Annotated in this window: 111 protein-coding genes, 1 tRNA gene and 1 pseudogene (2 of these 113 cut by a window edge); 47 read left to right on the top strand and 66 right to left on the bottom strand. The window is 67.4% G+C overall.

Annotated elements, in window-relative coordinates:
• On the bottom strand, positions 1-797 hold the 5' portion of the coding sequence (locus H7V21_RS12110; RefSeq protein ID WP_188053996.1) for an isopenicillin N synthase family dioxygenase. 157 nt of this gene lie to the left of the window's left edge; 797 of the gene's 954 nt are visible here — the first part of the coding sequence; its start codon is at positions 795-797; its stop codon lies off the left edge, out of view.
• 71 nt (positions 798-868) lie between these two features.
• Positions 869-1,372: a hypothetical protein gene (locus tag H7V21_RS12115; protein WP_188053997.1), complete on the bottom strand. Its 504-nt coding sequence runs from the start codon at positions 1,370-1,372 to the stop codon at positions 869-871.
• Positions 1,373-1,478: 106 nt separating this feature from the next.
• Between H7V21_RS12115 and H7V21_RS12120 the strand changes: the two genes are divergently transcribed.
• From H7V21_RS12120 to H7V21_RS12135, 5 genes are all read left to right on the top strand, one after another.
• Complete coding sequence (locus H7V21_RS12120; protein ID WP_188053998.1) at positions 1,479-2,717, top strand: multidrug effflux MFS transporter; 1,239 nt, start codon at positions 1,479-1,481, stop codon at positions 2,715-2,717.
• 93 nt (positions 2,718-2,810) lie between these two features.
• Positions 2,811-3,164 carry a DNA primase gene (locus tag H7V21_RS12125; protein WP_188053999.1) on the top strand — a complete coding sequence of 118 codons (354 nt, stop codon included), beginning with the start codon at positions 2,811-2,813 and terminating at the stop codon, positions 3,162-3,164.
• Positions 3,165-3,312: 148 nt separating this feature from the next.
• The gene (locus tag H7V21_RS15945) at positions 3,313-3,438 is read left to right on the top strand and encodes a hypothetical protein (RefSeq protein ID WP_262503858.1); all 126 of its coding nucleotides are present in this window, start codon (positions 3,313-3,315) and stop codon (positions 3,436-3,438) included.
• A gap of 102 nt (positions 3,439-3,540) precedes the next feature.
• Positions 3,541-4,551 carry an MliC family protein gene (locus H7V21_RS12130; RefSeq protein ID WP_188054000.1) on the top strand — a complete coding sequence of 337 codons (1,011 nt, stop codon included), beginning with the start codon at positions 3,541-3,543 and terminating at the stop codon, positions 4,549-4,551.
• 41 nt (positions 4,552-4,592) lie between these two features.
• Positions 4,593-4,988, top strand: coding sequence for an acyl-CoA thioesterase (locus tag H7V21_RS12135; protein ID WP_188054001.1), 396 nt, complete (start codon positions 4,593-4,595; stop codon positions 4,986-4,988).
• A 22-nt stretch (positions 4,989-5,010) separates the two neighbouring features.
• Here H7V21_RS12135 and ppc read toward each other — a convergent pair whose 3' ends face one another.
• A complete protein-coding gene (ppc, locus tag H7V21_RS12140) occupies positions 5,011-7,686 on the bottom strand; it encodes a phosphoenolpyruvate carboxylase (RefSeq protein ID WP_188054002.1) in 2,676 nt (891 codons plus the stop codon).
• 109 nt (positions 7,687-7,795) lie between these two features.
• On the opposite strand from ppc, the gene H7V21_RS12145 reads away from it, so the two are divergent.
• A complete protein-coding gene (locus H7V21_RS12145; RefSeq protein ID WP_188054003.1) occupies positions 7,796-9,358 on the top strand; it encodes a murein L,D-transpeptidase in 1,563 nt (520 codons plus the stop codon).
• 37 nt (positions 9,359-9,395) lie between these two features.
• Here the strand turns inward: H7V21_RS12145 and H7V21_RS12150 are convergent, their stop codons facing one another.
• The 3 genes from H7V21_RS12150 to gyrB form a co-directional block, all read right to left on the bottom strand.
• Complete coding sequence (locus H7V21_RS12150) at positions 9,396-9,812, bottom strand: septal ring lytic transglycosylase RlpA family protein (RefSeq protein ID WP_188054004.1); 417 nt, start codon at positions 9,810-9,812, stop codon at positions 9,396-9,398.
• A 41-nt stretch (positions 9,813-9,853) separates the two neighbouring features.
• The gene (locus H7V21_RS12155) at positions 9,854-10,288 is read right to left on the bottom strand and encodes a septal ring lytic transglycosylase RlpA family protein (protein WP_188054005.1); all 435 of its coding nucleotides are present in this window, start codon (positions 10,286-10,288) and stop codon (positions 9,854-9,856) included.
• A 264-nt stretch (positions 10,289-10,552) separates the two neighbouring features.
• The gene (gene gyrB / locus H7V21_RS12160) at positions 10,553-13,054 is read right to left on the bottom strand and encodes a DNA topoisomerase (ATP-hydrolyzing) subunit B (RefSeq protein ID WP_188054006.1); all 2,502 of its coding nucleotides are present in this window, start codon (positions 13,052-13,054) and stop codon (positions 10,553-10,555) included.
• 200 nt (positions 13,055-13,254) lie between these two features.
• Here gyrB and H7V21_RS12165 point away from each other — a divergent pair, with 200 nt between their 5' ends.
• Positions 13,255-14,157 carry a hypothetical protein gene (locus H7V21_RS12165; protein ID WP_188054007.1) on the top strand — a complete coding sequence of 301 codons (903 nt, stop codon included), beginning with the start codon at positions 13,255-13,257 and terminating at the stop codon, positions 14,155-14,157.
• A 73-nt stretch (positions 14,158-14,230) separates the two neighbouring features.
• On the opposite strand, the gene H7V21_RS12170 is transcribed toward H7V21_RS12165, so the two are convergent.
• The 5 genes from H7V21_RS12170 to H7V21_RS12190 form a co-directional block, all read right to left on the bottom strand.
• Positions 14,231-15,022 carry a hypothetical protein gene (locus tag H7V21_RS12170; RefSeq protein ID WP_188054008.1) on the bottom strand — a complete coding sequence of 264 codons (792 nt, stop codon included), beginning with the start codon at positions 15,020-15,022 and terminating at the stop codon, positions 14,231-14,233.
• Positions 15,023-15,080: 58 nt separating this feature from the next.
• Entirely contained in the window at positions 15,081-15,842 is a 762-nt protein-coding gene (locus tag H7V21_RS12175) for an EF-hand domain-containing protein (RefSeq protein WP_188054009.1), read from the bottom strand.
• Between the two features lie 137 nt (positions 15,843-15,979).
• Complete coding sequence (locus H7V21_RS12180) at positions 15,980-17,587, bottom strand: bifunctional GNAT family N-acetyltransferase/carbon-nitrogen hydrolase family protein (RefSeq protein WP_188056530.1); 1,608 nt, start codon at positions 17,585-17,587, stop codon at positions 15,980-15,982.
• Positions 17,588-17,872: 285 nt separating this feature from the next.
• The gene (gene recF, locus H7V21_RS12185) at positions 17,873-18,943 is read right to left on the bottom strand and encodes a DNA replication/repair protein RecF (RefSeq protein ID WP_188054010.1); all 1,071 of its coding nucleotides are present in this window, start codon (positions 18,941-18,943) and stop codon (positions 17,873-17,875) included.
• Positions 18,944-19,056: 113 nt separating this feature from the next.
• Entirely contained in the window at positions 19,057-19,809 is a 753-nt protein-coding gene (locus H7V21_RS12190) for a Coq4 family protein (RefSeq protein ID WP_188054011.1), read from the bottom strand.
• A 132-nt stretch (positions 19,810-19,941) separates the two neighbouring features.
• Here H7V21_RS12190 and H7V21_RS12195 point away from each other — a divergent pair, with 132 nt between their 5' ends.
• From H7V21_RS12195 to H7V21_RS12205, 3 genes are all read left to right on the top strand, one after another.
• Positions 19,942-20,301, top strand: a complete 360-nt coding sequence (locus H7V21_RS12195; RefSeq protein ID WP_188054012.1) for a hypothetical protein — start codon at positions 19,942-19,944, stop codon at positions 20,299-20,301.
• An 82-nt stretch (positions 20,302-20,383) separates the two neighbouring features.
• Complete coding sequence (locus tag H7V21_RS12200) at positions 20,384-20,596, top strand: helix-turn-helix transcriptional regulator (protein ID WP_188054013.1); 213 nt, start codon at positions 20,384-20,386, stop codon at positions 20,594-20,596.
• Positions 20,586-21,239 (top strand): hypothetical protein, encoded by a 654-nt coding sequence (locus tag H7V21_RS12205; protein ID WP_188054014.1) that lies wholly within the window; start codon positions 20,586-20,588, stop codon positions 21,237-21,239. Before H7V21_RS12200 ends, H7V21_RS12205 begins: the two co-directional genes overlap by 11 nt.
• Before the next feature lie 45 nt (positions 21,240-21,284).
• Here the strand turns inward: H7V21_RS12205 and dnaN are convergent, their stop codons facing one another.
• Together dnaN and H7V21_RS12215 are read right to left on the bottom strand one after the other, a co-directional pair.
• Positions 21,285-22,397 carry a DNA polymerase III subunit beta gene (dnaN, locus tag H7V21_RS12210; RefSeq protein WP_188054015.1) on the bottom strand — a complete coding sequence of 371 codons (1,113 nt, stop codon included), beginning with the start codon at positions 22,395-22,397 and terminating at the stop codon, positions 21,285-21,287.
• A 150-nt stretch (positions 22,398-22,547) separates the two neighbouring features.
• Positions 22,548-23,207 carry an outer membrane protein gene (locus tag H7V21_RS12215; protein ID WP_188054016.1) on the bottom strand — a complete coding sequence of 220 codons (660 nt, stop codon included), beginning with the start codon at positions 23,205-23,207 and terminating at the stop codon, positions 22,548-22,550.
• A 369-nt stretch (positions 23,208-23,576) separates the two neighbouring features.
• On the opposite strand from H7V21_RS12215, the gene H7V21_RS12220 reads away from it, so the two are divergent.
• The 4 genes from H7V21_RS12220 to H7V21_RS12235 all read left to right on the top strand — a co-directional run bounded on the left by H7V21_RS12220 (position 23,577) and on the right by H7V21_RS12235 (position 26,402).
• On the top strand, positions 23,577-24,230 hold the full coding sequence (locus tag H7V21_RS12220) for a histidine phosphatase family protein (protein WP_188054017.1): 654 nt from the start codon (positions 23,577-23,579) through the stop codon (positions 24,228-24,230).
• Complete coding sequence (locus H7V21_RS12225; protein ID WP_188056531.1) at positions 24,230-24,709, top strand: hypothetical protein; 480 nt, start codon at positions 24,230-24,232, stop codon at positions 24,707-24,709. The genes H7V21_RS12220 and H7V21_RS12225 overlap by 1 nt, the downstream gene beginning before the upstream one ends.
• Before the next feature lie 60 nt (positions 24,710-24,769).
• Complete coding sequence (rlmN, locus tag H7V21_RS12230) at positions 24,770-25,978, top strand: 23S rRNA (adenine(2503)-C(2))-methyltransferase RlmN (protein WP_188054018.1); 1,209 nt, start codon at positions 24,770-24,772, stop codon at positions 25,976-25,978.
• A 124-nt stretch (positions 25,979-26,102) separates the two neighbouring features.
• Complete coding sequence (locus H7V21_RS12235; protein ID WP_188056532.1) at positions 26,103-26,402, top strand: HNH endonuclease; 300 nt, start codon at positions 26,103-26,105, stop codon at positions 26,400-26,402.
• Between the two features lie 119 nt (positions 26,403-26,521).
• On the opposite strand, the gene groL is transcribed toward H7V21_RS12235, so the two are convergent.
• Complete coding sequence (gene groL, locus H7V21_RS12240) at positions 26,522-28,171, bottom strand: chaperonin GroEL (protein WP_188054019.1); 1,650 nt, start codon at positions 28,169-28,171, stop codon at positions 26,522-26,524.
• A gap of 127 nt (positions 28,172-28,298) precedes the next feature.
• Entirely contained in the window at positions 28,299-28,589 is a 291-nt protein-coding gene (gene groES / locus H7V21_RS12245; protein WP_188054020.1) for a co-chaperone GroES, read from the bottom strand.
• A gap of 204 nt (positions 28,590-28,793) precedes the next feature.
• Between groES and sppA the strand changes: the two genes are divergently transcribed.
• Complete coding sequence (sppA, locus tag H7V21_RS12250; protein WP_188054021.1) at positions 28,794-30,689, top strand: signal peptide peptidase SppA; 1,896 nt, start codon at positions 28,794-28,796, stop codon at positions 30,687-30,689.
• Positions 30,686-31,249 (top strand): GNAT family N-acetyltransferase, encoded by a 564-nt coding sequence (locus H7V21_RS12255; RefSeq protein WP_188054022.1) that lies wholly within the window; start codon positions 30,686-30,688, stop codon positions 31,247-31,249. Before sppA ends, H7V21_RS12255 begins: the two co-directional genes overlap by 4 nt.
• A gap of 69 nt (positions 31,250-31,318) precedes the next feature.
• Here the strand turns inward: H7V21_RS12255 and H7V21_RS12260 are convergent, their stop codons facing one another.
• Positions 31,319-31,951: a trimeric intracellular cation channel family protein gene (locus H7V21_RS12260; RefSeq protein WP_188054023.1), complete on the bottom strand. Its 633-nt coding sequence runs from the start codon at positions 31,949-31,951 to the stop codon at positions 31,319-31,321.
• Positions 31,952-32,038: 87 nt separating this feature from the next.
• Between H7V21_RS12260 and H7V21_RS12265 the strand changes: the two genes are divergently transcribed.
• The gene (locus tag H7V21_RS12265; RefSeq protein ID WP_188054024.1) at positions 32,039-32,740 is read left to right on the top strand and encodes a YoaK family protein; all 702 of its coding nucleotides are present in this window, start codon (positions 32,039-32,041) and stop codon (positions 32,738-32,740) included.
• 36 nt (positions 32,741-32,776) lie between these two features.
• Here H7V21_RS12265 and lpdA read toward each other — a convergent pair whose 3' ends face one another.
• The 15 genes from lpdA to sdhC form a co-directional block, all read right to left on the bottom strand.
• Positions 32,777-34,168 (bottom strand): dihydrolipoyl dehydrogenase, encoded by a 1,392-nt coding sequence (lpdA, locus tag H7V21_RS12270; RefSeq protein ID WP_188054025.1) that lies wholly within the window; start codon positions 34,166-34,168, stop codon positions 32,777-32,779.
• A 33-nt stretch (positions 34,169-34,201) separates the two neighbouring features.
• The gene (locus H7V21_RS12275) at positions 34,202-34,447 is read right to left on the bottom strand and encodes a hypothetical protein (protein ID WP_188054026.1); all 246 of its coding nucleotides are present in this window, start codon (positions 34,445-34,447) and stop codon (positions 34,202-34,204) included.
• Between the two features lie 180 nt (positions 34,448-34,627).
• Positions 34,628-35,896, bottom strand: a complete 1,269-nt coding sequence (odhB, locus tag H7V21_RS12280) for a 2-oxoglutarate dehydrogenase complex dihydrolipoyllysine-residue succinyltransferase (RefSeq protein WP_188054027.1) — start codon at positions 35,894-35,896, stop codon at positions 34,628-34,630.
• Positions 35,897-35,925: 29 nt separating this feature from the next.
• Entirely contained in the window at positions 35,926-38,856 is a 2,931-nt protein-coding gene (locus H7V21_RS12285) for a 2-oxoglutarate dehydrogenase E1 component (protein ID WP_188054028.1), read from the bottom strand.
• A gap of 111 nt (positions 38,857-38,967) precedes the next feature.
• Positions 38,968-39,852, bottom strand: a complete 885-nt coding sequence (sucD, locus tag H7V21_RS12290) for a succinate--CoA ligase subunit alpha (protein ID WP_188054029.1) — start codon at positions 39,850-39,852, stop codon at positions 38,968-38,970.
• 101 nt (positions 39,853-39,953) lie between these two features.
• Positions 39,954-40,916 (bottom strand): malate dehydrogenase, encoded by a 963-nt coding sequence (gene mdh, locus H7V21_RS12295; protein ID WP_188054030.1) that lies wholly within the window; start codon positions 40,914-40,916, stop codon positions 39,954-39,956.
• 212 nt (positions 40,917-41,128) lie between these two features.
• Positions 41,129-42,010, bottom strand: a complete 882-nt coding sequence (locus H7V21_RS12300; protein ID WP_188054031.1) for a hypothetical protein — start codon at positions 42,008-42,010, stop codon at positions 41,129-41,131.
• Between the two features lie 46 nt (positions 42,011-42,056).
• Positions 42,057-43,172 carry a cell division protein ZapE gene (gene zapE, locus H7V21_RS12305; RefSeq protein WP_188054032.1) on the bottom strand — a complete coding sequence of 372 codons (1,116 nt, stop codon included), beginning with the start codon at positions 43,170-43,172 and terminating at the stop codon, positions 42,057-42,059.
• A gap of 25 nt (positions 43,173-43,197) precedes the next feature.
• Entirely contained in the window at positions 43,198-43,653 is a 456-nt protein-coding gene (locus H7V21_RS12310) for a PaaI family thioesterase (RefSeq protein WP_188054033.1), read from the bottom strand.
• A 43-nt stretch (positions 43,654-43,696) separates the two neighbouring features.
• Entirely contained in the window at positions 43,697-44,479 is a 783-nt protein-coding gene (locus H7V21_RS12315; RefSeq protein WP_188054034.1) for a succinate dehydrogenase iron-sulfur subunit, read from the bottom strand.
• A 351-nt stretch (positions 44,480-44,830) separates the two neighbouring features.
• A complete protein-coding gene (locus tag H7V21_RS12320; protein WP_188056533.1) occupies positions 44,831-45,478 on the bottom strand; it encodes an ATP-dependent Clp protease proteolytic subunit in 648 nt (215 codons plus the stop codon).
• A 315-nt stretch (positions 45,479-45,793) separates the two neighbouring features.
• Positions 45,794-46,810 (bottom strand): C13 family peptidase, encoded by a 1,017-nt coding sequence (locus tag H7V21_RS12325; RefSeq protein WP_188054035.1) that lies wholly within the window; start codon positions 46,808-46,810, stop codon positions 45,794-45,796.
• A 406-nt stretch (positions 46,811-47,216) separates the two neighbouring features.
• The gene (gene sdhA / locus H7V21_RS12330; RefSeq protein WP_188054036.1) at positions 47,217-49,019 is read right to left on the bottom strand and encodes a succinate dehydrogenase flavoprotein subunit; all 1,803 of its coding nucleotides are present in this window, start codon (positions 49,017-49,019) and stop codon (positions 47,217-47,219) included.
• Positions 49,019-49,408: a succinate dehydrogenase, hydrophobic membrane anchor protein gene (gene sdhD, locus H7V21_RS12335; RefSeq protein WP_188054037.1), complete on the bottom strand. Its 390-nt coding sequence runs from the start codon at positions 49,406-49,408 to the stop codon at positions 49,019-49,021. Before sdhD ends, sdhA begins: the two co-directional genes overlap by 1 nt.
• Positions 49,401-49,826 (bottom strand): succinate dehydrogenase, cytochrome b556 subunit, encoded by a 426-nt coding sequence (sdhC, locus tag H7V21_RS12340; protein WP_188054038.1) that lies wholly within the window; start codon positions 49,824-49,826, stop codon positions 49,401-49,403. The genes sdhD and sdhC overlap by 8 nt, the downstream gene beginning before the upstream one ends.
• Positions 49,827-50,004: 178 nt before the next feature.
• Between sdhC and H7V21_RS12345 the strand changes: the two genes are divergently transcribed.
• The 4 genes from H7V21_RS12345 to H7V21_RS12360 are packed head-to-tail and all read left to right on the top strand — an operon-like array spanning position 50,005 to position 54,483.
• The gene (locus H7V21_RS12345; RefSeq protein WP_262504104.1) at positions 50,005-51,366 is read left to right on the top strand and encodes a methyl-accepting chemotaxis protein; all 1,362 of its coding nucleotides are present in this window, start codon (positions 50,005-50,007) and stop codon (positions 51,364-51,366) included.
• A gap of 16 nt (positions 51,367-51,382) precedes the next feature.
• On the top strand, positions 51,383-52,750 hold the full coding sequence (locus H7V21_RS12350) for a methyl-accepting chemotaxis protein (protein WP_188054039.1): 1,368 nt from the start codon (positions 51,383-51,385) through the stop codon (positions 52,748-52,750).
• 38 nt (positions 52,751-52,788) lie between these two features.
• A complete protein-coding gene (locus H7V21_RS12355) occupies positions 52,789-53,493 on the top strand; it encodes an SDR family NAD(P)-dependent oxidoreductase (protein WP_188054040.1) in 705 nt (234 codons plus the stop codon).
• Positions 53,494-53,505: 12 nt separating this feature from the next.
• The gene (locus H7V21_RS12360; protein WP_188054041.1) at positions 53,506-54,483 is read left to right on the top strand and encodes a 50S ribosomal protein L11 methyltransferase; all 978 of its coding nucleotides are present in this window, start codon (positions 53,506-53,508) and stop codon (positions 54,481-54,483) included.
• A 4-nt stretch (positions 54,484-54,487) separates the two neighbouring features.
• Here H7V21_RS12360 and phhA read toward each other — a convergent pair whose 3' ends face one another.
• Positions 54,488-55,384: a phenylalanine 4-monooxygenase gene (phhA, locus tag H7V21_RS12365; RefSeq protein WP_188054042.1), complete on the bottom strand. Its 897-nt coding sequence runs from the start codon at positions 55,382-55,384 to the stop codon at positions 54,488-54,490.
• On the opposite strand from phhA, the gene H7V21_RS12370 reads away from it, so the two are divergent.
• Entirely contained in the window at positions 55,383-56,102 is a 720-nt protein-coding gene (locus H7V21_RS12370; protein WP_262503859.1) for a TIGR02117 family protein, read from the top strand. The two genes, phhA and H7V21_RS12370, sit on opposite strands and share 2 nt — an antisense overlap.
• Positions 56,099-56,797, top strand: a complete 699-nt coding sequence (locus H7V21_RS12375) for an alpha/beta hydrolase (protein ID WP_188054043.1) — start codon at positions 56,099-56,101, stop codon at positions 56,795-56,797. Before H7V21_RS12370 ends, H7V21_RS12375 begins: the two co-directional genes overlap by 4 nt.
• Before the next feature lies 1 nt (position 56,798).
• On the opposite strand, the gene H7V21_RS12380 is transcribed toward H7V21_RS12375, so the two are convergent.
• Positions 56,799-57,065 carry a hypothetical protein gene (locus H7V21_RS12380; RefSeq protein ID WP_188054044.1) on the bottom strand — a complete coding sequence of 89 codons (267 nt, stop codon included), beginning with the start codon at positions 57,063-57,065 and terminating at the stop codon, positions 56,799-56,801.
• Between the two features lie 9 nt (positions 57,066-57,074).
• Complete coding sequence (locus H7V21_RS12385) at positions 57,075-58,160, bottom strand: glycerophosphodiester phosphodiesterase (RefSeq protein ID WP_188054045.1); 1,086 nt, start codon at positions 58,158-58,160, stop codon at positions 57,075-57,077.
• Between the two features lie 63 nt (positions 58,161-58,223).
• On the opposite strand from H7V21_RS12385, the gene H7V21_RS12390 reads away from it, so the two are divergent.
• The 3 genes from H7V21_RS12390 to H7V21_RS12400 are packed head-to-tail and all read left to right on the top strand — an operon-like array spanning position 58,224 to position 60,550.
• Positions 58,224-59,138 carry an XdhC family protein gene (locus tag H7V21_RS12390; RefSeq protein WP_188054046.1) on the top strand — a complete coding sequence of 305 codons (915 nt, stop codon included), beginning with the start codon at positions 58,224-58,226 and terminating at the stop codon, positions 59,136-59,138.
• The gene (locus tag H7V21_RS12395; protein ID WP_188054047.1) at positions 59,125-59,697 is read left to right on the top strand and encodes a nucleotidyltransferase family protein; all 573 of its coding nucleotides are present in this window, start codon (positions 59,125-59,127) and stop codon (positions 59,695-59,697) included. Before H7V21_RS12390 ends, H7V21_RS12395 begins: the two co-directional genes overlap by 14 nt.
• A complete protein-coding gene (locus H7V21_RS12400; RefSeq protein ID WP_188054048.1) occupies positions 59,690-60,550 on the top strand; it encodes a DMT family transporter in 861 nt (286 codons plus the stop codon). The genes H7V21_RS12395 and H7V21_RS12400 overlap by 8 nt, the downstream gene beginning before the upstream one ends.
• Positions 60,551-60,563: 13 nt before the next feature.
• On the opposite strand, the gene H7V21_RS12405 is transcribed toward H7V21_RS12400, so the two are convergent.
• From H7V21_RS12405 to H7V21_RS12420, 4 genes are read right to left on the bottom strand one after another with little or no spacing between them, the layout of a single operon-like run.
• Positions 60,564-61,772, bottom strand: coding sequence for an ABC transporter permease (locus H7V21_RS12405; RefSeq protein ID WP_188054049.1), 1,209 nt, complete (start codon positions 61,770-61,772; stop codon positions 60,564-60,566).
• On the bottom strand, positions 61,773-62,495 hold the full coding sequence (locus H7V21_RS12410; protein ID WP_188054050.1) for an ABC transporter ATP-binding protein: 723 nt from the start codon (positions 62,493-62,495) through the stop codon (positions 61,773-61,775).
• Positions 62,488-63,822 (bottom strand): efflux RND transporter periplasmic adaptor subunit, encoded by a 1,335-nt coding sequence (locus H7V21_RS12415; RefSeq protein ID WP_188054051.1) that lies wholly within the window; start codon positions 63,820-63,822, stop codon positions 62,488-62,490. Before H7V21_RS12415 ends, H7V21_RS12410 begins: the two co-directional genes overlap by 8 nt.
• A complete protein-coding gene (locus H7V21_RS12420; protein ID WP_188054052.1) occupies positions 63,822-65,309 on the bottom strand; it encodes an efflux transporter outer membrane subunit in 1,488 nt (495 codons plus the stop codon). The genes H7V21_RS12415 and H7V21_RS12420 overlap by 1 nt, the downstream gene beginning before the upstream one ends.
• 166 nt (positions 65,310-65,475) lie before the next feature.
• Here H7V21_RS12420 and acs point away from each other — a divergent pair, with 166 nt between their 5' ends.
• Both acs and H7V21_RS12430 read left to right on the top strand, forming a co-directional pair.
• Positions 65,476-67,413, top strand: a complete 1,938-nt coding sequence (acs, locus tag H7V21_RS12425) for an acetate--CoA ligase (protein ID WP_188054053.1) — start codon at positions 65,476-65,478, stop codon at positions 67,411-67,413.
• A gap of 44 nt (positions 67,414-67,457) precedes the next feature.
• Complete coding sequence (locus tag H7V21_RS12430) at positions 67,458-67,703, top strand: DUF5818 domain-containing protein (RefSeq protein ID WP_188054054.1); 246 nt, start codon at positions 67,458-67,460, stop codon at positions 67,701-67,703.
• Here the strand turns inward: H7V21_RS12430 and H7V21_RS12435 are convergent.
• Positions 67,700-68,392, bottom strand: coding sequence for an NnrU family protein (locus tag H7V21_RS12435; RefSeq protein ID WP_188054055.1), 693 nt, complete (start codon positions 68,390-68,392; stop codon positions 67,700-67,702). The two genes, H7V21_RS12430 and H7V21_RS12435, sit on opposite strands and share 4 nt — an antisense overlap.
• Before the next feature lie 19 nt (positions 68,393-68,411).
• Positions 68,412-70,091: a peptide MFS transporter gene (locus tag H7V21_RS12440; RefSeq protein WP_188054056.1), complete on the bottom strand. Its 1,680-nt coding sequence runs from the start codon at positions 70,089-70,091 to the stop codon at positions 68,412-68,414.
• Positions 70,092-70,218: 127 nt separating this feature from the next.
• Between H7V21_RS12440 and H7V21_RS12445 the strand changes: the two genes are divergently transcribed.
• From H7V21_RS12445 to H7V21_RS12455, 3 genes are all read left to right on the top strand, one after another.
• A complete protein-coding gene (locus H7V21_RS12445) occupies positions 70,219-70,800 on the top strand; it encodes a nitroreductase (protein ID WP_188054057.1) in 582 nt (193 codons plus the stop codon).
• Positions 70,801-70,855: 55 nt separating this feature from the next.
• Positions 70,856-71,218: a GntR family transcriptional regulator gene (locus H7V21_RS12450; protein ID WP_188054058.1), complete on the top strand. Its 363-nt coding sequence runs from the start codon at positions 70,856-70,858 to the stop codon at positions 71,216-71,218.
• Between the two features lie 148 nt (positions 71,219-71,366).
• A complete protein-coding gene (locus H7V21_RS12455; RefSeq protein WP_188054059.1) occupies positions 71,367-72,926 on the top strand; it encodes a hypothetical protein in 1,560 nt (519 codons plus the stop codon).
• A 49-nt stretch (positions 72,927-72,975) separates the two neighbouring features.
• On the opposite strand, the gene H7V21_RS12460 is transcribed toward H7V21_RS12455, so the two are convergent.
• Complete coding sequence (locus H7V21_RS12460; protein WP_188054060.1) at positions 72,976-74,679, bottom strand: acyl-CoA dehydrogenase; 1,704 nt, start codon at positions 74,677-74,679, stop codon at positions 72,976-72,978.
• A 70-nt stretch (positions 74,680-74,749) separates the two neighbouring features.
• Between H7V21_RS12460 and H7V21_RS12465 the strand changes: the two genes are divergently transcribed.
• Positions 74,750-75,682: an L-threonylcarbamoyladenylate synthase gene (locus H7V21_RS12465; protein ID WP_188054061.1), complete on the top strand. Its 933-nt coding sequence runs from the start codon at positions 74,750-74,752 to the stop codon at positions 75,680-75,682.
• Positions 75,683-75,700: 18 nt separating this feature from the next.
• Here H7V21_RS12465 and msrA read toward each other — a convergent pair whose 3' ends face one another.
• On the bottom strand, positions 75,701-76,246 hold the full coding sequence (msrA, locus tag H7V21_RS12470; protein ID WP_188054062.1) for a peptide-methionine (S)-S-oxide reductase MsrA: 546 nt from the start codon (positions 76,244-76,246) through the stop codon (positions 75,701-75,703).
• 86 nt (positions 76,247-76,332) lie between these two features.
• Between msrA and galE the strand changes: the two genes are divergently transcribed.
• A complete protein-coding gene (gene galE, locus H7V21_RS12475) occupies positions 76,333-77,328 on the top strand; it encodes a UDP-glucose 4-epimerase GalE (protein WP_188054063.1) in 996 nt (331 codons plus the stop codon).
• Position 77,329: 1 nt separating this feature from the next.
• Here the strand turns inward: galE and H7V21_RS12480 are convergent.
• Positions 77,330-77,405 (bottom strand) — tRNA-Lys (locus tag H7V21_RS12480).
• Positions 77,406-77,439: 34 nt separating this feature from the next.
• On the bottom strand, positions 77,440-77,913 hold the full coding sequence (gene folK / locus H7V21_RS12485; protein ID WP_188054064.1) for a 2-amino-4-hydroxy-6-hydroxymethyldihydropteridine diphosphokinase: 474 nt from the start codon (positions 77,911-77,913) through the stop codon (positions 77,440-77,442).
• Between the two features lie 23 nt (positions 77,914-77,936).
• Between folK and H7V21_RS12490 the strand changes: the two genes are divergently transcribed.
• Both H7V21_RS12490 and H7V21_RS12495 read left to right on the top strand, forming a co-directional pair.
• On the top strand, positions 77,937-78,599 hold the full coding sequence (locus tag H7V21_RS12490) for a uracil-DNA glycosylase (RefSeq protein WP_188054065.1): 663 nt from the start codon (positions 77,937-77,939) through the stop codon (positions 78,597-78,599).
• Entirely contained in the window at positions 78,599-78,775 is a 177-nt protein-coding gene (locus H7V21_RS12495) for a hypothetical protein (RefSeq protein ID WP_188054066.1), read from the top strand. Before H7V21_RS12490 ends, H7V21_RS12495 begins: the two co-directional genes overlap by 1 nt.
• A gap of 7 nt (positions 78,776-78,782) precedes the next feature.
• On the opposite strand, the gene aguB is transcribed toward H7V21_RS12495, so the two are convergent.
• The 14 genes from aguB to H7V21_RS12565 form a co-directional block, all read right to left on the bottom strand.
• The gene (aguB, locus tag H7V21_RS12500; protein WP_188054067.1) at positions 78,783-79,652 is read right to left on the bottom strand and encodes an N-carbamoylputrescine amidase; all 870 of its coding nucleotides are present in this window, start codon (positions 79,650-79,652) and stop codon (positions 78,783-78,785) included.
• 156 nt (positions 79,653-79,808) lie between these two features.
• Positions 79,809-81,296, bottom strand: a complete 1,488-nt coding sequence (locus H7V21_RS12505) for an amidohydrolase family protein (RefSeq protein ID WP_188054068.1) — start codon at positions 81,294-81,296, stop codon at positions 79,809-79,811.
• Positions 81,297-81,332: 36 nt separating this feature from the next.
• Positions 81,333-82,310 carry an agmatine deiminase family protein gene (locus H7V21_RS12510; RefSeq protein ID WP_188054069.1) on the bottom strand — a complete coding sequence of 326 codons (978 nt, stop codon included), beginning with the start codon at positions 82,308-82,310 and terminating at the stop codon, positions 81,333-81,335.
• Positions 82,311-82,351: 41 nt separating this feature from the next.
• Positions 82,352-84,001, bottom strand: coding sequence for a M28 family metallopeptidase (locus tag H7V21_RS12515; RefSeq protein WP_262503860.1), 1,650 nt, complete (start codon positions 83,999-84,001; stop codon positions 82,352-82,354).
• Between the two features lie 103 nt (positions 84,002-84,104).
• Positions 84,105-84,563: a hypothetical protein gene (locus tag H7V21_RS12520; RefSeq protein WP_188054071.1), complete on the bottom strand. Its 459-nt coding sequence runs from the start codon at positions 84,561-84,563 to the stop codon at positions 84,105-84,107.
• A 122-nt stretch (positions 84,564-84,685) separates the two neighbouring features.
• On the bottom strand, positions 84,686-85,300 hold the full coding sequence (rpsD, locus tag H7V21_RS12525) for a 30S ribosomal protein S4 (protein ID WP_188054072.1): 615 nt from the start codon (positions 85,298-85,300) through the stop codon (positions 84,686-84,688).
• 182 nt (positions 85,301-85,482) lie between these two features.
• Positions 85,483-86,211: an RNA methyltransferase gene (locus tag H7V21_RS12530; RefSeq protein WP_188056536.1), complete on the bottom strand. Its 729-nt coding sequence runs from the start codon at positions 86,209-86,211 to the stop codon at positions 85,483-85,485.
• Between the two features lie 116 nt (positions 86,212-86,327).
• A complete protein-coding gene (nrdR, locus tag H7V21_RS12535; RefSeq protein WP_188054073.1) occupies positions 86,328-86,789 on the bottom strand; it encodes a transcriptional regulator NrdR in 462 nt (153 codons plus the stop codon).
• A 171-nt stretch (positions 86,790-86,960) separates the two neighbouring features.
• Complete coding sequence (glyA, locus tag H7V21_RS12540) at positions 86,961-88,271, bottom strand: serine hydroxymethyltransferase (RefSeq protein WP_188054074.1); 1,311 nt, start codon at positions 88,269-88,271, stop codon at positions 86,961-86,963.
• Complete coding sequence (gene rpiB / locus H7V21_RS12545; protein ID WP_188054075.1) at positions 88,268-88,720, bottom strand: ribose 5-phosphate isomerase B; 453 nt, start codon at positions 88,718-88,720, stop codon at positions 88,268-88,270. Before rpiB ends, glyA begins: the two co-directional genes overlap by 4 nt.
• Positions 88,721-88,815: 95 nt before the next feature.
• Positions 88,816-89,580, bottom strand: coding sequence for an exonuclease domain-containing protein (locus H7V21_RS12550; RefSeq protein ID WP_188054076.1), 765 nt, complete (start codon positions 89,578-89,580; stop codon positions 88,816-88,818).
• A gap of 91 nt (positions 89,581-89,671) precedes the next feature.
• A complete protein-coding gene (gene pgmG / locus H7V21_RS12555) occupies positions 89,672-91,054 on the bottom strand; it encodes a phosphoglucomutase/phosphomannomutase PgmG (RefSeq protein WP_188054077.1) in 1,383 nt (460 codons plus the stop codon).
• Positions 91,055-91,107: 53 nt separating this feature from the next.
• Positions 91,108-91,428 carry a J domain-containing protein gene (locus H7V21_RS12560; protein ID WP_188054078.1) on the bottom strand — a complete coding sequence of 107 codons (321 nt, stop codon included), beginning with the start codon at positions 91,426-91,428 and terminating at the stop codon, positions 91,108-91,110.
• A complete protein-coding gene (locus H7V21_RS12565; RefSeq protein WP_188054079.1) occupies positions 91,425-92,219 on the bottom strand; it encodes a division plane positioning ATPase MipZ in 795 nt (264 codons plus the stop codon). The genes H7V21_RS12560 and H7V21_RS12565 overlap by 4 nt, the downstream gene beginning before the upstream one ends.
• Before the next feature lie 81 nt (positions 92,220-92,300).
• On the opposite strand from H7V21_RS12565, the gene panC reads away from it, so the two are divergent.
• Positions 92,301-93,143, top strand: a complete 843-nt coding sequence (gene panC, locus H7V21_RS12570) for a pantoate--beta-alanine ligase (protein ID WP_188054080.1) — start codon at positions 92,301-92,303, stop codon at positions 93,141-93,143.
• Between the two features lie 74 nt (positions 93,144-93,217).
• Positions 93,218-93,514: an SEL1-like repeat protein gene (locus H7V21_RS12575; protein ID WP_188056537.1), complete on the top strand. Its 297-nt coding sequence runs from the start codon at positions 93,218-93,220 to the stop codon at positions 93,512-93,514.
• A 43-nt stretch (positions 93,515-93,557) separates the two neighbouring features.
• Here H7V21_RS12575 and topA read toward each other — a convergent pair whose 3' ends face one another.
• Positions 93,558-96,104: a type I DNA topoisomerase gene (gene topA / locus H7V21_RS12580; protein ID WP_188054081.1), complete on the bottom strand. Its 2,547-nt coding sequence runs from the start codon at positions 96,102-96,104 to the stop codon at positions 93,558-93,560.
• 250 nt (positions 96,105-96,354) lie between these two features.
• Here topA and H7V21_RS12585 point away from each other — a divergent pair, with 250 nt between their 5' ends.
• From H7V21_RS12585 to H7V21_RS12605, 6 genes and pseudogenes are all read left to right on the top strand, one after another.
• Positions 96,355-96,777 (top strand): DUF2231 domain-containing protein, encoded by a 423-nt coding sequence (locus tag H7V21_RS12585; protein ID WP_188054082.1) that lies wholly within the window; start codon positions 96,355-96,357, stop codon positions 96,775-96,777.
• Positions 96,774-98,102 carry a PQQ-dependent sugar dehydrogenase gene (locus H7V21_RS12590; RefSeq protein WP_188054083.1) on the top strand — a complete coding sequence of 443 codons (1,329 nt, stop codon included), beginning with the start codon at positions 96,774-96,776 and terminating at the stop codon, positions 98,100-98,102. The genes H7V21_RS12585 and H7V21_RS12590 overlap by 4 nt, the downstream gene beginning before the upstream one ends.
• Positions 98,103-98,162: 60 nt before the next feature.
• Positions 98,163-100,034 carry an ABC-F family ATP-binding cassette domain-containing protein gene (locus tag H7V21_RS12595; protein WP_188054084.1) on the top strand — a complete coding sequence of 624 codons (1,872 nt, stop codon included), beginning with the start codon at positions 98,163-98,165 and terminating at the stop codon, positions 100,032-100,034.
• A gap of 124 nt (positions 100,035-100,158) precedes the next feature.
• A pseudogene (locus H7V21_RS16050) lies at positions 100,159-100,236 on the top strand (GXWXG domain-containing protein); the annotation flags it as partial.
• Between the two features lie 236 nt (positions 100,237-100,472).
• Positions 100,473-100,604, top strand: coding sequence for a DUF4334 domain-containing protein (locus H7V21_RS15950; protein ID WP_262503861.1), 132 nt, complete (start codon positions 100,473-100,475; stop codon positions 100,602-100,604).
• A gap of 173 nt (positions 100,605-100,777) precedes the next feature.
• The gene (locus tag H7V21_RS12605; RefSeq protein WP_188054085.1) at positions 100,778-101,698 is read left to right on the top strand and encodes a hypothetical protein; all 921 of its coding nucleotides are present in this window, start codon (positions 100,778-100,780) and stop codon (positions 101,696-101,698) included.
• A gap of 107 nt (positions 101,699-101,805) precedes the next feature.
• On the opposite strand, the gene H7V21_RS12610 is transcribed toward H7V21_RS12605, so the two are convergent.
• The 5 genes from H7V21_RS12610 to plsY all read right to left on the bottom strand — a co-directional run bounded on the left by H7V21_RS12610 (position 101,806) and on the right by plsY (position 106,284).
• On the bottom strand, positions 101,806-102,849 hold the full coding sequence (locus tag H7V21_RS12610; protein WP_188054086.1) for an arabinan endo-1,5-alpha-L-arabinosidase: 1,044 nt from the start codon (positions 102,847-102,849) through the stop codon (positions 101,806-101,808).
• A gap of 161 nt (positions 102,850-103,010) precedes the next feature.
• Positions 103,011-103,916, bottom strand: coding sequence for a glutathione-dependent disulfide-bond oxidoreductase (yghU, locus tag H7V21_RS12615; protein ID WP_188054087.1), 906 nt, complete (start codon positions 103,914-103,916; stop codon positions 103,011-103,013).
• A gap of 62 nt (positions 103,917-103,978) precedes the next feature.
• Positions 103,979-104,602, bottom strand: a complete 624-nt coding sequence (locus H7V21_RS12620) for a glycerophosphoryl diester phosphodiesterase membrane domain-containing protein (protein ID WP_188054088.1) — start codon at positions 104,600-104,602, stop codon at positions 103,979-103,981.
• Positions 104,603-104,611: 9 nt separating this feature from the next.
• Positions 104,612-105,700 carry a DNA-processing protein DprA gene (dprA, locus tag H7V21_RS12625; RefSeq protein ID WP_188054089.1) on the bottom strand — a complete coding sequence of 363 codons (1,089 nt, stop codon included), beginning with the start codon at positions 105,698-105,700 and terminating at the stop codon, positions 104,612-104,614.
• A complete protein-coding gene (plsY, locus tag H7V21_RS12630) occupies positions 105,697-106,284 on the bottom strand; it encodes a glycerol-3-phosphate 1-O-acyltransferase PlsY (protein ID WP_188056538.1) in 588 nt (195 codons plus the stop codon). Before plsY ends, dprA begins: the two co-directional genes overlap by 4 nt.
• Positions 106,285-106,381: 97 nt before the next feature.
• Here plsY and murI point away from each other — a divergent pair, with 97 nt between their 5' ends.
• Positions 106,382-107,179: a glutamate racemase gene (gene murI / locus H7V21_RS12635; protein ID WP_188054090.1), complete on the top strand. Its 798-nt coding sequence runs from the start codon at positions 106,382-106,384 to the stop codon at positions 107,177-107,179.
• Positions 107,180-107,184: 5 nt separating this feature from the next.
• On the opposite strand, the gene H7V21_RS12640 is transcribed toward murI, so the two are convergent.
• On the bottom strand, positions 107,185-107,352 hold the full coding sequence (locus H7V21_RS12640; RefSeq protein WP_188054091.1) for a hypothetical protein: 168 nt from the start codon (positions 107,350-107,352) through the stop codon (positions 107,185-107,187).
• A gap of 192 nt (positions 107,353-107,544) precedes the next feature.
• Between H7V21_RS12640 and H7V21_RS15955 the strand changes: the two genes are divergently transcribed.
• The 3 genes from H7V21_RS15955 (at position 107,545) to H7V21_RS12650 (ending at position 111,153) form a co-directional block, all read left to right on the top strand.
• Positions 107,545-107,673 (top strand): hypothetical protein, encoded by a 129-nt coding sequence (locus H7V21_RS15955; RefSeq protein WP_262503862.1) that lies wholly within the window; start codon positions 107,545-107,547, stop codon positions 107,671-107,673.
• Positions 107,674-108,013: 340 nt separating this feature from the next.
• A complete protein-coding gene (gene hemA, locus H7V21_RS12645; RefSeq protein WP_188054092.1) occupies positions 108,014-109,258 on the top strand; it encodes a 5-aminolevulinate synthase in 1,245 nt (414 codons plus the stop codon).
• Between the two features lie 26 nt (positions 109,259-109,284).
• The gene (locus H7V21_RS12650) at positions 109,285-111,153 is read left to right on the top strand and encodes a hypothetical protein (protein ID WP_188054093.1); all 1,869 of its coding nucleotides are present in this window, start codon (positions 109,285-109,287) and stop codon (positions 111,151-111,153) included.
• Positions 111,154-111,157: 4 nt separating this feature from the next.
• Here H7V21_RS12650 and H7V21_RS12655 read toward each other — a convergent pair whose 3' ends face one another.
• Positions 111,158-111,513, bottom strand: the 3' portion of a protein-coding gene (locus H7V21_RS12655) for a class I SAM-dependent methyltransferase (protein ID WP_188054094.1). 319 nt of this gene lie beyond the right edge of the window; 356 of the gene's 675 nt are visible here — the last part of the coding sequence; the start codon falls outside the window, past its right edge — the gene reads right to left on this strand; it ends in the stop codon at positions 111,158-111,160.

Consider the following 111,513-nt stretch of genomic DNA (forward strand, 5'->3'; position numbering starts at 1 on the left):
TAGCGCGCATTGCCTCGGCGCTCGGGCGGCGGATTGACGACGCGGTGGCTGGTCGAAGGCAGCACATGGTTGGTCAGCCGCTGGAGCATGTCGCCGACATTGACCACCATCGCTCCTTCGGGCGGCTTCACCGGGAGCCAGCGACCGTCGCGGTCGAGCAGCTCCAGCCCCGCTTCCTCCGCTCCGAGCAGCAGCGTGATGAGGTTGATGTCCTCGTGTGCGCCTGCGCGCACGCCGGGCGCATCGGGCGACACCGGCGGATAATGGAGCAGGCGGAGCACCGAATTGCCGTCAGCCACCGGTTTTTCGAACCAGTCGGGGGCTAGCCCCAGATGCCGGGCGATCGCCGACAGCAGCCGCAGCCCGGCGGTGTCGAATGCCGCGAAGAGCGCGCCGAAGGTTTCGCGGAACCCCTCCGGCCGATCAGGCCAGATATTGTCGGGCATGGCGTCGGCATAGCGATGACCCGCAGGGAGATCGCGGCCGATATGGTAGAATTCCTTGAGGTCGTTCTCGCTCGCGTCCTTGGCGATCTCGATGCCGAAGGGCGTGTAGCCGCGCTGGCCGCCGCCGCCGGTAACATGATAGCGGCGTTTCTCGTCCTCCGGCAGCTCGAAGAATGCGCGGGTGGTGGCCCAGGCGCGATCGACCAGCTGCGGATCAATCCCGTGATCGCAGACCATCGCGAAGCCGAACCGCTCGAACGACTGCCCCAACTCGGCGGCGAATGCCTCGGGCTCGCGATCCGCGCGCGCTAGGCTGACGAGCGGAACCTGGTCGAGAAGGGTGTCGGTCACGAATCGGAACTCCGGTTGAACTGAGCTCCGCAGATAGCGGCTCGGGCGGCGCCCGAACAGCGGCGCGTGCGTTACTCGCCGATCGTCAGCGTGCCCCGGGTCTGGTCGCCTTGGCCGCCGAGTTCGAGGCGGAAGCGGTCGCCCTCGCCTGTCATGCCGGCAAAACCGGCTCCATCTGCCTGAAACTCGAAGTCGTTCGCGGCAAGCTGTTCGCGGAACCACTCCTGCACGGTCGCCGCATCGGCGGGGCTGGTGAATCGGAAGGTCGCCTTCGCCTGATCGCGCTGGCCCATCCGGTCATCGGCCTCGGCATTGAAGCCCGTCACCGTCGATCCCGGATAGAGCCGCATCCCGTTCACGTCGAAATCGGCGGCGTCGATCTGGATCGGAGGCAGCTTCAGCGACCCTTCGAACCCCGGCGCCTTGATCGTGAAGCGGCCGTCCGCGTCGGAGGTGATGCTCGCATTCCCGTCGTTCGAAATGGCGTCGATCGACATCGCCGTGCCGTTGCCTTCCCCATCTCCGCAAGCGGCGAGCGGCAGGGCGATCAACAACAGGGCGGCGGCGCGGTTCATGGGCTTGGTCTCCAGCGTGTTATCCTCACAATACACTAGGGATTTGCCCGGGCCGGGTCAAGCAAAGCAGGTGACGCGACCGGCGCGATCCGCCAAAGGCTCCCGCATGGATCAGCAGACCGCACCGCCGCACGCCGAATCGGCGGATCGCGCGCCGCTCGGCTTCGGGGAATTCGTCGCGATCGTCGCGGCACTGATGTCGCTGACGGCGCTCGGTATCGATTCGATGCTGCCGGCACTGCCCGCGATCGGCGACAGCCTCGGCGTGGTCGAGGACAACCGGCGCCAGCTGGTGATCACGGCCTTCCTGCTGGGCTTTTCTTTTGCGCAGCTCGTCTACGGGCCGCTCTCGGATCGGTTCGGGCGCAAGCCGGTGCTGCTCGCCGGACTGTGCGGATATGTCATCGCCAATGCGCTTGCCGCCGTGTCCGGCAGCTTCGAGCTGCTGCTGCTGGCGCGGTTTGCGAGCGGCGCCGGAGTGGCCGCAGCCCGGGTGGTGACGATCGCGATCGTGCGCGACTGTTTTGCCGGACGGGCGATGGCGCGCGTGATGAGCCTCGCCTTCATCGTCTTCATGGCGGCACCGGTGCTTGCGCCTGCTTTCGGCCAAATCGTGCTGCTGTTCGGATCGTGGCGGCTGATCTTCGGCGGCATCGGCGGAGTCGCCGCACTGATCGCGATTTGGTTCTGGGTGCGGATGCCCGAGACTCTGCCGTCCGAGCGCAAGCTGTCGCTCGATCCGCGGCGCATCGGCCGGGGCTATATGACAGTGCTGCGCGATCGCTGCGCCGTCGGCTACACGCTTGCGGCGGCGGCGCTTTCGGGCGCGCTATTCGGCTTTATCGGCTCGGTGCAGCAGATCGTCGCCGATATCTTCGAGGTGCCCCATCTGCTCACGCTGGTGTTCGCTTGCGTGGCGGGAACCATGGCGCTCGCATCGTTCATCAATGCACGGATCGTGATGCGGCTGGGCACCCGGCGCATCTCGCATTTCGCGCTGGCTGGGCTGATCGGTATCTCCGCCGTGCATCTGGCGGTCGTGTGGTTCGGCGGCGAATCGCTGGTGAGCTTCATCATTCTCCAGGCGCTGATGATGGCGTGCTTCGGGCTCGCCACTTCGAATTTCTCGGCGATGGCGATGGAGAATATGGGCGAGGTCGCCGGCACGGCGTCGAGCTTTCAGGGCTTCGTCACGACGCTGGGCGGCGCGGTGCTGGGAGCGGTGATCGGCCAATCCTACGACGGAACGACCGTGCCGCTCTATGCGGGTTTCTTGTTGTGCGGAACGGCGGCATTCATCGTCATCGCAGTCGCCGAGCGCGGGCGGATGTTTCGCCCGAGCTGAAACAAGCGGGGCGGCGAGGCGGAACGCGTGCGCGGTCCTTCCGTTGACGTCCGGCCCGGGCATTCCGCCCGCGGCCGAGACGATGAGGACGATATGGGCGGCCATCAGATTCCCGAGCAGGGCCCCAACGACGACGGGTACGACGAGGACGGCTACGACGAGAGCCAGCGCGCCGAGGTTTTCGAAGCGACGCGCGGCGGCCCGAACGACGGCACGGTGCAGACCGACATGGATCCGGACCTCGGCGAGGAGCTCGACGACGTCGAAGGCGAGGACGATCTCGCGATGCGCGACCGCGAGATCGGCGAAGAGGACCCCGATGCGCGGCTCGACCGCGACGATCGCGACGAAGACGATCTGCAGGCGGACTATGACAACGACGCCGTCGACCAGGCGGCGCTCGACGCGGAGAGCGACGACGGCGACGACGCGGCGCTCGCCCCCTGACCCCTCTGGCGCTTGACCCCGTCCGCGCGGTTGCGCAGCATGGCGCACTCCCCGCTTCGGAGTGCGCCATGCTCACCGATCCGCGAGTCGACCACTATATCGAGCGCCAGGCAGATTTCGCTCGGCCGCAGGTCGCGGAGTCGATCAAATGGAGCGTGCCTTCGTCCGAACGCCGCTGGCGAACATGGCCGTTTTCAAGGCGCATGCGGCGTTCGGCTTCTGGGCGCGCGATGTCGTGGAAACCGGCGACGAGGGGGCGCAACTGGAAATCTGAGAAGTGCTGAGCCGTACGCCTGCGCCTGGAACGGGGGCCGCGCGGCGGCGTTCGCAGCTGCGGCCCGTTTCCGCGGGTTCGGGTCCTGGAGGAGAGCATCGTATGCGGCTTGCCGTCGCCCTGATCGCCCTTTGCGCGCTCGCTGCGTGCAGCGAAGGCGAGGACGCCGACATCGTAACCAACATCGAGACCCGGCTGCCGGCTGATGTTCAGCCCGCGACCTCCGCGCGATCCGCCGAGGCCGCGCCGCCCGAGCCGGCTCCTGCTCCGCAGGCCGAAGCATCGTCTGCGCCGAGCGCTCCGGTTGAGCCCGTGGCCGAAGCGGCGATCGAGGATTCGAACGGCCGGCAGGCCGCCGCAGACCTCGTCACGCACTATTATCGCTTGCTCTCGCGCGGCGCCTATCGCCGTGCCTATGGACTGTGGGAGCGCGATGGCACGGCGTCCGGTCTCTCGAGCGAGGAGTTCGCGCAGACGTTCGAGGAATTCAGCGAACTCCGCGCCGAAGTCGGCCTGCCCGACCGCATCGACGCGGGCGCAGGCAATCGCTGGGCGCGGGTTCCGGTGCGCGTCACTGGCCGGCTGGCGGCAGGAAACCGGCCGTTCGTCATGCGCGGTTTCGTGACGGTGCATCGCAACGGCGCCGTTCCGGGGACGACCGCCGAGGAGCGCAGCTGGCGCATCCGCGAGATCGACGTGACGCCGCGCCCTGCGGAAGCCGAGCCGGAGCCGTCGCCTGTTCCGACGAGGGCCGCGACAGGGGAGCTGACGCCGCTCGCTACGCCGGTCGCCCGGACCAGTCCCACGCCGATCCCGAGCCCGACCACAAGCCCCGCGCCCACTGCACCGGCTTCGCCAACGCCAGAGGCGCAGGCGGAGACGCGCTCCCTTGCCCGCTGCGTCGATGGTACGCAGCTCGTCGTCCGCTTCGCTTCCGATCGCGAAAGGATCGCGGTCTCGCGCGAGGGCGAGACGGTCGCGACGCTTGCGCGGCAGGAGGTGGGCTCGGGCATGCTCTACACCAGCGAGGGCTACACGCTGCAGGTGCGTGGCGACGCGATGACCTTCACCGCGCGCGGCGAGCCGCCGATCCCGTGCACCCTGACCGAGTGACGCCGCTTCCCAGTCTCTCTGCCGCGCACTAGGGACAAGGCATGGCCCGCTTCACCACGCGCATCACCGCCGGTTCCGGCGACATCGACGAGCTGGGCCATGTCAACAATGCGGTCTGGGTGAAGTGGATCCAGGACGTGGCGATCGCCCACTGGGATGCGGTCGCGCCGCCGGAGCATCGCCGGGCCTATGTCTGGGTAGTGACGCGCCACGAGATCGACTATCGCGGCAATGTGCGCGACGGCGAGGCCGTGACGGCGGAAACCTGGGTTTCGGAGCCGCCGCGCGGCGCGCGGTTCGACCGACACATGCGGTTCACCGCGGAGGACGGCAAGGTGAAGGTCGAGGCGAAGACGACCTGGGCGCTTCTCGATCGTGCGACCGGGCGGCTGATGCGCGTCCGCGACGACATCGCCGCGCCGTTTCTGAAGGACTGACGCGCCAGCGGCGGCCGACGCTCTAGCCGCTGTTGCGCAGCGCCGTCGCAATCGCATTGATCGAGAGGAGAATACCCTCGCCGATCCGGCTGTCCTGCTCGCCCGCGCGGTGGCGCTTCAGCAGCTCGATCTGCAGCAGATTGAGCGGTTCGATATAGGGTAGCCGGAGCCGGATAGACGTTTCGAGTCGCGGGTGTTTCTCCAGCAGCCGCGTCTGGCGCGTCACGGTCAGCAGTCCGTCGTGCGTGGCGTCCCAGCCTTCGCGAATGCGCCCGAAGATCCGGTCGCGCAGCGTATCGTCCTCGACCAGCGCCGCATACCGACTGGCGATCCCCATATCGGATTTGGCGAGCACCTGTTCCATATTGTCGAGCGTAGCGGCGAACAGCGGCCAGCCGGCCGCCATCTCGCGCAGCAGCCCCTTGTCCTCGAAGTCTCGGATCGCCTGGCCCACGCCATACCAGCCGGGGAGCATGACTCGCGCCTGCGCCCAGCTGAACACCCAGGGGATGGCGCGCAGATCCTCGATCGCGTCGGACTTCTTGCGGCTCGCCGGCCGCGATCCGATCTTCAGCCCGCTGATCTCGGCGATCGGAGTCATCTGGCGGAAGAAGGTGGTGAAGCCCTCGGTCTCGTACACGAGCCCCCGATAGGCGCGGAACGCCGTCTCCGAGAGCCGGTCCATCGCCGCGGAGAAGCGGTCATAGTCGCGCGCGCTCAGCTTTTCGGGTTCGAGCGTCGCGAGCAGCGTGGCCGATGCCATTGCTTCGAGGTTGGTCGTCGCGCTTTCCGGCGTCCCGTATTTCGCCGCGATCACTTCGCCTTGCTCGGTGATCCGGATGCGCCCCTGCACCGTGCCGGGCGGCTGTGCACGAATCGCCGCGAACGCCGATCCGCCGCCACGGCCCACCGCGCCGCCGCGGCCGTGGAAAAGCTGCATCGACACGCCGGCCTTCTCGAACACCGGCTGCAGCGCCGTCGATCCGCGCGACAGCTGCCAGGTCGAGGTCAGATAGCCGCCGTCCTTGTTCGAGTCGGAATAGCCGATCATCACTTCCTGATGCCCGCGCGCGGCGCTGATCGCGGCAACTTCGGGCAGCGCGAACCAGGCTTCCATGATCGACGGCGCCGCTTCGAGATCGGCGACCGTCTCGAACAGCGGCACGGCCATTACATGCGCCTGCGGCGTCTCTCCCGGAACGTAGAGCCCGGCTTCCTTCAGCAGCACATGGACTTCGAGCAGGTCGGAAACCGACTCCGCCATCGAGACGATGTAGTTGGTGATGCACCTGCGCCCATAGCGCGCATGCGCTTCGGCCGCCGCGCGGACGATGGCGAGTTCGGACGCGGTTTCGTCCGAATAGTTCGCATAGGGGCTGGTCAGGGGCCGGGGACTCGCCAGCTCGCGCCGCAGCAAGGCGATCCGCTCGTCCTCGCTCAGCGCCGCATAATCGTCGCAGACGTTTGCCGACTTCAGCAGCTCGGCAACCACGCGCTCGTGGACGGCGCTGTTCTGGCGCATGTCGAGCGTGGCGAGATGGAAGCCGAAGGTTTCGACGGCGCGAATCAGCCGCCCCAGCTTGCCGCCGGAGGCGAGCGGGCTATCGCCGCCGCCCGCAAGCCCATGGGCGATCGCGGCGAGATCGTCGCGAAGCGCGCGGGGATCGGGATAGGGTTCGCCGGTCAGCGTGCCGGGGCGCGGCGGCGCCTTTCCGACGAGCTTCAGATGGGTGGCTGCGAGCCGCGCATAGATCCCGGAAATGGCGCGGCGATAGGGCTCGTCGGCGCGGCTCGCAGCGGTGTCGCCGCTCGCCTCCGCCAGCGCCACGACGGCGGGATCGGCATCGGCGTGCAGCGTCGAGATCGACAGCTCGGCGCCCAGCGCGTGGAGCGAATCGAGATAATGGACCAGCACCGTCTCGGCGGCGCGCGCCAGCGCGAGCCGAAGCGATTCGGCGGTGACGAAGGGGTTGCCGTCGCGGTCGCCGCCGATCCAGCTCCCCGGCTTGAGAAAGCTCGGGCTGCGCTCGCCGAGCGCCCGATCCCAGCGCGCATAAAGCGCCGGCAGCGTCGGCAGGAAAACGTCGCGAAAATAGCTGAGCGCGGTTTCCACTTCGTCGGCCACGCCCAGCTTTTCCCGACGCAGCACGCGCGTCTGCCACAGCAGCGCGATCTGGCGCAGAATCGCCTCGTCGACTCGATCGCCGTCCGGCGTCTCCTGGAGCCCGCGATCCTTCAGCGCCATCAGTTCGGCGATCCGGTTCTTGTGGTCGATCATGCTCTTGCGCCGCACCTCGGTCGGGTGGGCCGTGAGCACGGGCACGATCAGCGCCTGATCGAGCAGCGCAGCGACGGCGTTGCGATCCACGCCGTGTTCGGCAAGTCTTGCAAGTGCGCTCTCGACATCCGCCTCGTCTTCGGCGGTCACGCCCTGCCGATCCTCCGCGAGATTGGCGAGCATCGAAAACAGCATGAACCCGCGCGTGAAATCCAGCGTCTCGTCGAGTGTCAACCGGTCTAGCCCGGGATCGATCGCATCGGCGCCGGCGATGCCGCGATGCCGGTCGACCGAAGTCGAGCGGATATATTCGATCCGCTTGAACAAGTCCTCGCCGCCGTGCCGGCGAATCACGTCGCCGAGCAGGCGCCCCAGAAAGCGGATGTCCGGATTGTTGGTGATCGGAGGAAGCGTGGCCATGGCGCCTTTGCTGCATTGCGGTACTGGCCCGGTCAACCGGTGATCGGGACGATTGCGGAACCGATGGAGGCGTTCATTCTTTCCCTAAGGAAAAGGAGACCCGTTTTTCATGAGCTTAGCATCGCATCTTTCCCTGTCGTCGCTCCTGCTTGCTGCCGCTTCAATCGCCGCGCCAGCCGCGACCTTGGCGTCCGAGGCCGCTCCACCGGCGCACCAAGCGGCGCAGGAGCGCGGGATCGATGCGTTTTATGCGGAACGAGGCGGCCAGCCCTTCTGGTTCGGCCAGCGCGGTGCAGGGCGGCATGCAGGGGTACTGTTGGAGCGCCTCTCCAATGCCGCGAGCGAGGGACTTGATCCGGCAGACTATGATCCGCAGCAGCTGGCGGAGGCGATCCGCGACGCCGAGGCGCAACGCACCGATTGGCGCGCTGTGGAGCGGCGCCTGTCGCAGACGATGGTGCGGTATCTGAGCGATCTGCGCTACGGCCGGGTCGAGAACAAGATCGACTTCACCGAGCCCGGCATGGCTCCCGAGCCACCGGCCCCCGCGGACGTGCTGGCGTCGGCTGCATCGGCGAGCAGCTTCGAGCAATGGTTCGCGCAGCAGCATCGGCTGAACCCGGTCTATGACGGCCTGCGCGACGCGCTGGCGCAGGTGCGCAACGGCAACGGAGCAGACGCGCAGCCGCTGATCGGCGAGGGCGACTTACTCCGCCAGGGCGACCGGAGCCCGCGCGTCGAGAGGTTGCGCGAGCGGCTCGGCCTTCCCGTGCCGCAGAGCGGCGCCGATCGCTACGATTCGCAAGTCGCCGCTGCCGTCGAGTCGTTTCAGCGGGAGCATGGGCTGAGCGCGGATGGCGTGCTCGGGCCGAACACGCGCGCGATGCTCAACCAGCCGCCGGGAGAGCAGGAGCGCACGCTGATCGCCAACATGGAGCGTGCCCGCTGGCTGCCGGATGCGCTCGGCGACCGCTATGTGATGGTCAATATCCCGGGATACACGGTGCGCATGTATGAAGGCGATCGGGCGGTGCAGGAAATGGCCGTGGTCGTCGGCACCGAATATGATCGCACGCCGCTGATGGCGGATCGCATGGAATATCTCGAGATCAATCCCTACTGGAACATCCCCAATTCGATCACCAGCGAAGAGATCGCGCCAGCGGTTCGCGCGAACGGCGTCGGCTATCTGCGAAGCCGCAACATGGAAGTGGTCCGCAGCTTCACCCCGAGTGCCGATGCGCTCAGCCCGAGCGCAATGAATTGGGCGAGCGCCGCGGCGGGCGATCCCAATCTCCTCGTGCGCCAGCGGCCGGGGCCCGACAATGCGCTGGGCCGCATCAAGTTCATGTTCCCCAACCCGCATGCCATCTATCTGCATGATACGCCGGCGGACCAGCTGTTCGAGAATTCCAGCCGGTCGGAAAGCCATGGCTGTGTCCGGGTCGAGCGGCCGATCGATCTAGCGATGTGGGCGCTTACCCAGGACGGCTGGGATCGCGCGCGACTGCGCCAGGCGATCGATTCGGGCGACAATCAGCAGGTCCAGCTGCAACGGGAAATCCCGGTGTATCTGACCTATTTCACTGCATGGCCGCAGCCTGACGGGAGCATCAGCTATCGCCCGGACATCTATGACCGGGACTCTGCGCTGATCTCCGAGCTCGGCTGAGGCGGGGCGCCGGGGGTTGGCACTCCCGCACCCGTCTTCAGCGGTCGACCAGAGCGAGCGTCACCGGGGCGATGCCGCGCCGGATGAGGCCAAGCTCGGCGGCCGCGGCATAGGAGAGGTCAATCACGCGCCCCGGACGGAAGGGGCCGCGATCGTTGATCCGCACGGTCACGCTACGCCCTGTCGCAGGATCGGTGACGCGTACGATCGTTCCGAAGGGAAGCGTGCGGTGCGCTGCGGTCATTGCCCCGGGATCATAACGTTCTCCGCTCGCCGTCGGGCGTCCGGCATATTCGTCGCCATAATAGCTGGCGACGCCGTCGTTCAGGGCCGCAGGAGGCGCGGCGCCCATGCGCGGGCCGGGCACTGCCGAGCAGGCGGAGAGCGCCGCCGCGCCTGCGATCGCGAACAGCGCGCCTGCTGTCCGTGACGGTGAAGAATCACGTTGCCGCATTCCGCGGCGTTAGCACGACCCGGTTGCGGAAGCGTGAAGCATCAGCTCTGCGCGCTTTCGACGCCCGCTTCCTCGACGAGCCTGAGTTCGACGTGACCGACGCCGCGCCGGATCAGGCCGAGCTCCTCTGCGGCTGCACGGGAGAGATCGACCACACGGCCGGCAAGATGCGGGCCACGGTCGTTGATCCGCACTACGACACTTCGACCATTGGCGGGATCGGTGACGCGGACGCGGGCGCCGAAGGGCAGCGTGCGATGCGCCGCGGTCAGTTCGCGCGGGTCATAACGTTCGCCATTTGCGGTCCGCCCGCCGGCGAAGCGATCGGCGTAGTAGCTCGCCTGGCCGGCATCGACCGGCGGCGCCTCGCTGGTTGTCGCGACGGAGGACCCGGTTTCGTCGCGTGCCGCGGCAGGAGCGGCAAGCGCGATGCACGCGGTGAGCACCAGCAATCGCCCGAAACGAACCGTCGCCATGAAAGCCCCGTCTTCTGCCTCGGCGAGGCGGTGCCTCGTTATGCCGAGCGGCGCAATCCGCGGGCGTTTCGAGCTGCGCCCGGCGGTGGCGAAGCGGCGACGGATCGCTTGCGCCGTGTCGCAGACGTTTCGAGCGGCGCCGTCTGCGGCACGGCGAGCCGAGCGAGATCGCGAGATCGGGCGGAGTGCGGCTGCGCCCGACGCTGCCGAGTCGCGCGCCGATGCCGCGCCCGTTCTAGGCCGACGGGCGGCAGAGGTACTCGCTCAGACGTCCAGGTTGGCGACGCTCAGCGCATTCTCCTGGATGAACTCGCGCCGCGGCTCGACCACGTCGCCCATCAGCCGAGTGAAAATCTCGTCGGCGACATCGGCCTGGTCGACCGCCACTCGAAGCATCGAGCGGTTCTGCGGATCGAGCGTGGTCTCCCACAGCTGCTCGGCATTCATCTCGCCGAGACCCTTGTAGCGCTGGATTGCCAGCCCCTTGCGGCCCGCCGCCAGGATCGCGTCGAGCAACTCGCTGGGCCGCGCCACCAGCGTCTCGCCCTTGGAGGCAGTGACGGGCGCCTCTTCGTCGGGCGACTCGGTGTCGATCGTGCCTGCGGGCGCCTCATCGTTCTGCGCGACGTTCTTCGCCGGCACCAGCTTGGCGGTTCCCAGATAGCTCTCCGCCTGCTCCTGCGCGAGGCCGTGGAGCTTGCGCCCCTCTGCCGAAGCCAGGAACGCTGCCTCGATGATGTGATGATCGGTCACGCCGCGCCACGAGCGCTCGAAGTGCAGGGCGCCGTCTTCGGTGAGGCGCGCCGACCAGCGGGCATCCGCGTCGGTGCGGTCGAGATGGCTCGCGACCGAATCGAGCCGTGCCGCGCGCTGCTCGCGCGTCGCGGCCGGATCGAGCACGCCGCCGAGCGCGAGCACCTCGACGATCGCCGAGTCATAGCGTCGTGGAACATAGCGCATCAGCGTGCGCATCCGTCGGGCATGCTCGACCAGCGCGCGCAGGTCCTCGCCCGAGCGCGTGCCCTGGGGTGTTTCGAGCACCGTGGCGCCGACGCCGCCTTCGACCAGATACTGATCGAGCGCAGTATCGTCCTTCAGATAGACTTCGCTGCGGCCCTTGGTCGCTTTGTAGAGCGGCGGCTGGGCAATGTAGAGGTGCCCCGCCTCGATGATCTCGGGCATCTGGCGATAGAAGAAGGTCAGCAGCAGCGTGCGGATGTGCGCGCCGTCGACATCGGCGTCGGTCATGATGACGATCTTGTGGTAGCGCAGCTTTTCCAGCTTGAAGTCGTCGCGGCCGATGCCGGTGCCCATCGCCTGGATCAGCGTGCCAATCTCCTTCGAGCTCAGCATCCGGTCGAACCGCGCGCGCTCAACGTTCAGGATCTTGCCGCGCAACGGCAGAATCGCCTGGAAATGCCGATCACGCCCCTGCTTGGCCGATCCGCCAGCCGAATCGCCCTCGACGAGGAACAGCTCGGACTTGGCGGGATCACGCTCCTGGCAATCGGCGAGCTTGCCCGGCAGGCTGGCGATGTCCATCACGCCCTTGCGCCGCGTGAGCTCGCGCGCCTTCTTGGCGGCCTCGCGCGCGGCGGCGGCGTCAATCACCTTCTGGATGATCTGCCGCGCCTCGGCGGGATGCTCCTCGAGCCATTCGGACATTTTTTCCGACATCAGGCTTTCGAGCGGCTGGCGCACTTCGGACGAGACGAGCTTGTCCTTGGTCTGCGAACTGAACTTGGGATCGGGCAGCTTGACCGAGACGATCGCGGTCAGTCCTTCGCGCATGTCGTCGCCGGTGAGGCTCACCTTCTCCTTCTTGAGGAGGCCGGACTTGTCGGCATAGCCATTGAGCGTGCGAGTCAGCGCTGCGCGGAACGCCGCCAGATGCGTGCCGCCATCGCGCTGCGGGATGTTGTTGGTGAAGCAGAGGACGTTCTCGTAATAGCTGTCGTTCCACTCCAGCGCGACGTCGATCCCGATGTCGTCCTTCAGCCCGACGACCGCGATCGGCTCCGGAATCAGCGCGGACTTGTTGCGGTCGAGCCATTTCACGAACGCAGCGATGCCGCCTTCGTAGAACAGCTCGACTTCCTTGACGTCCTCGTGGCGCAGGTCGCGCACGACGATCCGGACGCCGGAGTTGAGGAAGGCGAGCTCGCGATAGCGATGCTCGAGCTTGTCGAAATCGAACTCGGTGATCTTGAAGGTGGCGGGCGAGGGCAGGAAGGTCACGCGCGTGCCCTTGCGGCCCTCGGCGGAGCCGGTCACCGCCAGCGGCGCTTCGGCATCGCCGTGGCGGAAGCGCATGAAATGCTCCTGCCCGTCGCGCCAGATCGTCAGATCGAGCCATTCGCTGAGTGCGTTCACCACGCTGACGCCCACGCCGTGCAAGCCGCCCGAGACCTTATAGGCATTGCCTTCGGACGTGTTCTCGAACTTTCCGCCCGCGTGCAGCTGAGTCATGATGACTTCCGCCGCCGAAACGCCCTCGCCCTTGTGGATGCCGGTGGGAATGCCGCGGCCGTTGTCTTCCACCGACACCGAGCCGTCGGCGTTCAGCTCGATCAGCACACGATCGCAATGGCCGGCCAGCGCCTCGTCGATCGCATTGTCGGAAACCTCGAACACCATGTGGTGGAGGCCGGAGCCGTCATCGGTATCGCCGATGTACATGCCGGGGCGCTTGCGCACGGCATCGAGGCCCTTGAGCACCTTGATGGATTCGGCGCCATATTCGTTCGGTTCGGGAGGAGTTGCCATGCCGAGGATATAGGGATTCGCGGCGCCGAGGGGAAGCGAAATGCCCCCGCCGCACCTGCCTCGGCCGAGACAAGGAAAGGGGAGTCGGCGAAGTATTCGCTAACATTAAGTTGCGCAAAACAAGAGGTTCATTCACCTGTAATTTTGCAGCCGCTACGCAACCGGGGCCATTTCGGCTGTGAAATGAAAGGGGACAGACGATGATGATCAGAACAACACTCGCAGCAATGCTGCTCGTCGGCACAGTGACGCCTGCGCTGGCGCAGAATGTCGGCGCCGACCCGAACTATGGCGAGCGTTCGCTGTCTTCCGGCTTCACGCCCGATCCTTTCACGGTGCGGATGACGTCGGGCGGATCGGTCTCCGCCAGCAATGCCGCTGGCGGCTGCTCGGGCTATATCACCGATGCTCCGGACCTGCGGCTCCGCTTCGACGCCGGGAGCCTGCCGCTGATCATCTCGACTCAGTCGCAGGACGACGTCACGCTGGTGGTCAACGCGCCCGACGGCCGATGGTATTGCGACGACGACAGCGGCGACGGTCTCAATGCGCTCGTCCGCTTCAATTCGCCGCGCTCGGGCCGCTACGAGATCTGGGTCGGCTCGTACGACGAGGATGTACGGTCCTCGACCACGCTGCAAATCTCGGAGCTCGAGAGCGACGGCAGGCGGCAGGATGCGCGGAGCGGCGACCGGCCCGATGTCGGCGCCGACCCGAACTATCGCGAAATCTCGCTGGAGAGCGGCTTCCTGCCGGACCCCTACACGCTTTCGCTTCGGGCGGGAGGCAGTCTCTCTGCGGACGTCATTTCCGGGTGCCGGGGGTACGTCACGCAGGCGCCCGACGTGCGGCTGCGGTACACGAACGACGACATGGGCGACATGCCGCTGATCGTTTCCGTCGATTCGTCCTCGGACACCACGCTGATGGTGAACGCACCCGACGGGAATTGGTATTGCGACGACGATGGTGGGGAAGGCAGCAACCCCAGCGTGCGGTTCGACAGTCCCTTGGAGGGGCGTTACGAGATCTGGGTCGGCACCTATAGCTCGGGTTCGACACAGCAGGCGACGCTCCACATCTCGGAACTCGAGAGTCAGTGACGCTTCGGCTCCGGATGGCGCGTGCCGTCCGGAGCCTCTCACCTGCCGCGATGCGGCCTGCGGCTCGCCCCCATCAGGGGCCGCTGGCGTTGCCGATCCTTGCGTCGCCGCTGCCGACATTCTGTTCCATCGCCGAGTCCTCGGGGCCGAACGCCACGCTCTCTTCCTCCGGGGCATCGGGCGTCAGGCTGACGATGCCATCGGCGATCAGCCGCGCCGTATCGCCCGAAGCAGGGCCGAATTCGCCCCAGACGAACACGCGCTCGCCGGCCTCGATCCTCTGATAGCCTTCCTCGTCGAGCGGGTCGTAGCTCATCCGCGAGGTATCGACCGTGAAGCGGGCGTTGTCGGTGCCCATCACGAAAGCCCGGCCGTCGATCTCGCGCACGCGGCCAGTGAAATTCACGTTCGTGGCCCCCGCGGCGGTTCCGAGCCTGCTGAGGCCGAAATCCTCCTCGTCGGCGCCCGCGGCGAAGAAAGTGGTGTTGAGATCTTCGACGAACACGCTGCGCGCTTCGATGCTGCGGCTGGTGAGGAAGCTGCCGTCGACCAGTCCGGTCACGATCACGCGGTCGCCGGGATTGATGAGAGTCGCTTCACCAAAACTGTCCCAGTCGTCGACTTCGACGGTGATTTCCCCGCTGCCGTAATCCAGCAGCAATTGCGAGGGAGTCGTCGAGATGACGGTTCCGTCGAGCGTCACGCGATCGCGCGGAAAGCTCGTCGCGAGCTCGGTCGCGTCGGGCCCGGTGGGCGTGGGCTCGGGCGCGACCACTTCGTCAAGGATCGGCTCGGGCTCGGTTTCGCCGCAGGCGCCCAGGGAAAGGGCGAACATCGCGGCGGCGGCAGGCAGAATTCTCGGCATCGATCTCCTCCTCGCGAACGAAACCGGGGAACGGCAGTGCCGTTCCCCGATCCATGTGTCAGTTCACGGTGTAGAGGCGGTCGACGACCTGGGGATCCTCGATCACGCGCGCCTGCGCGTCCTGGAGAAATTCCTCGCCCCGTGTGCTCAGCAACAGCGAGCTGCCTTCGCGGAACAGAAGAATGTCATCGAGCGGAACGCCGACGTTGTCGCGCTCCATATCCGTGGGCTGGTAGATCGGCCGACCCTCGAGGTCGATCATTGCATAATAGCGATTCGCATCTTCAGTGCGGACGATCCGGGAAATCTTGCCGACCTCTTCCCGATTCATGTTGTAGACCGAGCGGCCTTCAAAAACATCGGTATCGACCGGAGTGACGGTGAGATAATAGGTGACCGTCACATATTCGGGGCTCCAGTCCCAATATTCGTCGGCAGCCGTCCCCTGGGTGGCGGCGTTCCCCGTCGCATTTGACATGGCGACCACATAGGCGCCGGTTCCGACATTCGCGAACTCGGTCAGCGAAATGCTGCCGTTATTGTCTCGATCGAGCGTCTGAAAGCTCAGATCGATCACCGAATCGCGTTCGGCGTCCATGTCGCCGCGATAGTTGCGCACCCAGCGGGAATCGACGGTGTTCATCCGCAGAGCGCGGAATTCGGCGCGCGACAGCCGGTCATTGTTGTTCCGGTCGGCTACGTTGAACCAGACGGCCCGGTCTTCGATGCTGGCGCCCTGCGGGGCGTCTATGTTCTGGGCGGCGGCGGGTGCGGCGGCGAGCATGGTCGCGCTCGCGGCGGCAAGCAGATGCTTCTTCATGCGAGGCTCCTTTCGGTGTTGGTTGCAGTTGCGGGGCCGCGCTTGGGCGCGGCCGCTCCGTTCATCGAATCAATGGATGAGCCGCCGCGTCCGTTCCGATTTTTCCGGAGATTGCCGTCGCCGGCGCGGGAAGACCATCAGCCGCCGCCGGGTCCCTTGTGCTCGACGGTGGGCCCGCGTGGCTGCTGCTGCCCGCCGCGGGGGGATTGCGTCCAGTCGATGCGATACAGATCGAACCGCCGGTCGGTGAGGTTGCGCACCGTGCCCTCGGCCCGTGCCCAGGTGAGGTCGGCAAGGTTCACGTCGGCGATCGTCAGCGTTTCGATATTCTCGCTGGCCTCTGCCGCGATTCCGTCGCGTGCGAAGGGAAAGTCGCACGGTGTGAGGATGCAGCTCTGGGCGTATTGGATGTCCATGTTCTCGACGCCGGGCAGATTGCCGACATTGCCCGACATGACGACGAAACACTGATTCTCGATCGCCCGCGCCTGTGCGCAATAGCGCACGCGCATATAGCCCTGGCGATTGTCGGTGCAGAAGGGGACGAAGATGATCCGCGCGCCCTCGTCGACCAGTCGGCGGGCGAGTTCGGGGAACTCGCTGTCGTAGCAGATGAGCACGCCGATCGGACCGATGTCGGTCTGAATCACTTCGACTGCGTCGCCGCCCTTGATCTTCCACCAATAGGCTTCGTTGGGTGTCGGGTGGATCTTCTCCTGCGCATGGATCGATCCGTCGCGCAGGCAGACATAGGCGACGTTCTGGATGTCGCCGTCGTCGGTGCGGGTGGGATGCGATCCGCCGACGATGTTGATGTTGTAGCTCAGCGCCAGCCGGCTGAGCGCCGCGACCAGCGGCTTGCGATGATCGGTCAGCTTGTCGATCGCCTCCATCGGCGTCAGCCCCTTGCGCTCGAACGAGAGCAGGCTGAGCGAGAACAGCTCGGGAAAGACGATGAAGTCGCACTGATAGCTCGATGCGACATCGACGAAATACTCGACGTTGCGGACGAACTCGTCGAAATCCTCCACCGGCCGGGCCTGAAGCTGGCACGTCGCCAGGCGCACGCTTTCGATGTCGCGCGGCACCCGATGCTGCGGCGGCTCGTCCGGATCGACATAGGGATTGCGCCACACCATGTGCGCGGCATGGGTGCCCGATGCCTTGTCCTCGGGCAGATAATCGTGAAGCACCCCGATCGGCGTGAAGCCGTTGGCGAGCTGGAAGCCGATCACCGGATCGCGCAGCTTCCCGTCGACCACCTGCTGCAGATAATCGTCCGGGCTCTCGACCTTGCGGATCGAGCGCCGATAGTTCGGCATGCGCCCGCCGAAGACGATTCCCTTCAGCTCCAGCCGCTCGACCAGCGCGCGGCGCGCCTCGTACAGCCGCTTGCCGATGCGCAGGCCGCGCTGGCGCGAATCGACTGCCATCTCATAGCCGTAGAGCCAGTCGCCGGTCGGATCGTGCCGGCTGCCGAAGCCGTTGCCGGTGATCGATTCCCAGTCGTGCGGCGCCAGCGCCACTTCCTCGTCGATCCGGCTCGCGGCGCAATAGCCGACGACGCGGCCGTTATAGAGCGCGACGAACTGGCCCTCGGGAAAGTTGTTGATTTGCCCCCGGACCATACCGGGCGTGTAGTTCTCGATTCCCGTATAGACCCGGCCGATCAGCGACAGGATCCCGGGGATGTCTTCAGTCGTGGCGCTGCGGACTTCCAGTTTGGCGGGCGTTCTGCGGCTCATCATTGCTCCCGGTGTGGTGTGCCCCATGAACGCGCTCTGCCGGAACCGGTTCAGCCGCGAAACCATCTTGTGGCTGCTCCAGGGGTACCGCGCAGCTCCTGATCCGGCTTGGCAACACCGAATGGCGCAACGCGTCCGCTGCCGGGGCGATACTCGCGCCGCTGCGGGATGCAATCGCGCGCCAGTGCCTGGCGCCGGGCGACCACGCCGCGCTGATGGGTGAGCTGACGCTCGCCGCCTGAGGGGCAGACGCGCGACCGGACCCGAGGAAACCGGCCGCGTGCCTCATTTTGCCCGGATCACTCCGTCGGCGACTTCGAACCGGGTCACGCGATCGGGCACCGCATCGAACAGTGCCGCTTCGGTACCGGTCATCCACACCTGGCCGCGGCCGGCCAGTCGCTCGAACAGAGCGGTGCGGCGTAGCGGATCGAGATGCGCCGCCACTTCGTCGAGCAGCAGGGTCGGGGCGCGGCCGGTGCGGTCGGCCACCAGCTCGGCATGGGCGAGCACGAGCCCCAGCAGCAGCGCCTTTTGTTCGCCGGTCGAGCACAGTTGCGCCGGCTGCGCCTTGGCGCAGTGGGTGACCAGCAGGTCCGCACGGTGGGGTCCGGCAAGCGTCCGGCCGGCCGCGGCATCGCGCTGGCGCCCTTCGGCGAGCGTCCGCGCGAGCGACGCGGCATCGCCTTCCCAGCCGTCGAGTTCCAGTGCCGCCCGCGCGAACGGGCCTTCCGGCGCGGCGGCAAGCCGATCGCCCAATGCGGCGACCGTGTCGCGTCGCGCCTGATCCACCGCCGTGCCATGCTCGGCCATGCGCGCCTCGAGCGCGCTGAGCCAGCTCCGGTCGGGTGCCGCGTCCTCTGCGAGGATGCGATTGCGCTCGCGCATGGCGGCTTCGTAGCGCGACGTCTGGCGCGCATGGCCGGGCACCAGCGCCAGAGTGAGCCGGTCGAGGAACCGCCGCCGCTCGCCCGCGGCCTCGACGAACAGCCGGTCCATCGCGGGCGTGAGCCAAAGCACTGTCAGTCGCTCGGCGAGCGCGGTGGCGGGTGCGAAGGCGCCGTTGATCCGGACGACTCTGCGCTCGGGTGCGGACGGCTGGGTTCCGGTGCCGATCTCCACGTCGCCGTCGACCACCGCCGCCACGCCGAAACCGCCGCTGCCGCCCTGCCGCGCCATCTCGCTCAGCGCCGCCCGGCGGAGCCCCCGGCCGGGCGCGAGCAGCGACAGCGCCTCCAGCACATTGGTCTTGCCGGCACCATTGTCTCCGGTCAGCAGGACGAAACCGGGCCCGGGCACGAGCACGGCATCGGCGTGATTGCGGAAATCGCTGAGCACCAGGCGAGTGAGGGCCATGGCTTCCCCTAGGACACGGACTTGCCCGGGTACAACGGCTGCGCGCCGGCGCCTGCCGATCCGCGGCGCCCGCCAACCGGCGCGTGGCGCTTCGAAGGCGCCGCGGCCGCCGATCAGAGTGCGGAGATGCCGGCTTCCGCCAAACGTGCCTGGGCCGCCCGATAGCGGACGGGCTCCGCAATGTTCAGCCGCTGCCGCGCCGCTTCGAGCGGCTCGTGCAGCAGCGCCTCATAATCCTCGCCGTGCAGCCATGCCGCGCGCCTGCCGTGGCGATAGCCCTCGCGGATCGCTCGGACGACTGCGGTGTCGCCGGTGACGCGAAGGCTCTTGAGTCCGCCGCCGGCGGCGATAAACGCCCAGCCGAGCCCGCCTGTCTGGGCATGGCTGAAGGCGACCAGGCACAGCTCGCCGAGATGTTCGTCGGCCTTGTAGCCGGTCAGCACGTGCCAGATGTCGTGAATGTCGCGCTCGCGGCGGCCCATCCAGGCATAGGGATGCTCGATATCGCCGTCCTGAAACGCGCCCTCGGCGCGGCTGACTTCGGCAAGTCCCTGCGCGGTATAGCCGGTCGCGTCCAGAAAGGCGCGATAGGCGGCGCCGACGCTTCCCGCAGGCAGCGAGTCGATGAAGCTGCGATCCGACAGGCGTTCGGCCAGTTCCAACCGGCGATAGGCGAGGCGCCCGCCGTGCGGCAGCGTCAGCAGCTTGCAATAGTTCTTCTGAGTGACGTCGCCGTTCAGCGCGCGCATGATGCGGAACACCTGTGTCGTGTCGTCGCCATTCGCGAGCAGGCGGCGCAGTGCTCCCAGCGCAGTGCCCCACTCACGCTTCATCGGGATGCCGGGATTGATCGGCTGAGTCGCCATGCTTCGCCTCGCTGTATTGACAATGATGTTAATAGGCGACTTCGGCGAAAGCTTCAATAACGCAGGCGGTTTACTGGACAGGCCTCGCCGCTCGGACTAGCGGCCGCATTCACGACAGGAGCCTTCCAAAACATGGGTTCATCGCTTTTCTGGAGGGCTGCCTTCGCTGCCGCGTTTTGCTTTGCGGTGATCATGGCGAGCCTTCCCCATCCTCCCGCGCTGCCTGGTGAACCGCAGGACAAGCTCCAGCACATCGCGGTATTTGCGGTGTTGACGTTGCTCGCCACGCTGGGCTGGCCGCGGCAACGCGCGTGGCGGATCGCGCTCGCCCTGTCGCTGGTCGGTGCCGCGATCGAGCTCATCCAGATGATCCCGGCGCTGCATCGCGACGCCGAGTTCGCCGACTGGGTGGCCGACACCGCCGCGATCCTCGTCACGCTGCTGCTGATGCAAGGATGGCGGCGCATAAGCGCCGGTGTCCAGAGCTCTTGACAAAGACCGCGAATCAGTCAAGAACTCTTGTCATTAAGACCAGAGCTCTTGACGCGGTCGTTGAGATACGGAGCGCCCAGCCGTGAAGAACCGTTTGCGGATCCTGCGTGCCGAACGCGGGATGAGCCAGGGCGTCCTGGCGCAGCGGCTTGGCGTGTCCCGCCAGACGATCAACGCGGTCGAGACCGACAAATATGACCCCAGCCTGCCGCTCGCTCTGCGGATGGCGAAACTGTTCGGAGTGCCTGTCGATGCGATCTTCCTTGATGACTGGGAGCCACCCCATGACGCCTGACGCCTCCTCCCGGGCCGGCCGCCGCCTGCTCAAGAATTTCGCTCTCGGGCTGCCTGCGGGGGCGTTGATCGGATTTCTGCTGGCCCGGTTCGACCTGATCGAGTGGATCGAGAGCTGGAGGGCCGAGAATGTGGCGGCGCTGGTGCTCGCCGCAATGCTGGCGTTCACTGCGCTGGTCATCGCCTGGGCGACAACCTGCGAGAAGCGGATGCGACGGCTCGCCGGACCTCGCGATCCGGCCGAGCCGCTCGACGCTGGTGTGATCTCGTCCGCGCGCAGCCAGGCCGGGCTGCTTCTGGTGGCCGCGGCGACGCTGGTGATACCGCCCGTCGCGGAGGAACTGGGTTGGGCGATCAGTCTGCGGCAGGCAGCGATGGTGGCGATCGTCCTGCTTACGCTGTTCTGCGCCTGGCAGAGCTGGCGAGTCTACCGGCTCGGGGATGAGCTCATGCGGGCGGCGATCGTCAGTTCCGCCGCCGTGGCCTATTTCGCCGGATCGACGTTTGTCTTTGTCTGGGCATGCGCGGTGAAGCTGGGACTGCTGCCGGAAATCGGCAGCTGGACGATCGTGCTGGTGCTCACCTGCGTGTCGCTGGTCTGCTCGACGGTCGTGCAGCTTCGCCGAGGATTGGTGCCCGACTGACTCTGGAAGGGGAGCGCCCGGCGAGCGCTTGCCGGGCGCTCCCCCTCAAACCCGCATCGGCATCAGCACGTACAGCGCGGGCGACTTGTCGTTCTCGCGGATCAGAGTGGGCGCCGAGGCGTCGGCGAGATGGACCTCTACCGTATCCCCTTCGATCTGGCCGAGAATGTCCATCAGATAGCGGCTGTTGAAGCCGATCTCGAACGGCGATGCGGCATAGTCGCCGGGGACTTCCTCGGCGGCGGCGCCATTTTCCGGGCTGGTGACCGAAAGCACGACCTTGTCGCGCTCAAGCGCCATCTTCACGGCGCGGGTTTTCTCGGTGGCGATCGTCGAGACGCGATCGACGCCTGCCATCAGCGCCTTGGGATCGAGCTTGAGCAGCTTGTCGTTCCCCGTCGGGATGACGCGGCTGTAATCGGGGAAGGTGCCGTCGATCAGCTTGGACGTGAGGATCGCCTGCCCGAGATCGAACCGGATCTTCGATCCCGAAAGCGAGACGCCCACCGACCCGTCGACATCCTCGAGCAGCTTGCGCAGTTCGGCCACGCATTTGCGCGGCACGATCACGTCGGGCATCGCTTCGGCGCCGTCGGGGCGGGCGACGGTGACGCGCGCCAGCCGGTGCCCGTCGGTCGCGGCCGCGCGCAGCAGCGGAGTCGCGTCGTCGGAGACGTGGAAGAAGATGCCGTTCAGATAGTAGCGGGTCTCTTCGGTCGAGATGGCGAAGCGCGTCTTGTCGATGATCTGCTTCAGGATCTCGGCCGATAGTTCGAAGGTCGTCGGCAGTTCGCCCTCGGCGATCACCGGAAAATCGTCGCGCGGCAGTGTCGCCAGGCTGAACTTGGCGCGGCCGGCAGTCACGTGGATGCGCCCTTCGGCGGCGGAGAGCTCGACCTGCGCGCCCTCCGGCAGCTTGCGGACGATATCGAACAGCGTGTGCGCCGAGACGGTGATCGCGCCGGGCTGATCGACCGCGGCAGGAATGGTTTCGTCGATCTGCAAATCGAGGTCGGTCGCCATCAGCCGCATCGCGCCCGAGGCCTGCGCCTCGATCAGCACGTTGGACAAAATGGGTATCGTGTTGCGCCGCTCGACCACCGACTGGACGTGGGAGAGCCCCCTCAAGAGCGTTGCACGTTCGATCGTCGCCTTCATTTCACAACCCCCGGGCCGCCGCCCTCAAACCCCCACCAAGCACCTTCGTTCGCGGCCGGTGGCAATGCGCCGTTCAGCATCTCTAGCGCGAAAAAGGGCCGGAGCAAGCGCTCCGGCCCTTCCTGCTCCGCAAAATTGCGGAAACGTGCCTCAGAAGCGGAAGCCGACGCCCGCAACGACCTGGTGCCGGTCCGTATCGACTTCGAACGCGCTCGTGGTCGAGCCGTCGAAGAACTCGAAATCGGCTTCGGTGTAGTTCGAGTAGCGATACTCGAGCTTCGCGAAGGTATTGGTGCCGAAGGTCCGCTCCACACCCGCGCCGACGCGCCAGCCGTCCAGCTCGAAATTCTCGTCGAGTTCGGTCGTGCCGTCGGTGGCGAGCACGTTCAGTCGTGCATTCGTATAGCCGCCCTTGGCGTAGAGCAGCGTGCCCGGGGCGACGATGCCGCCGATGCGGACGCCGGCATAGATGTCGCGGTCGGTCGCTACTTCGCCGTAGCCGAAGTAGCTGGGGTCGGTGCTGTCCATCTCGACCTTGCCGGTCGAATCGGTCAGCTCGACCTCGGCACCGGCGACGACGCCGCCGAGATTGAAGTCGTAGCCGGCCTCGATGCCATAGAGGAAGCCGTCGACGGTCTGATCGTCGCCGTCGAGATCTGAATCCTCGGTGCTGCCGGGGCGGATGCCGTCATAGCCGCCGAGCACGCTGATCCGCGGACCGGTGAAAGTCGGATCATAGGACTGGGCCGCGGCGGGAGCGGCAAGCGCCGTGGTGCTGACGAGCGCGGCGGCGAGAATTGCGTTACGCATGTACGGTACTCCAAAGAAAACGCGTTACGGTACTGGCTCGCGAAAAATTGCGAGCGGGGCGATGAATCGTTTGCGGGCGGCGGATGTTGCATGAACGCCAGATAAACGATGGAATCCGTTGCTTTCATGCAACACATGCGCGCCCGGTGATCGGCTCCTCAGCGAGCCGTTGCGGCCTCTCCGGCGGCAGTCGTGCCGCGCCGCGCGGTGAGAAGGTGCATGCCCATTTTCGTACTCCCTGTGGACTGTCATTGCGGACCTGAACGGCCGCTGCTGTGCTACTCGCCTGAGTCACCTGTTTGTTTCCTGAACGAAACGAGGCAGAAAAAAGGCGTTGCTATCGGCAGCGAGCCTGGAGACTAGAGGGGCATGACTGATGCCGCCGCTCGCAAAGGCCGTGACTTCATCGCCCGCCACGGCGAAACCGTGTTCAATGCCGCGCGCCGGATGCAGGGGGACCACGTCCATACGCCGCTCACCCGTGCGGGATTCGAGCAGGCGAACGCGATGGGGGCCGCGCTGCGCAACCTGCTGGGCGTGCGGCCCGCGATCACGCTCTGGGCTTCGCCTGCCGGCAGGGCGCTGCAGACACTCGCGGTGATCGCCGAGCATCTCGAGCTCGACTGGCACGGGGCGCGTACCGACTCGCGACTCGTGGAGATCGGCATGGGCGCGTGGAGCGGACGCTATTATGCCGATCTGGCGCAGGAGAGCGGCAGCGTGCTCGATCCCGAGCACAATCTCTACGTCCGCCAGCCGCCAGGGGGCGAATGGTATGATGCGATCGCGGCGCGAGTCGGCGCCTGGGCCGCGGATACGGCGGATGATCCGGGCGATCGGCTGGTCATCATGCACGGCATGTCGAGCCGTGTGCTGCGGGGAGTGCTCACCGGAGCGGATGTGTTGCCGCGTTTCGCTGCGCCGGTCGCGCCCGATCTGCCGCAGGGCTCGATCGTGCGAATCGAGGCTGGCGTGGAAACCGTGGCCCACCTCGGCGGCGGGCGAGGCGGCGTGCCAGCGTGATGCTGTCTCTGCTGCTGGGGGGCGCGATTGCGCTCCAGGCTGTCCCGCAAGGGCGTGAAGCGTTGGGCGTGTTCGAGAGCTGGGGCGCATTTCGTGATCCCTCGCCGCTGCGCTGTTTTGCGATTGCCGAGCCGGTGCGCAGCCGCGCGCGCGATCCCCGTCCCTTCGCCAGCATCGCCAACTGGCCGGGCGAGGGCGTCCGAAACCAGCTCCACATTCGTCTCAGCCGACAGCGCCATCCGCGCGCGCAAGTGACGCTTTCGGTTGGCGAGCGGCGATTCGAACTCGTCTCGGGCGAGCGGGACGCCTGGGCGCCGGACCCGCGGACCGACGCAGCGATCGTCTCCGCGATGCGCGGGGCGCGCAGCATGAGCGTCGAATCGACCGGGATGAACGGCCGCCCGTTCGTCGACGTCTATGCGCTGCAGGGCGCCGCCACTGCGATCGACGCGGCGGCTCTGGGGTGCGTGGGCCGCTGACTTCCCGCAGCCGCCGGTCGGGGAGTGGAATTTCGCCCGGGAATCGCCTATATGCCGCCGATGCAAACAGCGCAGCCGCTTTCGATGCCCATCCCGGGGCACATTGATCCCGTGCCCGTTCCGCGTGCGCCCGCTGCCCGCGCGGATGGTCGAGTCGATCTGATCGGTCTTTCGAAGGATGGTCTTCGCGAAGCGCTGAGCGCCGCCGGCATGGAGCCGAAGCAGGCGAAGCTGCGCGCGAAGCAGCTCTGGCACTGGATCTACAATCGCGGCGCCACCGAATTCGCGGCGATGACCGATATCGCCAAGGCGCAGCACCCCTGGCTGGCCGAGCGGTTCGTGATCGGCCGTCCCGAGGTGATCGAGGCGCAGGTCTCGACCGACGGAACGCGCAAGTGGCTGCTGCGCTCGCCCGATGGCCAGGATTACGAGATGGTGTTCATCCCCGATGCGGACCGGGGAACGCTGTGCGTGTCGAGCCAGGTGGGCTGCACGCTCAATTGCCGTTTCTGCCACACCGGAACGATGCGGCTGGTGCGGAACCTCACTGCCGGTGAGATCGTGGGTCAGGTGATGCTGGCGCGCGATTCGCTCGGCGAATGGCCGAGCCAGCCCGAGGGGCGGATGCTGACCAACATCGTCATGATGGGGATGGGCGAGCCGCTCTATAACTTCGACAACGTCCGCGACGCGCTCAAGCTGGTGATGGATGGCGACGGACTGGCGCTCTCCAAGCGCCGGATTACGCTGTCGACCAGCGGCGTCGTGCCGATGATGGCACGCTGCGGCGAGGAAATCGGAGTCAACCTAGCCGTGTCGCTGCATGCCGTGACCAAGGAAGTGCGCGACGAGATCGTCCCCCTCAATCGCAAATACGGCATCGAGGAACTGTTGCAGGCCTGCGCCGACTATCCGGGCGCGAACAATGCGCGGCGGATCACCTTCGAATATGTCATGCTGAAGGACAAGAACGACAGCGACGCCGACGCGCGCGAGCTCGTTCGGCTGATCCGCAAGTACAAGCTGCCCGCCAAGGTGAACCTCATCCCGTTCAATCCCTGGCCCGGCGCACCCTATGACACTTCGACTCCCGAGCGGATCCGCTCCTTCTCGAACATCGTGTTCGAAGCGGGCATTTCCGCTCCGGTGCGGACGCCGCGCGGCCGGGACATCGACGCCGCCTGCGGCCAGCTGAAGACCGCGGCGGAGAAGAAGTCGCGCGCCGAGCTCGACCGGCTGGCCGAAGAAAAGCAGGTGGCGCTCGGATAGGGGTGGCGATCGTTCCGCCTTCTCTCACGCCGCAGCGGAAGGAGGCAATCGCGTGCGCGGACGTGTGAAACGCAAGGCGGCGCTTGCTGCGCTCGACGTCGCCGCGCGGCCCGCGGAGCCGCAAATGTGCACGCTGTGCGACCGGCCACTCGGAGCCCGTGTCGAGTGGCACCATGCGGTTCCGAAGAGCGAGGGCGGCCGCGAGACCGTTCCGCTTCATCCGATCTGCCACCGCACGGTCCATGCCGCCCTTACCAATTCCGAGCTGGCCGCGCTGTGCAGCGACGGCGCGCTCGACGCGGTGCGAGGTCATCCCGAGGTGGCGCGCTTCCTGCGCTGGGTGGCGGACAAGCCGCGCGACTTCCATGCACCGACCCGTCGAAGCCGGACACGCGACGAGGGCTGGGCGTGGCGAAAGCGATAGCGCGGGCTCGATCCGGGGGCAGCTTCGCACGTGCGCGCACGCCCAGAGCCGAAGCCGCCAACAAAAAGGGCCGGAGGCTTGCGCCCCCGGCCCCTCTTTCGCGTGATGCGCAGCGGGACTTAGAAGTCCATGCCGCCCATGCCGCCCATGCCACCGGGCATGCCGCCGGCGCCGCCGCCGTTCTTGTCCTCGGGCAGCTCGGCGACCGTGGCTTCGGTCGTGATGAGCAGGCCTGCGACCGAGGCCGCGTTCTGCAGCGCAGTGCGCACGACCTTGGTCGGGTCGATCACGCCGGCCGACACCAGGTTCTCGTAGGTGTCGGTCGAGGCGTTGAAGCCGAACGAGGTGTCGTTCTGGTCGAGCAGCTTGCCCGAGACGACCGCGCCGTCATGGCCCGCGTTCGACGCGATCTGACGCACCAGCGCCGTCAGCGAGCGGCGAACGATGTCGATGCCACGCGTCTGGTCCTCGTTGCCGCCGGTCACGCCGTCGAGCGCCTTGGTGGCATAGAGCAGCGCCGTGCCGCCGCCGGGGACGATGCCCTCTTCAACGGCTGCACGGGTGGCGTGCAGCGCGTCGTCGACGCGGTCCTTGCGCTCCTTCACTTCGACTTCGGTCGCACCGCCGACCTTGATCACGGCAACGCCGCCGGCGAGCTTGGCGAGACGCTCCTGGAGCTTCTCGCGGTCGTAATCGCTGGTCGTTGCTTCGATCTGCTGGCGGATCTGCTCGGTGCGCGCCTTGATCGAATCGGCATCACCCGCGCCATCGACGATGGTGGTGTTGTCCTTGTCGATCGTGACGGTCTTGGCGGTGCCGAGCATGTTCAGCGTGACGTTCTCGAGCTTGATGCCCAGATCCTCGCTGACGACTTCGCCCTTGGTCAGGACGGCGATGTCCTCGAGCATCGCCTTGCGACGATCGCCGAAGCCCGGTGCCTTGACCGCTGCGACCTTCAGGCCGCCGCGCAGCTTGTTGACCACCAGCGTGGCGAGCGCCTCGCCCTCGATGTCCTCGGCGATGATCAGCAGCGGACGGCCCGACTGCACGACCGCTTCGAGCACCGGCAGCAGCGACTGGAGGTTGCTGAGCTTCTTCTCGTGGATGAGGATGTACGGGTCGTTGAGTTCGACCTGCATCTTCTCGGGGTTGGTGATGAAATAGGGCGACAGATAGCCGCGGTCGAACTGCATGCCCTCGACGACGTCGAGCTCGAATTCGAGACCCTTCGCCTCTTCGACGGTGATCACGCCTTCCTTGCCGACCTTCTCCATCGCTTCGGCGATCTTCTCGCCGACTTCCTTGTCGCCATTGGCCGAGATGGTGCCGACCTGCGCGATTTCCTGCGTGCCCGACACGGGCTTGGAACGGCTCTTGATGTCCTCGACCACCTTGCCGGTGGCGAGATCGATGCCGCGCTTGAGGTCCATCGGGTTCATGCCGGCCGCGACCGACTTCATGCCTTCGCGGACGATCGCCTGCGCCAGAACGGTCGCGGTGGTCGTGCCGTCGCCGGCGACGTCGTTGGTCTTCGAGGCCACTTCGCGCACCATCTGCGCGCCCATGTTCTCGAACTTGTCCTTGAGCTCGATTTCCTTGGCGACGGTGACGCCGTCCTTGGTGATGCGCGGCGCGCCGAAGCTCTTGTCGATCACGACGTTGCGGCCCTTCGGGCCCAGCGTGACCTTCACTGCGTCGGCGAGAATGTCGACGCCCTTGAGGATGCGCTCGCGCGCGTCGCGCGAGAATTTAACGTCCTTGGCTGCCATGTGCAGTTCCTTCCTGTTCGTCGCCCCTGCGCGGGCAGGGGCCTATCTCTGGTCAATCTGCGATGCGCCGGATCGGCTCACGCGACAGACATGGGTCCCTGCCTCCGCAGGGACGACGGCGGCGAAATCAGCCCTCGACGATGCCGAGGATGTCGCTTTCCTTCATGATCAGCAGGTCTTCGCCGTTCACCTTCACTTCGGTGCCCGACCACTTGCCGAACAGGATGCGATCGCCGGCCTTCACGTCGAGCGGCGTGACCTTGCCGTCGTCGGCCTTGGCACCCGCACCGGCGGCGACGACTTCGCCTTCCTGCGGCTTTTCCTTGGCGGTGTCGGGAATGATGATGCCGCCGGCAGTCTTCTCTTCGGCTTCGACGCGGCGAACGAGCACGCGATCGTGCAGCGGACGAAAGTTCATGCGCCTGATCCCTCTTGTTGCGGTTGTGAGTCTTAGCACTCAGCTGACCCGAGTGCTAACGCTCCGGATATGCGTGCGACCCCTGCGACCGTCAAGGGGGCGAAAGGGGCGAAATCATCTGTATTGTGCGGCTAATACGGACGTTTACTCGCCCTCGCGCGTGCAGTAGGCAGCGGGGCAGCATTTCGCAGAGGAATCGGCACCGTGAAGCTCGTCAAAGGCGCCTGGAAGATATTGGTGGCGATCAAGGACGGGCTCGTCCTGATCTTCATGCTCCTGTTCTTCTCCACGCTGTTCGCGCTGCTTTCAGCCCGGCCGAATGTGGCGGCGATCCACGATGGGGCACTGGTGATGGCGCTGGACGGCGCCCTCGTCGAGCAGCCCGAGGCGCCCGATCCGCTGGCGGGACTCGGCGGGCCTGGAGAGATTCTGAAACAGCATCGGGTGCGCGACGTGGTGCGGGCACTGGACGCGGCGCAGGACGACGGACGCGTGACGGCGGTCGTCCTCGATCTCGATCGCTTCACCGGCGGCTATCCGGCCGCCGTCGAGGAAGTCTCGGACGCGGTTGCGCGGCTGCGCGCCAGCGGCAAGCCGGTGCTCGCCTATGCCACTGCTTACACCGATGACGCGTATCTGGTGGCAGCGAGCGCGAGCGAGGTCTGGGTCCACCCGATGGGGGGAACGCTGTTCGCGGGCCCGGGCGGATCGACGCTTTATTACAAGGGGCTGCTCGACTGGCTGGGCGTGAACATGCACGTCTATCGCGTCGGCACTTACAAGTCGGCAGTCGAACCCTATACGCGCACCGAGATGTCGCCGGCGGCGCGTGAGGCGAACGAAGCGCTTTACGGCGGCATCCTGGCCCAGTGGCGCGATTCCGTGAGCAGGGCGCGTCCGAAGGCGCGCATCGCCGAATTCCTCGCCCGGCCGGCCGAGGTGGTCACCGGCGCGCAAGGCGATGTCTCGCAAGCGAACCTCGATTACGGGCTGGTCGACAAGACGGGTGATCGGCTGGCGTTCGGGCGTCGGGTCGCCGAACTGGTCGGAGCGCCGTCGGATGCTGCCGCGGGAAATTTCCATGCGATCGCAATGCGCGACTGGCTGGAGGCGAACCCGGTCGACGAGGCGGGTGACGCGATCGGAATCATCACCGTTGCCGGCGAGATCATCGATGGCGAGGCGGGGCCGGGCACGGCGGGCGGCGACACGGTTTCCAGGCTGCTGCTCAAGGGCCTGGCCGAGCACCGCCTGCGCGCGTTGGTGGTCCGGATCGACTCGCCCGGCGGGTCGGCGCTCGCTTCCGAGCAGATTCGCCAGGCCGTGCTCCACGCCAAGGCACAGGGACTGCCGGTGGTCGTTTCGATGGGCTCGGTCGCGGCGAGCGGCGGCTATTGGATCGCGACGGCAGGCGACGTGATCTTTGCCGAGCCGAACACGATCACGGGCTCGATCGGCATTTTCGGCCTGTTGCCCACGTTCGAGAACACGCTCGAGAAGATCGGCGTCACCACCAGCAGCGTGCGCACCACACCGCTTGCGGGTCAGCCCGATTTGCTCGCCGGCACCAATGAAGCGACCAACACGATCCTCCAGTCAGTGATCGAAAATGGCTATCGCCGGTTCATCGGACTGGTCGCCGAGGCGCGCAACATGCCGATCGAACGAGTCGATGCGATCGCTCAGGGCCGGGTCTGGCTGGGCGGCACCGCGCGACAGCTCGGGCTGGTCGACCGGTTCGGCGATCTCGACGCCGCGATCGAGGAAGCCGCGCGCCGCGCCGAAATCGAGCCCGAGGATGCATATCCCGTCTATCTCGAGGAGCCGCCGAGCGAATGGCTGCAATTCCTGGCAAGTCTCACGCGGGAGGAGGATCAGGACGAGTGGATTGATTCCCCCAGCGGCGCCGATCTCGCGGCGCGCATCGCCGCCGATCGCCGCACGGTGCTGACGCAGGCACTTGCCGACGCCGAGCGGGTCGGCCGCGGTGCGGCGATGCAGGCGCGCTGCATCGAATGTGCGGCACTGGGGCCGATGGCCTCTGGCCGGGAAACCGAGCCGAGCCTGGTGCGGATGCTGTTCTCGCGTTTGCTGCGATGATCGACATTCGCGCCGCGGCAGCGGGAGATTCGGCCGCGATCGCGGCGATCTACGCGCCGCACGTGATCGCCGGGACCGTCTCGTTCGAAACCGACCCGCCGGACGCGCGCGCGATGCGCAAGCGGATCGAAGCAAGCGGCGGCCTCTATCCCTGGCTGGTCATGACAGATGGGGAAGCGGGCGACCAGCCGGTGGTCGGCTATGCCTATGCCACTAGGTTCCGCGACCGCCCCGCCTACCGCCATGTCGTCGAGACGTCGATCTATATCGCGGGCCCGGCGCAGCGGCGCGGTGCGGGTCGGCTGCTCTACGAGGCGCTGATCGACACGCTGCGCGCCCAGGGCTTCACGCAAGCAATCGGTGCGATCGCGCTGCCGAACGATGCCTCGATCCGCGTACACGAGGCAGTCGGGTTTCGACGCGCCGGCGTGCTGCGCGAAGTCGGCTACAAGCATGGCCAGTGGATCGACGTCGGCTTCTGGCAATGCGAGCTCAACGCACCGACGATTCCGCCTGCCGAGCCCCGACCCTTCAGCGAAGTGGGACTGGCGCGCCTATAGCGGATCGCGTGCCGGAATCTGACAATCGCTTGGGGCAAGGAGGCCGAGCCGGACGCGTGATTCCCCGGCTCAGCGCTTCCCCCGGTAGGACGGCAGCGCCAGCTTCCACTGGATCGCCGCCGCGCGCAGCGAGAAACCAGCAGCTGCGGCGATCAGGCCCGCGGCGAACGGGCGCAGATCGGTGAACGACAGCGCGACATATGTTGCCGAGGCGAGCGCGGCCGCAGTCACGTAGAGTTCGGGCCGCATCAGAATCGATGGTTCTCCGGCCATCATGTCGCGAATGATACCGCCCGCGCAGGCCGTTACCACGCCCATCACCATCGCCGGCACCGGCGGGATGCCGAAGCCGAGCGACTTCGCCGCGCCGAAAACGGCATAGGCGGCAAGACCCATCGCATCGAGCCAGTCGAATCCCTTGCCATGCCAAAGGCGCTCGGGCGTGATCCAGATGACTAGTGCCGCGCCGAGGCAGATCGCGGCGACGGTTCGATCATGGACCCAGAAGACCGGGGCTCCGATCAGCAAATCGCGGATCGTGCCGCCGCCCACCCCCGTCACGAGTGCGAAAAAGGCGGCAGTGACGAAGGTTTGCCCGCGCATCGCCGCCGCGAGCGCACCGGTCGCCGCGAACACGGCGATGCCGAAAAGATCAAGCCAGGGAAGGATCGGGCCGATATGGCCTGGGACGGGATATTCCATGGCCGATCGCCATAGAGCGCGCGGCGGGCGCGGGAAAGCGGTGGCTCGGGGGTGGAACCCGCACGCGCGCTGGTCCATTAGGCGCGCATGCAACGGACCGACCCGCAATTCGTCGCGCTGGCCATCGCCCTGGCTGCGCTCGCCGGCTTCGTCGATGCACTTGCCTATACGACGCTCGGCGGCTTTTTCGCATCGTTCATGAGCGGCAACTCGACTCGGCTCGGCGTGGGCCTCGGCAGTGGCGTGACGACCGATGCAGTCACCGCCGGGGCGCTGATCCTTTCCTTTGTCGCGGGCGTGATCGTGGCGAGCGTGCTCGTACGCGCCTTTGCCCGCCACGCTATGTCGGCGGTGATGGCCGCCGTCACGCTGCTGTTGCTACTCGCCGCGCTGCTCGCGCTGGTGATGCCGGGGCCGTTGGTGCTGCTGCTGCTGGCCGCGGCGATGGGCGCGGAGAACGGCGTCTTCAACCGCGAGGGCGAAGTCTCGCTCGGGCTGACCTACATGACCGGAACGCTGGTGCGCATGGGGCAGAAGCTCGCGATGGCGCTGATGGGAGACAAGGATCGCTGGGGCTGGATCCCCTGGCTGCTGCTCTGGACCGGCTTCACGTCGGGCGTGGTCGCCGGGGCGGTGCTGCACGACGATTATGCCTGGCACGCGCTGTGGTTCGCCGCGGGGGCGGCCGCGCTGCTGACGGTAATCGTCTATGGCATCACGCGACCGGCCAAGTCCGCGCGCGAGGCGTTCCACGAAACCGGCCCGGACGGGAGCAGCGACGTGGCATGACGGCGGGGCGGCCGGCGACTGCCGGCCGCCGGTCCTTCAGACGTGGATGGGTTTCCCCTGCACGGCCATTGCGGCTTCCTTGATCGCCTCGCTGTGCGTCGGGTGCGCGTGGCAGGTATAGGCGATGTCCTCGCTCGTCGCGCCGAATTCCATCGCCTGGGTCGCCTGCGCGATCATCGTGCCGGCGACCGAAGTGATGATCCATACACCGAGCACGCGGTCCGACTTCGCATCGGCGATCACCTTCACGAAGCCCTCGGGCTCGTGATTGGTCTTGGCGCGGCTGTTGCCCGCCATCGGGAACTTGCCGACCTTGATCTCGCCCTTCTCCTTCGCCGTTTCCTCGGTGAGGCCGACGCCGGCGATCTCGGGCCAGGTATAGACGACGCTGGGGATCAGATCGTGGTTCACGATGCCGGTCTGGCCGGCGATGTTCTCGGCGACGGCGATGCCTTCGTCCTCGGCCTTGTGCGCGAGCATCGGGCCGGGGATCACGTCGCCGATCGCCCAGACTCCATCCACCTTGGTGCGGAAGCTGTGATCGGTCTCGATCTGGCCGCGCTGGTTCAGCTCCAGGCCGATCTTGTCGAGGCCCAGCCCGTCGGTGTTCGGCTTGCGGCCGATCGAGACGAGCACGACATCGGCTTCGATCTGCTCGGCGTCGCCGCCCTTGGCGGGCTCCACGCTGACGGTCGCCTTGCCGCCGTTCACGGTCACGCCGGTCACCTTGGTGCCGGTCTTGAAGGCGATGCCCTGCTTCTTGAAGATCTTCGCCGCTTCCTTGCGCACGTCGCCGTCGAAGCCGGGGAGGATCTGGTCGAGATATTCGACCACGGTGACTTCGGCGCCCAGCCGGCGCCAGACGCTGCCGAGCTCGAGCCCGATCACGCCGCCACCGATGACGACCATCTTGCCAGGCACCTTGGGCAGTTCGAGCGCGCCCGTGCTGTCGACCACCACCTTCTGGTCGATCTCGACGCCGGGGAGCGGCGTCACCGACGATCCGGTGGCGATGACGATGTTCTTCGCGGTGACCTCTTCGCCGTTCACGGTGACGCTGTGCGCGTCCTCGAAGCTGGCGCGGCCCTTGAGCCAGGTGACCTTGTTCTTCTTGAACAGGAATTCGATGCCGCCGGTCAGGCCCTTCACCGCGTCGAGCCGCTGGCCGTGCATCGCCTCGAGATCGAGCTCGGGCGTGACCTTGATGCCCATCTTGGCCATCGCGCCGTTCGCCGCCGCGTCGAAATATTCGCTCGCGTGGAGCATCGCCTTCGACGGGATGCACCCGACGTTGAGGCAGGTGCCGCCCAGCGTTTCGCGGCTCTCCGCGCACGCGGTCTTGAGGCCCAGCTGCGCCGCGCGGATCGCCGCGACATAGCCGCCGGGGCCGGCACCGATCACCAGCACGTCATAGTCGTATTCAGCCATTGTGTACTCCACGGGCCAGCGTAGCCCTTCCAGTTAGCGTCCGGTCTGGCTGGACATCCAGACAGGTAGTTGGCCGCGCACATCGGCGACAGTTTCGATGACTACATGCGGTCGACCATCGTCCATGATGTAGTCACTGCGGCCAAGAACTCGAGCCGAGTAGAAGGCAATTTCCCAATCGTCGCGAACGATGCCATTTGCCGTCAGCTTTGCCAGGTCCACGTCTGTCGGCAGCGCCGCCGGCACTCCCCGGACATCGCAACCGGGCGCGTACATCATCCACCCTTGCGCCTGCTCCAATATGACAGTGCCAATGAACCCCTGTCTCGCAGACAGTTCCTCATCGGACCAACAATTGCCCAACTCTACGGGAGGCGGCCGCGTCGCACATGCCGAGAGGGCAACTTGGCCCACCAAGAGCAAGCAAAGCCGGGCAGGCTTCCTAGGCACTGCGGCACATCACAGGTCAATCAGCAGCCGCGTGGGATCCTCGATCGCGTTCTTGAGCGCGACCAGGAACGTCACTGCCTCGCGGCCATCGACGATGCGGTGATCGTAGCTGAGCGCGAGATACATCATGGGGCGCACCACCACCTGCCCGTCACGAACCACCGCGCGATCCTCGATGCGGTGCAGGCCGAGCACCGCCGACTGCGGCGGGTTGATGATCGGCGTGGACATCAGCGAGCCGAACACGCCGCCGTTCGAGATGGTGAAGGTGCCGCCCTTCATCTCGTCCATCTTGAGGCTGCCATCCTTGGCGCGCTTGCCGAAGTCGCCGATGGTGCGCTCGATCTGCGCGACGCTCATCTGGTCTGCCGAGCGGATCACCGGCACGACCAGGCCCTGCGGCGCGGAGACCGCGACCGAGATGTCGGCATAGTCGTGATAGACGATCTCGTCGCCCTGGATCTGGGCGTTGACGGCCGGAACGTCCTTCAGCGCCTGGCAGGCGGCCTTCACGAAGAAGCCCATGAAGCCGAGGCGGACGCCGTGCTTCTTCTCGAACAGGTCCTTGTACTTCGTGCGCGCCTCGATCACTGCCGTCATGTCGACGTCGTTGAAGGTGGTGAGGAGCGCGGCGGTGTCCTGTGCTTCCTTCAGCCGCTTGGCGATCGTCTGGCGCAGCCGCGTCATCCGCACGCGTTCCTCGCGACGCTCGCCACCACCGGCCGATGCGGTGGCGGGCGCTGCCGCGGGAGCAGGGCTCGGCGCGGGAGCGGGTGCGCCCTTTCCGGCCGCAGCCGCTTCGACGTCTTCCTTGGTCAACCGGCCGTCCTTGCCGGTTCCCTGGATGGTCGAAGGATCCACGCCATGTTCGAGGATCGCGCGGCGCACCGAAGGCGACAACGCCGCTGCATCGACCTCCTGCGCGCGCTCGCGGGGCTGTTCGCCGGGTCCGGGGCCGGTGCCCTGCTTGGCTTCGGCGGACTGATCCGCGTTGCCGCGCGTCTCGCCGGCCGCCGGCGCGGCCGCCGCGGGCGCGCCGCTGCCGGCCTCGACACTGGCGATCACTGCGCCGACTTCGACGGTGTCACCCGGCTGGACCTGGTGCGCGCCCATCGTGCCCGCGACCGGCGACGGCACCTCGACCGACACCTTGTCGGTCTCGAGGCTCGCGATCGGCTCGTCGGCCGCCACCGGATCGCCCGGCTGCTTCAGCCACTCGCCGAGCGTCGCTTCGGTGATCGATTCGCCCAGTGTGGGCACCTTCACATCGGTTGCCATGTCTCTGTCAGCTCCGGTTCGGCAAAAGCCTAGTTGGTCGTCCGGCGATATTCTTCGCGCACGCTGTGGCCCAGCGCGTCGGCGACGAGCGCCGCCTGCTCGAGTTGGTGACGCTTCATCAGGCCGGTCGCAGGCGAGGCTGCGGCGGCACGGCCCGCGTAGCGCGGGCGAGTGGTCTTGCAGCCCGCATCTATCAGCGATGCTTCGATCAGCGGCTCGATGAACGACCAGCCGCCGTTGTTTTTCGGCTCTTCCTGGGCCCAGACCACATCCTCGAGCGCCGTCATGCGCTTGAGCCGCACCGTCAGCGGCTCGCCGGGGAAGGGATAGAGCTGCTCGATGCGGACGATCTGCGTGTCGGTATCGCCCGCAGCGTCGCGCGCTTCGATCAGGTCATAGGCGACCTTGCCCGAGCAGAGCACCAGCCGCTTCGTCTTTGCATCCTGGGCGCCGTTGGTATCCGACAGGATACGCATGAAGTGACTCTGGCCCTGGAACTCGTCCGCAGTCGAGACCGCCATCTTGTGCCGCAGCAGCGACTTGGGCGTCATGACGACCAGAGGCTTGCGGAAGTTGCGATGCATCTGGCGGCGCAGCAGGTGGAAGTAGTTCGCCGGCGTGGTGCAATTCGCGACCTGGATATTGTCCTGCGCGCAGAGCTGGAGGAAGCGCTCCAGCCGCGCCGAGCTGTGCTCGGGACCCTGGCCCTCATAGCCGTGCGGCAGCAGCATCACGAGCCCGTTGGCGCGCAGCCACTTGGCCTCGCCCGATGCGATGAACTGGTCGATCATGATCTGCGCGCCGTTGGCGAAATCGCCGAACTGCGCTTCCCAGAGCACCAGAGTCTTCGGATCGGCAAGGGCATAGCCATATTCGAAGCCGAGCACGCCATATTCCGACAGCGGACTATCGAGCACTTCGAACCGCCCGTGCGGAATCTCGTTCAGCGGGACGTATTTGCGTTCCTCGGCCTGATCGACCCACACGGCATGCCGCTGACTGAAGGTTCCGCGGCCGGAATCCTGGCCCGAAAGGCGCACGCCATAGCCTTCGGAAAGCAGTGAGCCGAACGCCAGCGCTTCGCCGGTCGCCCAGTCGAAGCCTTCGCCCGATTTGAACATCTGGCGCTTGGCATCGAGCACGCGCCCCAGCGTCTTGTGGATGGCAAGCCCCTCGGGAACTTCCGTGAGCGTGCGGCCGAGCGAATCGAACAGCTTGCGATCGATTCCGGTCTCGACATTACGCCGCGTGTGTTCGGCATCGATGGGCGCCGACAGGCCCGTCCAGCGGCCGGCGAACCAGTCCGCCTTGTTGGGCAGATAGCTTTTGCCCGCCTCGAACGCATCATCGAGCAGGGACGTGAACTGTTCGACCTTTTCCGTGACGAAGCCCTCGTCGATCACGCCTTCCGCAACCAGCCGCTTGGCATAGATCTCGCTCACCGGCGGGTGCTGCTTGATCGCGGCATACATCAGCGGCTGGGTAAAGCTCGGCTCGTCTCCTTCATTGTGGCCGAAGCGGCGGTAGCACCACATGTCGATCACGATATCGCGCTTGAACTGCTGGCGATATTCGATCGCCAGCTTGCAGGCGAAGGTCACGGCTTCGGGATCGTCGCCGTTCACATGAAGGATCGGCGCCTGGACTCCCTTCGCCACGTCCGAGGGATAGGGCGAGGAGCGCGCGAATTGCGGGCTCGTGGTGAAGCCGATCTGATTGTTGATGACGAAATGGATGCAGCCGCCGGTGTTGTAGCCGCGTACACCCGAGAAGCCGAGGCATTCCCAGACGACGCCCTGACCGGCGAAGGCCGCGTCGCCGTGAATCAGCACCGGCAGCACCTGCGCATGTTCGCCGAGATCGCTGCGGAAGGTCTGCAGCGCGCGCGTCTTGCCGAGCACGACGGGATCGACGGCCTCGAGGTGCGACGGGTTGGCGACGAGCGACATGTGAACGCTGACGCCGTCGAACTCGCGGTCGGTGCTGGTGCCCAGATGATATTTGACGTCGCCGGACCCGCCGACATCCTCGGGATTGGACGATCCGCCGGCGAATTCATGGAAGATCGCCCGATAGGGCTTGGCCATCACATTCGCGAGCACGTTGAGCCGGCCGCGGTGCGCCATGCCGTACACGATTTCGCGCACGCCGGTCTGGCCGCCATATTTGATGACCGCCTCGAGCGCCGGGATCATCGATTCGCCGCCGTCGAGGCCGAAGCGCTTGGTGCCGACATATTTGCGGCCCAGGAACTTCTCCCACTGCTCGGCCTCGATCACTTTCGAGAGGATCGCGCGCTTCCCGTCGACGGTGAAGTGGATCGCCTTGTCGCGACCCTCCATCCGCTCCTGGAGGAAGCGCCGCTCCTCGACGTCGGCGATGTGCATATATTCGAGGCCGACGTTGCCGCAGTAATTCGCGCGCAGGACGTTCACCAACTCGCGCAGGGTTGCCGTCTCGAAACCCAGCGCGCCGCCGAGATAGACCGGACGATCGACTTCGCTGTCGGGGAAGCCGTGATATTCGGTCTTGAGATCTTCGGGCAGGTCACGGCGGGACAGGCCGAGCGGATCGAGATTGGCGGCGAGATGCCCACGCACCCGATAGGTGCGGATCAGCATCATCGCGCGGATCGAGTCTCCGGCCGCCTTGGCGATTGCATCGGCGGAAGGCGCGACTGCGGAAGCCGCTGCCGGCGGCTTGCCGCCCTTCGCGGGCCTGGGGGCGGGTTCCATCTGCGTCGGATCGAGCGCCGCGGTGAGCGCATCGGTATCGGATAGCGGCCAGTTGGCGCGTTGCCAGCTGGGCCCCGACGCGGTGCTCTCCAGCCCCTCGAACCAGTCGCGCCAGCCGGCTTCCACCGAGCCGGGATCGCTCTTGTAGCGCTTGTACAGGGTCTCGACGAAGGCGGGGCTCACGCCGCCAGCGATTTCGTCGAAGTCCAGGCCCTCATAGCCCATGTGCAATTCCAACCGTCCGTTCGTCCCGAGCGACGTCGAGGGACGAGTGCGCGCCCCAGCGTGTCTCGACTTCGCTCGACACCAACGGGGGAGTGGGGCGCTTGCTCCGTGTTATCCCTTGAGCACCTCGACGAGCGTGGTGCCGAGCTCGCTCGGGCTGTCCGCAACACGGATTCCCGCTTCCTCCATCGCCGCGATCTTGTCCTCGGCGCCGCCCTGGCCGCCCGACACGATCGCGCCCGCGTGGCCCATGCGGCGGCCCGGAGGCGCCGTGCGGCCCGCAATGAAGCCCGCCATCGGCTTCTTGCGACCGCGCTTCGCCTCGTCCTTCAGGAACTGCGCGGCTTCTTCTTCGGCGCTGCCGCCGATTTCGCCGATCATGATGATCGACTTGGTCTCGTCGTCGGCCAGGAACATCTCGAGCACGTCGATGAAGTTCGTGCCGTTCACCGGATCGCCGCCGATGCCGACGGCGGTCGTCTGGCCGAGGCCCGCGTTGGTCGTCTGGAACACGGCTTCATAGGTAAGCGTGCCCGAGCGCGAAACAACGCCCACCGACCCCTTGGAGAAGATGCTGCCGGGCATGATGCCGATCTTGCACTCGCCGGGGGTCAGCACGCCGGGGCAGTTCGGACCGATCAGCCGCGATTTGCTGCCCGAAAGCGCGCGCTTCACCTTCACCATGTCGAGCACCGGAATGCCCTCGGTGATCGTTACGATCAGCGGCACTTCGGCGTCGATCGCCTCGAGAATCGAATCCGCCGCAAAGGGGGGCGGAACGTAGATCACGCTGGCAGTCGCTCCGGTCTTCTCGACGGCTTCGGCGACGGTGTTGAACACCGGCAGGCCGATATGCTCGGTGCCGCCCTTACCGGGGGTGACGCCGCCCACCATCTGAGTGCCATATTCCAGCGCCTGTTTGGTGTGGAAGGTGCCGGTTTCGCCGGTCATCCCCTGTGTGATGACCTTGGTGTTCTTGTCGACGAGGATGCTCATCAGGGTTCCTTTTCGTCATCCCGGCACGGGCCGCCGGGAACCTCTATTGGATGGATGCGCGCTGCGGCGCGCGATCCCGGGCCAGGCCGGGACGACCGAAGTCAGTTCAGGCTCTCGTCGATACCCTTGCAGGCAGTGACCAGTTCCTTGACCGCATCCACCGACACGTCGAAATTCTTGCGCGCGTCTTCCTTGAGCTCGATCTCGACGATCCGCTCGACGCCGTTCGCGCCGATGATGATCGGCACGCCGACGTAGAGGTCGTCGACGCCATACTGGCCCGTAAGATGCGCCGCGCAGGGCAGGAGGCGCTTCTTGTCTTTCAGGTAGCTCTCCGCCATCGTGATCGCGCTGGTCGCGGGGGCATAGAAGGCGGAACCGGTCTTGAGCAGGCCGACGATCTCGCCGCCGCCGGAGCGCGTGCGCTGCACGATCGCGTCGATCCGCTCCTGCGTCGACCAGCCCATCTTGATGAGATCGGGGATCGGGATGCCCGCGACAGTGGAATATTCGACCACCGGCACCATCGTGTCGCCATGGCCGCCAAGCACGAATGCCGTCACGTCCTCTACCGAGACCTGGAATTCTTCCGCGAGGAAGTGGCGGAAGCGCGCGCTGTCGAGCACGCCGGCCATGCCCACGACTTTCTGGTGCGAAAGCCCGGAGAATTCGCGCAGCGCCCAGACCATCGCATCGAGCGGGTTGGTGATGCAGATCACGAAGGCGTCGGGCGCATATTGCGCGATACCTTCGCCGACGGCCTTCATCACGCCGAGATTGGTCTTGAGCAGATCGTCGCGGCTCATGCCCGGCTTGCGCGGGATGCCGGCAGTGACGATGCACACGTCGGCACCTTCGATCGCGCTATAGTCGTTGGCGCCGCTGAGGTTCGAATCAAAGCCTTCGACGGGGCCCGACTGAGCGAGGTCGAGCGCCTTGCCCTGCGGCATGCCTTCGGCGATGTCGAAGAGGACGACGTCGCCCAGTTCCTTCATCGCGGCGAGGTGCGCGAGCGTGCCACCGATCATGCCGGAGCCGATCAGCGCGATCTTCTTGCGGGCCATGGAATCTCCTTGTTCTCTCTGGCCCAATCTGTCGCGGGCGCAGGCTCGGACGCATCCGCGCGCCCGAAAACGTGCGGGGCTTAGGCGCTTTATAGGAACGCCGCAACCCGCGATGCGGGCTCGCCACGATTATCTTTGCAACTCATTCGCAAGAGCAATAAACCATCGGAACCCTTGGGTCGCGCTGCGCCGAGCGTGCGGGTGCAGGTGGTTCACTCGAGCGGCGGCGGCGCACCCATCGAGGGCGGCGGGGTTGCGGCGCTGGGTTTCAGCCACACGCGCCCGCGGGCAAGATCAAGCGTCACGGCCCAGTCGCGCAGGAACGGCATCCCGAGATTCCCGTCGATCACGAGTTCGGGGGTGAACATCACGCCGCGCGCTTCGACGCCCTCGGCAATCGGAAATGCGCCCCGCTGCGGGCCAGGCGCCGCAGGGTCGAGCCCCAGCGCAGCAGCATAGGGTTTGGAGACGAGAATGGTGCCGCCGTTGCCACTGTCCAGCTCCATCGCCAGCGAGCCCCGCGCGCTGGGCACGTCGATATACACCGCCAAGGCCCGACCACCTACTTCGCGCGCGAGCCGCGCCGGCAACTCGATCGCACCGGAGACGCGTTCGGCCAGGCTTTCCGGCGTCTCGATGATGAGAGACAGCGCAGCGAAATCGATCGTGATGGTCTGCCCGTCGAAGACGTCGAGCGCCAGCAACCCGTCGATCGGAGCGGCGTCGACGGCCATCAAGGACGTGGCATCGAGCACGCCCGCCACTGGCGCCTCGAGCCTGACGCCGTCCCACTCGATCGCAACGCGCTCGCAGCGGGGAAGCGTCAGGCGATCACCGGTCATGCGATGCCCGACGAGCGCTCCCCAAGGCTCGCACCCGGCAGCGCGCGCAATCTCGGGGGCGAGCACCGAGATGCCGCCCGCGGTATCGAACACCAGGAGCCGCTCGACACCGTCCAGCCGAACACGTGCCGCGACTCCCTTGCGATAGGGCTCGAGGCGCAGGACCTGTGGCTCGGCGACGGTGGGTTGCGGTTGCGCCAGCGACGGCGTGGCGAGAAGCGTCAGAAAAAGCGAAGCGAGGAAAAGGCGCATGGACTGTCTCCGATCCGCCTATGACTACATTTGTAGTCGGCCCAATTCAAGCCGCCCCGTGCCCCTGCGCCAGATAGGAGTCCGATGTCATCTCGTGCAGCCGGCTCACCGTGCGCTGGAACTCGAAGGCACCGTCGCCGGCTCGATAGAGTTGCTCCGGCTCGGCGTCGGCTGCAGCGAGCAGCTTCACCTTGTGCTCGTATAGTGCGTCGATGAGGGTGACGAAGCGGGCTGCCTCATTGCGGTTTTCGGGCCCCAGCTGCGGGATGCCCACCAGAATGACCGTGTGGAAGCGCCGGGCGATCGCCAGGTAATCGGCAGCGCCGCGCGGTTCGCCGCACAGCCGCTTGAACGAGAAGACCGCAACGCCCTTCAGGCATTTCGGCACGTGGAGCAGGCGCCCGCCCTGGACTTCGATTTCCCCGGAGGGGACATGCTCGCGATCCTCCACCGGATAGTCGGTGAGACGGAAAAAAGCTGATGAGAGCTTTCGCGTCGATTCTGGGCCGTTCGGCACCAGCCAGGTATCCATCGGCCCCAGCCGGTCGAGCCGATAATCCACCGGACCGTTGAGCGCCAGCACGTCCATCCTCGCTTCGATCAGCTCGATGAAGGGCACGAACAGCTGGCGGTTGATGCCATGTTTGTAGAGGTCGTGCGGCGGCCGGTTCGACGTGGCGACGACAGTGACATCGTGGCCCATCAGCTCGGTGAAGAGCCGCGAGAGGATCATCGCGTCCGCCGGATTGTTGACCACCATTTCGTCAAAGGCGAGCAGCCGCACATCGGCGGCGAGCGCGGCAGCGACTCGCTCGACCGGCTTGTCGGCCGCACGTTTGCGCTCCTCATTGAGGCGCGCATGCACATCGAGCATGAATTCATGGAAATGGACGCGGCGCTTGCGCTTCACTGCGACACAGTCGGTGAACAGATCCATCAGCATCGATTTGCCGCGGCCGACATCGCCCCACAGATAGACGCCGCGTGGGGGTTCGCCCTTGCTCCCGCCGGTAAGCCGCCACAGGATGCTGCCCTTGCGCGGGCCGCGCTCGAGTTCGTGGGCGAGGGCATCGAGTCGGTGCGCGGCGACGGCCTGCTCGGCGTCGGGGCGGAGCTCGCCGGTGGCGATCAGGGCTTCATAGCGCTCGAGGACGCGGGTCATTCCGGTTGCCGATCTGGCGCGTGCATCACGAGGGCTTGCGCGACGGCTTGCGGATCAGCGCCGAAAAGCTCGCCACGCTCTCTTCGCCCTGGACGACGAGACCTCGCAGGAAAAGGAAGCGGCCGGTCTCGCGAGTCAGCTCGACGCGAGCCTCGACGACATGCTCGATGGGTGCGCCGGCGAGGAAATGCGTGGTCAGATCGACCGTCGAGGCGGGACCGCTTTCCAGCACGTCGAGCCCGCGCGCCGCCGCGAACAGGCAGATGTCGAGAAAGCCGAGCAGCGCGCCGCCATGGACATGGCCGCGAAGATTGGCGTGCCGTTCCTCCGCCTGCCAGCGAACCCGAGCGACACCTTCTTCGACGCGGACGCGCACCGGGCCGATGAAGCTGTTGAACAGCGACGACGCGGGAAGTTCCCACCGCTTCCAGCCCGGTGCGTCGGGATCGTCCTCGTAGCGGAAGCTGAACGGCTCGGTCATGGCGCAGCCGTTCGCCACACGCGAACCACGCAGGCTGCCAAGATCAAAGCGCCCGCTCGGCTTCCAGCTTCTTGATCTCGGCGATCGCCTTGGCGGGGTTGAGGCCCTTGGGGCAGACGTTCGCGCAGTTCATGATCGTGTGGCAGCGATAGAGGCGGAACGGATCCTCGAGCGCGTCGAGCCGCTCGCCGGTCATCTCGTCGCGGCTGTCGGCGAGCCAGCGATAGGCCTGGAGCAGGATCGCCGGTCCGAGGAAACGGTCGGAGTTCCACCAGTAGCTGGGGCAGGCGGTCGAGCAGCAGGCGCACAGGATGCACTCGTACAGTCCGTCCAGCTTCTCGCGCTGTTCGGGGCTCTGCAGCCGCTCCTTGCCCGACGGCGTGGTCGAAACCGTCTTCAGCCAGGGCTGGATCGAGGCGTATTGCGCATAGAAATGGGTGAAATCGGGGACGAGATCCTTGATCACTTCCATGTGCGGCAGCGGCGTGATGCGGATCTCGCCGGAAATGTCCTCGATTGCGGTAGTGCAGGCAAGGCCGTTCTTGCCGTCCATGTTCATCGAACAGGAGCCGCAGATGCCTTCGCGGCACGAGCGGCGGAAGGTGAGGCTCGGATCCTGGTCCGACTTGATCTTGATGAGCGCGTCCAGAACCATCGGGCCGCAATCGTCGAGATCGACGTGAAACGTGTCGTATCGCGGGTTTGCGCCGCTGTCGGGATCGTAGCGGTAGATCTTGAACTTCTTGATCCGGCCGCCGGTGGTCGGCCCGTCGAACTTCTTGCCTGCCTTGATCTTGCTGTTCTTGGGCAGGAAAAAATCGGCCATGATGCGTCCCGTTGCTGATGGGCGCCGCATGGGCGGCGCCCGGATTCACATGGCCGATACATGAGCGCGGCATCAGTTTCAAACAAGGAGCGACAGTTGCGCGCTATCGCTCCTTGCCCTGTCCCTGTCCGTCGGCGTTCCGCCCCCATTCGAGGTTGCGCGCGAATGATGTGCCGCTCAGGTTCGATGAAGCAGGATCAGCGCGAGCATCGCCGACGCCCCCGCGACGAATCCTGCCGCATGAGCGGCCTTTCTCGTGCGTGAGGAAACCGGCGCACGCAGGGCCTCGCGAAAACCCGCGCGCAGCTGTGCCGACCGGGACGGCGGATCACGCTCCACACCAACTCCTTTTCAGATCACGTCGAGCACGAGACCCTTTTCGCGCGCTTCCTCTGCCGAGATGTACCAGTTCTCCGGCGCACGGCTGCGCACTTCGTCGAAATCGATCTTCGATCCGCGCACCAGATCGCGGAACCCCTCTTCCTCGATTCGCACGCTGTGCTCGATCTCGTGGAGCTTGGCGCGGAGCGTCGCGGTGAGCGTCTTGAGCGGGCCCGACAGGTTGATCGTGCTCGTCATGACCCGCTCGTGGATCATGATCCGGGTGCCCTTGGTGAGGAAGCGCTTCTCGACCGGGAAGGCGGCCATGAAGGTCGCACCCGCCGAATAGACCGCGACCTTGCCGAGGAACAGGATCTCGCGCCCGCTATATTCGCGCAGCAGCCGCACTTCGTCGCCCATCAGCCGCGCCACTTCGGGATCGCCGCCCAGCGTGGAGATGGCGATCACCAGCGTGCCCTCGTCGGGTGCCGCCTGCAGCTGCTCGCGAAAGCTGCCGTACATGGCGTGATCGACCGTTCCCGAGAGATGGATGTGCGGCTCGGCGAGCAGTGGATACTCGCGGGCGCGGCTGTCTTCGCCGGCTTCCTGTCCGGCGGCGGGAGCGGGGGACGGCGGGGGCGTGCCGCCGGAGGGTGCGGGCGTCTGATCCGTGTTCATGGCAGTCGCAACTGCTCCTGTGCGGGAGAGTTCCAGGGAAGCGGCCGGGGAAGGCGGCTGTGCGGCAAGCGCTTCGGGTGGGCGGGTGCGCTCGACCGCACGGCGCTCCGCACGGCGCTCCTCGCGCCGTTGCAGCATTCGCCGGACCACGAACGCGAAGCCGACCGCGATCAGCAGCGCGAGCCCGGCCTGGACGAAGCGGTTGCGCAATCCGCCGGGCAGCGCGCGCCGCATCGCCGCCGGGACGGTGCGTTCGAGATCGCCGGGGATCAACCGTGCGACGAGCGATTGCTGCTGCTCCGCCATGCCGCCGCCTCAGTGTCCGGCCGCCGCGGGCAGCGATTCGATTGCCGGGCGGCCGACCGGTTCGCTCGCGGCGGGAGGCATGCGGGCTTCGAGTGGAGCGAGCCAGGCGGCGACGCCGCTGCCGATGCTCAGCTGGGGCTTCGACGCTTCGAGACCGGCGTCGGCCTCCCATTGCGCGATCGTGCGCCGGGCGGTCTCGGCGGCTTCGCCGAGCGGCCGGGGTTCGCGCAATGCGCGGTTGATCGCCGCGTCGCCGAAGAAGGTCCAGTCATTTTCGGCCAGGCAGCCGAACGACGGGCGCTGCGACGAGGCGGCGGTGAGGATCGCAGTCGTGTCGCTCGCCAGCGCGGGGACGAAGATGCCCGAATAGCAGGCGCTGAGGATCAGCAGCCGGTTGCGGATGCCGAGCTCGTCGAGCAGCGCCCGGAGCCGCAACGGCGACACGAAGCCATAGCCCTGGTCGCCATCGTGATAGGCTAGGCCGAAGCGCGCGCCATGGCTGGTGGTGTAGAGGACCAGCACGTCCTCGGCCGGGTCCATGCGCTCGGCAATGGTGGCGAGCGCCAGCGCCAGTGCCTGGGGCGTGCCCATCGGCAGCGCGTCGGCGGTGCGCCCGTCGCTGCCGGCGAGCAACACCGTGCGCCCTTCGGCGTCGTACCGCCGGGCGAGCACGCGCGCCGCCTCGCGCGCCTCGCGCCCGAACACGGGATCGCTGTCGAGCCCGGCGACGAGGACATAGGCGTCGACCGTGCCGCGCCGCTGAGGCGCGACCGCGGCGAGCGCGGAGTCGAGCCGCCGATGCTGATCGAGCAGCCATTGCGCCGAGCGCCCGCGCTCGAAGTGCGGCCCGGCATCGACACTCGCCTGGATTTCGGTTCGGCTGCCCTCCGCGAGCAGCCTGGGCCAGTCGAGCCGGTGCTCGGGCGCGGCCTGGGCGCCGGCGGGCGGAGCGGGCTGGGCCGCCACGGGAAACTGGAGCGCGAGCAGCGCCACCGGCGCCGCCATCCATCCGATCAGCCGTCGCATCGCGCAGCCCCCCTGTGCCGAGTCCCCGGGAAGCTGGAGTGTTGCGCTGACGCCCGCCGAGTCAAGCGGCGCGCGGATCGGCGGGCGCTCGATTCGGGACCGGCACTCGGCGGCAGGCAAACCCGCGGTTTTCCGTCGAAGGTCGCACTAAAGTCGCACCTCAACGCGCGCGTGCGAGGGACGGAGCAGGAAGCAGCGGTGCGGCGGGGGAAGGGAAGAGGCGCAGAGTGGGCCACGTGCGAAGCTTGGCACAAATCGGTAGCTGTAGGACAGCGCCGACTTCGCGGCGGAGCGGAATCGACCGAAGCCGCCCGTCTGCGATCCTGCCTTCCAACCCTCTGGCCGCCAATGAAAAGGGGCGCGAAGCCGTGCCTCGCGCCCCCGGATTTCCGCCGCTGACGCAGCCTCAGTACACCCGCTTCTTCGGCTCGATATACTCAACGTCGTCGGTCAGCGTGTATTCGTGGACCGGGCGATAGTCGATCGCGGTGGTGCCGCTCTTGCCGCCCCAGCCGTCGAACGTCGCGATCGTGTGCTTCATCCAGTTGGCGTCGTCGCGTTCGGGGAAGTCCTCGTGCATGTGCGCACCGCGGCTTTCCTTGCGGTTTTCGGCCGAGCGGATCGTCACCAGCGCCTGGGCGAGCAGATTGTCGAGCTCGAGCGTTTCGACCAGATCGGTGTTCCAGATCAGGCTGCGGTCGGTGACGTGGACGTCCTGCATCCGCGCATAGACCTGTTCCATCAGCGTGACGCCTTCGCTGAGCAGCGCCGAATCGCGGAAGACGGCGGCGTGGCGCTGCATCGTCTTCTGCATGTCGGCGCGGATCGCCGCGGTGGGCGAGCCGCCACTGGCGTTGCGGAAGCCGTCGAGCCGCGTGAGCGCGACTTCCTCCGAGCCCTTGGGCAGCGCATCGTGCGCGGTGCCGGGCTTCAGCGTCTCCTTGAGGCGCAGGCCGGTCGCACGGCCGAACACAACGAGGTCGATCAGCGAGTTCGAGCCGAGGCGATTGGCGCCATGGACCGAGACGCACGCGGCTTCGCCGACCGCGAACAGGCCGGGGACAATTGCGTCGGGGTTGCCGTCGCGCGGGGCGACGACTTCGCCGTGATAATTCGTCGGGATGCCGCCCATATTGTAGTGAACGGTCGGCACCACCGGCAGCGGCTGGCGCGTCAGATCGACGCCGGCGAAGATCTTGCCGGTTTCGGTGATGCCGGGCAGGCGCTCGGCCAGGATCTTGGGATCGATGTGGTTCAAGTGAAGGAAGATATGATCCTTCTCCTTGCCCACGCCGCGGCCTTCGCGGATTTCCATCGCCATCGAGCGCGAGACGACGTCGCGGCTGGCGAGATCCTTGGCCGAGGGGGCATAGCGCTCCATGAAGCGCTCGCCCTCGGAATTGGTGAGATAGCCGCCCTCGCCGCGGGCGCCTTCGGTGATGAGCACGCCCGCGCCGTAGATGCCGGTGGGGTGGAACTGGACGAACTCCATGTCCTGGAGCGGCAGGCCGGCGCGCAGCACCATGGCGTTGCCGTCACCGGTGCAGGTGTGCGCCGAGGTGGCCGAATGATAGACGCGGCCGTAGCCGCCGGTCGCGAGGACGACGGCGTGGCTGCGGAAGCGGTGGATCGATCCGTCCTCGAGGCACAGCGCGATCACGCCGCGGCACGCGCCGTTTTCCATGATCAGATCGAGCGCGAAATATTCGATGAAGAAGTCCGCGTCATACTTCAGGCTCTGCTGGTAGAGCGCGTGGAGCATCGCGTGGCCGGTGCGATCGGCGGCGGCGCAGGTGCGCTGCACCGGCGGGCCGGCGCCCATGTTCTGCATGTGGCCGCCGAACGGACGCTGATAGATCGTCCCGTTCTCGTTGCGGCTGAACGGCACGCCGGCGTGCTCGAGCTCATAGACCGCCTGAGGCGCCTCGCGGCAGAGATATTCGATCGCGTCCTGGTCGCCCAGCCAGTCGGAGCCCTTGACCGTGTCGTACATGTGCCACGACCAGTGATCGGGCGTGTTGTTGCCCAGCGAGGCGGCGATGCCGCCCTGCGCCGCCACGGTGTGGCTGCGGGTGGGGAACACCTTGGTGATGCACGCGGTCTTGAGGCCGGCCTCGGCGCTGCCCATGGTCGCGCGCAGGCCCGATCCGCCCGCGCCCACCACGACCGTGTCGTAGGTGTGGTCGATGATCTTGTACGCTTCGGGCATCAGGCGACGGCTCCGGCCGTGAAGGCGATCTTGAGGATCGAGAAGATCGCGAGCGCCGCGGCTGCGATCACGAAGAAGTTGAGCGCGACCATCAGCACGATCCGCGTCGCATCGTGCTGATAATCCTCGATCACCACCTGGAGGCCCAGGCGGAAGTGATAGAAGGTGCTGACGATCAGCAGGATCATCGGCACCGCCGCGAACGGCTGTGCCAGCCAGGCGGAAAGCGTGATCCAGCTATAATCCGGCAGCATCAGGATCGACGCGAGGAACCACAGCATCAGCAGCAGGTTCGACCCCGCGGTGAGCCGCTGGTGCCACCAGTGGCCGGTGCCTTCGTGCGACGCGCCGAGGCCGCGGACGCGGCCGATGCTCGTTCCGTCACCCATCGATCATCTTCTCCAGGAGCACGATCCAGAAGGCCACCGTCAGCGTCACCGAGGCGACGAAGGTGAGCAGGGCCGTCAGCTTGTTGGACTTGAGTTCGAAATTGGCGCCCTGATCGAGGAACAGGTGGCGCACGCCCGAGGCCATGTGCTGGAAGAAGGACAGGGTCAAGCCGATGCCGACGACATAGCCGATGACGTTGAGCCCACCCGATTCGACCGTGAAGACGTCGCGGAAGCCGGCATAGACGGCTTCGCCGCTCGCCAGCGCGACCAGCCACCAGACGAGCAGGAGCGTGCCGACGGTGGCCATGCCGCTGCCGGTGACGCGGTGAACGATCGAGACCGCCATGTGCGGCCCCCACTTCCAGATGCCGAGATGCGGCGAGAGCGGACGCGAGGGTTTGGGGGCGTGAGCCAAATCCGGGTTCCTTTCGGGTCGACGCGCCTACTTAGACGGCAGGCGAGCGGATGCAAGCCGGATCGGCGCCTCGCTGGATAACGCGGCCTTAACCAGTGCGCGCCTAGGCCGTGTCGTGGCGCCGCATGCGTTCCGGCGAATGCCGCGCCTTCTGGGAGACCGACGTTCCGTGACCAAGATGCCCGCTTCAAAGGACCTGCCGCCCGCCGGCACGATGAGCAGCCGGATCGATATCCGCGCGCGGCTGCGCGTGTTCGACTTCGATGGATCGCTGATCACGCGCGCGCGCGACGTGTGGGAGGTGCTGGAGCCCGAGATCCGCGACGTTTCCGAAGCCTATTGGCAGCAATGGCTGCGCTGCTTCGCCGACCAGCGCGACTGGGCGCCGCACGAAACCGAGAAGATGATCGAGCTGGGCAGCGTCTTCCTGCGCCATCGCTTCCTCGACACATCGGGTGCGGCATGGATCGAATCGATCGAACGGTCGGTCGCCGCCGCCTATGCCGAGGACGTGCCGCCGATGGCGCTGCTTTCGATGATCAACGCCAGCGATCGCGCCGCGCTCGAGATCCTGATGCGGCGGATGGAAGCGGGCGAACCGGAGCTGCTTCAGCGAATCGACACGCTGATGCGCCTCTCCGCGCTGGAGAGCGACATCACCGTCGAGATCTACAACATGTATCGCGAGCACAGCGCGCAGGTGGCGCGGGACCGGCTCGCGTCCGAATTCCGCGATTCAATCGGGCTGACGGTGGAGCGCGCCTCGCGCGAAGGCGATGCGCTGCGCGAGCAGGCAGTGCACACCTCCGCCTCTGCACGCGGGATGCTGGGCAAGACCAGCGAAGTGGCGGCGGCGGCGGAACAGTCGGCGGTGGCGATGCGCGAGGCGGCGCAGACCGCGGCGGGGCTGATCCGCGCGATCGAGGATGCGCGCGGCGAAGTCGAGGCGGCCGCCGAGATCGCGACGCGGGCGGCCGGGCAGGCGGGCGAGGCGGTCGGCATGTCCGAGACGCTGAGCGACCACGCCAAGTCGATCGAATCGATCCTGGGGCTGATCCGCGACATCGCCGGACAGACCAATTTGCTGGCGCTCAACGCGACGATCGAAGCGGCGCGAGCCGGCGACGCCGGCCGCGGCTTCGCCGTGGTCGCGCAGGAAGTGAAGAGCCTCGCCAGTCAGACGGCGCGCGCCACCGATGACATCGCGGCGAAGATCGCGGCAATCCAGTCGGCGACCAAATCGACGGTCGACAAGAACGCGTCGATCCGGACAACCGTTTCGGAAGTGCAGGAGAGCGCATTGCGCATCCGCACGGCAATGGAAGTGCAGGCGCAGACGGTGACCGCAATCACCGCGGCGGTCGACGAGACCGCGCTTGCAGCGGATTCGATGTCGGCGACGATCGGCGCGATTCGCGAGGATACTGAATCGGTCGCCAGCGAGATCGACCGAGTGGGCCAGGGCTTCGCCACGCTCGACGGACAACTCGGCAGCCTGAAGGGCAGCGCGGGCGACTTCGTCGCGAAGGTGGCCGCCTGAACGGAGAGGAACGGACATGGCACGCCAGAGCTATCAGCTGGGGCGCTGGAGCGGCGACAGCCGCGCGCACGAGGCGCATCTGCGCGATTATGACTGGGACGGACGGCTCAGCGCCGGTTGCGCGGAGATCGCCGAGCTTCTGCACGGCCATTATGGAGACATCGCCAGCAGCTTCTGGAGACATTATCTTTCGCTGCCGATGACCGCGCGCGTGAAGAGCTGGTTCGACGAAGCGCGGCTGGCGGAGCAGATCGCCGACAGCTCGCGCTACACCAAGGCGAAATTCGAAAAGCCCTATGCACCCGAATGGGCGGAAATCGCATCGCGCCACGCCGAGATGACGCATCGCGCGCGGGTGCCGCTCGCGGCGATCCTCGCCGCCTTCGCCGCCGCCCACAGCCGCACCGTCAATCTGCTCGCGGAGAAACTGCCCGACGATCCGGTGCGGCTCGCCCGGCTGTGCGACGTGGTCCAGCGACTCGCGATGGCCGAGGCCGATCTGATGGCCTCGCATCTGGGCAAGCGCGACGCCGACCAGGCTGACGAGGAACGGCGGCAGCGCTCGGGGGAGTTCCGCGCGAGCATCGCCGAATCGATCGAAGGGACGACCGGGCTGGGGAAACGCATCCGAGTGCAGGCACAGGGCGCTTCGGCTTCGGCTCAGGGGATGCTGGGCAAGACCAGCGAAGTCGCGGCGGCGGCGGAACAGTCGGCGGTGGCGATGCGCGAGGCGGCGCAAACCGCGGCCGGGCTGATCCGCGCGATCGAGGATGCGCGCGGCGAAGTCGAAGCGGCCGCCGAAATCGCGACGCGGGCGGCCGGGCAGGCGACCGAAGCGGTCGGCATGTCCGAAACGCTGAGCGACCACGCCAAATCGATCGAATCGATCCTGGGGCTGATCCGCGACATCGCGGGGCAGACCAATTTGCTGGCGCTCAACGCGACGATCGAAGCGGCGCGAGCCGGCGACGCCGGCCGCGGCTTCGCGGTGGTGGCACAGGAAGTGAAGAGCCTCGCCAGTCAGACGGCGCGCGCGACCGACGACATCGCGGCCCAGATCGCGGCGATCCAGTCGGCGACAAAGTCGACGGTCGACACCAATGCGTCGATCCGCTCGACCGTCCACGAGGTGCAGGAAAGCGCCGACCGGATCCGGGCGGCAATGGAAATGCAGGCGCAGACCGTGACCGCCATCACTGCCGCCGTCGACGAGACCGCGCTGGCGGCGGATTCGATGTCCGACACGATCGGCGCGATCCGCGAGGACACCAAGAACGTGACCGGCGAGATCGATATGCTGCAGCGCGAGTTCGCCGAAGTGGACGACCGGCTGACTCGACTGCGCGAAGCGGCGGAGAGTTTCTCGAACTCGGTCGCGGCCTGAGCCTCGCATCGCGCGCCCGCACCCGCTAGGGGTGGCGCATGTCCGACACTCACATCCTGCTGACCGGCAGCAGCCGCGGCATCGGCGCCGCCATCGCGACCGCGCTGAAAGAGCGTAGCGTTCGCCTGATCGGCCATGGCACACGAAGCGGCGTGCCCGCCGATTTCACCGATCCGGCCGCGCCGCAGGCGCTGTGGCGCACGGCGCTCGACACGCTCGACGGGCGCATCGACGTGCTGGTGAACAACGCCGGGATCTTCGAGGCGACTCCGCTCGACATCGAGCACGACGACTGGGTCGCTTCCTGGGAGCGCACGATGCGCGTCAACCTGACCGCTTCGGCCGAGCTGTGCCGGCTGGCGGTGCGCCACTGGCAGGCCGAAGGGCGCCCCGGCCGGATCGTGAACATCGCCAGCCGCGCCGCCTATCGCGGCGACAGCCCGGCGCACTGGCATTATGCCGCTTCGAAGGCGGGGATGGTGGCGATGACCAAGACGATCGCGCGCGGATATGCGGGGCGGGGCATCCTCGCCTTCGCGATCTGCCCTGGCTTCACCATGACCGGCATGGCCGAGGATTATGTCGAGAGCCGCGGCGGGCCGAAGCTGCTGGCGGACATTCCGCTCGGGCGCGTCGCCGATCCGGCCGAAGTGGCCGAAGTCGCGCGTTTCTGCGCACTCGACGCGCCGCCGTCGATGACCGGCGCGGTGCTCGACGTGAATGGGGCGAGCTATGTCCGCTGAGGGGCGCGGCGCATGACGAGCTGGAAGATCACGCTGCCGTGCACGCGGGCCGAAGCCGAAGCGGTGGGGCTCGACGACGAGGCGCTGGCGATGCTCGATCCGCTGCCGGTGCTGATGACGCGCGAGCGCGTGCCGGACGATCCCGAGGCCTGGCAGCTCGACGCCTATTTCGACGGCGAGCCGGACGCGCAGACCGTGGCGGCGCTGCAGGCGCTGGTGCCGAGCGCGAAGGGAATGCCGCTTCCCTCGATCGAGCAGGTTCCCGACGAGGATTGGCTGACGCTGAGCCAGCAGGGGCTGGAGCCGGTGCATGCCGGCCGCTTCTATGTCCATACCAGCACCAACAAGGGCGATGTGCCGCCGGGCAAGCGCGCCTTCCGGATCGAGGCGAGCCGCGCCTTCGGCACCGGACAGCATGAGACGACCACCGGCTGCCTGTTGATGCTCGACCGGCTGAAGCGACGCGGCACCCGGGTGCAGAATCTGCTCGACCTGGGCACCGGCACGGGATTGCTCGCCTTTGCGGCGATGCACCTGTGGCCGCAGGCCTATGCGACCGCATCCGATATCGACCCGATGGCGGTCGAGGTGACGCGCGAGAACGCGCTCGCGAACGATGTTCGGCTGGGCGAGGGCGCGGGCGCATTGGCGCTGGCGGCGGCAGCGGGGCTCGATCATCCGGCGCTGGTCGGGCGCGCGCCCTATGACCTGATCATCGCGAACGTGCTGGCCGGGCCGCTGATCGAGCTGGCGCCGACGGTGGGCATGGCGCTCGCCGACGGCGGCTCGCTGGTGCTGGCGGGGCTGCTCGACGGGCAGGCCGAGCGCGTCGCCCGTGCCTATCGGCGGCAGGGGCTGCGGCTGGCCGGCCGAATCGATCGTGGCGAATGGCCGACGCTGCATCTGCGCAAGCGACCGCGCCACGGCGCGGCGCGCGTGACGCGCCTGGCGGCGGGCGCCGGCGAGAGCCCCGGCTACGGCAGCTGGTAGGCGGTCAGGCCGGCTCCGCCCGCGCCTTCGCTTCCGCCGCCTTGCGCCGGGCATATTCCTGGGAGCCGTGGGTGATCACATCGTCGTCGGCGAGGATCGTGGCGATCGGAATGTCGGGCAGCGGCAGGATCTTTTCGTAGAGCGGCGCGAAATCGGTTTCGACCGTGATCCGAAGCAGCTCGTCGAAGCTGGGAATGACGAAATAGTTCTGCTGGAAATCGTCGATCCGATAGTCGGTGCGCATGACGCGCGGCAAATCGAAGCGGATGCGATTGGGGCTGTCGCTTTCGAGCGAGAAGCGGCTTTCGGCCGGGCTCGACACGATGCCCGCGCCATAGATGCGCAGATCCTCGTCCTCCTCGATCAGGCCGAATTCGACCGTGTACCAATAGAGCCGGCCGAGCTGCTTGAGCGCGCCGAGCTCGAGCGCACGCAGGCCGCCGCGGCCATAGGCCTCCAGATAGTCGGCGAAGCGCGGATCGGCGAGCAGCGGGACATGGCCGAACACGTCGTGGAAGACGTCGGGCTCCTGGATATAGTCGAGCTGGTCGGGACGGCGGATGAAATTGCCCGCCACGAACCGCCGGTTCGCCATGTGATCGAAGAAGACTTCGTCGGGGACGAGGCCGGGAACGGCGACCACCTGCCAGCCGGTGAGCTTCATCAGCCGTTCCGACAATTCCTCGAAATCGGGAATGCCCGCTTCGGAAAGGCGCAGCGCATCGAGCCCCTTCAGATAGGCCTTGCTCGCGCGGCCGGGGAGCAGCTTCACCTGGCGCTCGAACAGCGTGTCCCAGGTGGCATGTTCCTCGGCAGTGTAGTTTTCCCAGCCCTGCGGGATCGTCCAGTCGGCGGCGGCGCCCTCCGGGGGGCGGTCCAGTACATGCGTATCGTTTGCCATGGCGATAGCATATCATGGCTGCCCTATGTGGGGAAATGACGTGCGGATGGTGGCGCGCAGGATCATGCGCGGCGTTGCGTGGCTGGTGCTGGCGGCGGCGGCGCTGGTCGCGGCCTATGGCGTCGCGGCGCTCGCGGGGACGCTGATCCCCGCCAATCCAGGCTGGGACGAGCCCGAGCGCGGAATCCGCATCTATATCGAGGACAATGGCGTCCACACCGGCATCGTGCTTCCCAAGCGCGCCGCGGGCGTGACATGGGACGATCTGGTGCAGCCGGGCGATATCGCCGACCCGCGTTATGCCGCGGCCGAATGGCTCGCCTTCGGTTGGGGCGACCGCAACTTCTACGTCAACACGCCGAGCTGGGCCGATCTCGATCCGCTGATTGCGATCGGGGCGCTCGTCGGGACCGACGATACGGTGCTGCTGGTCGAGCATATCGGCGAACCGCGGCGGTCGGAAGGCGTGCGATCGATCCTGCTGCGGCCCGAGGAATATCGGCGGCTGGCGGCGTTCATCCGCGCGACCTTCGATCGCGACGGACCAGCGGTGATCCGCGGCTATGGGCCGCACGACGCCTTCTATCCCGCGAACGGAAGCTATAGCGGCGTGGTGACGTGCAACGAATGGGTGGGACGCGCGCTGCGCACGGCGGGGGTACGGATGGGCGCCTGGACGCCGCTCGCCGCGTCGGTGATGTTCTGGGCGCGGCAGTGACGCACGGGCCGCCGGCGACTCGCCTGCTGCTCGCCGAGCCGGTCCGCGCATTGGGCACGCTGGCGAAGCTGGCGCGGCGCTGGCCCGAACTGCAGGCCGCGCCGCGCGGCGACGGGCGCCCGCTGCTGCTGCTGCCGGGGCTGTTCAACGGCGACGGTGCGATGTTCGTGATGCGGCGCTATCTGAGCGCGCTCGGCTATCGCGCCGTCGGCTGGGAGCTCGGGCGCAATTTCGGGCCGCGTGCGATCGGGCCGCAGGGTGAGCGGCTGCTGGCGCGAGTGGAGACGGTCGCGCGCGAGGCGGGCGCTCCGGTGACGCTGATCGGCGTATCGCTGGGCGGGATCATGGCGCGGATCGCCGCGCATCGGCAGCCGGGGCTGGTGCGCGAGGTCGTCACGGTCAGCGCTCCCTTCGCCGGGTCTCCGACCGCGACCAATGTGTGGCGCGTCTATCAGTGGCTGAGCGGCGAGCGAATCGACGATCCGGTGGTGGCGGCGCTGCTCGCCGAGGCCGCCGCGCCGCTGCCGGTGCCGGCGAGTGCGATCTGGAGCCGCAGCGACGGGCTTGTGAACGGGCGCGCCTGTCACACTCCGAACTGCCGGGCGATCGAAGTCGAGAGCGGGCATTTGTGGGTGCAGATGCACCCGCAGGTGCTGCGCGCGATCGCGGAGGTGCTGGGCGGGGCGCCCGGCTAGCTCAGTCGCAGTCGCGGCGGCGCTCGCGTTCGCAGCGCTCGCGCTCCTCGCGTTCCTGTGCACGGTGCTCGCGGCCTTCGCGCGCTTCCTGCTCGCGGACCCGGCGGCCATAGTTGCGGTCCGATTCCTCCTGGCTCGTCGTGGTCCAGTCGACCACCTGCGAGCCGGCGCGCACCGGCAGAGTCGCCACATCCCACGCCGCCTTGGCGACGCAGCCCCCGCTCGCGAGCGGCAGCGCCAGCAGCACGGGAATTATCAGTTTGCGCATCGAAAGCTCCTATCGCGCCGGCGCCGCAGCGCGTGCCCGGACACCCTGATACGGAAAATCCGTGAAGAAACCATCGACGCCGAGTTCGAGGAAACGCGCGATCTCCGCCTGAAGATCGCCGTGCGCGGCGGGATCGGAACCGCTGCGCAGCGGCGCGGGCAGGAACAGATTCTCGGCGCGGAAGGTCCAGGGATGGACTTCGAGCCCGGCGGCATGCGCATGATCGACGAACGCGGTGGGCGCATCCCATTCGGGGAGGATCAGCGCCTTTTCCGGGCCGACTCCATCGGCATAGGCGGCAATGGCGCGCAGCCCCTCGGGCGTGGCCATCGCGGCATAGCTGGCGGCGGGATCGTCCGCCGGGCCGCCCGCGCGCGCCATCAGCTGGACCAGTCGGACCCCGGTGACCCGGTCGAGCGCGACGAGATTGCCGACTTCGAACGACTGGATGAACACCGGCGCATCGGCGCGGTCCCAGCCGGCGTCGCGCAGCACGGCGAGCAGCTTCTCCTCGAGCGGCAGGCCGATGCGCGCGAAATAGCTCGGGTGCTTGGTTTCGGGATAGACGCCGATCGTGCGGCCGAGCTCGGCCGAACGGCGCTGCGCCAGCGCGACGACTTCGGCGAACGTCGGGATCACGGCCTGACCGTCATAAGCGGTGTTGCCGGTGCGGAGCTGGGGCAGCCGCTCGCGGGCGCGCAGTGTGCGCAGCTCGGCGAGCGTGAAATCCTCGGTGAACCAGCCGGTCTGGGGCGTGCCGTCGATTTCCTTCGTCGTGCGCCGGTCGGCGAATTCGGGATGATCGGCGACATCGGTGGTGTCGGCGATATTGTTCTCGTGCCGCGCGACCAGCACGCCGTCCCTGGTCGCGACCAGATCGGGCTCGATGAAGTCGGCGCCCTGATCGATCGCCAGTTCATAGGCGAGCAGCGTGTGCTCGGGCCGCTCGCCGCTCGCGCCGCGATGGGCGATGACGAGGGGGCGCTGGTCGGGCATGGTCGCAGTCATCGGCCGCTCCTGCACGCTCTGGCACCCCGATGCCAGCAACACCGCCAGCCCGGCGACCGCCAGCCGCGACACGATCGATCTCGCCATTCCGTCCTCCACCCGATAGCAGGGGCGGCAGTAGCCGCGGTGGATGACGGAAACGAGGCAGTCTTGGCAGAAAACGACAGCGTCCTTGCCGCCGCCCGCGACTGGGCGGGCGCGCCCATGGCGCTGGCGACGGTGGTTTCGACCTGGGGATCGGCGCCGCGGCCGAGGGGAAGCCACCTGCTGGTCCACGCCGACGGCCGGTTCGAGGGATCGGTGTCGGGCGGCTGCGTCGAAGGCGACATCCTCCAGACCGCCGCCGAAGTGATCGCCGGCGCACCGGCGGTGGTGAAGCGCTATGGCGTCGCCGATGCCGATGCCTGGGAAGTCGGGCTGCCCTGCGGCGGCGAGATCGCGGTGCTCGTGCAGCCGGTTTCGCCGACGGGCTTTCCCCCCGCGCTGTTCGACGACATCGCGCGGGCGCGCGCGGCCGGACAGGCGTTCGAGGTGGCGACCGACCTCGCCAGCGGGCGCAGCGCGGCAGGCAGCGAAGGCGCATTCGTCAACCGCTATGCGCCGCCGCGCCGGCTGCTGATCGTCGGAGCCGTGCAGATCGCGCAGGCGCTGGCCGGACTGGCGCGCGAACTCGGCATCCGCACCGTCGTGATCGATCCGCGCGGCCGGTTCCTCACGCGCGAGCGGTTTCCGGGCGCGGAGCTCGACGATCGCTGGCCCGACGAGGCAGTCGCCGCGCTGGCGCCCGATCCGGCGACGGCGGTCGTCACGCTGAGCCACGATCCGAAGATCGACGATGCCGCGCTGATCGCGGCGCTGGCCGCGCCCGCCGGCTATGTCGCCGCGCTGGGATCGCGCAAAAGCCATGCCGCGCGGCTCGAACGGCTCGCGGCGGCCGGCGTGGCGCAGGACGATCTCGCGCGAGTCGAGGGGCCGGCGGGGCTTGCGCTCGGCGCGATCGGCCCGGCCGAGATCGCGCTTTCGATCGCCGCGTCGATGGTGAAGCGCTTTCGTGATCCGCGCTGAGAGCGTCGCGCTGGTGCTGCTCGCGGCGGGGCGCTCGCGGCGGTTCGGCGACGGCGACAAGCTGGCGCATCCGCTGGGCGGCACGCCGCTGGCGCTGCACGTCGTGGAGGCGCTGGCGCCGATGCCGTTCGGCGCGCGGATCGCAGTCGTTTCCGACACGAAGGTCGATTTCGCGGCGCGGGGCTTCAGCGTCGTGCGCAATGCTGCGCCCGAGGCAGGGCAGGCGCGCTCGCTGGCGCTGGGCGTGGCGGCGGCGCGCGCGGCGGGCGCCGAGGCGGTGCTGGTCGCGCTCGCCGACATGCCGCGCGTGACGCGCCATCATGTGCTGCGGATGCTGGACGAGGCGCGCGGAAGCGGCACGCTTCTGGCGTCGAGCGAAGGCGATGCGCCGCGCCCGCCCGCGCTGTTCGGCCGCGATCATTTCGATGCGCTCGAAGCGCTGGAGGGGGATCGGGGGGCACGCGACCTGATCCGCCGCGGCCGGCTGCTGCTGACCCCGCCCGGCACGCTGATCGACGTCGATACGCCCGAGGACCTGGCGCAGCTGCCCCATGTCTGACGCGGCGCTGGCCGTCGTGCTCGGGCTCTGCTCGGCAGTGACGCTGGCGTTCGCCAACCTCGCGGTGAAGATGGGCACCGACATTCTGGTCGGCCGCGCGATCCTTTCGGCGAGCGCGGCGCTGCTGATCCTCCCCGCCGCCTTCTTCGTCGCGCCGCCCGATGCGGCGACATGGCAGGCGCTGGCGCGCGCGATACCGGCGCACCTCCTCTACCAATTCTGCCTCGTCCAGGCGATGCAGCGCGGCGATCTGTCGCTGGTATTCCCGATCATGCGCGGCGGCGCGCCGTTGCTGACCGCGATCGCCGGAGTGGCGCTGCTCGGCGAGCATCTGAGCCTTGCCGGCTGGGCGGGGCTGGTGCTCGCGACCGGAGCGGTCGCGCGGTTCGTGCGCCCCACAGGCGGAGACTCGCTCGCGCAGCATCCCGATGCGGCGGCGATCCTGTGGGCGCTCGGCACGGGGGTGGGCGTCGCGCTGTACAATATCGCCGATGCGCATGGCGTGCGCACTGCGCCGCAGCCGGCGACCTATATCGTCTGGCTGTTCCTGCTCGACTGGATCGGTGTGTCGATCGCGGCGCTGGCACTGCGGCGGCGGGCATTGGGTGCGGCGATTGCGACCAAATGGCGTTACGGCGTGACGGCGGGGGCGCTGTCGATCCTGTCGTTCGGCGCCGCGCTCTATGCGATGTCGCTGATCGAGGCGGCGAAGGTCTCCGCACTGCGCGAAACGGCAGTGGTATGGGCGGCGCTGTTCGGCAGCCGGTTCCTCGCTGAAGGCTTCGGCGGGCGGCGGCTGGCGGCGGCGCTGGTGCTCGCCGCCGGGCTGGTGCTGCTGCAGATCGCCGGCTGAGCGGCGACCCTCCCTATTCGTGGCGGAGCGCGTCGATCGGATTGAGCCGCGCCGCGCGCCGCGCCGGGAAATAGCCGAACACCACGCCGATCAGCGCCGAGATGGCGAAGCTGAGGATGTTGATCGTCGGATCGAAGACGAACGGCAGGTCGAGCACGTTCGACAGCCCCCAGGAGGCGAAGAAGGCGATCACGATGCCGATCAGCCCGCCCAGGCACGACAGCGCGACCGCTTCGACGAGGAACTGGAGCAGCACTTCCTTGCCGAGCGCGCCGATCGCGAGCCGGATGCCGATCTCGCGCGTGCGCTCGGTGACCGACACCAGCATGATGTTCATGATACCGATGCCGCCGACGAGCAGGCTGACCGCGGCGATGGCCGCGACGAACATCGTCATCTGCTGCGTCTGCTGGGTGAGCGTGGCCGAGAATTGCGCGGTATCGAAGATGCGGAAATTATCGGGCTGGCCGGGAGCGAGCCGTCGCCGCTCGCGCATCAGCTCGGTGATCGACTGCTGCACGGCCGCGGTGTCGAAGCCTTCCTCGACGGCGACGATGATCGCGCGAACCTGCTGGTTGCCGGTGAAGCGGCGCTGCACCGCCTTGATCGGCATGACGACCGTGTTGTTGGGATCGCCGCCGAACCCTGCCGCGTCCTTTTCCTCGAGCACGCCGACGACTTCGCAGCTGACGCTGCCCAGCCGGAAGCGTTCGCCCACGGCGGAGGGCACGTCCTGGAACAGCGTGTTCTTCAGCTCGCTGCCGATCACGCAGACCGCCTTGCCTGCGCTTTCCTCGGCCGGCGTGAAGCTGCGGCCATCGGCGACGGTCAGATTCTCGGCCGCGAAATATTCGTTGCTCGTGCCCGTGATCGTCGTCTGCCAGTTCTGCGCGTTGCGCACGGCCAGCGCGGAGGACGAAGCCTGCCCCGCGACCGAGGAGACGCCGCCGATCTGTTCGCGGATCGCAGTGATGTCGTCCTGCTCGAACTGCGGCGGCGGCGCTCCGCCGCCACGACCCAGGCCCGAGCTGGGGAAGATGGTGAGCGTGTTCGTGCCCAGCGAGCTGATCGATTCCTGCACCGAGGCCGAAATGCCGTTGCCCAGCGTGACCATGGTGATCACGGCGAAAACGCCGATGATGATCCCGAGCGTCGTCAGGAACGAGCGCATCAGATGGCGGCGAATCTCGCGCAGCGACAGGATGAGCGTGGTGAAGAACATTCAGCGCGCCTCGGCGTGGGCCGGCGCGCGGCCGGGCGTGCGCTCGACCCGCTCGACCAGACCGTCCTTGAAATGGACGATGGTGCGCGCGAATTCGGCCATCTCGGGCTCGTGCGTGACCATCAGCACGGTGATGCCGCTGTCGCGATTGAGCCCGGAGAGCAGCTCCATGATCTCCACCGAACGTTCGCTGTCGAGATTGCCGGTCGGCTCGTCGGCGAGCAGCACATCGGGCTCGGTGACGATCGCGCGGGCGATCGCGACGCGCTGCTGCTGACCGCCCGACAGCTCGGCGGGAGTGTGATCGGCCCAGGGCGCGAGCCCCACCTTGTCGAGCGCGGCCATCGCCATGCGGTTGCGCTCCGCGCGGCTCTCGCCGCGATAGATGAGCGGGAGCTCGACATTCTCCAGCGCGCTGGTGCGGGCGAGCAGATTGAAGCCCTGGAACACGAAGCCGAGATAGCGGCGGCGAAGCAGCGCGCGCTGGTCGCGGCCAAGCCGTTCGACGCTGACGCCGCGGAAGCGGTAGGATCCACCGGTCGGCACGTCCAGGCAGCCGAGGATGTTCATCGTCGTCGACTTGCCCGAACCCGAGGCTCCCATCACCGCCACGAAGTCACCGCGCTCGATCTCGAGATCGACTCCCTTCAGCGCCTGAAAGGCAGTCGGCCCCTCGCCGAAGGTCTTGGTGACCCGATCGAGCCGGATCAGCGGCTCAGCCATTCGGATCTTCCGCCGCCGCCGCCGCTGCGCCCGAACGGACGCCGACGATCACTTGCATCCCGGCGCGCAGTTCCTCGCCGCGCACTTCGGTGCGGCTGCCGTCGCTGGCGCCGGTCACGACCTGCACCGGCTGCGGCTGTCCGTCCTCTCCGAGAACGTAGATGGTCTGGCGGCTGCCCTCGCCGATGCCCTTCTGCTGCTCGGCCTGATCGGGGCCGAACTGCATCTTGAAGCCGCCGCTCTTGGCTTCGCCGCCGCCCGCGGCGGGCGGGGTGAAGCGCAACGCGCCGTTCGGAACCAGCAGTGCCTGCTCGCGCTCGTCGACGTTGATCGTCGCGGTGGCCGTCATGCCCGGGCGGAGGATGCCGTCCGGATTCGCGACGCTCAACGTCGCGGCATAGGAGACGACCTGCGACCCGGTCGCGCTCGAGGCGGTGCTGCTGGTCGCGCTCTGCGCGGACAGATTGGAGCCGAGATCGACTCGCTCGATCGTCGCGGGGAAGGTGCGGCCGGGGAAGGCGTCGACGGTGAAGGTGGCGCGCTGGCCCTCCTTCACTTCGCCGACGTCCGCCTCGTCGATCGCGACCTGCAGTTCCATCGTGGTGAGGTCTTCGGCGATCACGAACAGAGTCGGCGTGTTGAACGACGCGGCAACGGTCTGGCCCTCGTCGATCTGGCGCGCAAGGACGACGCCGTTCACCGGCGAACGGATGATCGCCTTGTAGCGCTGAGTCTGGTTCGAAGAGAGCGAGGCGCGCGCGGAGACGACATTCGCCTGCGCCGCGCGCAAATTGGCGCGCGCGCGCGCGACCGCCGCCTCCGCCGCCTGCATCTCGGTGTCCGACGGGACGCGCCCGCCGGAGAGCCGTTCGACCTCCTGGAGCCGGGCGAGCTGGGCCTGCGCCTCTTCGAGCGTCGCCTGCGCCTGCGCCACTTGCGCGATATTGGCGTTGAGGCTCGCCTGGCTCTGAGTGATGGCATCATCGAGCCGCGACGTATCGAGCACTGCGAGCGGCTGGCCGCGCGTCACCCGATCATTCACTTCGACGAGCACGCGCTCGACGAGGCCCGACAGTTCGGATCCGACCTGCACCTGGTTGGTCGGCGCGAGCTTGCCGGTCGCCGAGACCGTGACGTTGAGCGTGCCGCGCGTGACCTCCGCTGTGGCGTAGCTGGGCGGCGGCGCGGGCGCGAAACAGCGCGACAGCAGCAGCCCGAGCACCACTACAACGGCGCCGACGATGATCCATTTGAGATAGCGCCGCCACCACGGACGCTTCTTCGCGCCGAGGAACTCGTCGAGATTTTCGTCGTGCGGGTCGGCCATCAGCGGTCCTGACTGGTTGGGGGAGGAGGCGGCAGTTCCTCCGGCGCCACGGGAACGACGCCGGCATCCCAGCCGCCGCCCATCGCGAGATAGAGCTGGACGAGCGCGGTCGCCTGATCGGCGCGCGCCTGGGCGAGGCTGTTGCCGGCCGAGAGCAGCTGCGCTTCGGCCTGGTTGAGTGTGAAGAAGTCGGTCAGGCCGGTGCGATACTGGCTGCGCGAGAGAATCGCGGTATTCTCCGCCGCTTCGAGCGCGATGCGGAACTGGCGCTCGCGCTCCTGCGCGGTGCGCAGCGCGACCAGCGCAGTCTCCACTTCCTCGAGCGCCTGCAGAATGGTCTGGCGATAGCCGAGGAAAGCGGCCTGAGTCGCGGCCTCGGCCGAGCGGACCTGCGCGCGCGTGCGGCCGGCGTCGAAGATCGTCTGCGCGATGTTGGCGAACAGCCGGCCGGTGATCGTGTCGCCGATCGCATCGAGCGCATCGGCGCCGCTCGTGATGCTGCCGCCGATCGCGAGCGCGGGATAGAGCTGGGCCTGGGCGACGCCGATCTGCGCCGTCGCGGCGGCGAGGCTGCGCTCGGCGCTCAGCACGTCAGGGCGCTGGCGCAGCGTCTCGGCGGGGATGCCGACCGCGACCGTCTCGGGCCCTTCGGGAATCGGCTGCTGCTCCGCAAGCTCGTCCTTGAGCGCACCGGGCGGCAGGCCGAGCAGCACCGCGAGACGCGAGACCGCCGCATTGTAGCTCGCTTCGAGCGAGGGGAGGATCGCCGCCGTCTGCGCGCGCTGGGCCCGCGCCTGTTCGGAATCGAGCGAGGAGACGAGGCCCGCCTGCACGCGGAAGCCGGCGATTTCGAGATTGTCGTCCTGAAGCAACAGCGAGCGGCGGGCATTGTCGATCTGGCGCTGGATCAGCCGGAGCTGGACATAGTTGCGCGCGATCTCCGCTTCGATCGAACGCTGCACGGTCGCCAGGTCGAAGCCGGCGGCGGCATATTGCGCGCGCGCGGCTTCAACGCTGCGGATCGTGCCGCCGAAGATCGGCACCTGATAGCTGGCGTCGGCGCCGAGCGAGAAGCTGGTGCTGCCGCCCTGGGAGAAGGAAGTGACGGTGCCGTCGGGCAGAGTGACCGTGGTCGAGCCGCCCGCGAGCGACTCGCTGCGCGAGCTGCCGGCCGACGCGGAAACCGTGGGAAACAGCGCCGCGCGGTTCTGGACCAGCGCCTCGCGCGCCTGCACCAGCCGGAACACGGCCTGGCCGATATCGAGATTGGAGAGCAGACCGCGCTCGATCAGGCTCGCCAGCACCGGATCGTCGAAACTGGTCCACCATCGGACGACATCGGCGCGCACCGCTTCGGTGGCGGGAACCGAATAGCTTTCGGGAACGCCGAGCTGCGAAGGCGGAACCGGGCGATAGTCCGGTCCCTGCACGCAGCCGGCGAGCGGCAGTGCGCAGAACAGCAGGAGCGTGGATCGGAACGAGGCCATGAGTGGCTTACATAGATAGTACAGCGGCTGGGTAAACCCGAAAAGTGTCGCAAACTGTATCGACGAGTCGCTTGCGGAAGTATTCCGTAGCGTTTCGCGCGGTCGCCGCTTGCATCGCCCCCCGCCGGTTCGGCATGGAGCTGGCGGATCGCATGGAGGGCCGAGAATGAGCGAGAGCGTCTATCGGGTACCGGAGGAATGGGCGCGGCGCGCTAGATTCGATGCGGCGGGATACGAGACCCTTTACGGCCGCTCGATCGCCGATCCCGGCAGCTTCTGGCTCGAGCAGGCGCGGCGGCTCGACTGGATCAAGCGGCCCGAACTGGCCGGCGACTGGTCGTTCGACGAAGAGGATTTTCACATCAGCTGGTTCGCCGATGGCAAGCTGAACGTCGCCGCCAATTGCATCGACCGCCATCTCGCCGAGCGCTCGGCCGCACCTGCGATCATCTGGGAGCCGGACGATCCCGCCGAGCCGGCCAGGCGCTACGCCTATCTCGAGCTGCACCGCGAAGTCTGCCGCTTCGCCAATGTACTCAAGGCACAGGGAGTACAGAAGGGCGATCGCGTGACGATCTACATGCCGATGATCCCCGAGGCGGCGTTCGCGGTGCTCGCCTGCGCGCGGATCGGCGCGATCCACTCGGTGGTGTTCGGCGGTTTCTCACCCGAGGCGCTGGCGGGACGGATCACCGACTGCGACAGCGCCTTCTGCATCACCGCCGACGGGGGCCGGCGCGGCGGGAAGCGGATTCCGCTGAAGGCGAACGTCGATGCGGCCGCCGAGCGCGCGCCCGCACTGAAGACCGTGATCGTGGTGAAGGCGACTGGCGCCGACGTGCCCATGCAGACGGGCCGCGACATCTGGTACCACGAAGCGGCCGCGGAGGTTTCCGACGACTGCCCGGCCGAGCCGATGCGGGCCGAGGATCCGCTGTTCATCCTCTACACCAGCGGCTCGACCGGCAAGCCCAAGGGCGTGCTGCACACCTCCGGCGGTTACCTGCTCTGGGCCAGCCTGACCCACGAGCTGTGCTTCGACTATCGTCAGGGTGAGGTTTTCTGGTGCGCGGCCGATATCGGCTGGGTGACCGGTCACAGCTATATCCTCTACGGTCCGCTCGCCAACGGCGCGACGACGGTGATGTACGAAGGCGTGCCCAACTGGCCCGATGCGAGCCGCATCTGGCAGGTGGTCGACAAGCACCGGGTCAACACGCTGTTCACTGCGCCGACTGCGTTGCGTGCGCTGATGGCGGAGGGCGATGCGCCGGTGAGAGCGACGAGCCGGGCCTCGCTGCGGCTGCTCGGTACGGTGGGCGAGCCGATCAATCCCGAGGCATGGCGCTGGTATCACGAGGTAGTGGGCGAGCGCCGCTGCCCGATCATCGACACCTGGTGGCAGACCGAAACCGGCGGCGCGATGATCGCTCCGCTTCCCGGCGCGACCGACCTGAAGCCGGGCAGCGCGACCCGGCCGATGCCGGGAGTCGACCCGCAGATCGTCGATGCCGAAGGCAATGTCCTGCACGGGGCGACCGAGGGCAATCTGGTGATCGCGCGCAGCTGGCCGGGGCAGATGCGCACGGTGTGGAACGACCATGCGCGCTTCTTCGAGACCTATTTCACCACCTATCCCGGCAAGTATTTCACCAGCGACGGCTGTCGCCGGGACGAGGACGGCTATTACTGGATCACCGGCCGCGTCGATGATGTGATCAACGTTTCCGGCCATCGCATGGGGACGGCCGAAGTCGAATCCGCGCTGGTGCTGCACCCCAAGGTCGCCGAGGCCGCGGTCGTCGGCATGCCGCACGAAGTGAAGGGGCAGGGCATCTATGCCTATGTGACGCTGAACGCCGGCACCGAGGCGAGCGAGGAGCTGCGCAGCGAACTCCGCCAATGGGTGCGAACCGAGATCGGACCGGTCGCGACGCCCGACGCGGTGCAGTTCGCGCCGGGACTGCCGAAGACACGCTCGGGCAAGATCATGCGCCGCATCCTGCGCAAGATCGCCGAGGGCGACACGTCGAACCTGGGCGACACGTCGACTCTCGCCGATCCGGCGGTGGTCGACGATCTGGTCGCGAACCGGGTGGTCTGAAGCGGCGGACGCAACCCGACGCGCCCGCTGTCGTTGACCCGGCGATGACCGAACTGCCCGACTCCCGATCCGCCGCTTCCGGCGCGCGCGTGCGCGAAACGGGTACGCTGGTCCGTGAGACCGGCGGCTTCGTGCTGCGGTGCGACCATGGCGGGAAGCTGGCGCTGCTTCTGAGGCGCACGCCCGTCGATCAGGTCGAGAAGCGCGTTGTCCTGACGGGCAGGTTGCTGGAATGCGGGACGCTGGAGGTCGAGGCGATCGCCGATGCGGCGCAGGTTCGCGGCGGCTAGCCCAGCCAGCGCCAGATGCCGGCTTCCCACCCGCTGAGCGGAATATGCGCCCAGGTGGCAGCGAGCCACAGTGCGAGGCCGCCCAGCGTGGCGACCGCACCCGGCCAGGCGGCGGCGGATTGCGCGCGGCCGCGGCTGATCGCGACGAACGGCCAGAAGGACGTCACGCTTTGCCAGCGCGGCCAGAATTCGGGCTGAAGGCGACGCTTCTTCGAATCCTGGAGCGCGGCGCCGACCAGCGCGAGAATCAGGATAGCCGCGGTGAGCACGAGATTGGCCGCGATCGGAAACACCGCGGCATGCGCCAGCGCCCAAAGCGCGAAGCTCCACATCATCGGGTGCCGGGTGATCGCGAAGACGCCGCGCGGCTTCGGCACTGCTCGTGAGCGGCCCGACGGATCGGGGAGCGCGGGATTGCCGCGCAGCGAGCCGACGAACAGGACCGCGGCGAGCAGCATCACGGCGGAGACGATCGCCCAAAGCACGTCGCCGACCGGCCAGAGCGGCGGCTGCGGCTCCACCGTCGCATAGGCATGCGCCATCCAGCCGAGGGTAGCGAACGCGACGAGCGCGTAGAGGCCAAGGAACGGCCCCTCGCCGATCCGCCCGACGATCGGCGCTCGCAGCGGGTGCGAGAGGAGGAAATGGGATCCGACGAACGCGATACTGGCGGCGATCAGCGACTCCATTTCCCCCTCCCGGTCAGGCTCAGTGGCGCGTGCCCCGCGTCTCTTCGTCCATGTCGGACGCATCGCCCACGCCGGCGGCGGCGGGCTCGCCCAGCTCGCGCTGGCCTTCCATCGCATGGTCGACGTCGTCGGTCAGCGTGTCGAGGTGCATCAGCTTCTTGACCAGCGGCGAGACGAGCAGGACGAGCACGCCGACGCCGACCGCGAACCAGCCGATGTTGCTGTACACCGAGAGCGTCATCTCGCGAGTCATCTCGCCTTCCTCGCCGCCGGTCGCCGCGCCGATCATGCCGGCGACGAAATTACCGCCCGCGGTGGCGAAGAACCATGCACCCATGATGAGCCCGGCGAGCTGCGCCGGCGCGAGCCGGTTCATCGCCGAGAGGCCGACCGGCGAAAGGCAGAGCTCGCCGGTGGTGTGGAGGAAATAGATCGCGAACACGAGGAACACCGGCACCAGCACGCCCGGACCGACGGCGTTCGCGCCCCAGACGAACACGAGGAAGCCGAGCCCGACCTGAATGATCGCAAGGCCGAACTTGAACGGAGTCGACGGCTCCATCCCCCGCTTGCCGAGGAAGATCCAGAGTGCCGCGAACACCGGGCCCATGAGCATGATGAAGATCGCGTTGATCGACTGGAACAGCGATGCGGGAACGCCCTCGCGATCGACGAACCGATCGGTGAACAGGTTGAGCGAGCCGCCCGCCTGTTCGAACAGACCCCAGAACACCGGCTGGAGCACGAGCAGGAAGATGATCGCGAAGATGCGGTCGCGCGCATGCCTGTCGAGCTTGGTCGCCTCATAGCCGACATAGGCGAGCAGCCCTGCGCCCGCGATCAGCATCAGCCAGCCGACGACCGACTGATACTGGATCAGCACCCACATCAGCGCCACCGCCGCGAAGGCGATCACATAGAGCAACAGCTCGAAATTGATGCCGGCCACCTTCTGCTTCAGCTTTGCCGCGCTCGGCGGCTCGCTCGCCCTGCTGAGCAGCGGCTTGCCGAAATAGAAGACGATCAGGCCGAGCAGCATGCCGACGCCCGCCGCGCCGAAGCCGTAGCTCCAGCCCACCGTCTGGCCGAGATAGCCGGCCAGGATCACGCCGATCGCCGCGCCCAGGTTAATGCCGATGTAGAAGATCGTGTAGGCGCCGTCGCGGCGCACGTCGGTGCGCGGATAGAGCTGGCCGACCATCACCGAGATATTGGCCTTCAGAAAGCCGGTGCCGACGATGATGAAGCTGAGCGCCAGCCAGAAGACGTTGATCGTCGCGTCGTCCTGCCCGCCGGTGCCCTCGATCGTCATCAGCGCGTGGCCGATGGTGATCAGGACCGCGCCGAACAGCACCGCCTTGCGATGGCCGAGATAGCGGTCGGCCAGATAGCCGCCCAGCACCGGAGTGATGTACACCAGGCTGACATAGGCGCCGTAGATCAGGTTGGATCGGCTGTCGTCGAACAGCCAATGCTGGGTGAGGTAGAAGATCAGCAGCGCGCGCATGCCGTAGTAGGAGAAGCGCTCCCACATTTCGGCGAAGAACAGGACGTAGAGGCCCTTGGGATGCCCGCCGACTTCCGCCTGCGGCCGCGTGACGGCGAAGGCGCCGCCGATGAGGAATATCGCGAGGACCGTGGCGCCGATCGCCGCGATCCAGTCGCCCTCCTGCCAGAGCGCTACATCCTTGAACCCCATGCAACTCCCCTCTTCGCCTTCAGGCGCATTCCGTGGCGGGCCTTGGCCCGAAAGCGCGCAGCCTAGCGCCGAAATTCGCGGTGTGAAGCCGGTTGTTGCGTCGTCACTCGCTTGCTAGGCCGCGCAAATGGCATTCAACGATCGCAGTTCGCCGCTCGCGCTGCTCGCCACGCGCCGTTCGGGCAAGCCGCGCGAGCTGGTGGAGCCCGGCCCCGATCTGCTGCAGCTTCGCGCGATGACTGCGCTGGCGGCGCGCACGCCCGATCATGGCAAGCTGGCTCCGTGGCGTTTCGTGATCGTGCCGCAGGAAGCGCGTGCCGCGCTTGCCGAGCGGATGGCCGAGGCGCTCGCCGCCGACAAGCCGGAGGCAAGCGACCGCGAACTGGCCGCGGCGCGCGAATTCGCCGAACAGGCGCCGGCGCTGGTCGTGGTGCTTTCCGCGCCCGATCCGGAACATAAGATCCCGCTGTGGGAGCAGGAGCTTTCGGCCGGGGCGGCGTGCATGAACCTGCTCCACGCCGGCCACGCGCTGGGCTTCGCCGGGGGATGGCTGACCGGCTGGGCGGCCTATTCCGAGCGCGTGCGCGACCTTTTCGGCGCGGCGCCGGAGCGGATCGCGGGCTTCCTCTTCTTCGGCACGCCCGCGCGGCCGCTGCAGGAACGGCCGCGAGGCATCACCGAGCGCACATTTTCCGTCTGGGAGCCTTGATCCCGCTGGGGCCATTGGGACTGGACTGCCCGAACGGTTGCTGTATTAAGGCAGCATGACAGCGCTCGAGCACGACGATTCTCCGGTTTATCTGAAGCTGCGGGCGAGCATCGCCGCGGCGATCCTGCGCGGCGAGTATCGCGCGGGTGACCAGCTGCCTTCGGTTCGCGCGCTTGCGGCCGAGCATGGCGCCAATCCCCTGACGGTGGCGAAAGCCTATCAGAGCTTTCAGGACGACGGCTATGTCGAGGTGCGTCGCGGCGTTGGCATGTTCGTGCTCCCCGGCGCGGTCGAGCGGCTGCGCATCGCCGAGCGCGAGCGGTTCCTCAACGGCTATTGGCCGCGGATTCGCGACCACATCGCGCTGCTGGGGCTCGACGCGCGCGAGCTGATCGAGAGCGATCGCGAAACCGCCTGAGGCGCGCGCGGGCGGTAGCAATCCTTTCTCCGCAGTTTCGATAAGGCTGAAGCACATTCTTCGCGGTCGCGCCGTATCGGTGCAGTCGTCGCTGGCGCTCATCGGAAAATCCGAGTAGTCTCGCAGGCAACCTTGGGGGGAGGTTGTCATGAAACAGCAGCGTGCACTTCTTGCGGGCACGGCAGCTTTGGCAGGCAGCAGTGCGTTGTTCGCACTCGCGGCATGCATGCACCGTCCGGCATCTTCGGCAAGCCAAGTCACGTCCGACATGTCGGTGTGCGTCGATCCGCTCGCGATGCCATCCGGCTATGGCTATCCGGCGCGTGAGGCGACGGTGGCCGGCTGGGTGGAACGGCGCGACACACGCGCGATCCGCGAGCACGGCTGGAGCCTCTTCGCGGCGATGAACACCGCGCCCGACCCCGACGGCGAGGCGGTGTGGCGCAGCTGGTGCACCTCCACCCAGGCATTTGCCGGCGCGACTGTGCCCACGCCCGCGCCGGTGGGCGCCGCGCCCGCCACCGCCACACGCGCCGCGACCGGTCAGGTCCGCTCGCTCAATGCGATCCGGGCGAAACACGGCGAACCGATTAATTTCAGAGCGACTCCGCAATATCAGCTGCCCGCCGCGATCCTGAACGATCCCGCCTATCGCCAGTGCATCGTGCCCGCGCAGGGCGAAACCCCCGCCGGGCTGACCGACGGAGCGGTGTTTCAGAGCAACGGCGACATCATGATCGCGGGCGTGATCTACAATCGCGACGCCTATGACTGGATTCGCTCGCGCGGCTTGTACAGGACGGCGACGCTGCGCGGACTTCAGCCGGCGAGCGCGACGGGGCAGGCCGAGATGCCCGAGATGCCGGCCGGATCGATCGTGCTCAAGCCGATGATGTGGCCGGTGCCGCAGGACGGCGTGAGCGCGCTGCCGATCTGGGACGGGCCGGACAGCGACCATGATCGCTATGCCGGGTTCGAAGTGCACGACATGTGGCCACGCGCAGTGGCGGTGACGACCGATCCCGCAAGCGAGGGGAGGCGTATCTCGGGTGCGCTGCAGCTCAACGGCGTGACGCTGAACGGCGCCGCGATGGGCCCTAGCCGTTATCCCGACATGCCGGTCGTCGGCACCGGCCGCTTCTATCGCTACACCCCCGATCTGGCGGCGCTTGGCGCGTGCGATCGCGCGCTGCTCGATGCCTCCGCCTGGTGGGCCTATGGCAAGCGCTTTCGCCAGGGCGACCAGCTGGTGCTGATCGCGATGCATGCGATGACCAAGGAGCAGCGCGCCTGGACCTTCCAGTCCTTTTGGTGGCACGACCGGCCCGACGCAGGGCCCTATGCCGCCGATCGCCCGGCGCTGCCGAACGCGCTGGGACCGTGGCGCCACTATCTGATGACCGAGACCTACGGCACTACAATGGCACCGGGCGGCACCCGGTGGCCGGTCGCCTACAATCCGTACATCGAGCTCGCGGCGGCGCACCCGATCGAGACCAATTGCATGAACTGCCACCATCGCGCCGCCTGGTCCGATATTCGCGCGGATCGCGTGAGCTATCAGCTGGAGGGGGGACCCGACGCGCTGGCGGTGTTCGACCAGCGCAACGCGATCTTCGACGGGATCGTAAAGGTGGATTCGATGTGGGCGATTTCCTCGCGCGTGCCCAATCCGCGCCCCACGCCCGGGCCGGTCGGCACGCAGTGAACCCCGGTGCGGCGGCGGCGCAATTCCCGCTGCCGCCGCATCGAAAGCGTCAGGCGGCGAATGCCTCCGCGCCGATCGAATAAAGCACCTGCGCACGCGCGCTCGCCGCGGCTTTCAGTCCCAGCGCCTCCGGTACGATCTGGCCGAGGTAGAAAGCGACCGCTGCGCGCTTCATCGCCGCGAACGCCCCATCGCCCTCGACGGCGCGGTCCTGCCGCTCGAGCAGCCAGCCGCATACCGCGACCGACAGCATCGTGAGGAAGGGGTAGCTCGCCGCCAGCCGATCGTCGGCGTCTGCGTCCAGCAGCTTGCGGCCGATTTCCTCGCACGCGTCGATCAGTGCGAGCAGCCCCTGGTCCCGCGTCTCGCCGCGCATGTCGTCGATCAGCGCGAACAGAGTCGCGCCGCCGTCCATCGAGAGCTTGCGGCCGACGAGATCGGCGGCCTGAATGCCGTTGGTGCCTTCGTAGATGCGGAACACGCGGCTGTCGCGATAATGCTGCGCCGCGCCGGTTTCCTCGACGAACCCCATCCCGCCATGCACCTGGATGCCGAGGTCGGAGACCTCGCTGCCGATATCGGTGCCGTGCGCCTTGGCCAGCGGTGTGAGCAGGTCGAGCCGCTTCTTCGCGTCGCCGTCGCCCAGCCCCGCGCGGTCGAGCTGGCCGAAGGCGTAATAGACCAGCGCGCGCGCCGCCATCGTCTGCGCCTTCATCCGCATCAGCATGCGGCGCACGTCGGGATGCTCGACGATCGCGACCGCTTCCTTGTTGCGCGCGCCCTGCATCCGGTCGCGCGCATAATCGACCGCGCGCTGAGTCGCGCGCTCGGCGGCCTGCACGCCTTCCAGCCCCACGTTGAGCCGCGCGTTGTTCATCATCGTGAACATCGCCGCGATCCCGCCGAACTCGGGCCCGATCAGCTCGCCGACGCATTCGCCCTCGTCGCCGAAGCTCAGGACGCAGGTGGGCGAGGCGTGGAGCCCCATCTTGTGCTCGATCGAAACGACCTTCACGTCGTTCGCCGCGCCGATGCTGCCGTCCTCGTTCACGCGGAACTTGGGGACGAGGAACAGCGACAGCCCCTTCGTGCCCGGCGGCGCATCGGGCGTGCGCGCGAGCACGAGGTGGACGATGTTGTCGGTCAGGTCATGGTCGCCGAAGCTGATGTAGATCTTGGTGCCGCTGATCGACCACTTTCCGTCGCCGCGCGGCTCGGCCTTGGTCTTCACCGCGCCGACATCGCTTCCCGCCTGCGGCTCGGTGAGGTTCATCGTGCCGGTCCATTCGCCGGTCGCGAGCTTTGGAAGATACTTCGCCTGCTGCTCGGGGCTGCCGTGGTGCATCAGCGCCTCGATCGCGCCCACGGTGAGGATCGGCGCGAGCGCGAATCCCATGTTCGCTGCGCCCAGCGTCTCCAGCACCGCCGCGGTAAGGCTCACCGGCAGTCCCTGGCCGCCATATTCGGTGGGCGAGCTGATCGTGCCCCAGCCATTGTCAACATAGGCCTGATAGGCTTCGCGGAAACCTTCGGGCATGACGACGCCGTCCTCGGTCCATTTGGCGCCGATCTCGTCGCCCCGCCGGTCGAGCGGCGCCCATTCGCCTGCTGCGAAGGCACCGATGCCCTCGAGCACCGCCTCGACCATGTCGGGCGTGGCGTCGGCAAAGCGCGCGTTCTCGGCGAGGTCGCCGATCCGGGCGATATGATCGAGCACGAAGCGCTGCTCGGCGACGGGGGGCGTGAAGCTCATCGGTCCTCTCTTGTCGGCGGTTTCGCGCGGCTATAGCCCCAGCAGGGTGAGCACGACAAATTCCAGAACGGTGACCCGCACCTTACCCTACGGCAGCGCGGCGGTCGCCGAAGCCGCCGAACTGATCCTCGCGGGCGGCTGCGTCGCGGTGCCGACCGAGACCGTCTATGGACTCGCCGCGGACGCAACCGAATCGCATGCGGTCGCACAAGTCTATGCGGCGAAGGGCAGGCCGGCGTTCAACCCGCTGATCGTCCATGTCGCGGATCGCGAGGCGGCCGAACGGCTGGCGCGGTTCGACGATCGCGCGCGTGCGCTCGCCGATGCCTTCTGGCCGGGCCCGCTCACGCTCGTGCTGCCGCTGCGCCCCGAAGCGGGGCTGAGCACGCTGGTGACCGCGGGGTTGCAGAGTGTGGCGATCCGCGTTCCCGCGCACCGTGCGATGCAGGCATTGCTCGAAGCCACCGTGCGTCCGCTCGCCGCGCCTTCGGCCAATGCAAGCGGGCGGATCAGCCCGACCCGCGCCGAGCATGTGGTGGCCAGCCTCGGCGGGCGCATTCCGGTCGTGATCGACGACGGAGCGACGCCGCGCGGCGTGGAATCGACGATCGTCACGCTGCTCGACGGCATGGGGCTGCTGCGCGAGGGGCCAGTGACGGCAGCGGAGATCGTCGCCGTCGCCGGACCGTTCGACACGGCGGTCGCGAAGGGCGCTCCCGTGGCGCCGGGGCAGCTCGCCAGCCATTATGCGCCGGCCAAGCCGCTGCGGCTCGAAGCGACCGAGCGCCGCGAGGGCGAGTGGCTGATCGGCTTTGGTTCGATCGCAGGCGACGAGACTCTCTCCGCCGCGGGCGATCCGCTCGAGGCGGCGGCACGGCTGTTCGACCTGCTTCACCGCGCCGACGCCAGCCCGGCACCTGCGATCGCCGTGGCGCCGGTGCCGGAGGCCGGCATCGGCGCCGCGATCAATGACCGGCTGCGGCGGGCCGCGCATCGCGACTGACCCGCCCCGGCCGCGGCTTCAGGCGGCTGCGCCTTCCTTCACCCGATTGGCGAAGCTCTTGCGCAGCTTCTGGAGCTTGGGCGGGATCACCGCGAGGCAATAGGGATTCCGCTGGCCTTCACCTTCCCAATATTCCTGGTGATCGTCCTCGGCCTTGTACCATTCGCCGAGCGGCTCGATCTTGGTCACGATAGGCGCGGTCCAGTTGAGCTGGTTGCGCTCGATCCCGCGCATCGCCGCTTGCGCCTGCTCGGGCGAGGCGGGAAAGATCGCCGAACGATATTGCGTGCCGACATCGTTGCCCTGACGATTGAGCTGCGTCGGATCGTGCGTCGCGAAGAAAATGTCGAGCAGCTCGTCATAGCTGATCTTCTCGGGATCATAGGTGATCTGGACCGCCTCGGCATGGCCGGTGTCGCCGCTGCAGACCTGCTTGTACGTCGGATCGGCCACCGTGCCGCCGGTATAGCCGCTCTCGACCTTTTCCACGCCGATCACATCATTGAACACCGCCTCGGTGCACCAGAAGCAGCCTCCTGCCAGGGTCGCAGTTTCACGCGTCATCAGTATCTCCTTACCCGCGCTAGATAGGGTGGGACTGGCGCGGCGCAATCGTGGCGGCTAGGCGAGCGGCGAAGGGGAGGGCGGCAATGCGCGACGAAACGATCCTGGTGACCGGTGGCGCCGGCTATATCGGCAGTCACGCGGTGCTCGCGCTGCTCGACGCCGGATGGCGGGTGCTGGTGGTCGACAATCTGGTCACCGGATTCGCCTGGGCGGTCGATCCGCGCGCGACGCTGGTACGGGCCGATATCGCCGACGACGACGCCGTTCGCGGGGCGATGCGCGCGCATGACGTGCGCGCGGTGATGCACTTCGCCGGATCGGTGGTGGTGCCCGAATCGGTGGCCGATCCACTCAAATATTATCGCAACAACACCGCCGCGAGCCGCGCGCTGATCGAAAGCGCCGTGGCATGCGGCGTGCCGCATTTCCTCTTTTCCTCGACCGCCGCGACCTATGGCATTCCCGAGCGCGTGCCGGTGGCGGAGGACAGCGCGACGCGGCCGATCAATCCCTATGGCATGTCCAAGCTGATGACCGAGATCATGCTGAAGGACGTCGCTGCCGCGCATCCGCTCAACTATTGCGCGCTGCGCTATTTCAACGTCGCCGGCGCCGACCCGCGGGGGCGCAGCGGCCAGTCGACCGCGGGCGCGACTCACTTGATCAAGGTGGCCGTCGAGGCCGCGACGGGGAAGCGCGGGGGCGTTTCGGTGTTCGGCACCGATTTCGCCACCCCCGATGGAACGGGAGTGCGCGACTATATCCATGTCAGCGATCTTGCCGCCGCGCATGTCGACGCGCTCGAGCTGCTGATCGCGAGGCCGCAGGAGAGCCATGTGCTCAACGCCGGCTATGGCCGCGGCTATTCGGTGCTCGAAGTGCTCGATGCGGTGGATCGCGTCACCAATGTGAAGATCGAGCGACGGCTCGAAGGGCGCCGGGCGGGCGATCCCGACTCGCTCGTCGCGGACAATCGGGCGATCCTCGCGGCGCTGCCTTGGCGCCCGAAGCACGACGACCTCGACCGCATCGTTTCCGATGCGCTCGCCTGGGAGCGGAAGCTGGCGGAGCGGGAGTAGGTGGTGAGCCGTGCTGGGTTCGAACCAGCGACCTACTGATTAAAAGTCAGTTGCTCTACCGACTGAGCTAACGGCCCACGCCGCCGCACCTAGGGGCGAGGGCGCATATGGTCAACTGCGTCGCGGTTTGCCCTGCCGCTTGGCGAGCTGGCGGATGCTGAGACCGGTCAGCGGGTCGCGCCAATCCGGTGCGATTCGTACCGCCGGCCGCAACACGAAGTCGCGCTCTCGAAACGCCGGATGCGGTACGGTGAGCCCGGGGCCGGACCACGCCCCCTCCGACCATAGGATGATGTCGAGATCGAGTACCCGCTGGGCCCAGCGTCGCGCGCCGCGCCGCCCGAAATCGCGCTCGATCGCCTTGAGCCGTGCCAGCAGCCGGGGCGGGCTCTCGTCGGTGGCGATGATCGCGGCGGCATTGGCGAAGCGCCGCCGCGAGGGTCCGAGCGGCGGGGTTCGCAGGACCGGAGCGGCATGGACGATGCCGCCAATCGCATCTAGCGCGGCGCGCAGTTCGCGCTCGGGCGGGCCGTGGCGGCCCCATCGGTTCGAACCGAGCGCGATCAGATAGCTTGTCGTCGCCATGCGGGCGCGCCTATCCCGCCCCCATGTTCGCGCCAAGCCCCATCCCCGCCACCGAGCCGCCGCTCGATTGCCCGCGCTGCCCCCGGCTGGTCGAATTCCGCGAGGAGCTGCGCGCCGAATATCCCGATTGGTGGAATGCGCCGGTGCCGGCGTTCGGCGATCCCGGCGCATGGCTCGGCATCATCGGCCTTGCGCCGGGCAAGCACGGGGCGAACCGCACCGGGCGACCTTTCACGGGCGATTATGCCGGCGACCTGCTGTTCGCCACGCTCAGGAAGTTCGGACTGGCCGAGGGCGACTATGACGCGCGCCCCGATGACGGGCTGGCGCTGCGCGGCGCGATCATCATCAATTCGGTCAAATGCCTGCCGCCGCAGAACAAGCCGACTCCGGAAGAGATCCGTACCTGCCGTCCGTTCCTCGAGGGGCAGGTGGACATTCTGCCGAATGCGCGCGTCTTCATCGCGCTCGGCCAGATCGCGCACCAGTCGGCGGTCAAGACGCTCGGCGGCAGGCTGCCGAAGGCGAAGTTCGGGCACCTGGCCGAACATCGCATGCCCGACGGCCGCATCCTGATCGATAGCTATCACTGCAGCCGCTACAACACGAACACCGGACGGCTGACGGCCGACATGTTCGAGGCGGTGTTCGCGCGGGCGCTGGCGCTGCGGGCGGAGCAGGGCTGATGCTCGCGCTAGGCTGTCTCGTGCCGGTGGTGACGCTGTTCGGCGGCGCCTGGGCGGGGAGCGCACTGGCCGGGCAGCAGGGGCTGATCTGGGGCGCGGTGGCGGGGTTGGTCGTCGGGCTAGCCGTTCCCGCGCTCATGCTTCGCGGGCTGCTGGCGGCTCGGCGGCACCGCTGAGCGCGGGTCAGACGTCCTCGACCATGCGGCGGTAGAGTTCGGGCCGGCGATCGCGGAAGAAGCCCATTCCCGCGCGGTGCTTGCGCGCGCGATCGAGATCGAGCGTGGCGACAAGCGCGCCGGTCTCCTCCGCGCCGAATTCGGCGACGATGTCGCCCCATTCGTCGCAGATGAAGCTGTGGCCGTAGAAGCTCTGTCCGCCGTCGGGGCCGATCCCTTCGGTGCCGATGCGGTTGGCGGCGATCACCGGCACCACATTCGACACCGCATGGCCGATCATCGCGCGGCGCCACATGCGGCTGGTGTCGAGATCGGCGTCATAGGGCTCGCTGCCGATTGCGGTGGGGTAGAAAAGCAGTTCGGCGCCCATCAGCATCATCGTGCGCGCGGTTTCGGGATACCATTGGTCCCAACAGACGCCGACGCCCAGCTTCGCGTCGGCGGTCGGGCCGTCCCACACGCGGAAGCCGGTGTTGCCGGGGCGGAAATAATATTTCTCCTCATAGCCCGGCCCGTCGGGGATGTGGCTCTTGCGATAGACGCCGCGGACCTCGCCGTCGGGACCGATCATCGCGAGGCTGTTGTAATAATGCGGCCCGTCCTTTTCGAAGAAGCTGGTCGGGATGTGGATGCGCAGCGCCTCGGCCAGCGCCTGCATCGCGAGCACTGCCTTGTGCTCGCCGACCGGAGCGGCACTTGCGAACAGCTCCTCCTCCTCGGTGCGGCAGAAATATTCGCCTTCGAACAGCTCGGGCGGAAGGACGACCTGCGCGCCCTTGCCCGCCGCCTCGCGCACGAGTTCGGAGACGTTGGCGACGTTCGCGTCGATGTCGTTCGAAAAGGCGAGCTGCAGCGCGGCGACGGTGATCTGGGTCATGCGCTTGTCCTTAGACTCGATCGGCGCACAGTGGCACCCGCCGCGTGCGAGTGCCGGACGTGAGGAGACAGGGCGACGATGGAACGCACGGTCGAACGGCTGATCGCGCGCCGATGAGCATCCGCATGCGAAAAGCCGAGGGCATGCGCTTCGGCGCTATCCCCGTGCAACATAGCCGTAGCGGCGGTTCGACGGCGTGGCTCCGCGCGCCACATAGGCGCGCTTGAGCGCGGCGAACCGGTCGCGTTCCAGCGCCGCTGCGGTCTCGAGCGGCTCGACTCCGTACAGCCGCGCATTGTTGCCGCCGAAGATCGCGGTCTTCACCGGCCCGTCGGCGGCGCCCAGCGGCGCGAAGCCGTGGGCGCGCTGCATGTCCTCGGGGATTTCGAGCCGCCGCAGCCCCTCGATCTGCCACTGCGGGGATCCGGTCCACACCGCGTCGGTGCCCCAGCAGACGTGATCGGCGCCCAGGCCCTTCACCAGCTGTCCCATGATCGCGGCGCAGATGCGCGGCTGGGCCACCAGCGTCTGCGCGAAGATCTGGCCGAGGTCGGCATAGACGTTGCTGACGCCGTGCTTCTCCGGGATCTCGGCCAGATCGGTCACCCAGTCGATCCGGCCGGTGCGCTCGAATTCGGCGAGCGCCCATTCGGGATCGTCGAGCCGGTAGGCGGCGTGATAGATGACGAAGTTGAGCTGCGGCCAGTCCTTCGCCGCCTGCGCGACATCGTCGACTCGCGCATAGGGCGCGAGGATCGGGAAGCGGTCGTCGAGCCCGCGGCCCCACAGCCCCTTGTGGACGCAGATGTTGGTGACGCCGGCCGCCAGCGCCTTTTCATAGCCGCGATAGGTCTCGCGACTGTCCATCCGCCAGGGATGCCGCGCCAGTTCCTTGTGGGTGTTGTCGCCCACCGTATAGCCCTTGAGCGAATCGGGCCGCAGTTCGAGCGCCGCGTCGAGGTCGTCGAGCCAGCCGGGGCTCTCGGGCGTGATGATCGCATGGGTCATCATCCGCTTCGATCCGGCCTGGCCGTTCACCGTCGCGCGCGCCGCCGCCATCTGCCGGTTGGTGAGGAACCAGTCCTCGGGGATCTCGGAGGGGGCGGAGGAGATGAGCGCGATCTTGGTGTCGCTGTCGAGGAACACTTCCTTGAAGTAGTTTTCGAACTTCAGGGCTTCGATCGTCTGCGCGCCCTCTTCGAGCTGCGGGTTCCACCCCTGCGCCGCGACCGACTCGCGCATTCGGACGAAATGGGTGAGGCGCGTGTCGTCGCGCAGGAAATGCGTGTGCATGTCCATGATGAACTGGCCCGCGAGGGCCTGCGCGCGTTCGTCGGCCAGCTCGGGCGTGTTCGCTTCCGCCTCGCCGACGGCGAAGATCGGGCCGAACGCGCCGTTCAGCGCGGCGAACCCGGCCGCCGTTCCGGCCGATGTCTGGAAGAAGCGGCGTCGGCTCAATCCAAGCTTCGGCGCGATGCCGTCGGCGATTTCGTAGAGCCGCGCCTCGGTCTCGCGCTGCTTGGCACTCTGCGGGACAGGGCGATACTCCTCGCTCGACACCATCCGCACCGGTAGCGGCGTGCGCGGCTCAACCTGCTCCGCGGGCTTCAGCCGCTCGAGATCCTCGTCGGATAGACCACGCATCGCACGACTCCTCGCCTCGCTCGACCCCGCCGGGGTTCAGCGTGCGGGAATCTGCTGGCTGATGCAATGGAAGCTGCCGCCGCCGGTCAGGATGTGGTCGGCGCGGATGCCGACGGCGGTGTGCCGCGGAAAGATCTCCTGGATCGCCTCGACCGCGGCGTCGTCGTTGGGCCGGCCATAGAGCGGGATCACTACGGCGGCATTGCCGATGTAGAAGTTCATATAGCTCGCCGGGACGATCGCGCCGCTCTCGTCGAGCACGCGCCCGGGCGAGGGGATGCGCACCAGCTCGACGCCGAAGGTGCGCGCACGCTTCGCCGCGTCCTGATAGACGGCCCAGTTGGGATCGTCCTGCCCCGCCGGTTCGGGCAGCGCCAGCCGGCCGGGCGCCACGAAGCGCGCCAGATTGTCGACATGGCCGTCGGTATGGTCGTTCAGCAGCCCATCCCCCAGCCACAGAATGCGCGTGAGACCCAGCTGGTCGCGCAACCGGCGCTCGATGTCCGCGCGGGTCAGCTCCGGATTGCGGTTCGGGTTGAGCAGGCACTGTTCGGTGGTGACGGCGAGCCCGGTGCCGTCGAAATCGATCGCGCCGCCTTCCAGCACCCAATCGTGCGTCACCGGCGCGAGCCCGCGGCGACGTGCCAGCCGGTCGCCGACATCCTCGTCGCCGGGATACTCGTATTTCCTGCCCCAGCCGTTGAAATCGAAGCGGTGCGCGGTGCCGTCGCCGCCCAGTATTGGCCCGGTGTCGCGCAGCCACACGTCGCCGAACCGTTCGACCACCACCTCGGCGAAATCGCCCGCCAGCGCGCGGGCTGCGGCTCCGGCCTCCTCGTTCGCCGCCACAAGCAGCACGCGCTCTCCGCGTCCGCCGGCATGCACCGCGCGCACGAAACCCGCGACTTCGGCCTGCGCGGGGCCGCAATCGCCGCCCCACAGTTCGGTGTGGCTGGGAAAGCCGATCCAGACGGCGTCGTGCGGCGCCCATTCGGGGGGAGGAGGCGTGATCATGCGGCTCCCCCTAAAGGCTGGCGTGGCTCAGGAAAAGCCGCTCACCGGCCGGCGCGGCTTGCATCGCGGATGGCGCGGAACTCGTCGCCCTCGACCCAGTTGGGCCATTCGTCGCTATCCGCCAGCTCGCGGCCGATGCGATAATAGAGCGCGAGGTCCTGCATCACGCCGCGCCAATCCCAGGCGGGATCATAGTCGTCCTGCGGGCCGTGATAGCGGTTCTCGGTATAGTCGGCCTGCGCCGCCTCGCCCGCCGCAGTGCCGCCTTCGATCAGATCGGTGCCGCTGTCGACATAGAGCATCGGCACGCCTTGCTTGGCCAGGCTGAAATGATCCGAGCGGTAATAATAGCCCGCTTCGGGCGTCGGCTCCATCGATGCGGTGCGCCCCTGTGTGGCGAGCGCACGCTCCAGATAGGCGTCGAGCTGCGACTTGCCCTTGCCGATCACCACCACGTCGCGCGCCGGCGCGGTCATCATCGGGGCGTCGATATTGAGCCCGCCCGCGGTCTGCGCGAGCGGATAGATCGGGTTCTCGCCATAATATTTCGAGCCGAGCAGCCCCGATTCCTCGGCGGTCACCGCCAGGAATACCAGACTGCGCGCGGGTGCGCCGGCATCGGCATGCGCCTCGGCCAACGCGACCAGCGCGGCGATGCCCACCGCATTGTCGATCGCGCCGTTGCAGATGTCGTCCCCATCGGGCGCCGCCTCGCAGCGGCCCAGATGATCCCAATGCGCGGTGTGCAGGACATATTCTTCGGGGCGCGTGGCGCCCGGCAGGATGCCGATCACATTCTTCGATGCATGCCGCCGCACGGCATTGTCGAACGAGATCGACGCGGCGACTCGCTCCAGCGGAACCGCAGTGAAGCCGGGACGCTTCGCCGCCTCCGCCATCCGGTCGAAATCCTGCCCCGCCGCGGCGAACAGCCGCCGCGCCGCGTCGAGCTGGATCCAGCCGTTCGCCTTGGTCTCGCCCATATGGCCGTCGGCGGCGTCGGCAACCTGCTGCGGACCCGACCAGCTCGACTGGACGACGTTCCAGCCATAGGATGCCGGCTCGGCCTGGTGGACGATCAGCGCCGCGGCCGCGCCCTGCCGCGCGGCTTCCTCATATTTATAGGTCCAGCGGCCGTAATAGGTCATCGCCCGCCCGCCGAACGGGCCTTCCAGGCTCTGCGTCTGCCAGTCGGGATCGTTGACGAGGATGACGACCGTCTTGCCGCGCACGTCGACGCCGGCATAGTCGTTCCAGCCGCGCTCGGGCGCGTTGATGCCATAGCCGACGAACACGACGTCGCTGTCGTTCACGTCGATCCGCGGCGTCACGCGATTGGTGGTGACGACCATGTCGGCGCCATAGTCGAGGCTGAGCGCGCCCTGCGGCGTGTCGAACGTGAGATCCGAAACGTCGCGCGCGGTGATCTCGACCAGCGGCACATCCTGGAACCAGCTGCCGTTGTTGCCCGGCTGCAGCCCGGCGGCGGCGAATTGCTCGGCCAGATAGGCGAGTGTCTTCTCCTCGCCCGCGGTGCCCGGAGCGCGGCCTTCGAACTCGTCCGACGCCAGCGTGCGGGTGACGGTCCGCATCGTCTCGAGCGACAGCTCGGGCGCGACTCCGCGATCTGCCGAACCGGTGGTGGTGCAGGCGGCGAGGGGAAGCAGAAGGGCGAACAGGAGCGGGCGCATCGGCATCCTCATGGTCTGAAGGCCGCGCGAGTTTGCCAGCCGGGCGCCGCCGGGGCAAGGCGGCGCGGTTTCGTGCCTTTGCGCGCCGAGCGCCGGCTGGCGCCTATTGTTCGGGATCGAGCCCGACATGATCGAGCAGGTAGCGCACCCCCGATGTGGGGACCAGCATTTCGACCTCCTCCACCTCAGCCCGCAGCATTCGACCGGGCGCGTCGAAAAGCGGGTATTCGATTGCAAGTGCGCTGCCGGGGTTGCTCTCGGCATGGATCACGATCCGCGCCGCGAGCCTGTCTTCGGGCGGAAGCGCCTGCGCCTGGGCGGCGTGGCAGAGCCTTTCCCGAAAAAAGTGACCGACCGGCGAACGGCGCCGGAAGCTGTAGCGTTCGCCGTCCGTGATGATCGCCTCGGTATCCGGGTGGATCCGGAACACGCGATCCGGCCGCATCACGCTCACATGTATGATGTCGTCAGCGGGGCCCTCCGCGCAGACGCCGGTCCGGATGGGAAGCGGCTCGTCCGCCGTCTGCACCGCGACAAGTGGGAGAAGGATTGTCCAGAGCATCGGGCCGTCTCCATTCTCGCCGCCTGGTCGGCCTGCCGATCGCAGAAGCGCCCGCGCGGAGCGACGAAAAAGGGCGGCCCCTCGCGGAACCGCCCCTTCCGTTTTCTGCTACTGCCGAGAAATCAGCGCGAGTAGAACTCGACGACCAGGTTCGGTTCCATCTTCACCGGATAGGGAACTTCGTCCAGCGTCGGCACGCGCGTGAAGGTGATCTTCGATGCGCCGTCCGGAGCGACATAATCGGGAATGTCGCGCTCGGCGAGGCTCTGCGCCTCCATCACCAGCGCCATTTCCTGCGCCTTCGACGAGAGCGAAACCTCGTCGCCCGGCTTGATGCGGCGCGAGCCGATGTTGCACTTTTCGCCGTTCACGCGGACGTGGCCGTGGTTCACCAGCTGGCGCGCGGACCAGATCGTCGGTGCGAACTTGGCGCGATAGACCACCATGTCGAGACGCTGCTCGAGAAGGCCGATGAGGTTCTGCGACGTATCGCCCTTCATCTTCGACGCTTCTTCGTAGGTGCGCTTGAACTGCTTCTCGGTGACGTCGCCGTAATAGCCCTTCAGCTTCTGCTTGGCGCGCAGCTGGATGCCGAAGTCGGACATCTTGCCCTTGCGGCGCTGGCCATGCTGGCCGGGGCCATATTCGCGCTTGTTGACGGGCGACTTGGGGCGACCCCAAATGTTCTCGCCCATCCGGCGGTCGAGCTTGTACTTGGCGCTGGAGCGCTTCGACATTCCAAATTCCTTACAATTGCCAACGACGTTGACCCGGACGCGTGCCTCGCAGCGAGGAATGCGCCCTGATCGCGATCCCGGTTTCGCCTGCTATTCTCGGATGTTGAGAGGCAGGGCCGCCGCTTCACCGGGGTGCGGGGCCGATTGCGAAGGCGCGCGGGTACGCGCGGGCGGGCGGAAAGTCAAGCGCGGGGGCGCTTCTTGCCCTCCAACGCCGAGAGCACGCCGCGCAGCGTGCGGATCTCCTGCGCGGTCCAGCCCGGCTTGGTCAGCAGCGTGCGCAGCGTGCGGCGCGTGGCGGGCGTGCGCTCGGGCGGATGATAGAAGCCGCTTGCCACCAGCATCGCGTCGAGCTGGCCGATCAGCCCGTCCAGCTCGTGCTGCGGCGCCGGCGGGTCGAGTTCCTCCTCGGTCGGCTGCACGAGCGCCGCGCCTTTCGACCATTCATAGGCGGTCAGGATCACGGCCTGGGCGAGATTGAGCGACCCGAACTCGGGATTGATCGGCACGGTGAGGATGGTGCGCGCGACGGCCACGTCGTCGGTCTCCAGCCCGGACCGCTCGGGTCCGAAGAGCAGCGCGGAGCGGCCCGCTTCGGTGCGGATCGCGCGCGCCGCCTCCTCAGGCGTGACAACCGGCTTGGTGACGCCGCGCTTGCGCACCGTAGTGGCGTAGACATGCGCGCAATCGGCGACCGCTTCGGCAACGCTCTCGAAGACCTGCGCCTGCTCGAGGACGATGTCGGCACCGCTCGCGGCGGGCCCGGCGGAGGGATTGGGCCAACCGTCGCGCGGGCTGACGAGACGCATCTCGGTGAGCCCGAAATTCAGCATCGCGCGCGCGGCCTTGCCGATATTCTCGCCCAGTTGCGGTCGGACGAGGACGATGACGGGGGGAGGGGCGGGGGCGATCACGGCTGGTTCAACTCTCGACGAGTGCGATGGGAGCTGCGCAGTACGGCGTCAACTCTCCCCCTTCGCTCGGCACGAACGGAGGGAGGATAGTTCGAACGACGCGGTGGTTCCGCTCACCCTTTCCCGACTTCGCTGACCGTCCCCGCGAACTCTTCGAAATCGCGGGCCTCGCGGAAATCCTTGTAGACGCTGGCGAAGCGGATGTAGGCGACCGAATCGAGGCCCTTGAGCCCCTCCATCACCAGTTCGCCGATCCGCTGGGCGGGGATGTCGGTCTCGCCGCCGGTTTCCAGCTGGCGCTGGATTCCGCTGACCAGCTTTTCGATCTGCGCGCCCGTGATCGGGCGCTTGCGACAGGCGATCGACACCGAACGGACCAGCTTGTCGCGCTCGAACGGCTCGCGGCGGTCGGCGCTTTTGACGACGGTCAGGTCGCGCAGCTGGATGCGTTCGAAGGTGGTGAAGCGCGCGGCGCATGCCTCGCACTGGCGCCGCCGCCGGATCGCCGCCCCGTCCTCGGTGGGGCGGCTGTCCTTAACCTGGCTGTCTTCATGGCCGCAAAAGGGGCAGCGCATTGTCGGTCAAATCCGTTCGTGCTGAGGAGGGGCTGAGCCCCGGCGAAGACCCGTCTCGACGCACCCTTCGATACGGTGATCAGGCCGGATCGTCCACGGGACGATCCTGAAACATGCTGGGGGCATGTTTCTCCTGATCACTTCGGCACGCTCAGGAGCCTCGTCGAGCCCTTACGCCTCCGGATAGATCGGGAAGCGCTCGCATAGCGCACGCACGCGGCCCTTCACCTCTGCCTCGACCTGCGGGTCGCCGGTTTCGCCCTTCTCGCGCAGTCCGTCGAGCACGTCGGCGATCATGTTGCCGATCTCGCGGAACTCGGCCGGGCCGAAGCCGCGCGTGGTGCCCGCCGGGCTGCCCACACGGATGCCGCTGGTCTTCATCGGCGGCAGCGGATCATTGGGGATGCCGTTCTTGTTGCAGGTGATCGCGGCGCGCTCCAGCGCCTCGTCGGCATCCTTGCCGGTGACGCCCAGCGGGGTGAGGTCGACCAGCGCGAGATGCGTGTCGGTGCCGCCCGAAACGAGATCGGCGCCGCGTTCCTTGAGCGTTGCCGCCAGCACCTTGGCATTCTCGACCACCGCCGCGGCATAGCTCTTGAATTCCGGCCGCAGCGCTTCGCCGAACGCCACCGCCTTGGCGGCGATGACATGCATCAGCGGTCCGCCTTGCAGCCCCGGGAACACCGCCGAATTGATCTTCTTGGCGATCGCCTCGTCATCGGTCAGCACCATGCCGCCACGCGGGCCGCGCAGCGTCTTGTGCGTGGTGGTGGTCACCACATGCGCGTGTCCGAACGGCGAGGGATGCGCGCCGCCCGCGACCAGCCCGGCGAAATGCGCCATGTCGACCATGAACAGCGCACCCACTTCGTCGGCGATCGCACGGAACCTGGCGAAGTCGATCTGCCGCGGATATGCCGAGCCACCCGCGATGATCAGCTGCGGCTTGTGCTCCTTGGCCAGCCGTTCGACCTGATCGAAGTCGATCAGATGATCGTCCTCGCGCACGCCATATTGCACCGCGTTGAACCATTTGCCGCTCATCGCTGCACGCGCGCCGTGGGTCAGGTGGCCACCGGCGTCGAGGCTGAGGCCCATGATCGTGTCGCCGGGCTTGGCCAGCGCCAGCATCACCGCGCCGTTCGCCTGCGCGCCCGAATGCGGCTGGACGTTGACGAAGTTGCAGCCGAACAGCTTCTTGGCGCGCTCGATCGCCAGCGTCTCGACTTCGTCGGACGGGTGGCAGCCCTGATAATAGCGCTTGCCGGGATAGCCCTCGGCATATTTGTTGGTGAACACGCTGCCCTGTGCGGCGAGCACCGCCTTCGACACGATGTTCTCGCTCGCGATCAGTTCGATCTGGTGCTGCTCGCGGTCGAGCTCATGGGCGATGCCCGCAAAGACCTCGGGATCGGCTTCGGAAAGGCTGCGCGTGAAGAAACCGTCGGGCTGAACGCCCGCATCGACGGGATTGGTGCTCATGCGGAGGTCCTTTCGAAGGAGGGGGCGTTCAGTTTGGCGACGCGCCCGGTGTGGCGGCCCTCGCCGAACTGGCCGCTCAGAAAACTCTTGAGACAGGCTACGGCCATGTCGGGGCCGATCAGCCGCGCGCCCATCGCGATCACGTTCGCATCGTTATGCTCGCGCGCAAGCGCCGCCGAATAGGGCTCGGAGACCAGTGCGCAGCGACAGGCTGGATGGCGGTTCACTGCCATCGAGATTCCGATGCCCGAACCGCACAGGGCCACGCCGCGCTCCGCCCGACCGCTCGCGACCGCTTCGGCCAGCCTGTACCCGAAGTCCGGATAATCGACTCGATCCGGCCCGTTCGTGCCGAGATCGAGCACGTCATGCCCCTGATCGCGCAGCCAGTCGGCGAGCATCGTTTTCAGGTCGACTGCCGCATGGTCGGCGGCGAGGGCAATACGCATGAAGGCAGCGCGCTCCCGGGTTGGCGATGTTGCGTGGCGGCTATCTAGGCGCTCTCGCCGGTGAACGCCACACCCGATCGCAATGCGGCCGGCGCCTAGAGCAGCAGCCGCTCGGCCGGATCGCGGCCGACATAGCCGCCGCCGCGCCGCCGCTCGAATTCCTGCTCGGCAGTGTAGCGCACGTCGGGATCGCGATCGCCGAGGAAATTCTCGAGCACCTCGTCCTCGATCTCCTGCCATTCCTTGCCCCGGTCCGGCCCACTGCGAACGCGGGGCAGCAGGCCCGGAAGGTTCGACCACTCGAGAAGCTGCGCAAGGCTGGCTTCGTTGAGCATGTCGCGCAGGTGATGCGCCGTCACATAGGCGTCGGGAAAGGCGCGGTGCACGGGCAGGCCGCGCTCGTGGACCAATCCCTCGGGCTTGCGCCAGTAGCGCAGGATCTGGTTCGAGAAGCCTGGCGAATCGGGCCACAGCCGCATCGCGCATTTCCAGGTGCACACCCAGTCGGCGCCGTGGGTGAGGCGCGGCGAGCAATATTGCTGCTCGAAGTCGGCGCGGTGCGCCGCCAGCGCGAGGCGCTTGGGATAGGGATCGAGCACCTGGCGGGCGACATCATGCCACCAGGGGGCGTCCGCCACCTGCTCCTCGAGGATATGATGCACCGCCTGCGTGATCGGCGGGATCGGGCGGCCGGGATTGACGAGAATCGCTCCGCCGTCGCCGTGCAGCTCCCATCGCCCGTCCTCGCCGAGCATCACGTCCTGCCAGCCGATCTCCAGAACGGCATGGGCGGGCGGCGAGGAACCGGTGGTTTCGAGGTCGATGACGCGAATGATCTGCGAGGAAGCCGGGGAAGCCATGGCTCTCAAGTGGCGCTTTGCGCGCGCAATTGCCAGCCCCTTTGGACGTCGCGACCGGCCCCTCCCGAGAGGAGGAGGGGCCGAGTCGGCCTCAATGTCCCGCCTGGGGACCCCGTTCGACACCGCTCTTCGCGAGCTGCGCGTCGATCATCGCCATCAGGCGGTCGAGCCCCGCCTGGTCCTTCGCCTCGGCGCGGGCGACGAGCACATCCTGGGTGTTCGAAGCGCGGAGCAGCCACCAGCCGTCGGGCGTGTTGACGCGGGCGCCGTCGGTCCGGTTGACGTCGGCGCCTTCCTGTTCGAGCCGGTCGAGCACTTCCTCGACGACCGCGAACTTGCGGCTCTCGTCGACCTGGAAGCGCATCTCGGGCGTGTTGACGAGCTGCGGCATCGCACTCTTCAGATCGGTCAGCGACCTGCCGATCATGTGCAGCGCGCGGATCAGGCGGACGGCGGCATATTGCGCGTCGTCGAAGCCGTAATAATCGTGCGCGAAGAAGATGTGGCCGCTCATCTCGCCCGCGAGCGGCGCACCGGTCTCCTTCATCTTCGTCTTCACCAGGCTGTGGCCGGTCTTCCACATCAGCGGCTCGCCGCCCAGCTCGGCGACTCGATCGAACAGCATCTGGCTGGCCTTCACATCGGCGATGATCGTCGCGCCGGGCTGTTCGCGCAGAACCGGTTCGGCCAGAATGGAGAGAAGCTGATCCCCCCAGACGACGCGGCCTTGCCCGTCGACCGCGCCGAGCCGGTCTCCGTCGCCATCGAACGCCAGTCCGAAATCGAGCTGCCTCTCGGCGACCAGCGCCTTCAGATCGGCGAGGTTCTTCTCTTCGGTGGGATCGGGATGATGATTGGGGAAACGGCCGTCCACATCGGTGAAGAGCGTATGGTGCTCACCGGGGAGCAGCTTCACCAGCTTTTCGACCACCGGGCCGGCGGCGCCATTGCCCGTATCCCATCCGACGCGATAGGCGCCGCCGGCATAGCCCGCCATCAGTCGCCCGACATAGAGGTCGACGACATCGGCCTCCGTCACCGTGCCCTGGCCATCCTCCCAATCGCCTTCCGCCGCCAGCTTGCCGAGCTCCTGAATGTCGGAACCGAAAAACGAGCGGTGCTGGAACACCATCTTGAAGCCGTTGTACTCGGCGGGATTGTGGCTGCCGGTTATCTGAATGCCGCCGTCCACTTCTAGCGTGGCTTCGGCATAATAGAGCATTGGCGTGGGGCCGAGGCCGATCTTCACCACGTCGCAGCCCGACGCCGTCAGCCCCGCGACGAGCGCCGCCTCCAGTTCCAGCGACGAGGCGCGGCCGTCGCGGCCCACGGCGACGCGATGGCCGCCGGCGCGGCGCAGCAGCGTCGCGAATCCGCGGCCGATCGCCCGGGCATCGTCCGGCCCCAGGGTTTTCCCGACGATCCCGCGAATGTCGTATTCGCGCAGCGAAGTCGGGTCGAAGCGGTGCGTCATGAGTCCTCCCGGCGTTTCTCGTGCGGGCCTAATCCGCGAATCGATCGGAAAGTTCAATCGCGACTCGGTTCCGACGCTGCTCCGCGGCTGCGCTTGAGCAGCGTGTCTCGCGCCGCGTTGATGCGGCGGGCAGCCTCGGCCGAGCCGCCGCGATCCGGATGCACCTGCGCCACCAGGCGGCGGTGGGCGGCGCGGATCTCCGCCTCGTCGGCATCGGGGCCAAGGCCAAGGATGCTCCGTGCCTCTGCCTCGGCGGCGTCGGGCGCGGCAACGGGCCGAGGCGCTGGCTTGCCCGTTCGAACGGGACGGAATCCGTGCCACAGGCGCCAGCCGAGCCACGCCACCGCAAGGGCGGCGACGAGCTTCCAGATCATGCGAAGAGAGGCATCGCGGGCTCGGGCAGCGCCAGCCCCGCCATCATCTCGCGCAGTTCCTGTCGCGCCGCGACATGGGCGAGACCCATTTCGCCGAACTCGCGGCTGTCGAGCATCGTCAGCCCCTGCGGGAACAGCTCGCGATAGATGACGCGCTCGGAAAGGCCGGAGATCACCCGGAAGCCGACCCGCTTCGACAACTGGTCGATCGCCTGCGAAACGCGCTTCATGTTGCGTGCCTCGATGTGCTGCATGCGATTGCGCAGCACGACCCAGTCGATCGTCGCGCCATCGGCCTTCGCGCGCCGCTTGCGCGATTCCCAGATCAGTTCGGAATAGAAGCTGGGGCGGATGACCCGATAGGTTTCCGGATCGACCTGGCCGATGAGGTCGAAATCGACGAAGCTGTCGTTCATCGGCGTGACCAGCGTGTCGGCATTGGTGACCGCGATGCGCGCGAAGCGATCGTCCCGGCCCGGCGTGTCGATCACCAGGAAGTCGGCGCCGGCGCTCAGGCGTTCGAGCGATTCCGAAAAGCGCGCGACCGTTTCGCCGTCATGTGTCTCGTACCGCGGCATCGGCAATTCGCGGCCGGTGCGCTGGATCGTGGCCTGACGATTGTCGAGATACCGGCCCATCGTCCGCTGCCGGTGATCCAGGTCGAAACAGGCGACCTTGGCGCCCTTCGCGGCGAGCGCGATCGCCACGTGAACGGCGGTGGTGGACTTGCCGGTCCCGCCCTTCTCGTTCGCGAACACGATCACGTGCAATCGATTCGAGTCGCTGCTCAAGCCCGCTCACTTCCTTTATTGATCGGTCGGGCCCGTCCCCATAGAAGGCCGCCCTTCGTCTGTATCTGAGGGTGTTACCACGTGCAAACCATCCGTCAGCTCGAGGCGCTGCGCGAGCAGCTGCAGGGCTTTCGCGCCGCCGGCGAGCGAATCGCACTGGTGCCCACCATGGGTGCGCTCCATGCCGGGCATCTTGCGCTGGTCGATGCCGCACGGCGCCAGGCCAAGCGAGTCGTGGTGTCGATCTTCGTCAATCCGAAGCAGTTCGGGCCGAACGAGGACTTCGGCCGCTATCCCCGCCACGAACAGCGCGATTCGCGGATGCTCTCCGAAGCGGGCGTCGACCTGCTCTGGATGCCGCCGGTCGAGGTCATGTATCCTGAGGGATTCGCGACCAACATCGCGGTTTCGGGGGTGAGCGAGGGGCTCGACGGGGCACATCGGCCGGGCCATTTCGACGGCGTCGCGACTGTCGTGGCCAAGCTGTTCAACCAGGTTCAGCCCGATGCCGCGCTGTTCGGCGAGAAGGACTTTCAGCAGCTGGCGGTCATCCGCCGCCTCGTCGCGGACCTCGACCTGCCGGTGGAAATCGTGAGCGTGCCGACCCAGCGCGAGGATGATGGGCTCGCGATGTCGTCGCGCAACGGCTATCTCGTCGAGGAGGATCGCAAGACCGCGACCGTGCTGCCGAGGGCGCTCGGGGTGGCGGAGCGGGCGATCGCCGGCGGTGGCGACGCCGAGGTCGCGCTGGCGCAGGCTCGCGAAACTCTGACCGCCGCAGGGTTCGAGGTCGACTATGTCGCGCTGGTCGATGCCGAGACGCTGGGCGAGCCTTCGCCGGACCGTCCGCGCCGGCTGCTGGCTGCGGCGACGCTGCACGGCACGCGGCTGATCGACAACGTGCCCGTAAACGGAGACGGTTAACGCCGTTAACCATTTCTTTGCATTCGTTCGCCAAAACCCGAAGCACGAGGGATCGTGGAAAAGGGGTAGCGGCGATGGGCAACAGCCTGAAGAGCGCGCGTTTCCTGATCGAAAGCCGGCTGCGCGATGCGGCGGACGGGAACGCTCAAGCGTGTTACGATCTGGGTGTCGTCTTCTCGAGCGGCGCCGGTGGCGTCGATATCGACCTGATCGAAGCGCATAAATGGTTCAATTTGGCGGCGATGTCGGGCAGCGAACGGGCGCAGCAAAGCCGCGCCGAAATCGCCGAGGACATGAGCGCCCGCGAGATCATCGAAGCGCAGAAGGCGGCACGCGCCTTTCTTCAGGCGGGGCAAATCCGGGCGGCCTGACTCCGCAGCCGGGGCAGGCAGCGCTGCCCCGGAGCGGTGCGGCTCAGTCTCCTGCGACCTTCTTCGCCGCTTTCTTGGCCGGCGCCTTTTTCGCTGCCGGCTTCTTCTTTGCCGACGCCTTCTTCTTGCCCTTGGCCGGACCCTTGGCGGCGCGCTCGTCGATCAGCTTGGCGGCTTCCTCGGCGGTCAGCGTTGCCGGATCGGCGGTCTTGGGTAGCGTCGCGTTGGTCGTGCCGTCGGTGACGTACGGGCCGTAGCGGCCCTCCATCAGCTTCATCTCGCCGCCGCTCGTCGGGTGGGTCCCGAACGTCTTCAGCGGTTCGCGTGCCGCGCCGCGACCCCGTCCGCCCTTGTCGGCGGCTTCGGCGAGCTTCACCACCGCCGCGTTCATGCCGGTTTCGAACACCTCCATCGTGCTGCCCAGCCGCGCATATTTGCCGTCATGCTTCAGATAGGGGCCGTAGCGGCCGATCGCGGCCTCGATCGGCTGCCCCGTCTCAGGATGGTTGCCGATCGTGCGCGGCAGGCTGAGCAGCTTGAGCGCCATTTCCAGATCGAGCTCGCCCGGCAGATCCTTCGGGATCGACGCGCGCTTGGCTTCCTTGCCTTCGCCGAGCTGTATATAGGGACCGAAGCGGCCCGACTTGCGCTCGACCTCGAGGCCGGTCTCGGGATCCTTCCCCAGCGATTCAGGGCCGCTGTCCTCGCTGCCTTCGCCACCCGGCTGGGCGAAGCGGCGCGTGAACTTGCATTCGGGATAGTTGGAGCAGGCGACGAAGGCGCCAAAGCGCCCGCCGCGCAGCGCCAGCCGTCCGTCGCCGCATGCCGGGCAGCGCCGCGGATCGCTGCCGTCGGCCTGTTTGGGGAAGAGATAGGGTTCGAGGAACTTGTCGAGCTCGGCGGTGATGTCCGACGGCTTCTGCTCCATCACTTCGTCGGTCCGCGGGCGAAAATCCTTCCAGAATGCGTCGAGCACCGCCTGCCAGGCCGCGCGCCCGCCCGAGACGTCGTCGAGCTCCTCTTCAAGCCCCGCGGTGAAGTCATAGCTGACATATCGCTCGAAGAATCGCTCGAGAAAGGCAGTCAGCAGCCGCCCGCTTTCTTCGGCGAAGAAGCGGTTCTTTTCGACGCGCACATAGGCGCGGTCCTTGAGCACCTGGATGATCGAGGCATAGGTCGACGGGCGGCCGATGCCGAGCTCCTCGAGCCGCTTCACCAGCGAGGCTTCGGAGAAGCGCGGCGGCGGCTGAGTGAAATGCTGTTCGGCATTCACTGCCTTTTTCGCGGGAGTCGCGCCTTCGCTCATCTTCGGCAGGCGGCGCGCATCCTCGTCTTCCGAATCGTCGCGGCCTTCCTCGTAGAGCGCGAGATAGCCGGGGAAGAGCACCACCTGGCCGGTGGCGCGCAGCCCGTGCTGGCCGGTTGCATCCTCCAGCTCGATCGTGGTGCGCTCCATCCGCGCCGAGGCCATCTGGCTCGCCAACGCGCGCTTGAAGATCAGATCGTAGAGGCGGGCGTGGTCGCCCGAGCCCGCGCAGTCCTTCGAGAAGTCGGTGGGGCGGATCGCCTCATGCGCTTCCTGCGCGTTCTTCGCCTTGGTCTGATACATGCGCGGCTTGTCGGGCACGTACGACCCGTCATAGCGCTCGGCGACCGCGCGGCGCGCGTCCTGGATCGCGCCGCCGTCCATCTGGACGCCGTCGGTCCGCATATAGGTGATCGCGCCATCCTCGTAGAGCGCCTGCGCGATCCGCATCGTGTGGCTCGCCGAAAAACCGAGCTTGCGCGCCGCCTCCTGCTGGAGCGTCGAGGTGGTGAAGGGCGGCGGCGGGTTGCGCGTCGCGGGCTTGGTCTCGACCGAGACGACCGAGAAGCGGCCTTCCTCGACCGCTTTCTTCGCGGCCATCGCATCGCCTTCGTTGCCGATCGAGAGGCGGTCGAGCTTGTCGCCCTTCCACTTCACCAGCCGCGCCTGAAAGCCGGTGCCGTCCTGCTCCAGATCGGCGGTGACCGACCAATATTCCTGCGCGGTGAAGCCTTCGATCTCGCGCTCGCGCTCGACGATCAGGCGCAGCGCGACCGACTGGACGCGGCCGGCCGACTTGGCGCCGGGCAGCTTGCGCCAGAGCACCGGCGACAGCGTGAAGCCGACGAGATAATCGAGCGCGCGGCGGGCGCGGTATGCGTCGATCAGATCGGTATCGAGCCCGCGAGGGCGCTCCATCGCCTCGGTGACAGCCTTTTTGGTGATCGCGTTGAAGGTGACTCGCTCGACCTGCGCGGGGAGCGCCTTCTTCTTGGCGAGCAGCTCCTGCACGTGCCACGAAATCGCTTCGCCCTCGCGATCGGGGTCGGTGGCGAGAATCAGCCGGTCCGCCTTCTTCGCCTCGTCGGCGATCGCCTTCAGCTGCTTGGCCTTGTCGGCATAGGGCTCCCACTCCATCGCGAACCCCTCGTCGGGGTTCACCGACCCGTCCTTGGGCGGCAGATCGCGGACATGGCCGTACGAGGCGAGGACGCGATAATCCTTGCCGAGATATTTCTCGATGGTTTTCGCCTTGGCGGGCGATTCGACGATGACGAGCTGCATGGGGAGGAGGTGGTTCCTTACGTGTACACGCGCGAGGATGGGGAGCCACTTCGCCCTCCGTCAAGCGGCCTTGGCGAAGCAGTCGATCAGAAAATCGTCGGGAAGCATCTTCGGCTGCTGCGTGGGCGGGGGAACAACCGGCGCCGCCTTGCATTTCCTGATGGCGCTACGCCAGTGCCCTGCGTAGCGCCGCTCCGGGCGCGTTCCTGCCCGAAGCACCCGCATGTTCGCCGCGACAGGAGACCGGCTCTTGGCTCTCGATTTCGACCGACACCGCGCGCCGGCGCTGCACCCGCTGCACGCGGTGCTGCTGGCAGGCGCGCTGCCGTTGTTCCTGGGCGCGCTGCTCAGCGACTATGCCTATGCGGCCAGCTATCAGATCCAATGGACCAATTTCGCGTCCTGGCTGATCATCGGCGGGATGATCTTCAGCGGGTTCGCGCTGCTCTGGGCACTGATCGACCTGATCCGCACGCGTGAAGGCTGGCACCTCCTCTATTTCGTCGTGCTGCTCGCCGCATGGGTGCTCGGCTTCATCAACGCGCTCGTCCATGCGAAGGACGTTTGGGCCGCGATGCCCGACGGGCTGATCCTGTCCGCGATCGTCGCCCTGCTTACCATCGTCGCGGTCTGGATCGGCTTTTCGACGCTGCGCGCGGGAGGCGCCAAATGAACCGCGCCCTGCTCCTAACTGCCGCGATCCTGCCGGCCCTGCTCGCCGGATGCGGCGGCAATCCGCCCGCACAGGATTATGGCGAGCAGCCGACCCTGCCCGACCGTGAGCGCGGGCTGCTGCCCAGCATGGACATCGCCAACCCCGTCCAATGGGGTGACCAGCGCCCGACGGTTCCCGAGGGCTATTCGATCACCCCGATCGCGACAGGCCTCAAGATTCCGCGTCAGACGATCGTGCTGCCCAACGGCGACATCCTCGTCGCCGAGGGCAAGGGCGGCAACGCGCCCAAGCTGACTCCGAAGGATTTCATCGCAGGCTATATCAAATCCAAGGGCGTGAGCTCGGTCGAAGGCGGCGACCGGCTGACTCTGCTTCGCGACGCCGACGGGGACGGCAATTATGAAGGCCGAACGGTGTTCGCCGATGGTCTGAACGCCCCCTATGGCCTCGCGCTGGTCGGCAGCGACCTTTATGTCGCCAATCAGGATTCGCTGGTCCGCTTCGACTATGCGCCTGGGCAGACGCGGGCGAGCGGCCCGCCCGAGCTGGTCACGCAGCTCCCCTCGGTAATCAACCACCATTGGACCAAGGCGCTGACCGCCAGCCCCGACGGCCGCTACCTCTATGTCGGCATCGGATCGAACAGCAACATCACCGAACGCGGCATGATCGCCGAAGTCGACCGCGCGGTTGTCTGGGAAGTCGATGCCGAGACCGGCGCGCATCGGCCCTATGCCACCGGGCTGCGCAACCCGACCGCGCTCGCTTTTCGTCCGGGCACCAACGAGCTGTGGGCAGTGGTGAACGAGCGCGACGAACTCGGCCCCAATCTCGTCCCCGATTATCTCACTTCGGTGCGCGAGGGCGGCTTCTACGGCTGGCCGTACAGCTATTGGGGATCGAACGTCGATCCGCGCGTGCGGCCGCAGGATCCGCAGAAGGTCGCCGCGGCGATCCGGCCCGATTATGCGCTCGGGTCGCATGTTGCCGCGCTCGGAGTGGATTTCTCGTCGCCCGCGATGGGCAGTTCCTTTGCAGAGGGCGTGTTCGTCGGCGAGCACGGCAGCTGGAATCGCAGCGAGCCGGTCGGCTACAAGGTCGTGTTCGTGCCCTTCCGCGGCGGCCGGCCGGCGGGCGTGCCGATCGATTTCTTGACCGGCTTCATGGGCGAGGACGGCAAGACGCGCGGGCGGCCGGTGGGAGTCACCGTCGATCCGCGCGGCGCGCTGATCGTGGCGGACGACCTGTCGAACACGATCTGGCGCGTTGCGCCGTCGCGACCGACGACGCCTGCGCGGCTGGTCGTGCAGCCGGTGGAATAAACACCGGGGCGGCAAGCCCCTTCCCCTCGCGCGGCGCGGGCTGCTACAGCGCCCGCGCCCATGCTCAATCTCAACGACATCACCGTGCGCCTTGGCGGACGCACGATCCTCGACGGCGCTTCGGCCGCGGTGCCGCCGCGCGGACGCGTCGGGCTGATCGGGCGCAACGGCGCGGGAAAATCGACTCTGGTCAAGGTGATCGCCGGCGAGCTGGAGCCGGACACCGGAACGGTGGAAATGCCGCGCGCCGCCCGGCTCGGCTATGTCGCGCAGGAAGCGCCGGCCGGCAGCACGACTCCGTTCGAGACGGTGCTCGCCGCCGACGAAGAGCGTGCCGCGCTGATGGCCGAGAGCGAGACCGCAAGCGATCCGGCGCGCATCGCCGACATCCATGACCGACTGAACGCGATCCAGGCGCATTCGGCGCCGGCACGCGCGGCGCGCATCCTCAACGGCCTCGGCTTCGACGAGGAGGCGCAGCATCGTCCGCTGGAGAGCTTTTCGGGCGGGTGGCGGATGCGCGTCGCGCTCGCTGCCTTGCTGTTCTCGGCGCCTGACGTGCTGCTGCTCGACGAGCCTTCGAACCACCTCGACCTCGAGGCCGTGCTGTGGCTCGAGGACTTTCTGAAGACGTATCCGGCGACGATCCTGCTGGTGAGCCATGAGCGCGACTTCCTGAACAACGTCTGCGATCACATGCTTCACCTCGAACGGGGCAGGGTGACGCTCTATCCGGGCGGGTATGACGCGTTCGAGAAGCAGCGCGCCGAGCGGCAGGCCCAGCTCGAGGCGGCGCGTGCCAAGCAGGAGGCGCAGCGCGCCAAGCTGCAGGATTATGTTGCGCGCAATTCGGCCCGCGCCTCCACTGCGAAACAGGCGCAGAGCCGCGCCAAGGCACTCGCCCGGATGCAGCCGATCGCAGCGCTGGTGGACGACCCCTCGCTAAGCTTCGACTTCCCCGATCCCGATGCGCTGCGTCCGCCGCTGATCACGCTCGACATGGCGAGCGTGGGCTATGGCGAGACCCCGGTGCTTCAGCGCCTCAACCTGCGGATCGATCCGGACGATCGCATCGCGCTGCTCGGCCGCAACGGCAATGGCAAGACGACGCTCGCGCGGCTGCTGGCGGCGCAGCTCGCGCCGATGGACGGCGAAATGAACGCCTCGGGCAAGATGCGCGTCGGCTATTTCACGCAATATCAGGTCGAGGAGCTGCGCCACGGCGACACTCCGCTCGATCATCTCCAGCGGCTGATGCCCGGCGAGAAGCCGGCGGCGGTGCGCGCGCAGCTCGGCCGGTTCGGCTTCGCCGGCGAAAAGGCGCTGACGCAGGTCGGCAAGCTTTCGGGCGGCGAGCGGGCGCGGCTGGCACTGGCGCTGATCACGCGCGACGCGCCGCACATGTTGATCCTCGACGAGCCGACCAACCACCTCGACGTCGATGCGCGCGAAGCGCTGATCCAGGCGCTCAACGCCTATTCGGGCGCGGTACTGATCGTCAGCCACGACCGCCACATGATCGAGACGACCGCCGATCGGCTCGTGCTGGTAAATGAAGGGACGGCGGCGGAGTTCGACGGCTCGGTCGACGATTACATCGCGTTCGTGCTTGCGAAAGAGCCCGCTGGCGGCAGCAAGGCCGAGCCCAAGGTCAGCAAGAAGGATGCGCGCAAGGCCGCCGCCGACGCGCGCGAGAAGAACCAGGCGCTGCGCAAGGCGGCAAAGGCCGCGGAAATCGCGCTGGAGAAGCTCACTGCCGAGCGCAGCGCGATCGACCGGGCGATGTTCGACCCCTCGACCGCCGAGCCTGCGCTGGCGAAGCTGACGATGACCGACCTGATGAAGCGCCGCGCCGAGCTGGAAAGCCGGATCGAGGCGGCCGAGGCGAGCTGGCTGGAAGCGAGCGAGGCGCTGGAGACCGAAGCGGCCTGACACGCAAGGCGCAGGCGAAAGCGGGAGGAGCGACGCGATGACGGCGGAGGAGCTGGAAGCCGGCGTCGGCGCGGCTCGCGCGCTCGCCTTTTACGATTCACTGCCGTCGGTCGCCGAGGCGGCGATGCTCGGCAGCTGGCGTGGCAGCGAAGTGCCTAGCGGCCATTCGCTCGACGGACTGCTCGCGCGGAGCGGATGGCACGGCAAGCGCTTCGACAATGCCGAGGCGGTGCATCCGCTGGTATTCGCAAAGGCCGACGGAAGCCGCTTCTGCGTCGATCCTGCGCGCTTGCCGCTGGCGCTGCTGGTGCGGCGCCCGGGGCTTGTCGGCCGCGTGACGTCGCCGCGGATTCCGGCGCTCGCGGCGCCGGTGCTGGCGACGAAGCGCCCGCCGCACGGCTCCGCCGCCTCGAGTATCGCGGTGTCGTCACTGCGACCATGCTCTACGACGCACAGCCGATCCACGACGCTTTTCGCGCGATCGACGCCGACACGGTGCTGGGCGCAATGGACATGCGGGGATTTTCCGCGCCCTACCTTTTCCTGCTGCGGCGGGAGGAGGCGGGGTGATGCCGGCGGGGAGTGTGCCGCTCCTCGCCAGCTATCCCCGCCGCCTGAGCGTGCCTCCAGATCGAGCGCGACAGGACCAAGCATGGCCACTTTGCTGCACCGTCGTCGCCCGGAACGTAGGCGGCTGCGGCTGGTTGCAATGTTTCCGGTCAAGCGAGGGAAGAGAGCGTTTTATGAGAGCTCGTGTTTCTGCCGTCCTGCTCGTCGCGAGCATGGCGGCGCCTGCGCGTGCGCAGGACATCGAGGCTCCACTCGGGGACGAAAGGCCGCCCGAGGCGACGCTGCTCGACGAAGTGGAAGCGGACCGGCCGGCCGAGCCAGGTCGCGTGACTGTGAGCGCCGGGGCGACGTTCGTGGGGCAGTATATCTCGCGCGGTATCGCTTTTTCCGACAAGCCGAGCCTTCAGCCCTATCTGTCCGTGCGCGTGGCGCTTCCGGAGCTGGCCGGCGGGATCGTTACCGACGCCGGGCTGTTTGCAGGAACCTGGAACAGTATCCAGTTCACCGAGCCGGGCCTCGGCCAGCCCAGTTCAGGCGATCTGGCCGGGTGGTACGAAGCCGATGTCTATGCCGGAGCGGCCGTGGAGCTGAACGACCGGTGGATCGTGTCGGCCGCCTACTACCGCTACGAATCCCCCGGGCAATCGTTCAGGGCCTATGACGATTTCGAACTGATCGTGCGCTTCGACGATGGGGAGGCCTGGGCGGACCTGGTGCCGCTGCCCGACTTCACTCTCTCTCCGACGCTGCGCCTCGTGCAGGAATCGAACCGGCCCGGGCGGCCCGATGCGCTGTACGTCCAGCCGTCGCTCACGCCATCCTTCTCCCTGTCCGACGCCGAGCGGCCGGTGCGGTTGAGCATCCCGCTGGTGGTGGGACTTTCCGACGAATATTACGACGGCATCGATGGCAGACAGCAGACGTTCGGCTATTTCCGCACCGGCCTGATCTTCGCCGCCAATCCGTTCGGCGGACAGGCGAGCGCGCTCGAGCTGAACGGCGGCTTCGATCTCTGGCTGCTGAACGAGCGCGTCGCCAACGGGCTCGACAATGCAGAGCTGGTCGGACGCGCAGGAGTAAGCTGGAGCTTCTGAGCCCCGGCCCGGCTGGCCTTCGCGCCGCCGGCGAGACCAGGCTTCCAGAACGAGCTACCGGACCGGCACGGTCGCCTCAGCTTCTCTCGTTCCTGCTTGAAGCCCTTTCACTCAGCGGGGACCGGCCAGCCGTCGGCACCCCAGGACAGCGGCAGGATGCGCAGGGTCGGCACTCCGTTCCTGTCCTTGTCGTATGCATGATACACCACGTAATCGGTGCCGTCCGCGTCGCGGAAATGGCCCGGATGGCCGGGGCCGCGGAAGCGCTCCTGCTCCTGAAGATCGGCGCGCAACAGGATCGTGCCGCCGCCCTCGAGCATCGAACTGCCATCCTTGCCAAGATACGGCCCCGTCACATCTTCTGCGCGCCCGACGACCGTGTAGTAAGTGCTGTTCACACCCTTGCAGCAATAGTCGTAGCTGGCGAGCAGCCAATAGGAGCCGTCGCGCTCGAAAATATACGGCGCCTCGACGATGGAGGGCGCGCCGGCGGGCACCGGGCGGGAAGCGATCGTCACGGGCTCGGCGGCAGGATCGAGAAGCTTGCCCGTCTGCGGGTTCAGTTCGAACAGCTTGAGGCCGCTCCAGAAACTGCCGAGCGAGAGCCAGTGCCGCCCGTCGCCGTCGGCAAGGAAGGCGGGATCGATTGCGTTGAAATCATCTGCCGGGTTCGAGGCGACTACCATCCCTTCATCCCGCCAGCCATAGTCGGGACTCGCAGGATCCAGCGTTGCCGACGTCGCGACGCCGATGGCCGAGCGATTGGAGCCGAAGGTGGAAGCCGAATAGTAAAGACGATAGCGGCCGTTCACATAGCTGATGTCGGGCGCCCAGAGGTTTCTGACGCCCGGGACGGCGTCCACCACCCACTCGGGCAGGCTGGTGAGCGGCGGCGGCGCCAACTCCCACTGAATGAGGTCCGGCGAGGTTCGATGCGAGATCAGGCCCTGCCCATCCGGGCCGATGCCGGTCGAGAAGACGTGATAGGTGTCGCCCTCGCGAATGATCACCGGATCGTGCACCGGGGCAATCGCACCGCTCGCCCGCTCGTTGATGCTCGGCGACGTGGGTTGCGCTGCAGCGGGGATGACCGGCGGCGCCAACAAGGCCGAAACGACAGCGATTTCGCGCAGGAACTTGGCGAGAGGCATTCTTCACTCCGGTAGTGGTCGCAGGCTCGAACGCCCGGGCGCAAGAGTCAGGGTTCGGGCCTTCTCCTATGGCAGCAGGGCGCCGGGAACCATCCCCCGGGTCTCATCGACCCCGGGGGGGCGGCCGAGCTCTTGCGAGCGACCGGCCCCGCTCGCCCGCCTCAGCTTCCCTGCACCTCCAGCATGTCCTGCCGCCGTGTTTCGAAGTCGCTGGCGGCATGGCGTTCGCGCAGTTGCTCGTGCGTCGGGCCGAAGCTGCGGTTGACCATCCGGCCGCGCTGCACCGCCGGGCGCTCGCCGATCTGCGCTACCCAGCGCTGAACGTTGGCATATTCCTTGAGGTTCAGGAATTCGGCGGCGTCGCCATAGGCCTCGCCGCGCACCACCGCGCCATACCAGGGCCAGATCGCCATATCGGCGATGCTGTACGTTTCGCCCGCCATATATTCGTGCTTCGCCAGATGGGTGTCGAGCACATGATATTGGCGCTTCACTTCCATCGCATAGCGGTCGATCGGGTACTGCATCTTGAACGGCGCATAGGCGTAGAAATGGCCGAAGCCGCCGCCCAGGAAGGGGGCGGCGCCCATCTGCCACATCAGCCAGTTCATCGCCGCGGTGCGCGCCGGCCCCTCGGGCGCCAGGAACGCGCCGAACTTCTCGGCAAGATAGAACAGGATCGATCCGCTCTCGAAGACCTTCGTCTCGGGATCGGTCGAACGATCGACCAGCGCGGGGATCTTCGAATTGGGGTTCACGTCCACGAATCCGCTGCCGAACTGGTCGCCCTTGCCGATGTCGATCAGCCAGGCGTCATATTCGGCACCCGAATGGCCTGCGGCGAGCAGTTCCTCGAGCAGGACCGTCACCTTCACGCCGTTGGGCGTCGCCAGCGAATAGAGCTGAAGCGGATGCTCGCCGACGGGCCGCTCCTTTTCGTGGGTCGCGCCGGAGATGGGCCGATTGATGCTGGCGAACTTGCCGCCATTGCCCGGCTCCCACTGCCACACTTTGGGCGGCACATAGCCGGCGGGCTGGTTGTCGGCGGGATCGTTCTGGTCGGCCATGCTGCTCTCCCTGGTTCGGTTGACCCGCATGTAGGTGGCGGCGGCGCGGTTGCCAGGGCGCCTCAGACCTCCGTCGCCGCCCGCAGCCGCAGATAAACCGCGACCGCCGCATACCAGCAGAGCGTCAGGCCGATGCCGTAGAGCAGATTGGCGGGGAGGGCGGCGGCGAGCGCGACCGGCCCGTAGGGCGGATAGACGAACAGGAAGATCAACAGCGCCGCCGCGAGCGAGGCGATCGCCAGCGCCACGGTGCCCATCAACGCGGCTGTGCTCGGGCGTGTCCAGCGCCAGCTCGTGCGCAGCGCCGCCTGCACGCTACGTCCCTCGCCGATCACGAGCGGCATTGCGATCAGCCAGCGCGCGAACAGGAACAGGCCCGGTACGATCAGACACAGCATGCCGACGCCGATCGCCACGCTGCTGACGATACTCACACCGACAAAGCGCGCGGCTCGGCCGGGGGCGCCCCAGGCGGCATGTGCCCCGGCGCCGCGCAGCAGCGCGCTCGTGACGAGATACTGCGCCGCGAGGGCGACGACGCCGACAAGGAACGCGGCGCCGTAGAGATCGGCCGCAAGGCCCGCCGCCACGAGCGCGGCGACTGCGAGCGCGCCAGGAAGCGGCTGTGCGACGATCAGTGCGGCGATGTTGCGCAGCGTGGCGGAAAAGGAAAGCGCATAGCCCATCGTCGTGCGTCACAGCCTCATCGACACGCGCCCGCCCGCATGGCGCTCCAGCCGGCCGGCGAGTTCGAGTTCGAGCAGCACCGTCTGCACCACCGCCGGGGCGAGTCCGGCCTGGCGGATCAATTCGTCGATCGCGACGGGCACCGGACCGAGCAGACCGGTGATTCGGCTCCGTTCCGAGTCGCTTGCATCTTCCGGCGGCGGAGCCTGCCAGCCGCTCGCGGGCGCGCGAACGGCGCGGAGGTCGATCGGACGGATCATCTCGAGGATATCATCGACGGTCTGAACGAGCGTTGCCCCCTCGCGGATGAGGAGGTTGCAGCCCTGCGCGCGGGGATCGAGGGGACTACCGGGCACCGCCATCACTTCGCGGCCCGCCTCGGTCGCCAGCCGCGCGGTGATGAGGCTGCCCGAACGCGGCGCCGCCTCGACCACCACCGTACCGAGCGCCAGGCCCGCGATGATGCGGTTGCGCGCAGGGAAATAGCGGGCGAGCGGCTCGGTGCCCGGCGGCTGTTCGGTGAGGAGCAGCCCTTCGTTGGCGACTCGCTCCTGCAGCTCCGCGTTCTCGGGCGGGAAGGCGACATCCATGCCGCTGGCGATCACGCCGATCGTGCCGGATTCGATGGAACCGGCGTGCACCGCAGTGTCGATGCCGCGCGCGAGACCCGAGGCAGTCGTCACTCCCGCCTCGCCTAACCCATGCGCGAGCTGGCGGGCGAAGCGGCAGGCCGCGGCCGAGGCATTGCGCGCGCCGACCAGTGCTACGACCGGGCGCTCGGCAAGCGCCATCTCGCCGCGCAGGATCAAGGCGGGCGGCCCGTTCTCCAGCTCGGCGAGAAGGGGCGGGTAGTCGGGTTCGTCGACGAAACAGTAGCGGGCGCCGAGCCGCTCGACGGCGGCGATCTCGCGCTGCACCGCACCGGCATCGGCGATGCGCGGTCCGCGGCCGCCGCCGCGTGCGGCGAGCATCGGCAGCGCTTCGAGCGCGCGTTCGGCATCGCCGAAACGGGCGACGAGCTGGCGCCAGGTGATGGGGCCGATCGTGGCGGTGCGGAGCAGGCGTAACCGGGCGAGCCGGCCGGCGTCGCCGCTCACTTGGAGGCGCCGACCCGGGGCTCGGTGCCCGACAGCAGTCGATCGATGTTGGTGCGGTGTTTCCACAGCACCAGCAGCGCGAGCCCCAGGAGCGGGAGCACCAGCTCGAACCGTCCGAAATAGGCGGCGCTGACCGGCGCGCTCGCAGCGGCCGCCATTCCGGCGAGCGACGAGAGGCGGAGCGCGAGGATCAGGCCGATCCACAGCAGCGCATAGACGAGCCCCGACGGCCAGTGGAGCGCGAGCAGGATGCCCATCAGCGTCGCAACGCCCTTGCCGCCGCGAAACCTGAGCCACACCGGATAGCAATGGCCGAGGAAGGCGCCGACGGCGCCCAGCACCGCGGCGCCGGGAAAGACGGCAGCGGCGAGCGCGACGCCCGCCCAGCCCTTGCCCATGTCGAGCAGCAAGGTCGCCGCCGCGATGCCCTTGCGGCCCGTGCGCAGCACGTTGGTGGCGCCGATGTTGCCCGAGCCGATCGTGCGCAGATCGCCCGCCCCAGCGGCCCGGGTGAGGAGGACGCCAAAGGGGATCGAACCGAGAAGATATCCCAGCAGAAGCGCCCCCACCGCCTCCGGCCACATGAATTCGGTCACACTCGCTGCCCCCTCGCTTGCGTGCACGCTAGGCGCTCCCCTAAGCGGGCGCAATAATCCTGGTTGTCTGGTTCCGTATCTGCCGATGCCCGACTTGCGTCCCCTTTTGTTTTTCGATTCCGGTATCGGCGGGCTTTCCGTGCTGGCCCCCACTCGCGCGCTGCTGCCGCAAGCGCCGCTGGTCTATGTCGCCGACAATGGCGGCTTTCCCTACGGAACGCGGAGCGAAGCGGAGATCGCGGCGCGGGTGCCGGCGCTGCTCGGGCGGCTCGCCGAGCGGTACGATCCGCGACTGATCGTGATCGCGTGCAACACCGCGTCGACCATCGCGCTATCGGCGGTGCGCGCTGCGCTCGATCTGCCGGTCGTGGGCACGGTGCCTGCGATCAAGCCGGCGGCGGCGCTCAGCCGCACGCGCACGATCGGCGTGCTGGGAACGGAGGCGACCGTGCGCCAGCCCTATGTCGACGATCTGGCAGCGCGATATGCGGGCGATTGCACCGTGCTGCGCCATGGATCGGCCGAGCTGGTGACCCTGGCGGAGGCCGCGCTGCGCGGCGCGACTCCCGACGGGAAGCGGCTGCGCGCGGTGCTGAGGGGATTGTTCGAGCAGCCGGGGGGTGAGCAGATCGACGTAATCGTCAATGCCTGCACGCATTTCCCGCTGCTGGCGCGGGAACTGGCGACGGCGGCACTCCAACCGGTGCAATTCGTCGACGGCGGGGAGGGAATCGCCCGGCGTGTCGCGCATCTGACGAACGCGATGCAATGGCCTTCAGCGGCGGGACCTGGCCTGGCCGTGTTCACCAGCGGCGACGGCGAATTCGCTTCGCTGGCGCCGGCGCTGGCGCGCCACGGGCTTCGAACGATCGAAACCCTGTGACGCGATCAGGCCTGCGTAGCCGCCGGAACTAGCGCCGTTTCGCGCAGCATCGCCGAATAGCGATCAGCCATCTCGAGATGGACGCGGCGCGCGGTCTGGTCTTGGGTACGGTCCGCACGGTCGCGCTCCTGTCGTTCGCGGCGGACGTAATATTCCTGGTCGGAGTTCGACATGAGCTTGCTCCTTCGGTGCCACGGGAGCTCGGGGAGTCTCTCAGCCGCAGGCGGATTGTGGAAAGTGATTCGCCCGCGATGCACGTCTTTTACCATGGCTCGCCCGATTGACTCCTAACCTCGCTCAACTCTGCTGCATGATTGTTATGTGCCGATTTTCAGGTGCTTACAGGCTGCGCTTGTCCGGCAAGGATGAAGTTGGGACAGGAGCGGCGATGCGGAGATGAAGGCCGGTGGCCCGAAACCGGCGAGTCGGGGCGGTTCGGCGTTCTCCTGCTCGCCGATGCGCTGGTGATGTTCATCGCGTTCGCCAGCTTCTAGACGGTCGCCACCCGCGTGAACGCGCCGATGTGCCGCAACCCCGAGCGGGACTGGAAAATGTCCGCACAATCCGATGCCATGGATATGGCGCAGCGCTGGCGCGTGCCGACGATCAACGGCTGTTCGACGTTCGCCCCGCCCGAATGGCGGTTCACCGCGCCGCGCGCCGCCGATTACGAAGCGCGCGTTGCCGCCCATGCATCGAACCCCGCAGCTGGGGAATCTCTGTCGGCTGAGCGTTCGGGACGCGTAGCCCCGGCAAATTCGCTGACCGTCATTGGGATAATTGCGGATACGGACCCGCTGGAAATCCGCCGATCGAGCCGCTACGGGAGAAAGCATGGGCATCGAGCAAAATGCGCCGACAGCGATCGACTATTCGCGCGTCTTCAGCCAGGCGATCGATCGGCTGCACGAGGAAGGTCGCTATCGCGTCTTCATCGACATCCTGCGCAACAAGGGCAATTACCCCAGCGCGCGCTGCTTCGCGGGACATAACGGACCAAAGCCGATCACCGTGTGGTGCTCGAACGACTATCTGGCGATGGGGCAGCATCCCAGCGTGATCGCGGCGATGGAAGAGGCGCTGCACGACGTGGGCGCCGGATCGGGCGGCACGCGCAACATCGGCGGCAACACCCATTACCACATCGAGCTGGAGCATGAGCTCGCGGACCTGCACGGCAAGGAAGGAGCGCTGCTCTTCACGTCGGGCTATGTTTCGAACGAAGCGACGCTTTCCACGCTGGCGCGGGTTCTGCCCGGCTGCATCATCTATTCGGACGAACTCAACCACGCGTCGATGATTGCCGGCATCCGGCATTCGGGATGCGAAAAGCGCGTGTTCCGTCATAACGACGTCGCGCATCTCGAAGCGCTGCTGGCGGCGGACGACCCCGCCGCTCCCAAGCTGATCGCGTTCGAGAGCGTCTATTCGATGGATGGCGACGTGGCGCCGATCCATGCGATCTGCGATCTTGCCGACAAATACAATGCGCTGACCTACCTCGACGAAGTCCATGCCGTCGGCATGTATGGCGAGCGCGGCGGCGGCATTTCTGAACGCGACGACGCGGCGAAGCGGCTGACGATCATCGAAGGCACGCTCGGCAAGGCATTCGGCGTGATGGGCGGGTATATCGCCGCCGAGCGCAAGGTGATCGATGTGATCCGGAGCTACGCGCCCGGCTTCATCTTCACGACCTCGCTTTCGCCGGTGCTGGTGGCGGGCGCACTCGCCAGCGTGAAGCATCTCAAGGCATCGCGCGCGGAGCGCGATGGCCAGCAGGCGTCTGCCGCGCGCCTCAAGGCGATGATGGCCGAGGCCGGTTTGCCTGTGATGGACACGACGACGCACATCGTTCCGCTTATGGTCGGCGATCCGGTGAAGGCCAAGAAGATCAGCGACATCCTGCTCGCCGAATATGGCGTGTACGTGCAGCCGATCAATTATCCGACGGTGCCGCGCGGCACCGAGCGGCTGCGCTTCACGCCGGGACCGGCGCATGACGAGGCGATGATGCGCGAGCTGACTCAGGCGCTCGTCGAGATCTGGGGCCGTCTGGAGTTGCGCAAGGCCGCCTGATACACATGGCCTTCAGGGGGAAGGCCATGGCGGAAACGGGCGGGCAAGCGGGGCTGCTGCAGCGGATCGGATTGCCGCCGGAACGGCTGCCAGAGGTGTCCCCGCGCTGGCGATGGCCGCTGCGGATGCTGTGGGGGGTGCTGCTGCTGGTCGCGCTGGTGAGCCTCGCTGGCGGACTGTGGCGCAGTCACGTCACCGCGACAATCACCGATCCATCCTTCGCGACCTATGGCATCTACCCCTATGAGCCCGAGCCTGAGGACGGCGTCGACGCGCGCTATGTCGCTGTGCCGCTTACCGAACCGGTCGAGGCGATGGGGTTCGTCCCGGGCCCGGTGGTCGCAGTCGACGGCGCGGCGCTGAGCGGCGAAGATCCCGAGGCAGTCGCGCGCCTCCTCCGCACCAAGACCGGGCCTGTCCGCGTGACCACGCGGGATGCCGAGGGCGCGACTCACGCCTTCATGCTTCCGCGGACGCCCGAGACGCTTTCCGAGATCAGCGATTTCGGGCCCTCCGTCGACTTTTTGATCCTGAACGTACCGCCGGCACTGGCGGCGGCGCTGCTGATGGTCGCGGCGATCCTGCTCGTCCGCCGCCGGCCGGACGATCCGGTTTCGCTGCTCCTCTCCTTTTCCTTCCTGAGCCTGGCTTCGGTCCTGCCGGGGGAGGCGCTCTGGTATTGGCTGGGGCTCGAGACGCTAGATCAGGGGTTTTCCGCGCTCTTTTTCGGTTTGTTCGCGGTGGCGCTGCCTGCTTTCCCCGACGGGCGATTCCGGCCGCGCTGGGGCGGGTGGATCGCCGTTGCCGCAGTGCCAGTCACGGTGGCTGTCGCCCTGCCGTCGATTCCCGATCTGCTCGGACTGGTGCTTGCGCTCGGGCTCGGTCTTGCAGCGGCGCTTGCTTCGATTGCCCGGTTCCGGCGCACGCCGCCCGGGATCGAGCGGCAGCAGCTGAAATGGGTCGCGTTCGGGTTCGTTTCGAGCATGGCGCTGCTGGGAACGGTGCTGCTCCTGGTCGAGGGAATGTGGCTCGGCGTGCTGCCGGATGTGGACGCGCTCTGGTTTCGTATGGCGTTGCTGGCGGCATTCAACGCCAGTCTGCTCCTGATGGCTGGCGGCGTGCTGGTGGCGATGCTCCGCTACCGTCTGTGGGACGCCGACGCAGCGATCGGGCGCTCGATCGGCTATGCCGCGATCACACTGGTGATCGGCGGTATCTGGGCGGCGTCGATGACGATTCTCAACGAGTTTCTGGCGGGCACCCTGGGCGCGAACCGGCCGCTGGTCGCGGCGGTGAGCGCCGTCATCGCGGCGATGGTGCTGGGCCCGGCACGTGAGCGCGTGAACAACTGGGTGGAAAAGCGCTTCCAGGCCGGCGTGCTGGCGCTGCGCAAGCTGCCCGAGCGGCTGCAGCTCTGGCAGCATGACGATCATCCCGAGGACTTGGGCGGGCGTGTCGTCCATGCCGTGATCGAGGGGCTGCACGCGCGGCAGGTGGCGGTGCTGCTCTATACCGAGGCCGGCTATCGCATCGTCGGGGCCGAAGGCGCGACCGATCGCGACGTCGCCGAATGGATGGACGCGCACGGCGGCACTCAGGCGCTCGCGGTCGACAATCTCAATCGGCGCGACCCGGTATTTCCACTGCGCATCACGCTGGACGACGAGGGGCGGCCGATCGGAGTGCTGCTGCTCGGCCCGCGTAGCGACGGCAACATCTATTCGAAGGACGAGCGGAAGGCGCTGGAGGCGATCGAAAACGCGCTTGCGGCGGCGCTGCGGCAGGCGCAGCTACGCCGAAAGCGCGATCTTCGCACGCAGGAGCTGATCCGGACGCTGGAAACGCGGCTGTCGGAGCTGGAGCGTGGCGCGGTAGGGGCCGGATCAGCCGCTTGAGCACTCAGCCCCGACGCGTGAGCGTCGCGCGCCAGACATAGCCACGCAGCCGCGAGCGGAAATCGAGTTCGAGTCCGTTCGCCTCCGCCACGCGCCGCAATACCGCCGGCAGCTCGCGGCGGGGATAGACGTGAAAGTCGTTCAGCGATTTGAAGTGCAGCTTCTTGGCGAGCTTCGGCAGGCGCTCATATTGGCCGAAGTCGACGATATGCAGGCTGCCGCCCGGCGCGAGCGAGGCGACGGCGCGCTCGATCGCTTCCTGCCAGGGCGGAATCATCGAAAGCGTATAGCTCATGAAGATGCGATCCACCGAGGGGATGCCGAAAAGTCGCTCGGTATCGAAGCTGCCGGCATCGGCCT

The organism is Sphingosinithalassobacter sp. CS137 (assembly GCF_014334115.1).
In the GTDB taxonomy this organism is placed as follows: domain Bacteria; phylum Pseudomonadota; class Alphaproteobacteria; order Sphingomonadales; family Sphingomonadaceae; genus Sphingomonas.

Coding starts and splice junctions, on each gene's coding strand:
- H7V21_RS12115 (WP_188053997.1), bottom strand. CDS start 1,372: ATGAACCGCGCCGCCGCCCTGTTGTTGATCGCCCTGCCGCTCGCCGCT.
- H7V21_RS12120 (WP_188053998.1), top strand. CDS start 1,479: ATGGATCAGCAGACCGCACCGCCGCACGCCGAATCGGCGGATCGCGCG.
- H7V21_RS12125 (WP_188053999.1), top strand. CDS start 2,811: ATGGGCGGCCATCAGATTCCCGAGCAGGGCCCCAACGACGACGGGTAC.
- H7V21_RS15945 (WP_262503858.1), top strand. CDS start 3,313: ATGGAGCGTGCCTTCGTCCGAACGCCGCTGGCGAACATGGCCGTTTTC.
- H7V21_RS12130 (WP_188054000.1), top strand. CDS start 3,541: ATGCGGCTTGCCGTCGCCCTGATCGCCCTTTGCGCGCTCGCTGCGTGC.
- H7V21_RS12135 (WP_188054001.1), top strand. CDS start 4,593: ATGGCCCGCTTCACCACGCGCATCACCGCCGGTTCCGGCGACATCGAC.
- ppc (WP_188054002.1), bottom strand. CDS start 7,686: ATGGCCACGCTTCCTCCGATCACCAACAATCCGGACATCCGCTTTCTG.
- H7V21_RS12145 (WP_188054003.1), top strand. CDS start 7,796: ATGAGCTTAGCATCGCATCTTTCCCTGTCGTCGCTCCTGCTTGCTGCC.
- H7V21_RS12150 (WP_188054004.1), bottom strand. CDS start 9,812: ATGCGGCAACGTGATTCTTCACCGTCACGGACAGCAGGCGCGCTGTTC.
- H7V21_RS12155 (WP_188054005.1), bottom strand. CDS start 10,288: ATGGCGACGGTTCGTTTCGGGCGATTGCTGGTGCTCACCGCGTGCATC.
- gyrB (WP_188054006.1), bottom strand. CDS start 13,054: ATGGCAACTCCTCCCGAACCGAACGAATATGGCGCCGAATCCATCAAG.
- H7V21_RS12165 (WP_188054007.1), top strand. CDS start 13,255: ATGATGATCAGAACAACACTCGCAGCAATGCTGCTCGTCGGCACAGTG.
- H7V21_RS12170 (WP_188054008.1), bottom strand. CDS start 15,022: ATGCCGAGAATTCTGCCTGCCGCCGCCGCGATGTTCGCCCTTTCCCTG.
- H7V21_RS12175 (WP_188054009.1), bottom strand. CDS start 15,842: ATGAAGAAGCATCTGCTTGCCGCCGCGAGCGCGACCATGCTCGCCGCC.
- H7V21_RS12180 (WP_188056530.1), bottom strand. CDS start 17,587: ATGAGCCGCAGAACGCCCGCCAAACTGGAAGTCCGCAGCGCCACGACT.
- recF (WP_188054010.1), bottom strand. CDS start 18,943: ATGGCCCTCACTCGCCTGGTGCTCAGCGATTTCCGCAATCACGCCGAT.
- H7V21_RS12190 (WP_188054011.1), bottom strand. CDS start 19,809: ATGGCGACTCAGCCGATCAATCCCGGCATCCCGATGAAGCGTGAGTGG.
- H7V21_RS12195 (WP_188054012.1), top strand. CDS start 19,942: ATGGGTTCATCGCTTTTCTGGAGGGCTGCCTTCGCTGCCGCGTTTTGC.
- H7V21_RS12205 (WP_188054014.1), top strand. CDS start 20,586: ATGACGCCTGACGCCTCCTCCCGGGCCGGCCGCCGCCTGCTCAAGAAT.
- dnaN (WP_188054015.1), bottom strand. CDS start 22,397: ATGAAGGCGACGATCGAACGTGCAACGCTCTTGAGGGGGCTCTCCCAC.
- H7V21_RS12215 (WP_188054016.1), bottom strand. CDS start 23,207: ATGCGTAACGCAATTCTCGCCGCCGCGCTCGTCAGCACCACGGCGCTT.
- H7V21_RS12220 (WP_188054017.1), top strand. CDS start 23,577: ATGACTGATGCCGCCGCTCGCAAAGGCCGTGACTTCATCGCCCGCCAC.
- H7V21_RS12225 (WP_188056531.1), top strand. CDS start 24,230: ATGCTGTCTCTGCTGCTGGGGGGCGCGATTGCGCTCCAGGCTGTCCCG.
- rlmN (WP_188054018.1), top strand. CDS start 24,770: ATGCAAACAGCGCAGCCGCTTTCGATGCCCATCCCGGGGCACATTGAT.
- H7V21_RS12235 (WP_188056532.1), top strand. CDS start 26,103: ATGTGCACGCTGTGCGACCGGCCACTCGGAGCCCGTGTCGAGTGGCAC.
- groL (WP_188054019.1), bottom strand. CDS start 28,171: ATGGCAGCCAAGGACGTTAAATTCTCGCGCGACGCGCGCGAGCGCATC.
- groES (WP_188054020.1), bottom strand. CDS start 28,589: ATGAACTTTCGTCCGCTGCACGATCGCGTGCTCGTTCGCCGCGTCGAA.
- H7V21_RS12255 (WP_188054022.1), top strand. CDS start 30,686: ATGATCGACATTCGCGCCGCGGCAGCGGGAGATTCGGCCGCGATCGCG.
- H7V21_RS12260 (WP_188054023.1), bottom strand. CDS start 31,951: ATGGAATATCCCGTCCCAGGCCATATCGGCCCGATCCTTCCCTGGCTT.
- H7V21_RS12265 (WP_188054024.1), top strand. CDS start 32,039: ATGCAACGGACCGACCCGCAATTCGTCGCGCTGGCCATCGCCCTGGCT.
- lpdA (WP_188054025.1), bottom strand. CDS start 34,168: ATGGCTGAATACGACTATGACGTGCTGGTGATCGGTGCCGGCCCCGGC.
- H7V21_RS12275 (WP_188054026.1), bottom strand. CDS start 34,447: ATGATGTACGCGCCCGGTTGCGATGTCCGGGGAGTGCCGGCGGCGCTG.
- odhB (WP_188054027.1), bottom strand. CDS start 35,896: ATGGCAACCGATGTGAAGGTGCCCACACTGGGCGAATCGATCACCGAA.
- H7V21_RS12285 (WP_188054028.1), bottom strand. CDS start 38,856: ATGGGCTATGAGGGCCTGGACTTCGACGAAATCGCTGGCGGCGTGAGC.
- sucD (WP_188054029.1), bottom strand. CDS start 39,852: ATGAGCATCCTCGTCGACAAGAACACCAAGGTCATCACACAGGGGATG.
- mdh (WP_188054030.1), bottom strand. CDS start 40,916: ATGGCCCGCAAGAAGATCGCGCTGATCGGCTCCGGCATGATCGGTGGC.
- H7V21_RS12300 (WP_188054031.1), bottom strand. CDS start 42,010: ATGCGCCTTTTCCTCGCTTCGCTTTTTCTGACGCTTCTCGCCACGCCG.
- zapE (WP_188054032.1), bottom strand. CDS start 43,172: ATGACCCGCGTCCTCGAGCGCTATGAAGCCCTGATCGCCACCGGCGAG.
- H7V21_RS12310 (WP_188054033.1), bottom strand. CDS start 43,653: ATGACCGAGCCGTTCAGCTTCCGCTACGAGGACGATCCCGACGCACCG.
- H7V21_RS12315 (WP_188054034.1), bottom strand. CDS start 44,479: ATGGCCGATTTTTTCCTGCCCAAGAACAGCAAGATCAAGGCAGGCAAG.
- H7V21_RS12320 (WP_188056533.1), bottom strand. CDS start 45,478: ATGAACACGGATCAGACGCCCGCACCCTCCGGCGGCACGCCCCCGCCG.
- H7V21_RS12325 (WP_188054035.1), bottom strand. CDS start 46,810: ATGCGACGGCTGATCGGATGGATGGCGGCGCCGGTGGCGCTGCTCGCG.
- sdhA (WP_188054036.1), bottom strand. CDS start 49,019: ATGCCCGAAGCGTACAAGATCATCGACCACACCTACGACACGGTCGTG.
- sdhD (WP_188054037.1), bottom strand. CDS start 49,408: ATGGGTGACGGAACGAGCATCGGCCGCGTCCGCGGCCTCGGCGCGTCG.
- H7V21_RS12345 (WP_262504104.1), top strand. CDS start 50,005: ATGCCCGCTTCAAAGGACCTGCCGCCCGCCGGCACGATGAGCAGCCGG.
- H7V21_RS12350 (WP_188054039.1), top strand. CDS start 51,383: ATGGCACGCCAGAGCTATCAGCTGGGGCGCTGGAGCGGCGACAGCCGC.
- H7V21_RS12355 (WP_188054040.1), top strand. CDS start 52,789: ATGTCCGACACTCACATCCTGCTGACCGGCAGCAGCCGCGGCATCGGC.
- H7V21_RS12360 (WP_188054041.1), top strand. CDS start 53,506: ATGACGAGCTGGAAGATCACGCTGCCGTGCACGCGGGCCGAAGCCGAA.
- H7V21_RS12370 (WP_262503859.1), top strand. CDS start 55,383: ATGGCGATAGCATATCATGGCTGCCCTATGTGGGGAAATGACGTGCGG.
- phhA (WP_188054042.1), bottom strand. CDS start 55,384: ATGGCAAACGATACGCATGTACTGGACCGCCCCCCGGAGGGCGCCGCC.
- H7V21_RS12380 (WP_188054044.1), bottom strand. CDS start 57,065: ATGCGCAAACTGATAATTCCCGTGCTGCTGGCGCTGCCGCTCGCGAGC.
- H7V21_RS12385 (WP_188054045.1), bottom strand. CDS start 58,160: ATGGCGAGATCGATCGTGTCGCGGCTGGCGGTCGCCGGGCTGGCGGTG.
- H7V21_RS12400 (WP_188054048.1), top strand. CDS start 59,690: ATGTCTGACGCGGCGCTGGCCGTCGTGCTCGGGCTCTGCTCGGCAGTG.
- H7V21_RS12405 (WP_188054049.1), bottom strand. CDS start 61,772: ATGTTCTTCACCACGCTCATCCTGTCGCTGCGCGAGATTCGCCGCCAT.
- H7V21_RS12410 (WP_188054050.1), bottom strand. CDS start 62,495: ATGGCTGAGCCGCTGATCCGGCTCGATCGGGTCACCAAGACCTTCGGC.
- H7V21_RS12415 (WP_188054051.1), bottom strand. CDS start 63,822: ATGGCCGACCCGCACGACGAAAATCTCGACGAGTTCCTCGGCGCGAAG.
- H7V21_RS12420 (WP_188054052.1), bottom strand. CDS start 65,309: ATGGCCTCGTTCCGATCCACGCTCCTGCTGTTCTGCGCACTGCCGCTC.
- acs (WP_188054053.1), top strand. CDS start 65,476: ATGAGCGAGAGCGTCTATCGGGTACCGGAGGAATGGGCGCGGCGCGCT.
- H7V21_RS12430 (WP_188054054.1), top strand. CDS start 67,458: ATGACCGAACTGCCCGACTCCCGATCCGCCGCTTCCGGCGCGCGCGTG.
- H7V21_RS12435 (WP_188054055.1), bottom strand. CDS start 68,392: ATGGAGTCGCTGATCGCCGCCAGTATCGCGTTCGTCGGATCCCATTTC.
- H7V21_RS12440 (WP_188054056.1), bottom strand. CDS start 70,091: ATGGGGTTCAAGGATGTAGCGCTCTGGCAGGAGGGCGACTGGATCGCG.
- H7V21_RS12445 (WP_188054057.1), top strand. CDS start 70,219: ATGGCATTCAACGATCGCAGTTCGCCGCTCGCGCTGCTCGCCACGCGC.
- H7V21_RS12450 (WP_188054058.1), top strand. CDS start 70,856: ATGACAGCGCTCGAGCACGACGATTCTCCGGTTTATCTGAAGCTGCGG.
- H7V21_RS12455 (WP_188054059.1), top strand. CDS start 71,367: ATGAAACAGCAGCGTGCACTTCTTGCGGGCACGGCAGCTTTGGCAGGC.
- H7V21_RS12460 (WP_188054060.1), bottom strand. CDS start 74,679: ATGAGCTTCACGCCCCCCGTCGCCGAGCAGCGCTTCGTGCTCGATCAT.
- msrA (WP_188054062.1), bottom strand. CDS start 76,246: ATGACGCGTGAAACTGCGACCCTGGCAGGAGGCTGCTTCTGGTGCACC.
- galE (WP_188054063.1), top strand. CDS start 76,333: ATGCGCGACGAAACGATCCTGGTGACCGGTGGCGCCGGCTATATCGGC.
- folK (WP_188054064.1), bottom strand. CDS start 77,913: ATGGCGACGACAAGCTATCTGATCGCGCTCGGTTCGAACCGATGGGGC.
- H7V21_RS12490 (WP_188054065.1), top strand. CDS start 77,937: ATGTTCGCGCCAAGCCCCATCCCCGCCACCGAGCCGCCGCTCGATTGC.
- H7V21_RS12495 (WP_188054066.1), top strand. CDS start 78,599: ATGCTCGCGCTAGGCTGTCTCGTGCCGGTGGTGACGCTGTTCGGCGGC.
- aguB (WP_188054067.1), bottom strand. CDS start 79,652: ATGACCCAGATCACCGTCGCCGCGCTGCAGCTCGCCTTTTCGAACGAC.
- H7V21_RS12505 (WP_188054068.1), bottom strand. CDS start 81,296: ATGCGTGGTCTATCCGACGAGGATCTCGAGCGGCTGAAGCCCGCGGAG.
- H7V21_RS12510 (WP_188054069.1), bottom strand. CDS start 82,310: ATGATCACGCCTCCTCCCCCCGAATGGGCGCCGCACGACGCCGTCTGG.
- H7V21_RS12515 (WP_262503860.1), bottom strand. CDS start 84,001: ATGCGCCCGCTCCTGTTCGCCCTTCTGCTTCCCCTCGCCGCCTGCACC.
- H7V21_RS12520 (WP_188054071.1), bottom strand. CDS start 84,563: ATGCTCTGGACAATCCTTCTCCCACTTGTCGCGGTGCAGACGGCGGAC.
- rpsD (WP_188054072.1), bottom strand. CDS start 85,300: ATGTCGAAGCGCTCCAGCGCCAAGTACAAGCTCGACCGCCGGATGGGC.
- nrdR (WP_188054073.1), bottom strand. CDS start 86,789: ATGCGCTGCCCCTTTTGCGGCCATGAAGACAGCCAGGTTAAGGACAGC.
- glyA (WP_188054074.1), bottom strand. CDS start 88,271: ATGAGCACCAATCCCGTCGATGCGGGCGTTCAGCCCGACGGTTTCTTC.
- rpiB (WP_188054075.1), bottom strand. CDS start 88,720: ATGCGTATTGCCCTCGCCGCCGACCATGCGGCAGTCGACCTGAAAACG.
- H7V21_RS12550 (WP_188054076.1), bottom strand. CDS start 89,580: ATGGCTTCCCCGGCTTCCTCGCAGATCATTCGCGTCATCGACCTCGAA.
- pgmG (WP_188054077.1), bottom strand. CDS start 91,054: ATGACGCACCGCTTCGACCCGACTTCGCTGCGCGAATACGACATTCGC.
- H7V21_RS12560 (WP_188054078.1), bottom strand. CDS start 91,428: ATGATCTGGAAGCTCGTCGCCGCCCTTGCGGTGGCGTGGCTCGGCTGG.
- H7V21_RS12575 (WP_188056537.1), top strand. CDS start 93,218: ATGGGCAACAGCCTGAAGAGCGCGCGTTTCCTGATCGAAAGCCGGCTG.
- topA (WP_188054081.1), bottom strand. CDS start 96,104: ATGCAGCTCGTCATCGTCGAATCGCCCGCCAAGGCGAAAACCATCGAG.
- H7V21_RS12590 (WP_188054083.1), top strand. CDS start 96,774: ATGAACCGCGCCCTGCTCCTAACTGCCGCGATCCTGCCGGCCCTGCTC.
- H7V21_RS12595 (WP_188054084.1), top strand. CDS start 98,163: ATGCTCAATCTCAACGACATCACCGTGCGCCTTGGCGGACGCACGATC.
- H7V21_RS15950 (WP_262503861.1), top strand. CDS start 100,473: ATGCTCTACGACGCACAGCCGATCCACGACGCTTTTCGCGCGATCGAC.
- H7V21_RS12605 (WP_188054085.1), top strand. CDS start 100,778: ATGAGAGCTCGTGTTTCTGCCGTCCTGCTCGTCGCGAGCATGGCGGCG.
- H7V21_RS12610 (WP_188054086.1), bottom strand. CDS start 102,849: ATGCCTCTCGCCAAGTTCCTGCGCGAAATCGCTGTCGTTTCGGCCTTG.
- yghU (WP_188054087.1), bottom strand. CDS start 103,916: ATGGCCGACCAGAACGATCCCGCCGACAACCAGCCCGCCGGCTATGTG.
- H7V21_RS12620 (WP_188054088.1), bottom strand. CDS start 104,602: ATGGGCTATGCGCTTTCCTTTTCCGCCACGCTGCGCAACATCGCCGCA.
- plsY (WP_188056538.1), bottom strand. CDS start 106,284: ATGTGGCCGGAGGCGGTGGGGGCGCTTCTGCTGGGATATCTTCTCGGT.
- murI (WP_188054090.1), top strand. CDS start 106,382: ATGCCCGACTTGCGTCCCCTTTTGTTTTTCGATTCCGGTATCGGCGGG.
- H7V21_RS12640 (WP_188054091.1), bottom strand. CDS start 107,352: ATGTCGAACTCCGACCAGGAATATTACGTCCGCCGCGAACGACAGGAG.
- H7V21_RS15955 (WP_262503862.1), top strand. CDS start 107,545: ATGAAGTTGGGACAGGAGCGGCGATGCGGAGATGAAGGCCGGTGGCCC.
- hemA (WP_188054092.1), top strand. CDS start 108,014: ATGGGCATCGAGCAAAATGCGCCGACAGCGATCGACTATTCGCGCGTC.
- H7V21_RS12650 (WP_188054093.1), top strand. CDS start 109,285: ATGGCGGAAACGGGCGGGCAAGCGGGGCTGCTGCAGCGGATCGGATTG.